A 112,787-nucleotide genomic window follows, 5' to 3' on the forward strand; every position below is an offset into this window, starting at 1 on the left:
CGTCGCTCTGCACAAAAACGCTGGCAAGATGCGCTCCGATTGGCTTAGTCTGGAATTCGGGAGAGACGATGGGAGACAAAGAAGATCTTGTCGTCAAACGGGAACTTGCCGCGAGGCTCCTTGCAACGGAAGACGAGAATGGCAAAGACCAACGAGCCAACGATCATTAAAAAATACGCCAACCGGCGGCTCTACAACACGGGCACCAGCACCTACGTAACCCTCGAGGATCTCGCGGTGATGGTGAAGGGGGAAGAGGACTTCATCGTCTATGATGCGAAAACGGGCGACGACATCACCCGTTCGGTCCTGACGCAGATTATATTCGAGCAGGAAGGCAAGGGCCAGAACCTGCTGCCGGTTACGTTCCTGCGCCAGTTGATCCGCTTCTATGGCGACAGCATGCAGGGCCTCGTGCCGAGCTTTCTGGAATATTCCATGACCTCGCTCACCCAGGAGCAGGAAAAACTCCGATCCCAGATGAGCGAAGCTTTTGGCGCGACCGCATTCGAGGCCATCGAGGATCAGGTCAAACGCAACACGGAGATGTTCGAACGCGCCATGAAGATGTTCATGCCGTTTTCGGCCGGTGAAGCGCCTGCGCCCACAGCGCCTTCCAAACCGACGCAATCCGGTTCCTCCGACCTGGACGACATGAAGCGTCAGCTCACGGAAATGCAGGCCAAGATCAACGCGCTGTCCGACAAGAAATAGACCGCGCGTTATTCGCTTGGCGACCGGCCCGACCCGTTTCGTCCGGTGTCAGCCGCAATCGGCAATCAGGCTGACAGCCTCGATACCGGCAACGGCCGCGGCTTCGTCATTGTCGGATGTGTCTCCCGTCACGCCCACAGCGCCGAGAACCTCGCCGTCCGCGTCTTTCACCAGGACGCCGCCGGGAACCGGAACGATCTGGCCACCGGAGGCGCCATTCAACGCCTGGACGAAATGGGGGCGGGTTTCCGTATTCGCGTTCAGCCAGCGCGTTCCGGTACCGACCGCAAGCGCACCATAGGCTTTACCGCCAGCGATCTGCGGCCGCATGATCGAGGAGCCATCCTGGCGGGCCATGGCAATCATGTGCCCGCCCGCATCCAGAACGACCACGGTCAGCGGTTTCAGCTTGAGATCCGCTGCTTTTTCGAATGCGGATGAAATGATTTTCTCAGCGATAGAAAGCGTCAGTTTGCCCATCGAGCCGGTTCTCCGTAATGTGCTGCCTCTGGCGAAGTTTGCTATCAGAGTGACCCGCCTTTCGCCAGAAACCAAAACAGGTAAGGATTTCCTCCCTGGAGGAAAAATTCTGGAGACGCCCCTTGAGACGTGATTTTGAGGCCCCGGGCCGCTCCCCGGTCTATGCCCGCGAGGCAGCCGCAGCGACCTCCCATCCGCTTGCCACGAGCGCGGCACTGGAAGTTTTGCAGGATGGAGGCAACGCGGTCGACGCGGCCATCGCCGCGGTCGCCGTTCAATGTGTTGTCGAACCGCATATGACGGGGATCGGCGGCGACTGCTTTGCCATCGTGACCGAACCGGATGGACGCATGACCGGGTTCAACGGCTCCGGTGCGGCACCGAAGGCCATCTCTCCGGAGGCGCTTGCCAATCTCGGCGTTTCGGAAATCACCCCCACGTCCGCCCATGCGGTGACCGTACCCGGCGCGGTCCGTGCCTGGGAAACGCTCCTGAAGGCTCATGGCACCCGCGGTTTCGACACCCTGTTCAAACGGGCCATCTCCTATGCCCGAAGCGGCTTTCCGGTTGCTCCTCGCGTGGCTCGCGACTGGGAGAAAAACGTCGACAAACTGGCCGCCAATCCGGCGACGAAAGCCGCCTATCTCGTCGGTGGCGCCGCACCGAAGGCCGGAACGATTTTGAAGTATCCGAAACTCGCCGACACCTTGAACGCGATAGCCGAAGGCGGTGCGGAAGCATTTTACACCGGAGCCATAGCTGAAGATATCGTTGCGACTCTCAGCGCCCTCGGCGGCCTGATGACGGAAGAGGATCTGGCTGCCTGCCACACCACCGCCGTTTCGCCGGTCATGCGCGATTATCGCGGACATACCATCGCCGAGCTGCCCCCGAACGGGCAGGGCATCATCGCGCTTGTCATCCTTGGCCTTCTCGAACGCTTCGACCTGGAAAGCCTCGATCCGCTCGGACCCGAGCGCTTTCATCTGGAAATGGAAGCCGCGCGCATCGGCTATGCGGTCCGTGACAAGTTCGTGACCGATCCGGGCTATATGGACGTCAGCCATCCCCGGCTGATTGCGGAGGATTATCTGGATCAGCTGGCCCGGATGATGTCGCCGACAAGCCGCATGAGCGAGGTGCCGGGAACCGGTCTCGCGCCGCAGACCGATACGGTTTACCTGACTGTCGTCGACAAGGACGGGCTCACCGTTTCCTTCATCAATTCGATCTTCAACGAATTCGGCAGCGGCATCCTGGCTGCCGACAGCGGCGTGCTGCTTCACAATCGCGGCGCCGTCTTCAAGGCCAGGCCCGGCCATGCCAACTCCATTGCCGGCGGCAAGCGCCCCATGCACACGATCATCCCGGCCATGGCCCTGAAAGGCGGCCAGCCCTGGCTGTCCTTCGGCGTCATGGGCGGCCACTACCAGGCCTGCGGCCATGCCCATGTGCTATCCAACATCATCGATTACGGCATGGACGTTCAGGCCGCCATCGATTTCCCCCGCATGTTCTTCAACATGGAAGACCATGCGCTGGAAGCCGAGAAGCTGGTTCCCCGCGGGACGATTGAAGGACTGGAGAAACTCGGCCACGAGGTCCGGCCGGCCGCAAGCCCGATCGGCGGCAGCCAGGCGATTATGATCGACAGGAAAAGCGGGCTGCTGATCGCAGGCTCCGATCCGCGCAAGGACGGCCACGCGGCCGGCTATTGACCGTTCCGCTTCCGATTCGAGACAGGAAAAAACGGCAAGCGTCCTTTACGGGACGCTTCCGAAGTTTCAGGCCGTGAAGACGGTCGTCGCGGCCGGTGCAGGGGAAACGGCGGCTCGGGAATAGGCATGAGCAGCCTGGGTATTCAGGTCCCGCTGACTGGCATTCCCTGCTTCGAAATCGTCCTGAGAGGCCAGCTGGGCGTAGAAAGAGGTGGTCGCATTTGCGCGGGCGGGCCGCCGGGTAACGACTTCAAACTCGTTCCGGGCCGCCTCGCGCAAGCTGCTGAACGGCGAAACATGGGTCTGACGTTCGCTCTCAGTTTCACCCATCGAGGCCCGTTTGGGGCGGACGACGCGGTAGGAAATGGAAGAAACCGGCTTGACCTGCATTTTCGTCTCCCTGGGTGGCCGTTCGGCGGCCTGTCGGGTTTCAGCTAACTTGATACCTTTTTAAGACAACGCCGAAGTCGGCGATGTGTTCCAGATCACGGTTTGCGCATTTGGCAGATCTCCTGCCTCAAAGCCCGGTTCAATAGTCGGTCGAGACCACATGGCCGGCTTCGCGCTTGCGCGGCAGGGCGGCGGTCGCCCTGTATGCGGCCGTACCGAGCCGCGGCGCCGTTTTCCAGCCATGAGGCGCATGACGTTCCGCGTCGCGGGTCGCAATCAGATGGGCCAGAAAGACCGAGTTCGGATGGAAGCGATCCGGAAACGGCACATCCTGCGCGGAATGAACCGGTTGCACCGGAACCGGCAGGTTCGGCTGCGTGACGGCCTGTCGTTCACCCTCAGCCTCCCCCGAAGAGGGACGCTTGCGCTTCACATTGGAACGCCCGAAGGCCGGAACCGGGGTAATTTGCACTGGATACGCCTCAACATGTTTCAGTTCGGGACGCCGATGGCGTTCCACACCGAAACCACGCAACAGGTATGCCAGCGCAGGACGTTTATTAACCTTTGCTCACGCAAACGTGGGCTTTTGACACGCGTTGGTTAATACGCGTGAGATTGCTTTACCGATCGGGAGGGATGTTTTCGGTCCGTCCGGCGTCAGCCGAACTTCGACCAGATAAAGGAGATGAGCGCAGGCACCAGGAAGAACGGCAGGACGATACCGAAGGCATAGACGATCCACATGTCCGACTGGACCACGCACCAGCCGAACAGGCATTCAACCCCGAAGAAAGGCAGCACCTGAAGGATCACGATGGCCACCACCCAGACATAGAGCGGCCATGGGCCGCCTTCAGTCGGGCCGCCGCCATCATCGGGAAATTCGGGAAGTCCACCGTACACCTGGTTAGCCTTCAATCAATCCGGGACGGATCGAAATCGCCTGGAGAAAGGCGCCCTGCGTTCAGAACATGCTGGAGAGTGAAGGCAATCGACAAGGCGTCATCGAGCGCATCATGGCCGTTGAGCGGCGGGTGAGCGATCCCGAAATAATCCGCAAGTTGTCCGCTGTTGGTCTTTTGAATGTCTTCATAGGGCATTCCCGCCTTCAGAAGCAGACGGCTGGCGTTCCCGAACCTGTTGGCCGGCAAGACGGGATCGATACCGGCGACATAACAACTGGTGGCCATCAGGTTGAGTTCATCCTTGCCCCAGGACCACAGGCAGGCAGTACCGGCAAACCCGGCCAAGCGGTCGATTGCAGCTTTGAGCGACATGCCCTCAGTCGCGACCGTTTCCGGGGAAATGCCGGTCAGGTCGATGAAATAGGGATCCAGCCCGCACGCGCGCCCGAAGCGATCGATCGGGGTCACGTAGATCTTTTCCGTCTCCAGGATCGGGAAATCCCCTTCCAAACCCAGTCTGACAGCGCCGATCTGGACCACGATGGGATCCGGGTCCAGGGGACCGGCCCAGTAGCGTCTCTGGGCTCCTTCCATCGTCAGGTATTCGCAATCATACAAAACGGCGAATCGCATCGTCATTCTTCCCATCCCGCGGCGACATGAATAGCAGCAGCAGTAGCGCCGGGACGCAACCGGCATATGAAACGGCGTACGGCTGGCCTGTCCGTCTCACACAACAAAAAAGCGCGCTGCCCTGCGGAAGCGCGCTTTTCTAACATCTGATTTCGCAAAACCGCTTAGGCGAGAGCGCCCTGGGCCTTGTCAACCAGAGCCTTGAAGGCATCCGGCTGGTGGATCGCCAGATCCGACAGAACCTTGCGGTCGACTTCAATGCCGGCCTTGTTCAGGCCATCGATGAACCGGCCGTAGGTCAGGCCATGCTCGCGGGTGGCGGCATTGATGCGCTGGATCCAGAGCGAACGGAAATTCCGCTTCCGGACCTTACGGTCGCGATAGGCGTACTGGCCGGCCTTTTCGACGGCCTGCTTGGCAACGCGGATGGTGTTCTTGCGGCGGCCGTAGTAGCCCTTGGCAGCCTTCAGAACCTTCTTGTGACGTGCATGGGCGGTTACGCCCCTTTTAACGCGCGACATATGTGAACTCCTTCAAAGACTGGCTAATTACGCGTAAGGCAGGAACTGCTTCACGATCTTCGCATCCTGATCGCTCAGCGTGGTGGTGCCACGGGCGTTACGGATGAACTTGGTCGTGCGCTTGATCATGCCATGGCGCTTGCCGGCCTGCGCGGTCTTCACCTTGCCGGTCGCGGTCAGTTTGAAGCGCTTCTTGGCTCCAGACTTGGTCTTCAGCTTGGGCATTTTGCATCCTTTCATTGGCGCGGACCGGTTACCCGGCCGCTTCGTTCTTGGTGCATCGAGAGGTCGCCACGGCATGCCCTGTGTTTCCGGGACCGGATTGACGTTTCCGTCCGAAGACTTGAACGCGCAAAACCATGCCCCGAAGAGCCGGACGACTCTGGACCGGGGGCTTATAAGCGCGCTTGCCGTTTGATGCAACCGGATTCTCGGGAAAATGCGCTGTAAGCGGCGCCTTCAGGCCGGATAATCCCGATGACCGAAGATGGCCGAGCCGACGCGAACATGGGTCGCCCCAAAACTGACCGCGATCTCGTAATCCGACGACATGCCCATAGAGAGCTTTGTCAGCCCGTTGCGCTCGGCGATTTTTCTAAGCAGCGCGAAATGCGGTCCCGGTGCGTCCTCGACCGGCGGAATGCACATCAACCCGATGACGTTCAGACCGACCTCGTCCCGGCAGAAGGCGATAAAGGCATCGCTATCCTTCGGCGCGATACCGGCCTTCTGCGGTTCCTCGCCGGTGTTGACCTGGATGAAGCACGGCAGATGGCGGTCCTGCTTGTCCATTTCCGCCTTGAGTGCCTTGGCGATCTTTTCCCGGTCGATCGTATGGATGACATCGAAGGTCTGCACCGCTTCCTTCGCCTTGTTGGATTGCAGCGGGCCGATGAGATGAAGCTCGATCCCTTCATAGTCTTCGCGAAGACTTGGCCATTTGCCCATGGCTTCCTGCACCCGGTTTTCACCGAAGACCCGTTGGCCGGCATCTAGGACAGGACGGATATCGTCTGCGTCAAAGGTCTTGGACACCGCGATCAGGGTCGCTTGTCCCGGTTTACGGCCGAATTCCTCTTCCGCCTTGCGAATGTCGGACAGCACCTTTTGCAACCGGTCGCCGGATGTTTCCGTCATTCTTTCTCTCCAACTCAACGATGCACGTTGAAGTCTGATAGGCGCTGCGGGTGTAAAATTGCAAGCTTGACGACCGCCGCTACTAAGAACAGACCATTTCCGGCCCGTTTTTGCCGTAGCATGTTGACCGGAACAGAAATTTCTGGTGACTGTCCGGCAACACCATTCTGGTTTAATCAACACTCCCGAAGAACCAAGCGCCCTCCCAAGCAGCGCGAGAAAACGGCAACATTGATGGCAACGGAACGCTATAACGCACGCGACGTCGAGGCGCGCTGGCAAAAAACATGGAACGACAAGAACGTCTTCGTCACCAACAACGACGATCCGCGCGACAAATACTACGTCCTTGAAATGTTCCCGTATCCGTCGGGCCGCATCCACATGGGCCACGTGCGCAACTACGCCATGGGCGACGTGGTCGCCCGCTACAAGCGCGCCAGGGGCTTCAACGTTCTCCATCCCATGGGCTGGGACGCGTTCGGCATGCCGGCGGAAAACGCGGCCATGCAGAACAAGGTCCATCCCAAGGACTGGACCTATGAAAACATCGCCTTCATGCGCGACCAGCTCAAGATCATGGGTCTGTCGCTGGACTGGAGCCGCGAATTCGCTACCTGCGACGTCGAATATTACACCCAGCAGCAACGCCTGTTCCTGCAGTTTCTGGAAGCCGGGCTCGTCTACCGCAAGAACGCCAAAGTGAACTGGGACCCGGTCGATATGACCGTGCTCGCCAACGAGCAGGTGATCGACGGCCGCGGCTGGCGCTCCGGCGCCCTGGTGGAACAGCGCGAACTGACCCAGTGGTTCTTCAAGATCTCCGACTACTCGGAAGATCTGCTGGAAGCGCTCGACACCCTGGACCGCTGGCCGGACAAGGTTCGCCTGATGCAGAAAAACTGGATCGGCCGGTCGGAAGGCCTGCGCGTTCGGTTCGAATTCACCTCGCCCGCACCCACCGGCGACAAGGTGCTGGAAATCTTCACCACCCGTCCGGATACGCTGTTCGGCGCCTCCTTCATGGGCCTGTCGCCGGATCATCCGATCTCGGCGAAGCTGGCGGAATCCAATCCGGACCTCAAGGCCTTCATCGAGGAATGCCGCCGTGTCGGCACATCCGAGGAAGCCATTGAAAAAGCGGAGAAGAAAGGCCTCGATACGGGCCTGCGCGTCAAGCACCCGCTGGATGACAGCATCGAACTGCCGGTCTATGTCGCCAACTTCATCCTGATGGATTACGGCACCGGCGCGATCTTCGCCTGTCCGGCCCACGATCAGCGCGACCTGGACTTCGCCCGAAAATACGGCCTGCCGGTGAAGCCCGTGGTTCTGCCGAAGGACGCCGATCCGGCAACCTTCGAAATCGGCGAAGAGGCCTTTACCGACGACGGTGCGATCTTCAATTCCGACTTTATGGACGGGATGTCGATCGCCGATGCCAAGGAAGCCGTGGCCCGGAAGCTCGAGGCCATCACGGTCGACGGCGCGCCGCAGGCGGCCCGTCAGGTCAACTACCGCCTGCGCGACTGGGGCATCTCCCGTCAGCGCTACTGGGGCTGCCCGATCCCGGTGATCCACTGCGACGACTGCGGCGTGGTTGCCGAAAAGGACGAGAATCTGCCAGTTCAGCTGCCCGACGACATCAATTTCGACAAGCCGGGCAATCCGCTCGACCGTCATCCGACCTGGCGTAACACCACCTGCCCCAAATGCGGCAAGGCGGCGCGGCGCGAGACGGACACCATGGATACCTTCGTGGATTCGTCCTGGTATTTCGCCCGCTTCACCGAACCGCGCTGCGACCGGCCGACCGATCCGAAGGCTGCCAACGACTGGCTGCCGGTCGATCAGTATATCGGCGGCATCGAACACGCGATCCTGCACCTGCTCTATTCGCGCTTCTTCACCCGCGCGATGCAGAAGGTCGGCGCCCTCGACCTGAAGGAACCGTTCAAGGGCCTGTTCACCCAGGGCATGGTGACCCACGAGACCTATCGTCTCGGCGATGGCGCGAACGGCCATTGGGTTTCTCCCGCCGAAATCAGGATCGAAGACGTCGACGGCACCCGCACGGCGACGATGATCTCCTCCGGCGAACCGGTCACGATCGGTTCGATCGAGAAGATGTCCAAGTCGAAGAAGAACACGGTCGATCCGACGGACATCATCGAGACCTACGGTGCGGACACCGCCCGCTGGTTCATGCTGTCGGACAGCCCGCCCGAACGCGACGTGATCTGGACCGAGGAAGGCGTCCAGGGCTCCTGGCGCTTCGTTCAGCGCGTCTGGCGCCTGATCGGGGAGATTGCCGAAAAAACCGGTCCGCGCGGACCGAAACCGGATATGTCCGGCGCGGCTGCGGACTTGCGCGGTGCGACCCACAAGACGCTCGCCGCCGTCTCCAAGGATCTGGAATCGCTCGGCTTCAACCGCGCCGTCGCCCGCATCTATGAATTCGTCAACCAGATCGGCAAGGCGCTTCATGACGGTGTGGACAGCCCGGACATGGCTTATGCGGTGCGCGAGGCCGGTGAGTACCTGACCCAGATGATGGCTCCGATGATGCCGCATCTGGCCGAGGAATGCTGGACCGCTCTGGGGCAGGAAGGCCTGATTTCCGAGACCGCGTGGCCGGTCGTCGACGAAAGCCTGCTGGTCGACGACACCGTGACCCTGCCGATCCAGATCAACGGCAAGAAGCGCGGCGAGATCACCGTGCAAAGAGACGCTTCCAAAGAGGCGGTCGAAGCAGCTACTCTGCAGCTGGATTTCGTGCAGCGTGTGCTGGAAGGCCGCGCACCCCGCAAGATTATCGTGGTGCCGCAAAGGATTGTGAATGTCGTCGCCTGAGGAAATTGATCGAAGCCGCCGCAGCTTCCTGCACGTCGCACTCTCCGCGGCACTGGTCGGCGGCCTTGCTACGGGCTGCCAGGTGCGTCCGCTCTACGGAACCATGAACACGCCCGGCGGGCAGGCGGTTCCGGCCGATCTGGCGGCGATCGATATCGATCCGATCAGCGACCGCTACGCGGACGAGGACGCCGCCCGGGTGCTCTATAACGAACTGACATTCAAGTTCGAACGCGGAACTGACCGGGTCGAGAAGCTCTACCGGCTCAAGATCCTCATGGATCTGGCCTCCTCGGAAGTCGGTGTGGAACAGCTGTCGGATGTGCCGGCGGCCTATACCATGACGATGAACACCACATTCGTCCTGAGCGATATTGCCACCCGCAAGACGCTGATGACCGGCAAGTCCTTCGCCACCGCGTCCTATGACTTCTCCAACCAGCGTTTTGCCAACCTTCGGGCAAAAAGGGATGCCGAAGAGCGCGCCGCAAAAGCGGTCGCCCAGGATATCCAGGCCCGGATTGCCGGATATTTCGCAACCAGATCGTAGGTCATGACCGCACTCAAGGCGACCGACATCGACAGGTTCCTTGCCAAGCCGCCGTCCCATGGCGGCGTCGTGCTGATTTACGGGCCGGACACGGGTCTCGTGTCGGAACGGGCAACGAGCCTGGTTGCAAAAGCCTCCGAAGGCGACGACGATCCATTCAATCTGATCAAGCTCGACGGCGCCGATGTCGCCTCCGATCCGGACCGGCTGATCGACGAGGCCCTGACCATTCCGCTCTTCGGCGGACGGCGGATCATCTGGATCCGCGACTCGGGCGGAAAGTCGCTCGACAATGCCCTGAAACCGGTCCTGAAGCTCGACGATTGCCCGTCCCTGATCGTTCTGGAGGCAGGCGATCTCAAGAAAGGCGCCGGCCTGCGCAAGCTGATCGAAGCGGACCGAAAAGCCTACGCCCTTCCCTGCTATGCCGACACCGAGCGCAGCATCGATCACCTGATCGACCAGGAAACCCGGGAAGCCAACCTGACCATCACACGGGAAGCGCGCGCGTCCCTGCACGGCCTTCTCGGCGGCGACCGTATGGCCAGCCGCGGCGAACTGAAGAAACTCTGTCTCTACGCGCTCGGCAAGGGAAAGATCGACAGCGACGACGTGGAGGCGATCATCGGCGATGCCTCCGCCTTTGAGCTGTCCGAACTGATCGACGCAGCAGCCCTCGGAGACCTTGCAACGCTCGACCACGGGCTGGAACGCCTGACGGCGGCCGGCTCCAACGCCTCCGTGATTGCCGGGCGGGCCCTGAAGCATTTTCAGGACCTGCACCGCATGCGTGCAGATCTGGACCGCGGCAAGAACGCCACCCAGATCGTCGACAGCCAGCGCCCGCCGGTGTTCTTCAAGCGAAAGGCTGGCCTGGCCCGCCAGATTCAAACCTGGTCGTCGACGGATCTGGAAAAGGCCATGGAGCGCCTTGCCGAGGCGATGCACGTCTCCCGCCTGAACGCCAATCTCGGCGTTCCCGTCCTCTCCGAAACCCTTCTGGTGCTAGGCCGCGTCGCCGCCAGCCGAGGCCGGCGTCGGTAGCGGATTAGCTAAATTCCCCGTCGTCATGCCATCGTCGAGCCATGGCATCCATGCCGTTGCATCGCCTTCTAAGAACAGCTTCTCTTTGGGGCACGGTGACGGCATGGATGCCCGGATCAAGTCCGGGCATGTCGGAAGAATAGGATGGGTGCTCAGAAACCCTGTAAGCTGCAAAGCATTGGTTACGGCTGCGAATCGAGCCTTGGAAACCAAGGATTACCGGGTCTCGACGCCCAGCTTCCGGCATATCTCGTCGAGCTGTTCGAGCGACGTGTACTTGATCTTGAGATCGCCCGATTCCTTGCCCGGTTTGTGTCCCACGGAGACCTTCAGCCCGAGCGTGTCGGTCAGACGCTTTTCCAACGCCTTGGTATCCGCATCCTTGTCCGCCCTGGTGGCAGAGGATTTCGCGCCGCCCTTGAGTTTCGTCAGGACTTCCGGGTCCTGCGCGAGCTTTTCCGCGTCGCGAACGGTGAGGCCCTTTTCAACGATGATCTCGGCAAGGGCGGCCGGGTCATCCACCGTGATCAGTGCCCGCGCATGACCGGCAGTCAACAAACCTTCGGCGAGGTAATCCTTTACCGAGTTCGGCAGCTTCAGGAGCCGCATGGTGTTGGCCACGTGACTGCGGCTCTTGCCGATTACCTTGGCAAGCTGCCCCTGGCTGTATTCGAATTCCGCCGTCAATTGATCGTAGCCCATGGCCTCTTCGATCGGATTGAGATCGGCGCGCTGGACGTTTTCGATGATCGCAATCTCGAGCGCTTCCTGGTCGGTCACGTCCCGGATGATGATCGGCGCTTCGTGCAGCCCTGCCCGCTGCGCCGCACGCCAGCGGCGTTCGCCGGCGATGATTTCATAGCGGTCCGTCTTTCCCGCGGCCGGACGCACCAGGATCGGCTGAATGATCCCCTTCGCCTTCAGGGATTCCGCCAGATCGCCCAGATCCTTTTCAGTGAAGGTTTTGCGCGGATTGCGCGGATTGGGCTCCAGATGCTCGATCGGCACCTTTCGGGTATCGCGCGGCGGCGTCCGGTCAGGTGCGGATCCCTGGGTCGGAGCCGCCTCGCCGATCAAAGCCGCGAGACCGCGCCCCAAACGTTTGTTCTTGCCGCCTTCATCCGCCATGCCGCACCTGTTTTTCTTTTTTATTTCAATAAGTTACTTTGATACCTTCAGATCCGCCCAAGGGTCGAGCACCCTCGGGATCAATTCGGATCCGATTCATTAAGCCCTTTGATCAGGCCGCAACCCGCCGCAATTTGCGCTCCCGCTGGATGATCTCGGATGCAAGGCGCAGATAGGCTTGGCTACCCGAACATTTCAGATCGTAAAGCAACGCCGGCTTGCCGTAGGACGGCGCTTCGGAGATACGCACGTTTCGCGGAATGATCGTCTCGTAGACCGCATCCCCCATGGTTTCGCGCACATCCGCGACCACCTGGCTGGAAAGGTTGTTCCGGCTGTCGTACATGGTCAGGACGATGCCGTGGATAGTCAATTCCCCATTCAGCGCGTTACGCACCTGCTCGACGGTGCTGAGCAACTGGCTGAGACCTTCCAGAGCGAAGAACTCGCACTGCAGCGGCACCAGGATGGAATGGGACGCCGACAGCGCATTGATCGTGAGCAGGTTCAGGGACGGCGGGCAGTCGACCAGAACGTAGGTGAAGCCGATGTCCTGGAACAGGCGGGAACGGCTAAACTGCTCGATGGCATTGCGCAGACGGAAGGCCCGGTCGCCGCTGGAGGCGATTTCCAGTTCCAGACCCAGCAGATCCATGGTTGACGGCGCGACCCAAAGGCGTGGCACGGCGGTATCCTTGACCGCCTCCTCCAGGGTGCAATCGCCGCTCAAAACATCGTAGGTCGAAAGACCACGATCCCGGCGCTCGATTCCGAGACCTGTAGAGGCGTTGCCCTGCGGGTCGAGATCGATAACCAGAACCTTTTCGCCGATTGCGGCAAGCGCCGTTCCGAGATTGATGGCCGTGGTTGTTTTCCCGACGCCACCTTTCTGGTTGGCAAGAGCAAGCACACGCGGAGACTCTGGAAGCATGCTCATCAGGCGACACCTTCCTGGTTAGGCCGGGCGGAAATTTTGGAAAGAAGAAGCATCCGGCTCGTTGGATCAATGAGACTTTTCTTTTCTACCAGATCGAATGTCCAAGTGTGAGACGCTTCGTTAATCTCTCGTTGAAAATCTTGACCTTTGTGGAAAACAGCCAGGGCGCCGTGTGCCGTAAACGGTTCTGAAAGCTTCAATAACAGCTCCAGCGAGGCAAGTGCGCGGGCGGAGACGGCATCCACGGGGCCATGTTGCCATTCTTTCGCAACCGATTCGATTCTTCCCGGATGAACCGTCCCTTTCGATCCGGTCTCGCGCAGGGCCGTACGCAGGAACGCCGCCTTGCGCTGATTGCTCTCGATCAGATGAACATGCCCGTCCGGGACATCGGCCAACAGGATCGCCGTCACGATCCCGGGAAAGCCCCCGCCGCTGCCGATATCCACCCAGGTCCTGGCGTCCGGCAACGACCACTGGGTCTGCAGGCTGTCGACCACATGCCGCACCCAGATATCGGGAATAGTCGAGGGCGCGATCAGGTTTTGCGCCGGTTGCCACTTCAAAACCAGGTCCACGTAGATCTGCAGGCGTTCCACAGTTTCACGTGAAACATCCCCATACTTATGCACAACCTGTGCAGTGTCTCTCACATCGGGTAACCGCGCCATCAAGCCGCCCCCTTGCGCGGCTGCAGGCGTTTGACGTGGGACAGAAGCAGGGTCAGGGCCGCCGGCGTCATGCCGTCCATACGCGAAGCCTGAGCGAGGGTCGCAGGCCGAACCGCTTCCAGCTTCTGCTTCACCTCATTGGAAAGGCCCGCCAGCGCATTGAAATCGAAATCCTCCGGGATCGCCAGAGCCTCGTCCCGCTTCAGTGCCTCGATGTCGGCTGCCTGCCGTTCCAGGTAAACCGCATAAAGCGCGTCTGTTGCGACCTGCTCGGCAATGTCCTTGTCAATCCCACCGAGCTCCGGCCAGAGCTGCTTCAGCCGATCGTAGTCCATATCCGGATAGGACAGAAGATCGAACGCCGTCCGGCGGATACCATCCTGGTTGATCGGGATCCCCTTCTTCACCGCTTCGGCCGGCGTCACCGACAACGACGTCAAGAGAGACCGGGCTTCTTCAATGGCATGCATCTTCGTTTCGAAGGCGACTCGACGGGTCTCGGACACACAGCCGAGTTCCAGACCCAACGGTGTCAGCCGCTGGTCCGCATTGTCCGCCCTGAGCGACAGACGGTATTCCGCGCGCGAGGTGAACATCCGATACGGCTCGGTAATACCGCGCGTCGTCAGATCATCGATCATCACCCCGATATAACCCTGGCTGCGATCGACGGTGAACGGTTCTCTGCCGGAGGCCTTCCGTGCCGCATTGAGACCGGCAACCAGCCCCTGGGCTCCGGCTTCTTCATAGCCGGTGGTGCCATTGATCTGACCCGCCAGGAACAGGCCTTCGCATTTGCGGAGTTCCAGGGTCTGCTTCAGCTCGCGCGGATCGACATGGTCATACTCGATGGCATAGCCGGGCTGGATCACGGTGACGTTTTCCAGCCCCGGTATGGTTTTCAGAAACGCCAGCTGCGCATCTTCCGGAAGCGAGGTCGAGATGCCGTTCGGGTAGACCGTGTGATCGTCCAGACCCTCCGGCTCAAGGAAGATCTGATGACCGTCGCGATCGCCAAAGCGAACGATCTTGTCTTCGATCGAGGGACAGTAGCGCGGCCCCCGCCCTTTGATCTCGCCGGAGTACATGGCCGACCGGGACAGGTTTTCGCGAATGATCTGATGGGTTTCCGGCGTGGTCCGGGTGATGTGACACGGTATCTGCGGTGTGGTGATCCTGTCCGTCAGTGTGGAGAACGGCACCGGTTCTTCGTCACCGGGTTGCTCCTCCAGGCGGGCCCAGTCAATCGTACGTCCATCGAGACGCGCCGGCGTGCCTGTCTTCAGGCGGCCGAGGTCAAGCCCGAGTTCTTCCAAAGACAGCGACAGACCCATGGCCGGCGCTTCGCCGGAACGTCCCGCCGGGATCTTCCTGTCACCAATGTGGATCAGTCCGCGCAGGAAGGTGCCGCTGGTCAGCACCGCCGCGCCGCAGGAAATTTCCCGCCCGTCGGCCAGCACAACGGCAACGATACGGCCTCCGTCATAGATAAAGCGGTGCGCCTCGCCTTCGACGACATCGAGATTATCGATCGCGGAAATTTCCGCCTGCATGGCTTCGCGGTAAAGCTTGCGGTCCGCCTGGGCCCGGGGCCCACGAACGGCCGGACCCTTGCGCCGGTTCAGGAGTCGGAACTGGATCCCCGCCCTATCGGCGACCCGACCCATCAGTCCGTCCAGCGCATCGATCTCACGCACAAGGTGTCCCTTGCCCAGACCGCCGATTGCCGGATTGCACGACATGACCCCGATGGTGTCGAAGCGATGGGTGACCAGAGCGGTCCGCGCGCCCAGGCGCGCCGCGGCCGCGGCCGCCTCGCAGCCGGCATGACCACCGCCGATCACCACCACATCATATGTCAGCTTCTGCTCGCTCATCATGACCACCGCATCCGAGATCCATCTGTTCTCGAACCACCATACACTCTCTGTTATGAAACCATCCTATCCTGCGCACCCGGAATTCATCACAGGCCGGACAGGAATTAAATACGCCCTTACACGGCGCCGATCTTGGCGATCTTATAAGGGTCCTCGGATTTCAGGTCAAAGGCAATCAGCAACCTCCGACGCTTCCCGAAACCGGCTCCCACGGCCGATGCACTAAGTGGAAAATGATTCACGTGAAACATGTTCCGGTTATGAATCGATCCTTGGATTCCTTCGACAAAGTGATTCACGTGAAACACCTCACTTACCGATACAGAAGTCCCGGAAGATCACATCGAGCAGATCTTCCACATCGATCCGCCCGGTGATCCGCCCAAGTGCATCTGCCGCCTGGCGCAACTCTTCCGCCCGAAGTTCAAGCGGCAGGTTGGCACCGGCCAGGGCATCGGACAAGGCCTGCTGACATTCGATCAGATAGTGGCGATGTCTTTGGCGGGTCGCCAGCGGCTCCTCACCGACGGAAATCGTTTCTTCGGCGAAACTGGAAAGATGGCTTAATAGGCCTTCCATACCTTCAAAAGATTTAACGGAACAAGGGATATCAAGGGTCGTTCCGGAAGAGTCTCGTTCCGGAAGAGTCTCAAGATCGCTCTTCGTCCGAACCGTCCAGACCGGAACCCAGTCCTGGATCGTCTCCGGAAGTCCGCTTTCCGGATCATTCGCCTCGACCCCGCCGGGCTCGACGGCCCATAGAATAAGATCCGCCGTTTCGCCTCTTTCCCGTGCCCGGCGGATCCCTTCCCTTTCCACCACACCTTCCGTCTGCCGCAAACCCGCGGTATCGACAAGCGTGACCGGATAACCCTCCAGATCCAGATGCACCTCGATCACGTCCCGCGTGGTTCCCGCCTCTTCCGTCACGATGGCCACATCACGACCGGCGATGGCATTCAACAGGCTCGACTTGCCCGCATTCGGTGCCCCCATCAGGACCACCTGCAATCCGGACCGAAGCCGCTCGCCACTCCTGGAGCGCGCCAGATGATTGCCGATCTCGTTGATCAGGATCTGGCATTCTGCCCAAATCTCGTTCGCCACACTTCCGGGTACATCTTCCTCGTCGGCGAAATCGAAATCCGCTTCGATCATGGCCCGCATATGGATCAGCCGGTCCCGCCAGTCGTCATAGAGTTCACCAAGCGCACCTCCCATCTGGCGGAGCGCCTGAACCCGTTGCGCTTCGGTTTCAGCCGCGATCAGATCGGCCAGTCCTTCCACCTCGGTCAGGTCCATGCGCCCTGCCTCAAAGGCTCTGCGCGTAAATTCGCCTGCTTCGGCGGGCCGGCAATTGTCCATGCCCGAAAGCACCTCCAGCACCGCCGCCACGACGGCCCGTCCACCATGACATTGAAGCTCGACAACATCCTCTCCGGTAAAGCTGGCCGGTCCCTCGAAGACGAGGACAAGCGCCTCGTCAAGCATGTCATCTGTTTCCGGATTGCAGAGCTCCCGAACACAAGCCACCCTGGGCTCGGGCACATCACCGCATAGTAGGCGCAGAATATCGATGGCATCGGATCCGGAAATCCGGATCACCGCGACGCCGGACGGGACCGCCCCACTTGAAAGCGCAAAGATCGTTTCAGCCATTCACCACCAAACTGCCCCGTTCCGGAAGCAGACCTTTCTCACTGAAGCGACTTGCCCTGCCGGTCCGCTTCACTACCTTCTTAGTTCAGAGAGCCCCGCCTGAATCCGCCAACCAGAAAGTTATCCTTTCCTATGACCGAAAACCGCCTGGCAAGTTCCACCAGTCCCTACCTTCTCCAGCACAAGGACAACCCGGTCCACTGGTATCCCTGGGGTCCGGAAGCCCTTGCCGCGGCCAAGGCTGAAAACAAACCGATCCTCCTTTCGGTCGGTTATGCCGCCTGTCACTGGTGTCACGTCATGGCCCATGAAAGCTTCGAGGATACCTCTACCGCGGACGTCATGAACCGCCTCTTTATCAACATCAAGGTCGATCGGGAAGAACGTCCCGACATTGACCAGATCTATATGAAGGCGTTGCATGCGCTCGGCGAACAGGGCGGATGGCCGCTGACCATGTTCCTCACATCGGACGGCGAACCCTTCTGGGGCGGAACCTATTATCCGAAGGAAGCCAAGTGGGGGCATCCCGCCTTCGTGGACATGCTGGAGGCGGTCTCTCGTACCTATCATACGGATCGGGATCGAATCGAAACCAACCGCGCCGGCCTTCTGGAAGCCCTCAAGACGGAGATCACCCCAACCGCCCCGATCGATCGCAGCCTGATGATGGCCGCCGGCGAACGGCTTCTGTCGCTCTATGATCCCGAACACGGCGGCATCAAGGGCGCTCCGAAGTTCCCCCAGGCCTCCATCCTGGATCTCATTTGGCGCACAGGCCTCAGGGCCGGAAACGACAAGGCCAAGGAAACCTTCCTCCATACCCTGAGACAGATCAGCAACGGCGGTATCTACGACCACCTGAAGGGCGGCATCGCCCGCTATTCCGTCGACCATCTCTGGCTCGTTCCGCATTTCGAAAAGATGCTCTACGACAACGGCCAGTATCTCGACCATCTCGTCACCGCTTACCTCGCAACAGGCGAAGACCTGTTTCGAAACCGAATCGAGGAGACCTTCGGCTGGCTCCTGGACGAGATGCGCATGGAAGGCGGCGCCTTTGCCGCAAGCCTCGACGCGGACAGCGAGGGCGTCGAGGGCAAGTTCTATGTCTGGACCGCGGAGGAAATCACAGAGGTTCTCGGTGAGGAAGACGCCGCCCTGTTTGCCCGTGCCTATGATGTTTCGCCCGAAGGTAACTGGGAAGACGTCACGATCCTCAATCGCCTCAAGGCTTCCAGCCTGACCGCAAAGGACGAAGCCCGCCTTGCCCGTCTTCGAAAGAAGCTCCTGGATCGACGTAGCCGCCGCATCAGGCCCGGCCTTGACGACAAGATCCTCGCCGACTGGAACGGCCTGACGATCGCTGCCCTTGCCCGTGCAGCACGTTTTGTTTCACGTGAATCATGTCTGGAGGCCGCCCGGACGGCCTACGGCTTCATTATGGAAACCATGATCCGCGACGACCGCCTGGGCCATTCCTGGCGCAACGGTCGCCTGCTCCTTCCCGGCTTTGCCTCCGACTACGCCAACATGATGAATGCGGCCCTCGCCCTGGCAGAGGCCTGTCCGGAAGATGCCATGACCTATATCGCCGATGCGGAGATGCTCGGTAAGGTGTTGGTGCAGGACTATCGAACGAAGGAAGGTGCCTTCTATCTGACGGCCGCAGATGCCGAAGGACTGATCGTGCGACCGGTAACCTCCGCCGACGAGGCCACCCCTAACCCCAATTCCATGGCCGCGCTCGCCTTTGCCAAACTCTACATTCTGACCGGGAAAACCGAATACCGGGATCTGGCCGACAAGGTGCTGATCGCCCTGTCCGCCGACATTCCGAAGAACGTCTTTGCGACCGCATCCCTGCTGACTGCATTTGACACCCGAACCAACGGCCGGCTTGCGGTCGTCGTTGCGCCAAGCGGTTCGGATCCGAATCCTTTCCTCAAGGTTCTCTCCAAAGCCGTAGACCCGGCGCTTCATTGTCTCGTTCTCGAATCGACGGATGACCTACCCGAAGATCATCCGGCCAAAGGCAAGAACACCCTTGAGGACAAACCGACCATTTATCTTTGTCGGGAAGGCGCCTGTTCGTTTCCGATGACAAGACGCAAAGAGCTTGAAGAGGCGCTTACGGTGATACCGTAAGCGTGTGTTTCCAATCGGAGCGGGGCAGCCGGTAAAGCACATGAGGAGCCAGAGGATGGCTTGGTTCGATTGCCGGATGAAGAAAGTCGTCTTGCGGATCCCGGTGCATGCCTAGACGTTCCATGACCCTTTGCGATCTCTCGTTGGAGACAGCCGTAAAGGACACGATTTCATCGAGCCCTAAGGTTTCGAAACCGAATCCAATCCAGGCCCTCGCCGCCTCCGTGGCATAGCCCTTCCCCCATGCAGCGCGGGCGAGACGCCAGCCGATTTCCACACAAGGATCGAAAGGCAACGGCTTGGCGTAGCGCGGCCTTGAAAGCCCGACGAAACCCAGGAAAGTTCCGGTTTCCTTTTCCTCGATGGGTGAGAAGCAAAAGCCGTCTTCCCGCGTTCTTTCCCGAGCGATATCGATCAAGGCGTCGCTTTTTTCCCGGGTGAGGACCGAAGGAAAATACCGCATCACTTCCCGGTCGGCATTGAGCCGGGCGAACGGCTCCTTGTCTTCTTCTTGCCAGGGGCGGAGGATCAGCCGTTCCGTTTTCAAATACATGATCGCCGAAGCCTTTGAACCGGATCCGAATCAATGGAGCAATTCTGCCTGATTCACGTGAAACAGGTCGTTAACAAACAGTTAAGGCGCGACCCCCTTCCGGAAACCGCGCCCTGACAGATTTCTGACCGGATCCGATTCGGATCAGGCGTTCATGCTGTCGAAGAAATCGTCGTTCGATTTGGTCTGCCGCAGCTTGTCGATCAGGAACTCGATCGCATCGACCGTCCCCATCGGATTGAGGATACGGCGCAGGACGAATGTCTTCTTGAGCTTCTCGGCCGATACCAGGAGCTCTTCCTTACGCGTACCGGATCGCTGGATATCGATCGCCGGGTAGACGCGCTTGTCGGAGATCTTCCGGTCGAGGATGATTTCGGAGTTACCCGTGCCCTTGAACTCTTCGAAGATGACTTCGTCCATACGGCTGCCCGTATCGATCAGGGCCGTCGCGATGATCGTCAGCGAGCCGCCCTCCTCGATGTTACGAGCCGCACCGAAGAACCGCTTCGGCCGTTGCAGTGCGTTGGCATCGACACCACCGGTCAGGACCTTGCCCGAGGACGGCACAACCGTGTTGTAGGCGCGGCCAAGGCGGGTGATGGAGTCGAGCAGAATAACCACATCGCGACCATGTTCGGTCAGGCGCTTGGCCTTCTCGATCACCATTTCCGCGACCTGGACGTGACGCGATGCAGGTTCGTCGAAAGTGGAAGACACCACCTCGCCGTTCACCGTGCGCTGCATGTCGGTCACTTCTTCCGGACGTTCGTCGATCAGGAGAACGATCAGATAGCATTCCGGATGGTTGGTGGTGATCGACTTGGCGATGTTCTGCAGGAACACCGTCTTACCTGTCCGCGGCGGTGCTGTGATCAGGGCGCGCTGGCCTTTGCCGAGCGGTGCCACCAGATCAATCACGCGGGCGGAAAAATCCTTTGTGGTCGGATCTTCGATTTCCATCTTGAACCGCTCGTTCGGATAGAGCGGCGTCAGGTTGTCGAAGTGAACCTTGTGGCGGGCCTTGTCCGGATCCTCGAAGTTGATCGTATTTACCTTGAGAAGCGCGAAATAGCGTTCGCCTTCCTTGGGGCTGCGGATCTGGCCTTCGACCGTATCTCCCGTGCGCAAGGAGAACCGGCGTATCTGGGACGGAGAGACATAGATGTCGTCGGGCCCGGGAAGATAATTCGCATCCGGCGAGCGCAGGAACCCGAATCCGTCCTGCAGCACCTCGACGACGCCCTCGCCGATGATATCGACATCCTGGGCGGCAAGATTTTTCAAAATAGCGAACATCAGCTCCTGCTTGCGCATGGTGCTGGCGTTTTCAACTTCGAGCTCCTCCGCAAACTGCAGAAGTTCTGTCGGTGTTTTTTCTTTTAGGTCTTTGAGTTTCATTTCCCGCATCAAGTTGGGGTTCACTTATGGACTTATGTTAGGAAGGTACTTCTATGGCTGTGGCTGGAAAGCGCACCCAGAAGAATAGTGAGGGAACTGCCGGATTTGTCTTGAGTAGACGACCGCTGCCTGAGGAATCCGAGAATTTTCCTGGCGCCGGTTGGAAGTCGCGCAGAACATAAGGCGTTTCGCGGGAATTCGCAAGCCCGCAAATTCCCGTAGGTGACGGTGCGTTTAAAATCGCACCGTCCCTTTCATTTTGGAACCGAATCTTCAGAACGGTTTGACGATCACCAGAATAACGATGCCGATCATCAGAACCGTCGGCACCTCGTTCAGCATCCGGTAGAACTTCGCCGAACGGGTGTTTTCGTCTCGGGCAAAAGCCTTCACGCATCGCGACAGATATCCGTGCACACCGGACATCAGGAGCACGAGGGCGAATTTCGCATGGAACCAGCCCTGGGTGTAAAACCCGCTGTCATAGGCCAGCCACAGTCCGAAGACCCAGGCCGCGATCATGGACGGGTTGATGATGGCCTTCAAAAGCCGCCGTTCCATGATCTTGAAGGTTTCGGACTGCTTCGATCCCGGTTCGGCGTCGACGTGATAGACGAAAAGACGCGGCAGGTAGAGCATGCCCGCCATCCAGGCGATGATCGAAATGGCATGCAGCGCCTTGATCCAGGCGTAGAGATCCGTCGCCATCGCCCTACCCCTTCCGGACCCGCTCGACCATCCGGGCGACATTCTCCGGATCCGCATCCGGCGTAATGCCATGGCCCAGGTTGAAGATCAGCGGCCCCTTGTCGAAGGTCTTCAGGATATGATCGACCCCTTCATCCAAAGCCCGACCGCCGGCTACCAGGCGCATGGGATCGAGATTGCCCTGGATCGGCACCTTCTTCTGGATTTCCAGCGCCAGCGCGTCGGGCGCAGTCCAGTCGAAACCGACAGCATCCACACCTGTGCCCTCGATGAATTTTGCCATCCGGGCGGAAGAGGCCTTCGGGAAACCGATGATCCTGGCACCCGGACGTTCCGCCCTCACGCCGTCGACGATCGCCCTTGTGGGCTTGATCGACCAGCGCTCGAAACCGGCATCGTCGAGAACACCCGCCCATGTATCGAAAATCTGAACCGCATCGGCGCCGGCATCGAGCTGGCGGATGAGGTAACGGATCGAAGCGGTGATGAGCTGATCGATAAATCTCTGCATCAGCTCCGGGTCGCGATAGGCGCCGACACGGGCGGCTACCTGTTCCTGGGTCGTGTGACCGGCAACCGAATAACATGCCACGGTCCAGGGAGCACCACAGAAGCCCAGCAAGGTTGTTTCCTTGGGCAGCTCCGCTCTCAGGCGTGAAACCGTCTCTATGACCGGTTTGAGATGATCCTCGGCCCGGTCCTGCTCCAGACGATCCAGAAGAACGGATGAAAGAGGTTCCAGAACCGGACCTCGTCCTTCTTCAAAGCGAACCGGATATCCGATCGCATCGGGGACGACGAAGATGTCGGAAAACAGGATCGATGCATCAAAGCCATAACGGCGGATCGGCTGGAGAGTGACTTCCGTTGCCAGATCCGGGTTGTAGCAGAAGTCCAGAAAGTTTTTCGCCTTCGCCCTGACTTCCCGATACTCCGGGAGATACCGTCCGGCCTGGCGCATCATCCAGACAGGAGGCGGCCAGAGTTTCTCTCCGGCTAACACACGCATGACGGCACGGTCCTGAGACTTCATGAGGCAATGACCCTTTCACACATTCCAGTTCTTAAAGAATCTTATATTTAGATTCTGTTTTTTCTTATTGTGCGTGGATTAGCTGGATCATTTGATATCCACAATCGTTCAAGCGCACATTCGGATCGGGATAAATCGTCTCAGATTCTGGACAACCTATCCTCCACAGGAGTCGATAAGTCAGAAAACAAATACTATTCAATGGTTTACGGAAAAGTTTACGATTGGTTAATAAATAGGGCAACGGTGAATCACTTGTCAATTTCCCATCGTCATTCTGTTAATCCACATGAGCCCGGAATCGTTTCGCCGGGAGTCAGCGCAAATTAACGAACTGTTCATAAATTCGGCTCAGCGGGTACAAGTACCATCTCGGAAATCCAGATCGCCCGTCCGGTCACAAACCATCAACAGCCCTGGGGATGACATCGTGAACAAGTCCAGACACTATTTTCATCTCCATCTGGTGTCCGATTCCACCGGCGAAACCCTGATGACCGTCTCCCGTGCGGCGACGGCCCAATATGAAAACGTGCAGGAGATCGAGCACGTCTATCCGCTGGTCCGGACCCAGAAGCAACTCGACCGGATCCTCAGTGAAATCGAAGCGGCACCCGGTATCGTTCTCTACACCCTGGTCGATACGGAACTCGCCACGCGGCTGGAACGGAGCTGCATGGAGCTGGGCATTCCAATCGTTAATATTCTCGCGCCGGTCTTTTCCGTCTTCCAGTCCTATCTGAACGTGACCCAGACCCACCGGATCGGCGGACAGCACGAACTCGATGCGGAATATTTCAAGCGCATGGAAGCGCTGAACTACACCATGATGCACGATGATGGACAGATCTGGGAAGACCTGGAATCCGCCGATATCGTCCTGCTCGGGATTTCCAGAACCTCCAAGACGCCGACCTGCATCTATCTGGCCAACAGGGGGATCAAGGCGGCGAATGTGCCGCTTATTCCGGACATTCCCCTGCCGCCGGCAGTGATGGGTCTCAAGAAGCCGCTGATCGTCGGGTTGATTGCGTCGGCGGAACGGATTCAGCAAATCCGCAGAAACCGTGTCCTTTCGCTTCATTCGGAAAACTACAACGAGACTTATGTGGACCGGAAGGAAATCGCCCGCGAAATCACCATGACAAGACGGCTGTGTTCGGAGAACGATTGGCCGCTGATCGATGTCACCCGCCGATCGATCGAGGAAACGGCCGCGGAAATCATGGCGCTTTTCCGTGAAAAAAAGGCACGCGAGGAAGACGAAGCCTGATAGGACTTCCTGAAACGGAAAACAGACAATGTTCGAAAGGAACGAAATGGCACTCGTCCTGGCAAGCGGCAGCCGTATCCGCGCCGAACTTCTGAAGAATGCCGGTCTGTCGATTGAGGTTGATCCGGCGGACATTGATGAGCGGGCGGTCGAGGAACCTCTGCTGAAGGCAGGATTTTCGCCCGAGGACCTGGCACAGGTCCTGGCGGAAGCCAAGGCGAATGACGTCAGTGAACGTCGGCCGGGCGAGTTGGTGATCGGCGCCGACCAGATCCTGGCCTTTAAGGGAGAACGGCATATCAAGCCGGAAGACATGGAGGCTGCCCGCCGTCAGCTGCTCGCCTTTTCCGGCAAGACCCACGAACTCCTTTCGGCCGTCGTGATTTCAAAAGATGGCGAGGCGATCTGGCGGCATGTCTCGATTGCCCGGCTCACCATGCGCAAGCTTACGCCCGCCTTCGTCGGCCATTATCTGGCGCAGGTCGGCGATGTCGCGCTTTCAAGCGTCGGCGCCTACCAGCTGGAAGGCCCGGGCGTTCAGCTCTTTGAAAAAATCGAGGGCGACTATTTTACGGTTCTCGGACTGCCCCTGCTGCCGCTCCTTGCGGAACTCCGTAAACTGAACGTGCTTGAAACATGACCGAAAAAATTAGGGCCGAAAAAACCAGGGCAGGCGTTACCGGCTGGCCTGTCGCCCACTCCCGCTCGCCGCTGGTTCACGGCCACTGGCTGAAAAAACACGGCATCGACGGCAGTTACGAAAAAATTGCCGTTGCCCCGGAAGACGCCGTTGCGTTTTACGGCAATTTCGCAGCCTCCGGCCTGAAGGGATGCAACGTCACCATCCCTCACAAGGAAACGGCCGCGGCTGCCTGTGATGTCCTGGACGAAGCCGCTGAAAAAATGGGAGCGGCCAACACGCTCTGGCTCGACGAAGGCGGCCGACTTTGTGGAGCCAACACCGACGGTATCGGTTTCTTGGGAAATCTGGACCAGATGGCACCCGCCTGGGATGACAGGCACGATTGTGCGATTGTCCTGGGCGCCGGCGGCGCTGCCCGTGCAATCGTCTGGGCCTTGTGTTCCAGAAAATTCACAAGTGTGCATATCTTCAACCGGACCTTCGAAAAGGCCAGTGAAATAGCGGATCAGTTCGGGTTGTCGGTTTATGCCCATTCTTGGGATAAGCTGGGGACATTTCTTGGAAAAGCCGATCTCCTGGTGAACACGACTTCCCTTGGAATGACCGGAAAGGCGCCGCTGGACCTGGATCTTGCCGATCTGCCGAAAGAGGCGCTGGTGACCGATATCGTCTATGTGCCGCTCACGACCGATTTGTTGAAACAGGCAGCTGAACGAGGGAACCGCACGGTCGACGGTATGGGCATGCTCTTGCACCAGGCCGTCCCGGGATTTGAAAAATGGTTCGGTGTCCGTCCGGAAGTGGATGAAGAGTTGCGCCGGCTCGTGCTCGACGATCTGGAGCAAACTTCATGATCAAGCTCGGCCTGACCGGCTCCATCGGCATGGGCAAGTCGACCACCGCGAAGATGTTTGCCGCCAGGGGCGTCCCATGCCATGACGCGGATGCCATGGTGCACCGGCTCTATTCGGGTCGCGCCGCGCCTCTGATCGAAGCGGAATTTCCCGGAACGGTGGTGGACGGAAAGGTCGACCGGACCCTGCTATCGCCCCACGTCATCGGAAAGCCCGAAGCGATGAAGCGCCTGGAAGCGATCATCCACCCGCTGGTCCACGAGGAAGAGAAGCTCTTTCTTGAAAAGGCCCGGGCCGAGGATCGGCGGATCGTCGTTCTCGACATTCCCCTTCTGTTTGAAACCGGCGGCGATCGCCGGGTCCATGCGTCGGTCGTCGTCACGGCCGATGCAGACATCCAGAAAGCGCGGGTGCTTGCACGGGAGGGGATGACCGAGGACCGGTTCAATGCCATCGTCGCGAAGCAGATGCCGGACTCGGAAAAACGTCGCCGGGCGCATTTCCTGATCGATACCGGTCTGGGGATGGAGTCGGCCGAACGGTCGGTTGCGGCAGTGCTGAGAGCCGTTGCGGGGATGGTTTGATGGGCGATCCGGGGACAAGTGTGTCGGTGCGCTTGCCCTTCGTGAAACAATCGGCAGACTGAAACCGGCGGAACATTTCAAAAAAGACCGGAAGACATGCGCGAAATATCGTTCGATACGGAAACGACGGGCCTGAATCCGCGTGGCGGGGACCGTCTGGTGGAAATCGGCGGCGTCGAGCTGTTCAACCACGTTCCGACCGGAAATTTCTATCACGTCTACATCAACCCGGAACGGGACATGCCGATCGAGGCTTTCAACGTTCACGGTCTTTCCGAGGAATTCCTGTCCGACAAGCCGCTTTTTGCGCAGATCGCAGACGAATTTCTGAAGTTCGTCGGCGATGCGACGCTGGTGATCCACAATGCGGCCTTCGATATGGGCTTCATCAACATGGAGCTGGAGCGCGCCGGCCGCCGCATCATTCCCAATTCCCAGGTGCTCGATACGCTGGATCTTGCCCGGCGCAAGCATCCGGCCGGTCCGAATTCCCTGGATGCCCTGTGTTCGCGCTACGGCATCGACAATTCCAGGCGGACGAAGCACGGCGCGCTTCTCGATTCCGAACTGCTGGCGGAAGTCTACATCGAGCTGATAGGCGGCAAGCAGGCGGCACTCAGCCTGACGCCGGAAGAGGATCTGTCCACGACCAATTCGGGAAATGGGTCCGATGAATTCGGTGGCCTTGGCAGTTTTTCTGCCCGGCAAAGACCCGAGCCGCTTCCGCCCCGGATCCGCGATCAGGAATTTGCAGCCCACAAGGCCTTCATCGAGGGCATGGGTGAAGGCGCCATCTGGAACAAGTATCGCTGAAAGAAAAACCCGCCGAATTGGCGGGTTGAGGTTGATGACAAACCTTGATTCCGTCATCCCGAACGCAGCGCGAGCCGGGTGACAACGGAGAGGGCAGAGCTTTGCCAGCAGCCTGAATCCGCTAATCCGGCGGGTGTTCCGATTGGAACGGAGCCGAATCGAAGCTGTCAAAGCATGGACGGCAGGACCCGGTCGGGCGGACGGTGGCCGTCCATGAAGGTCTTGATGTTGATGATGACCTTCTCGCCCATCTCGATACGGCCTTCGATGGTTGCCGACCCCATATGCGGCAACAGCACGACATTTTCCATTTCGACGAGCTTCGGATTGACGGCCGGCTCATGTTCGAACACGTCGAGACCCGCGCCGGCGAGATCGCCGGATTCCAGCATTCGGATCAGTGCGTTCTCATCGATCACTTCGCCGCGGGCGGTGTTGACCACGTAAGCACCCTTCTTCATGAGCTTCAGCCGACGGGCCGACAGCAGATGGAAGGTTGCCGGCGTGTGCGGACAGTGGATGGAAACCACGTCCATGCGGGCGAGCATCTGGTCGAGGCTGTCCCAGTAGGTGGCTTCAAGGGCGTCTTCCACGTCCGCAGCGACCCTGCGGCGATTGTGATAGTGGATCGACATGCCGAAGGCCTTGGCGCGGCGGGCAACCGCCTGTCCGATCCGGCCCATGCCGATGATGCCCAGGCGTTTTCCCCAGATTCGGTGACCCAGCATCCAGGTCGGCGACCATCCGGTCCAATCACCGGTTTCAATTGCCTTGATCCCCGCAGCCAGCCGGCGCGGCACGGCAAGCATCAGCGCCATGGTCATGTCGGCGGTATCTTCGGTCAGAACACCCGGTGTGTTGGTGACGTTGATCCCCCGGTTATTGGCGGTCAGAACATCGATATTGTCGACGCCGTTTCCGAAGTTGGCGATTAGTCGGAGATTCGGGCCGGCCTGGGACAGAACTGAGGAATCGATCCTGTCGGTGACCGTCGGCACCAGAACATCGGCGGTTTTCACCGCTTCAACGAGTTCGGCCTGGCTGAAAGGCCGGTCGTTTTCGTTCAGCCGCGTCTCGAACAATTCGCGCATACGGGTTTCAACGACATCCGGCAATTTCCGGGTTACGACGACCACAGGCTTCTTTTTCGCCATCCCAAACGCCTTTTGCGTTTCGTTGAGGTCACATTAACCACAACAGTCCAACCTTGACGCAACCGTATCCGGGAGCGCCCGCCAATACTCCCTTCTCCTTACCAGATGGCCCGGCAGAAACAAGTAGACGGAAGCGCACGGTGTATAGCCTTTCGGGGCATACTGGTTTTTCAGCGTCGATTTCGCTACAGGTTTTTGCATGAAGTCAGGCCCCTTTGAAATTGGACAACCGAATAACATGGCCCGCTTGATGACAAGACGTCAGACCGGACTCCTCACCCTCTTTGCTGTTCTGCTCCTCGCAGTGCTTCCGCTGAAGGTCCTGGCCCAGGCGAGCCAGACCGGTGCGAGCGGACTGACCGTTCCCCGCTTTGTCAGTCTGAAGTCGGACCGGGTCAATGTGCGCGTCGGCCCGTCACGGGAGCACAACATCGCATGGACATTCGTTCAGGCCGGTCTGCCGGTCGAGATCATCCAGGAATTCGATAACTGGCGCCGCATCCGCGATTGGGAAGGCAAGGAAGGCTGGGTGTTCCACTCGCTGCTCTCTGGCCGACGCACGGCGCTTGTCACGCCCTGGGAAACAACCGGCCGTACGCCCTTGCGCGCCCGCTCCAAGTCTGACGCCGATATTGTCGCGGAGCTGGAGCCGAAGGTTCTGGCAACCGTCGAGGAATGCGCCGGCGGCTGGTGCCGGGTCAGCGGTGAAGGCTATGAAGGCTGGCTGGATCAGACCCGCCTTTTCGGGGTCTATCCGGATGAAGTGATTAATTAAGCTTGGCGTTTCGCCAATATTGATGAGCTGCAGTGAGAGATGGCCGTATCACCCGCTCCACTCTCCCCCCTTGCGGGGGAGATGTCACCTTAGGTGACAGAGGGGGGTGACAGCGGTGGTTGCAAACTCTGGCGCAGTATTTTCCGGAGAGGCTCAAGACCCCCCTCTGTCCGCGGTTGCGGACATCTCCCCATCAAGGAGGGAGACTGGCGCAAGCGGTACCGCACAATTCTTTCAGAAGGGGTGGTGACCGACGCAGACTTGGCCATCCCGAAGAGATCGAACTCTTATTCGGCCGTATGTTCCTGGACCTTCAGCTCATCGAGCCGCGGCATGGAAATGATGTTGTAGCCGCTATCGACGAAATGAACTTCGCCGGTCACACCGCCGGACAGGTCCGACAGAAGGTAGAGCCCGGTTCCGCCGATTTCCTCCAGCGATACCGTCCGGCCCAGAGGCGAATTGCGCTTCTGGTAGTTGAACATCAAGCGGGCATCGGAGACGCCTGAACCGGCAAGAGTCCTCACCGGCCCGGCGGAAATCGCGTTCACGCGGATGTTCTGCTCGCCGTAGTCGACCGCAAGATAACGGACGGACGATTCAAGCGCCGCCTTGGCAACGCCCATGACGTTGTAGTTCGGCATCACCCGCGTCGATCCGCCGTAGGTCAGCGTGATCATCGATCCGCCGTCCGGCATGAGGGGGGCCGCCCGTTTCGCGATCTCCGTGAAGGAGAAACAGGAAATCAGCATGGTCCGGGTGAAGTTTTCCCGGGAGGTATCCGAATATTTTCCGCGCAGCTCCGACTTGTCGGAAAAGGCGATGGCATGAACGAGAAAATCGATCGTGCCCCATTTTTCCTTCAGGGTCTCGAAGACCGCATCGACGGTCGCAATGTCTTCCACATCGCACGGCAGGAGTATGTCGGCACCGATCGATTCGGCCAGCGGCCTTGTTCGACGTCCGAAGGCTTCGCCCTGATAGGTGAACGCCAGTTCCGCGCCGTGCTCAGAAAGCGTTTTTGCAATACCCCATGCAATGGAATGATCGTTGGCCACGCCCATGACGAGGCCGCGCTTACCCTTCATCAAACCCGACATTCAGGGCTCCTCAACCGTGATAACGCGACAGGGCAAGAGAGGCGTTGGTACCTCCGAAGCCGAAGCTGTTGGAAAGCACGGTGTCGAGTCCGGCGTTATCGCGCCGTTCGGTGACGATTTCGTCCTTGTGCAGGGCCGGGTCGAGTTCTGTGATGTTCGCCGAAGCCGTGATGAAGTCGTTCTGGAGCATCAGCAGGCAATAGATGGCTTCCTGCACGCCGGTGGCGCCGAGGCTGTGGCCGGTCAGGGATTTTGTCGACGACGCCGGTGGCTGGTTGTCGCCGAACACGCGGCGGATGGCCTGGATCTCGCCGATGTCGCCCACCGGGGTCGAAGTGCCATGGGTGTTGATGTAGTCGACCTTGCGGTCACCGAGCGTGGAGATCGCCAGTTGCATGCAGCGCTCGCCGCCTTCACCGGACGGTGCCACCATGTCGTAGCCGTCGGAATTGGCGGCATAGCCGGTGACTTCCGCGTAGATCTTCGCGCCGCGGGCCTTGGCGTGTTCCAGTTCTTCCAGAACGACGACACCGCCGCCGCCGGCGATGACGAACCCGTCGCGGGTCACATCATAGGGCCGCGAGGCGGTAGACGGCGTCTCGTTGTATTTGGAGGACATGGCGCCCATGGCATCGAACAGGCAGGACAGCGTCCAGTCGAGTTCCTCGCCGCCACCTGCGAACATGACGTCCTGCTTGCCCCACTGGATCTGTTCCGTAGCCGCGCCGATGCAATGCGCCGAGGTGGAACAGGCCGAGGTGATCGAATAGTTGATCCCCTTGATCTTGAAGGGGGTCGCCAGACAGGCCGAATTGGTCGAGCTCATGCCGCGGGTGACCATGAACGGTCCCATGCGCTTGGGCGAGCCTTTTTCCAGAACAATCTGATGGGCCTGGAACAGGTTCTTCGTCGACGGACCGCCGGAGCCCATGATCAGGCCGGTCTTCGGATTGGATACGTCCGTTTCCTCCAGACCGCTGTCGGCGATCGCCTGTTGCATGGCGATGAAGTTATAGGCCGCGCCGTCACCCATGAAGCGGAGCTGGCGCTTGTCGACCAGGGAGGGAATGTCGACATTCGGCATTCCGTGAACCTGGCTTCGGAAACCGTGTTCGGCATAGTCGGGCGCAAAGACGATCCCGGATTTGCCTTGCCTAAGGCTTTCCAGAACTTCCTGGGTGTTGGCGCCGATTGACGACACGATCCCCATTCCGGTAACGACTACCCGCCTCATTACGGTCTCCTGTTCACTCTGAAACCGGTTCGGCGTGCACAAGCCGTCCGGTCTATCCATTTTTTGAAAATAGGTCCGGCGCCGGCCGGATGCCAGATATTCAGATACCTGAACGCCTTAAAGGCGAACCGGATCAGGTTTGAGCAAGACCGACCCGGAGATCCTTTGCCTGGTAGATCTGCTTGCCGTCGGCCTTGAGCCAACCATCCGCGATGCCCAGAACCAGACGGCCTTTCATCACGCGTTTGAAATCGATTCCGTATTCAACCAGTTTGACGTCCGGCGTGACCATGCCCTTGAATTTCACTTCGCCGGTGGAGAGCGCCATGCCTTTGCCCGGCAGGCCGAGCCAGCCAAGGAAAAAGCCGGTCAGCTGCCACATGGCATCCAGGCCGAGACATCCCGGCATGACCGGGTTGCCCTGAAAGTGGCAGGGGAAAAACCAGAGGTCGGGCTTGATGTCGAATTCCGCGCGAATGAATCCCTTGTCGAATTCGCCACCGGTTTCGGAAATTTCCGTGATCCGGTCGAACATGAGCATGGGCGGCAGCGGCAGTTGTGCGTTGCCTGGTCCGAAAAGCTCACCGCGTCCACAGGTGAGAAGATCTTCGTAGTCGTAGCTGGAGCGCCGCTCGGTCATTCAGGGTCCGTTATGTGCTTTGCATCTGGCTCTCGCCGAAGCATCAGGCCAGAAGTTGGTTTTCATTTGGTATTCGGCGCCTTCCTAACACAGGGTTACCTGCTCTGGAAGTCCACGCAGGCGGTAAGTTTCCGCAGTTTGCGTCAGTTTTTTCCCAATGCCTGCGTCAAATTGACAAAGCTTTGTAAGGAAGCCCGTTTTCATCTTTCAAGGAAAAACTTGCGTCTTTGTGCCAAGAAATGGCAGAAAAGGGGGAATGGCGGTTTGATTTCGCCCAAAACGGCCGGGCGGCGAACAAATTGTGAGCCTTTTCAGGTTATCGTCCGGGACGAAACGGAAGACAGGACTAAAGACGCGGAAATGACAGACATCACGCCGATTCATCACACCGATACGGATGTCTCCGATATTTTGCGCCGGGCAGGCCTCCGGCCGACACGCCAGCGCGTGTCACTCGCCGAGATCCTTTTTTCAAAGGGAGATCGGCATGTCTCCGCCGAGCTGCTTCATGAGGAAGCCGTGGCCGTCAATGTCCCCGTCTCGCTGGCGACCGTTTACAACACCCTGCACCAGTTCACGGAAGCAGGGCTTCTGCGCGAAGTGGCGATCGAGGGCACGAAGACCTATTTCGACACAAATGTATCCGATCACCACCACTTTTTCATCGAGGGTGAAAACGAGGTGTTCGATATTCCGGGCGAAGGTGTCGGCATCGGCTCTATCCCGCAGGCGCCGGAAGGCATGGAAATCGTTCGCGTCGACGTGGTCGTCCGCCTGCGTCCGAAACGCTGATTTCGGCTCCCCGCATCGCCTGAATTTTCTGAACTCGCGCTGTCGCTCCAGGCGGGACCTCGCATAAGCACCGGGGGCTCTTCGCCTTGCGAACCCTGCGGGTATGAACTTTCTCGCCAACTTCCCGGTGTCAGGATCCGGCGGCTTTCTGCCGTTCGATTTGCGCCCTGGTTCTGAGCGCGATTTCCGGAATGGAATCCAGCGGCTCTTTTTCCGGGCTCTTGCACAGATCGTAGATGACGCAGCGCCGGCATTCCGGCTTGCGCGCCTTGCAGATGTAGCGCCCGTGCAGGATCAGCCAGTGATGGGCATGACGGCCGAATTCCGCCGGAACCGCCTTTTCCATCGCCTTTTCAACGTCGAGCGGCGTCTTTCCCGGCGCGATGCCGATCCGGTTGCCGAGCCGGAACAGGTGGGTATCGACGGCAATGGTCGGATGTCCGAAAAAGATATTGAGCACCACGTTGGCGGTTTTCCGGCCGACGCCGGGCAGTTTCTCTAGCGCTTCCCGGTCTTCCGGAACCTCGCCGCCGTGATCGCGGATCAGCTGTTCCGACAGCAGAATGACGTTCTTTGCCTTGGTCTTGAAAAGGCCGATGGTGCGGATTTCCTCGCGCACCTTATCTTCGCCGAGTGCGAGCATTTTTTCCGGCGTGTCGGCAATCTTAAACAGATGTTTCGTCGCCCGGTTGACGCCGACATCGGTTGCCTGCGCCGACAGGACGACGGCGACCAGCAACGTATACGCGTTCACATAGTCGAGTTCCCCTTCCGGCTCCGGGTTGTCGGCGTGGAACCGTTCGAAGATCGCGTAGGTCTCGGCCCGCGTGTACCGTGACTTCTTCAGGACGCGGCCCGGATTTGCCACCGAAGGCGTCTTGCGCTTTGTTTTCGTCGCCGTTTTTGCCGCAGATTTGCGCGGGGCGAGGGTCTTTGCTTCTGCCATGCTCTCTCTATAATCATGCCTCATGAGCGATCACAATCCGAAACACGAGCAACAGGCGTATGAGACCGGGGATGAGGCCCCGTTTTTTTCCGCGATCCTGACACCCTATCGGTCCCTGGGTCCGAAGGGTTTCCTGTTGCTGATGCTCTTCATTGGGGGTGTCAGCTTCGTTTCGGGTCTGGCGTTCCTGTTGATGGGGGCCTGGCCGGTGTTCGGGTTTTTCGGCCTGGACGCGCTTCTGATCTGGCTGGCTTTCCACCTGAACTACGCCGCCGCACGCGCCTATGAGGAAGTGATCGTGTCGCGCACGGAAATCGTCATCCGCAAGGTCGGTCCGGGAAAACGCCACCAGGAATACCGCTTCAATCCCTATTGGGTCCGCCTGTCGATCACGCGGATCGAGGACGAAGGCGTGACGAAGCTGACCCTGACGTCGCGGGGCAAGAACGTCGATCTTGGAAATTTCCTCAATCCGGACGACCGCACCAGCTTCGCCGGCGCCATGGCAAACGCGCTGGCAACCGCCAAGGCCGGCGGAATTTGATCAGCAACTTCTGATTTTGTCTTGCACGCGCGCTCATTTTGCGTCGCAATAAATGCCGCCCGATGGGCGAATGCATTCATGTGCCCGTTTTAGAGAAGGATTTGCCCCATGCCGTCTCTCAGGCTTCCTCTGTCCGGCGATGTTCTGCAATCGATCAATCCCTGGTCCGACATGTTCAAGGCCTTCGGCAGCCAGTTCGGTCTGATCAACATCAATCTCGGCCGGTCGTCCGCGCCCGAGGTCGAGCAGGATATCTTGACCGAAGTCGGCAGCTACGGCCGGCAGATCGGCCGCATCGGCGAAGCACTCCAGGTCCTGATCGACCACCTGGATCTCAAGTCCCTGGATCCAAAGGAAAAGGCCGTGCTCGCCGCCTTCAAGGCGATGCAGGCGGAAATCGCCGAGATCAAGGCCTACCATAAAAAGACCGATGTTCTAACCGGTTAGCGCTCGGCTTCGACGGTCAGAACGGCGCCCCATTTATTGTCGGGCGGGAACCGTGCTTCGAGCATGTCGCCGATTTCGATGGTTTTTGCGAGCTTCTTGTCCAGTTTGCGGGTCGCCTGCGGCACCTCGCCGGCCTCGTCCGGTTCAAGTTGGATGAAGAAGCTGACCTCCATGCGGCCGAGACCCAACCGGTCGATCAGGTCTTCACTCGGCATCTTTCGATAGATCTCCACCTTCTCCGACCGCCAGTCGTCCGGAATGACGACAGCGGCTGTGGCCGCATGCATCGCCAGAACGTACCAGAGCGCATATCCGACAATCGTCAGGATGCCGGCACCGTAAGCGCCATTCCGCAAACTGTGTGAAAACCGGAATAGCGACGAGGACGGCCTGATCTTGTAACAGCTCTTCGTCGGATCTTCCGGCAGATAGAGAATATTGATCGGTCCCTCTCCCGGTGCCTGCTCCCAGTCTGCCTCGCTCAGAAATTCATTTTCCCGAATCGTCTCGCCCTGCGGTGTCCGGTACTCATATTCGACATAGTGGCAATAATCGTAAGCGAGGGTGTCCTCGTTCCGCCGCGTCCTGGTCACGTATTTCCTGAGGATCCGTGCCGTGGTCGGAACGCCCCGCTTCTCGAAGGCCAGCATGTCCGCGCCGAAATTCCAGGCCACGACCGACACGCCGACGAGCAGCAGCGCGATGGCGGACAGGACGTTCGCGCCGTAAAACAGATAGTCGATCATTCATCCTCCGGAAGCGGAAAGCCTTCATGAAGCTCAAGTAATCAGCCGGAGATCTGTCTGCCCGAAGCGGATCGCGCCGAATGCGATCTTGATCACAGTTTGTCGTTTATTTTGGCAAGGATTTGAGCCGGTAAAGGGCGTCGAGCGCTTCCCGTGGTGTCATGTCGTCCGGGTTCAGATCCTCAAGGGCCTCGACAAGGGGATTCGGACCGGCACTGTCCGAACCGGCGCTGGGCGCCGGCGCGGGTATTGCCGCGAACAGGGGCAGTTCGTCGATCAGCGCCTCGGTGGGTGAACGCCGGTCCTGTTCCTCCAGCTGGCTCAGGACCTGCTGGGACCGCTGGACGACGCTTGCCGGCAGACCGGCGAGCTTGGCGACCTGGATACCGTAGGACCGGTCGGCGGCACCCGGCACGATTTCATGCAGGAACACGACGTCGCCGTTCCATTCCTTCACCTGCACCGTGGCGTTCGACAGCCGGTCGAGCTTGGCCGAAAGCGCGGTCAGTTCGTGGTAATGGGTGGCGAACAGGGCGCGCGACCGGTTGACTTCGTGCAGATGTTCGATGGTCGCCCACGCGATGGATAACCCGTCGAAGGTGGCGGTGCCGCGGCCGATCTCATCCAGGATCACCAGTGACCGGTCACCGGCCTGATTGAGGATCGCCGCCGTTTCCACCATTTCCACCATGAAGGTCGACCGTCCGCGCGCCAGATCGTCGGCGGCCCCCACACGAGAGAAGAGGCGGTCGACCACTCCGATATGGGCGCTTGCGGCGGGAACGAAGGCACCCATCTGGGCAAGAACGGCAATCAGTGCGTTCTGGCGCAGGAAAGTGGATTTACCGGCCATGTTCGGTCCGGTGATCAGCCAGATCCGGCCGGTCTTGTCTTCGCCTTCCGGTCCGAGGTGGGCGTCATTGGCAACGAAACTGTCGCCGCCGGCTGTCTTCAGGGCCTGCTCGACCACCGGATGGCGGCCGCCGGAAATGTCGAAGGCGCGCGTGTCATCCACGACCGGGCGCACGTAAGCCTCTTCCTGGGCAAGCTTTGCCAGAGCGGCGGACACGTCCAGGATCGACAGACCGTGAGCCGCCGCCTTGATGGCGTCGCCGTTGGCGACGATTTCCCTGACCAGCCGATCGAAGATTTCCAGCTCGATGGCGAGCGACCGTTCGCCGGCGCTCGCGATCTTCGATTCCAGATCCGCAAGTTCCGTCGTGGTAAAGCGCATGGCGCCGGCCATGGTCTGCCGGTGAATGAAACGGCCCGGGTCCGCGGTGAGTTTTTCCGTCTGGGCGCTGGGCGCCTCGATGAACCAGCCGAGCACGTTGTTGTGCTTGATCTTCAGGGAGCGCAGGCCGAGTTCTTCCGAATAATCGGCCTGAAGCTTGGCGATCACCTTGCGGGATTCGTCTCGAAGGGCGCGCAGCTCATCAAGGTTTTCATCATAGCCGGAAGCGACGAAGTTCCCGTCGCGCTTCATCAGCGGCGGTTCTTCCTTGATCGCCCGGGTCAGTTCCTCACCGAGGTCGTGCGGCGCCTGCTCGAGGCTGGCGCGGGCTGCTGCGATCTCCGCCGGAGCGCTCGCGGCCATGCTGATCTGGTCGATCACCTGGCTTGCGGCCTGCATGCCCTGGGCAACGGCAAGGATATCCCGCGGCCCACCCCGCTGAAGCGCGATCCGGGACAGCGCGCGGGCCATGTCCGGTGCGCCTTTCAGCGTCCGGCGCAGGGCTTCGCGCATCATTTCGTTTTCCAGGAAGAACTCGACGGAATCGTGCCGCCTGGAAATCTCGTCCGGATTGACCAGCGGGCCGGCGAGACGGCTTGCCAGAAGTCGTGATCCGCCACCGGTCACGGTCCGGTCGATGGTGGCAAGCAGGCTGCCCTGCTTTTCGCCGCCGAGCGTGCGGGTCAGTTCCAGGTTGGCCCGGGTTGCCGGATCGATCAGCATGCGGCCCGCACCCGCTTCCCGCGTCGGCGGATCGAGCGGCGGGCGTTCGCCGAGCTGGGTTTTTTCCACGTAAGCGAGAATACCGGCGGCGGCCGACAGTTCGGAGCGTGAGAACGTGCCGAAACCGTCCAGCGTCTTCACGCCGAAATAGTGCGCCAGCCGGTCAGTGGCCGTGGAACTGTCGAAGAAGGCCCGTGGCACAGGAGACAGGGCCGCACCCGACTGCTCGGCCACCTGCCGAACCTCTGATTCCTGCAAGAGATTGTCCGGCAGGATCAGCTCGCGCGGTGAAATCTGGGCGAGATCGGCCGCAAGGCGCTGATCGTCGGTCTCCGCCACCTGGAACGAGCCCGTCGACATGTCGATCCAGGCAAGGCCATAGACCGCATCGCCGGTCAGCGACCCGCCCCTGAGCCGGGACATGGCGGCCAGGAAATTGTTGGCAGACGAATCGAGCAGCCGCTCTTCGGTGAGCGTTCCCGGCGTGACCAGCCGGATCACGTCCCGGCGCACCACGGATTTCGAACCGCGTTTCTTGGCTTCGGCGGGATCTTCCGTTTGCTCGCACACCGCGACCCGATGGCCGCGGGCGATCAGCTTTTGCAGGTAATCGTCGGCCGCGTGCACCGGCACGCCGCACATGGGAATATCTTCGCCCAGGTGCTTGCCGCGTTTGGTCAGCGTGATGCCAAGCGTCTGCGAGGCGATCTCAGCATCTTCGAAAAACAGCTCGTAGAAGTCGCCCATCCGGTAGAACAGCAGGCTGTCCGGATTGGCGGCTTTAATTTCCATGAACTGTGCCATCATCGGTGTGACGCGATGCTCGGCCGGCTCGATTTTCGCAAGGGCTTTGTCAGACATGGCGCGAAGTTAGCAAACCCTTTTATGGGTTTCACAATTGCTATGCCTTTTGATGGTCTTGAGCCGGTAATTTTCAGGGGATAAGGTCGCTGTCCCGCCAGGCCAGCAATGCGATAAAAAAATCGCTATCAGAGGAAACGCCGAAATCATGCCCGCCACCGACAAAACATCTAGGACCGGCCTCAGTTTTACCGAGCAGGAAGCGCTGCAATTCCACCAGGAAGGCCGCCCGGGAAAACTGGAAATCAGCCCGACCAAGCCTATGGCGACCCAGAGGGACCTGTCGCTTGCCTATTCGCCGGGGGTGGCGGTCCCGGTGCTGGCGATTGCGGAAGACCCGAGCCGGGCCTTCGACTACACGACCCGCGGCAACATGGTCGCCGTCATCACCAACGGGTCGGCGATTCTCGGTCTCGGGAATCTCGGGGCTCTGGCCGCCAAGCCGGTCATGGAGGGCAAGGCGGTGCTCTTCAAGCGGTTCGCGGATATCGATTCCATCGATCTGGAAGTCGACACCCAGGATGTCGACGCCTTCATCAATTCGGTCCGTTATCTCGGCCCGTCCTTCGGCGGCATCAACCTTGAAGACATCAAGGCGCCCGACTGTTTCATCATCGAACAGCAGTTGCGCGAGATGATGGACATTCCCGTCTTTCATGACGATCAGCACGGCACGGCGATCATCGCGGCAGCCGGCCTGATCAATGCGCTTCATCTGACCGGTCGGGAGATGAAGGATACGAAGGTGGTCTGCAATGGCGCGGGTGCTGCCGGCATTGCCTGCATCGAGCTGGTCAAGGCCATGGGCATTCCCCATGACAACGTGATTCTGTGCGATACCAAGGGTGCGATCTACAAGGGCCGCACCGAAGGCATGAACCAGTGGAAGTCCGCCCATGCGGTGGAAACCGATGCCCGGTCCCTTTACGACGCGATCAAGGGCGCGGATGTGTTCCTCGGCGTTTCGGTCAAGGGCGCGCTCACACCGGACATGCTGCGCGCCATGGCGCCGAACCCGATCATTTTCGCCATGGCCAATCCGGATCCGGAAATCACGCCGGAAGAAGCAGCCGAGGTGCGCGACGACGCCATTGTCGCCACCGGCCGGTCCGATTATCCGAACCAGGTCAACAACGTGCTCGGCTTTCCCTACATCTTCCGCGGTGCGCTCGATGTCCAGGCAACCACCATCAACGACGAGATGAAGGTGGCTTGCGCCCATGCGCTGGCCGACCTGGCGCGCGAGGAAGTGCCGGACGAGGTCGCCGCCGCCTATCGTGGCAACCGGCCGAAATTCGGGCCGGAATACATTATTCCGGTTCCCTTCGATCCGCGACTCATCTCCGCGATCCCGCCGGCGGTCGCCCAGGCGGCGATGGATTCCGGCGTCGCCCGCCGGCCGATCGTCGATATGGACCGGTACCGGGAAGAACTGTCCGCACGGCGCGATCCGGTTGCCGGCACCTTGCAGCGGATCTTCTCCAAGGTCCGCCAGATGCCGAAAAAGGTGGTCTTTGCCGAAGGCGAGGAAGAGCCGGTTATCCGCGCGGCCGCGAGCTTCGTGGCCCAGGGACTGGGCGAGGCGATCCTGATCGGCCGCGAGGACGAGATCAAGCAGATGGCCCAAAGCGCCGGTGTCGACATCAACCGCCCCGGCATTACGGTGCAGAACGCACGGCTTTCCAATCGCAACCGGGATTACGCCCAGTTCCTCTACGGCCGCCTGCAGCGGAAGGGCTATCTGCAGCGCGACTGCCAGCGCTTGGTCAACAACGACCGCAACTACTTCGGCGCGATCATGGTCGCCCGCGGCGACGCCGATGCCATGGTGACCGGCCTGACCCGGAACTATTCGGTCGCCCTCGACACGGTGCGCACCTGTCTCGACGTCAAGCCGGGCCACCGGGTGATCGGCGTTTCGCTCTGCCTTGCGCGCGGCCGGACGGTCCTGATCGCCGATACGGCGGTGATCGACATGCCGAATTCGGAGGAACTGGCGGATATCGCGGAAGAAGCGGCCCATGTGGCCCGCAAACTCGGTTACGAGCCCCGGGTTGCCATGCTCGCCTATTCCACCTTCGGCCATCCGCGCGGCGAGCGCTCCGAGCGGGTACAGGAGGCGGTCAAGATCCTCGACCGGCGCCGGGTGGATTTCGAATATGACGGCGAAATGGCTGCCGATATCGCCCTCAACATGGACAAGATGGGCGCTTATCCGTTCTGCCGCCTGACGGGGCCTGCGAACGTTCTGGTGATGCCGGCGTTCCATTCCGCGTCGATCTCAACCAAGATGCTGCAGGAACTGGGCGGTTCGACCGTGATCGGCCCGTTGCTTGTCGGCCTCGACAAGCCGGTCCAGATCGTGCCGATGGGCGCCAAGGACAGCGACATCGTCAACATGGCGGCCATCGCGGCGTTCAATGTGACCTGAAAGCTGATAAATCATGAGTAAAACAAAGAAAAGCTGTTTTGTAATCTCTCCTATTGGCGAAGAAGGATCTGAAACTCGCAAAAGATCTGACCAAGTACTAAATCATATTATTAAGCCGGTAGCTTTAGAGTGCGATTACATCGCGGTAAGGGCAGATGAGATAGACAAACCAGGTCTCATTACAAGTCAAGTAATACAAAGAGTTGTTTCAGATGACTTAGTAATTGCTGACTTAACAGAAACAAATCCAAATGTATTTTATGAACTAGCAGTTCGACATGCCTTCAAAAGGCCATTTGTTCAGTTAATAAAGAAAGGAGAAAGAATACCCTTCGATGTAGCGGGAACCAGGACTATATATTTCGATCACAAAGATTTAGATAGCGTACAAGAAACTAAAGAAGCTATCAAAAGACAGATCTTGGAAATCGAAAAAGGTGGGGATGTTGAAACACCAATTTCTGTTTCTGAAGAGCTCCAGAGTTTAAGGCAGAGTGATAATCCAGAAGATCGGGGTCGCGCTGAAATTATCGGCGAGATGTCTCAACTCCGTTCTGTTCTTTCGAACATTCAGGAAATGATTGTAGAGGACAAGAGTCGTAGTAAAAATAGGGAAAGTGAAGTAGAATTTGAATTATCTAGAAGTAACTATTCAAGAATACAATTTAGAAAAACTAGAAATTTAATTGAAGAAATTAAGGGCATAGAAAATAAAAGTCTAGGATTTATTATTATTTGCAGCGCATTAATTAATACTCATCCGTGGGTTTTTAACTTGGCTGAGCAGTTAAACTTCGCAATAATTAACAGAAATAGCAAGTATGCATCTGATATTTTTAACGCGCTTAATTTATATATTCTTACTAATACTGGCAAAAATGAAGAGGAAATTTTTCATATCTTCAATATGTTAAGCTACTATCTGACGAATGATGTCTTAGATTATGCTAAATCCGTTGGCGTTGGAATTGATGATGAAATACCATTTTGATTTTTTGCAAAGTCTTGACCAAGTATATTTCAGAACTACGTTTATGGTTCGATAAAACAATGAACGACCTGATGATCAAGATCTGCGGCCTGTCGACCGAAGACACCATGCAGGCGGCCCTGGAGGCCGGCGCGGACATGGTCGGTCTGGTGTTCTTTCCCAAGAGCCCGCGCCATGTGCATTTATCCGCCGCCTGTAAGCTGGCGGACATGGCCCGTGGCAAGGCGGAGATCGTGGCGCTTACCGTCGACATGGACCTGGACGGACTGTCGCGCATCAACGAACTGGTGAACCCGGACTGGTTTCAGTTTCACGGGGAAGAGACACCGGAGGCCTGTGCTGCGGCCAAGGTCATGTTCCGGAAAAAAATCATGAAGGCCGTGCCGATTTCCGAAAGGGCCGACCTTGAACAGGCGCAGTTCTACGCGATCGTCGCCGACCGCATCCTGTTCGACGCCAAACCGCCGAAAGACTCCGATCTGCCGGGCGGAAACGGCGTTTCCTTCGACTGGACGTTGCTCAAGGACCTTGACCTTGCCAAGCCCTTCATGCTTTCGGGGGGGCTGGACGCGTCCAACGTGGCCGAGGCGATCGAAAAAAGCGGTGCGACTGCCGTCGATGTGTCCTCCGGCGTCGAGCGGGAAAAGGGCGTCAAGGATTGTGATCTTATCCGCGCATTCGTGGCAGCCGCCCGGGGCGCGACAGTGGCAGGGGAGTAACTTGCGTTGACCACGATGGCAAACAGCATGCGCAACGGACCGGACGAGCGCGGCCATTTCGGCATTTTCGGCGGCCGCTACGTTGCCGAAACCCTGATGCCGCTGATCCTCGACCTTGAAAAGGCTTATGAGGACGCCAAGAACGATCCGGCCTATGCGGCGGAGATCGAGGATCTCAACACCCATTACACCGGCCGGCCGTCGCCGCTTTATTTCGCCGAGCGCCTCACCGAGCATCTGGGCGGCGCGAAGATCTACTTCAAGCGCGACGAGCTGAACCACACCGGTTCGCACAAGATCAACAACTGCCTGGGTCAGATCCTGCTGGCCAAGCGCATGGGCAAGACCCGGATCATCGCCGAAACCGGCGCCGGCCAGCACGGCGTGGCGACGGCCACCGTCTGTGCCCGCTTTGGCCTGCCCTGCGTGGTCTACATGGGCAAGACCGATGTGGAACGGCAGAAGCCGAACGTGTTCCGGATGAAGCTGCTCGGCGCCGAGATCGTTCCGGTCACTGCAGGTGCCGGCACGCTCAAGGACGCCATGAACGAGGCTCTGCGCGACTGGGTGACGAATGTGGACAACACCTATTACCTGATCGGGACCGCGGCAGGCCCGCACCCCTATCCGGAAATGGTGCGCGATTTCCAGTCGGTGATCGGCAAGGAAGTCCGCGAGCAGATGATGGCGGCCGAAGGCCGGCTTCCCGATGCCCTTGTGGCAGCCGTCGGTGGCGGTTCCAACGCCATCGGCCTGTTCCATCCCTTCCTCGACGACCCGGACGTCAAGATCTACGGCGTCGAAGCGGGCGGCCGGGGCCTGGAAGGCGAGGAGCACTGTGCCTCTCTGACGGCCGGCAAGCCGGGCGTTCTGCATGGCAACCGCACCTATCTGCTTCAGGACGACGACGGCCAGATCCTTGAAGGTCACTCGATTTCCGCAGGCCTCGATTATCCGGGTATCGGTCCGGAGCACTCCTGGCTCAAGGAAACCGGCCGTGTGACCTATGTTCCGGCCATGGACGACGAGGCGCTGGAAGCCTTCCAGCTGCTGACCAAGGTCGAGGGCATCATCCCCGCACTCGAGCCGGCCCATGCGCTTGCCCATGTGATCAAGCTGGCGCCGCAGATGGACAAGGACCAGATCCTCGTCATGAACCTGTGCGGCCGCGGCGACAAGGACGTCTTCGCTGTCGGCAAGATGCTGGGTTTCGATCTCTGATCCAAATTCCTGACAGAAAGTTGCGCGGCCCGTCTAGTGGCCGCGCATCAGCCTGTAGGCTGCTGCGGGGGAAATCCGGAAAATCAGGCGAAGAAGCTTCGTCTTTTCCACCCAGATCTCCTGTTTTCCGGCGGCAAGGCCCTCCAGAACATCCGCTGCGGCTTGCGCCGGCGGATATTTTTTTGCCGAACCGGGTTTGGAAAGCGTCGTATCGACCAGGGTCATGATCACGTCAGTCACCTGGATGGGCAGGTTCTTCGCGCGGCATTGATCGCGAAACGATCGCGTAAAGTTCGATAGTCCGGCCTTTGTTCCGCAATAGACGGACGCATCGGGGATCGGCGCGAGCGCCAGGCCGGAAGAAATATTGGCGATCACGCCGCCGCCTGGCGCCCTGGCAAGCACCGGCAGCAGGGCCGTGCAGAGTTGTAGCGGAGCGGTCATGTTGATTGCGATTTCGTGGGCGATCAGCTCTTCCTGACCTTCCATCCCGACAGTCAGGTCGTCGTGGCGCATGATCGCGGCATTGTTGATCACAACGCTGCAGTCCGGATGCTGCTCCTGGACCCATTCGGCAACCGTTGTCGCGCCGCGCGGTTCGCCTAGATCGGCGGTGATTGTGTGAACCTTGCCTGGAGACGCAATGGCCAGCCTGTCCAGATGCGTCTTGTTGCTGCCAACGGCCAGTACGCTTGCGCCCTGATCGATCAGTTGCCGGGAGAGTTCGAGGCCGATACCGCGCGCGCCGCCGGTGACGAGCACCTTGCGACCGCTAAAGTTCAGTCGTTGGGTCATTCTTGCCTCTCGAAAACGGGTGTTTGTCTGAGCGCGGCGCCATGCTTTACTAATGTGAGCTTTTACTCGCATCAGACAACTCGCATTCGGAAGCAGCCATGAACCAACGCCTGACGCCCCGAAAACAGCCACGCCAGAAGCGCAGTCAGGAAACCTGTGCCGTCATTCTGGAAGCCGCGGCTCGCATTCTGGAGACCGAGGGCCTGGGCGGATTGACCACCAACCGCGTTGCCGAACGTGCCGGCGTGTCCGTTGGGTCGCTGTATCAGTATTTCCCGTCGAAGGAGGCAATTCTGGCAGAGTTGATCCGTCGCCTTCGCCGCAGCCTGCTAACGGATTGTCAGGCCGCGGCCGAAACCGTGCGCGACCGACCTTTATCCGATGCCGTCGATGTTCTGGTTCGCGCGTGCCTTCGCCATCACCTTGTTCGTCCAGGCCTTGCGCGGGTGCTGGAGCGGGCGGAAGAGGAATTGCCGCTGGAGGAAGATCTTATGATCATCAAGCGTGACTTGAGGACGCTGGTCGCCGGCGTGCTGGGCGAAAGGGGCATAGAAGATGCCGACCAGATTGCGTTCGATCTGATCGCGCTGGGCCATGGTCTCGCCTCGGCTGCAATCGCCAGTGGCGAAACCGATCTTGAAAATCTGTTCCTGCGTCTGCGGCGGTCTGCCCTGGGCTATCTCGGATTGCCAGTCAGCTTACCGACGCACAACCCGGAAAGCGTTATCGCCGCCTGATCGGCTTTTCAGTGAGCGCGGCTTGCAGAAAAAGCTGTCTGCCACGCGCATCCAGGCTTTCTGCCTGTCCCGGCGCACCGTCGATCTCATGACCAGCGGTTTTTTCAACCGGAGCAGGAGCGGGCCGCGGACCGATATGCAGGTGTTTCATAGTGCGCCAGAACCTGGTTGAGAACGGTTCCGGTGGAGCCTCGAAAAGCGAACGGGCCATTTCCTACCTCATTATTGTATTTGTTGGGGCAAAAAGTGCACTGAGTGCTACATAGCAATGCGCTCACAGCTTCGCAAGTCATGGTGTGCATTCCGGCCATGCAATTTCCATTGAGCTCTGCCCATTTACGCATCAGTTGAGCCGGCTAGAGCCTTTCTCGGTTAGATTGATCCATTCTGCCGGAGCCGGTTTGGTTCAAGGCCGAGGGATTTGACGAAGACCGTGCTGACCGCACGGTCGAGGCGAAGCCCGACGGCATTGGGCCAAACCGGCCCGGCCCCTATCATGCGAACCGCATCGGCGGTTCGAATGATCTGTAATTTGAGCTGCTGCTTGTTTGCCGACGGCAAACAACGCGGCGGGTTTCCGTCCGGCGGACGCCTGCTTTGTCGAGCCGCTTGCCCATAGCCCCGCTATGGGCTGCGCACCTCTCCGCGCAGATCTCCTCGCCGGACGACAAACAGAATGGTTCAATCTAACCGAGAAAGGCTCTAGCTATTCCAAAGCTGCAGAGCTGCTTCCCGTTCTTGTATGTTGCAGTGCAAAAAAACCGGCCTATCCTATTGGCATAACAAGAAAGCAGCGCACCATTTCGGTTCGACGCGCTTCAGCCCCGACCATCAAAAGGAACAGTAAAATGGCCGCCACGACATCCTCTTCCGTATTCGAACTTTCCTCCCACGCCCTTTCCTCTGCCGGCAAGGGAATCCTTGCCTTTCTGGAGGAATTCGGCCGGGCCCGTGCCGCGCGGGCGCTCTACACCGAACTCGCCGCAATGAGCGATGCGGAACTCGACTCCCTGGGGTTGGTTCGCAGCGATATTTCGCGGAAGGTCTACGCCAAGGTTTACGATCTTCGCTAAGCCGGATCGTTCCCGGATCTTTCAATGGCCGGTAACGGTGCGCGCGAAATCGCGCGCACATCCGCAAAGGCGGATTGACACGGGGCAATGCAGCCCCCTACACCCTTCCGGGATTGAAGTCCGGCCGGACCGTTGCCGGACTTCCATGTCGAGTAGGGTAGTGACGCATGACGGAAACGCGTATCGATCGCCGGTTCAAGGCCTGTGCCGAAAAGGGCCGTCCGGCTCTGGTGACCTTCATAACTGCGGGTGATCCGGACCTGGAAACCTCACAGGCGATCCTGGAAGCCCTGCCCGCCGCCGGCGCCGATGTCATTGAACTCGGCATGCCGTTTTCCGATCCCATGGCAGAAGGTGTGCCGATCCAGCTCGCCACCCAGCGCGCCCTCAAGGCGGGTCAGACCATGAACAAGACCCTGCAGATGGTGCGCGATTTCCGTGAAAAAGATCCGGACACGCCGATCGTGCTGATGGGCTACTACAATCCCATCTATGTCCGCGATCCGAAGAAATTCGTCATCGAGGCCAAAGAGGCCGGTGTCGACGGGCTGATCATCGTCGATATTCCGCCGGAAGCCGACGACGAACTCTGCATTCCCGCTTTGGAAGCCGGCCTCAACTTCATCCGCCTTGCGACGCCGACGACCGATGACAAGCGGCTGCCGGCCGTTCTCGCCAATACTTCCGGCTTCGTTTATTACGTCTCGATCACCGGCATTACCGGGACAGCGAGCCCCGACGCCAATCGGGTCGCGGCCGCGGTCAACCGGATCAAGGGGCATACCGACCTGCCGGTCGCGGTCGGTTTCGGCGTGAAGACCGCCGACCAGGCAGCTGAAATCGGCCGGGATTCCGATGGCGTCGTGGTCGGATCGGTTCTGGTGACGGCCATCCGGGACAGCCTCAATAATGCCGGAATGGCAACCGATAAGACCGTTTCGGCGGTGACGGACCTCGTCTCCGACCTTGCAAGCGGAGTTGCACGTGCACGATCGGCTTAATGCCGTTAGGGTGTAACAAGACCGCAGTCGCACCGGGTAACAGTTGTAGAAAACGGATACGTCTCTCGTGAACTGGATCAACTCCCTCGTCCGTCCCAAAATCCGCGATCTCCTGAAGAAGCGCGAAGTGCCGGAGAATCTCTGGATCAAATGCCCGGAAACGGGCGAGATGGTGTTTCACCGCGATCTCGAGGCAAACCTCTGGGTGGTGCCGAATTCCGGCCACCATATGCGTATGCCGGCGGTCAAGCGGCTGGAAAGCCTCTTCGACGGCGGCGACTACGAGACGGTGGAAACGCCGGACGCCCACGCGGATCCGCTGAAGTTCCGCGATACCAAGAAATATGTCGATCGGCTGAAGGAATACCGGAGCAAGACCGGTGAGACCGACGCCGTGCGGGTTGCCCGGGGCAAGGTGAACGGCGCTCCTCTGACGGCCGCCGTTCAGGATTTCGCCTTCATGGGCGGATCGCTCGGCATGGCCGCCGGCGAAGCGATCCTGACCGGGATGCAATCCGCGGTGACCCATCACACCCCCTTCGTGCTGTTCGCAGCGTCCGGCGGCGCGCGCATGCAGGAAGGCATCCTGTCGCTGATGCAGATGCCGCGGACCACCGTCGGCGTGCAGATGCTGCGCGAGGCGGGTCTGCCCTATATCGTTGTGCTGACCAATCCGACCACCGGCGGCGTATCCGCGTCCTACGCCATGCTGGGGGATGTCCATATTGCCGAACCGGGAGCCCAGATCGGCTTTGCCGGCCGGCGCGTGATCGAACAGACCATTCGGGAAAAGCTCCCCGACGGTTTTCAGAGCGCCGAATACCTGCTCGAACACGGCATGGTCGACATGGTCGTCAAGCGTCACGATCTCAAGACCACCATTGCCCGCATTTGCGATATCCTGATGAAGCGCAAGATCGAAGTACCGGCACTGACGCCTCCCGAACCCGCAGGCGACACCGTCGAAACGGAAACCGGCGAGACAGATCGGAAGGCAGCCGCCGGCTGACGGGAAAATTCCGACGGCCAATACGCCAGCATGTGTTCAAAAAGCGACAAACGCAGGCCTGTTCGGGCTCTGAGGGGTTGTTTATGTACGCATGACTTCTTATTCGGGAAGTTGAGCAGCACGTGTTGTCCGGCCTGGGGATTTGAACCGGGAGGGAGATTTGGACCAAATCACAGCGATCCTTGACCGCCTCCTGGCGCTTCATCCCAAGGAAATCGATCTGTCCCTCGGCAGGATGCACCGCCTCCTGAAGACGCTGGGCTCTCCGGAAAAGCATCTGCCTCCGACGATTCACATTGCCGGGACCAACGGCAAGGGGTCTGTGACCGCCACGCTGCGCGCCATTCTGGAAGCGGACGGAAAGCGCTGCCACGTTTATACCTCGCCTCACCTGGTGTCCTTCAACGAACGCATCCGGCTCGGAACCGACGGAAAATTCGTGTCCGATCCCAAGCTGTTCGACGCGCTTTACCGCTGCGAGGAAGCCAACGCTGGCGAGGAGATCACCTTTTTCGAAATCACAACGGCGGCGGCGCTGTTGTTGTTCGCCGAAAATCCGGCGGATGTCCTGCTTCTCGAGGTTGGGCTCGGCGGCCGGCTTGACGCCACCAACGTTATCGACGCGCCGATCGCTTCCGTGATCACGCCGATTTCCATGGACCATGAGAAGTTCCTGGGCGGGTCGCTTGAAGAAATCGCCGCCGAGAAGGCCGGTATCCTCAAGCGCGGTTGTCCCGCGGTCATCGCTCCCCAGGAGGAGGTTGCGCAGGCGGCGATCGAGCGGGTGGCGAAGCGGACCGGCACGCCGCTTTTCAGCTTTGGTCAGGATTTTGTCGCCACGCAGGATCAGGGGCGTCTCGCCTATCAGGACGAAGGCGGCCTGTGCGATCTGCCCCTCTCCAATCTGCCGGGTGCCCATCAGGTGACCAATGCGGGCCTGGCGATTGCCGCCTTGAAGGTCGCGGACCTGTGGCCCGGTGAGGACATTGCTGCAAAAGGCCTGAGAGCCGTGAACTGGCCCGGCCGGCTTCAGATGCTTACCCATGGCCCGCTCGTCAGAAAATGCCCGCGGAATTCCGAAATCTGGGTGGATGGCGGGCACAATCCGGGCGCGGGCGTGTCCATCGCAGCCTTCATGGGCGAGCAGGAAGAACACAATCCCAAACCGCTTTACCTGATCACCGGCATGCTGACGACCAAGGATCCGGTCGGCTTTTTCCGTCCTTTCGACGGACTGGCCCGCCATGTGGGAACGGTTCCGATCACCACGTCGACGACCGCACGCGATCCGTTCGAACTTGCCGATTTCGCGCGGGTTGCCGGTCTGGAGGCAACGCCTTTTGCCTCGCTGGACGACGCGATTGCCGATATTGTTGCCTGCGCCGAAAAGGACGGTGAGCCGCCCCGCATCCTGTTTTGCGGATCGCTCTATCTGGCCGGAGAAATTCTGGGTCGGAACGGGATGGCACCCAGTTAGCCGGGTCCGGTCAAACGGGTCTCGCGCACCAAAGAGGACGGTATGCTGAGACGAACCAATGTTGTTTTCGCCGCTTTGGCGGTGTCCCTGCTCTTGCTTGCAAGGGCGGAAGCTTTCTCAGACAATTTCGAGACGCCCCCCGAACAGGATCCGGGAACGGTTCTGGGCAAGCTGGCATCCGGGCCGGGATACGGTGTGCTGACACCGGTGAGGAGCGACGGCTTCCTCAGGATCTATGACCTGAAAACGGAATTCGGAACGGAGCATGTGGTCGGCGATGGCCTGCTGAAGCTCCGGATTCATGAAATCTCCGCCTACACGGCCCTTAAGGGACTTGAATCGCAGCAAAGCTTCGTCGACGGTCTGAAGGAAGCCGCCAAGAAGCCGGCGGAATTCGTCGAAAGCACGGTGACCGATCCGCTGGGCACGGCCAAGTCGACGGTATCCGGTGTCGGCAGGCTGTTCGGCCGGATCTCGAAAGGGGTCGAGAAGGCGGTAACCGGAGAGACCACGTCTCCGGGCGAATTGGCAGCCATCGTGACCGGCCGGGACAGAGCTCGAAGGGAGCTCGCCGTCAAGCTCGGTGTCGACCCCTACACCACCTACCAGCCTTTGTCGGAGCAACTCGACCGCGCCGCCACGGCGTCTACCGCCGGAAACCTGAGTGTCGGCGCGATCATGTCCTTGATCCCCGGCGGCATGATCACGAATGTGGCCAGCTCCGCGGAAACCCTGCGCGACCTCATCGTCGACAACACCCGCTCGGAACTGGAAGACCGCACGGCGACCGTGCTGCGCGGCCTGAATATTTCCCAACGGGTGATCGATGAACTGGCCGCAAACACGAACTTCACCCCCACGGAGCGCGCGATCATCGCCTATCAGCTTCAGGCGATAAGCACCGTCGAGGGTCTTGAAATCCTGGTCGCCCGGGCGGCGGACGCCAAAAACCGCGAGGAGGCCTATTTCCTCCTGCGCCGGATCGTTCTGACCGAGCACTACAGCAGCTCTGTTGCCAGTCTTTCGCAGATCCGCAAGATCGCCGATTTCCCGATCGCGATCCGCCGCGACGGTGAAGCGGCGCTTGTCATGCCGCTGGACATGCTGTCGTGGACGGATTCGACCGCAAAGGCGTTTTCGGGCCTTCAGGACGGACTGTCCAGGCTGCCGTTCCCGCCCACCGGGGTCGATTTCCAGATCACCGGGGACATCACGCCCGATGCGGCTGAACGGTTGGCCTCCTTCGGCTGGGATGTCACAGCGGACCTGCCCATGCCTATAGGGCCGGTCTTTTAGGATCTGGTCTTAATCCGTTGCCGGACCGGTCAGTCCGGTCTCCCAGCCGATAATGGCGCGCTTGCGGGTCAGGCCCCAGTGGTAGCCGCACAGGTTTCCCGTTCGGCCCAGAACGCGATGACAGGGAACAACGAAGGAAATCGGGTTGCGGCCGACGGCCGTTCCGACCGCGCGCGCGGCACTCGGTTTGCCAAGGGTGCGGGCAATATCCGAATAGGTGGTCGCCCGGCCCATGGGGATCTTCAAAAGCATCTGCCAGACCCGGATCTCGAAATCGGTTCCGATCAGGACGATCTTGAGCGGGGTCTCCTCCTGCCACAGGGACGGATTGAAGATCCGTGTCGCGTAAGGGGCCGTCGCCTTTGCATCTTCGATGAACCTGGCCGCCGGCCAACGGGCGCGCATATCCTCGAAGGCCGCCTGTTCCTCGCCCGGATCGGCGAAGGCAAGCCCCGCCAGGCCCTTGTCGGTGACCATCAGCAGCACCTCGCCGAAGGGACAGGGATGGATGCCGTAGGAAATGGTCAGCCCCTCGCCCCGGCTGCGATAGGCCCCGGGCGTCATGGCCTCGTGGGTCACGAACAGATCGTGCAGCCGGCTCGACCCGGAAAGCCCGACCTCGAAGCTCGCATCCAGAACGCTGGCCGAATCCCGCAGCAAGGCCTTGGCGTGGTCCAGTGTGATTGCCTGCAGGAACTGCTTGGGCGTCAGACCGGCCCAGCGGGAAAAGACGCGCTGGAGCTGGATCGGCTGGAGCCCGGCTTCGGCGGCGAGTTGTTCCAGGCTCGGCTGATTGCGCCAATTTTCCGTGATCCGCTCCAGCGTCCGGCGGACGACCAGGTAATCCTGTTCGGCCTGTTTGCCGACGGCAATCGTCTGCGGTTCGGGAGTGAGGCTGGAAATGTCGAGTGGCTTGGTCATGGCACTTATGCCCGTCTTGTCCTGATTTCGGGCAACTCTAGGCGTCTTGAGGGCGCATCGCTACCCGATTTGCGAGCGGTCTGGCAAAAGCGAATTCAGTGGAGATCACTGAAGTCCGCTGCGGAAACCGCCGGTCCCTTGCGGGTCGACAGAAGAAGGTTGCTCTCCGAACCGGCAATGCCATCGATCAGCCGGATGCGGTTCAGGACGTCGTCGAAGGCCGCCAGATCCCGCGTCGCGATGTCGAGCACCAGATCCCATTTCCCGTTGGTGGAATGAATGGCACGGACCTCGGTCAATGCCGTCAGGGCGCGGATGACCGGCTCGGTGTTGCGCCCGGCGACTTCGACCAGCATGACCCCACGGATCGGCAGGTCGCGCCAGTCATCGCGCAGAACGGCGGTAAAGCCGAGGATTTCACCGCTCTCCTGCAGGCGCTCCATGCGGGCCCGAACGGTCGCCCGCGAGATCTTCAGATCTTTTGCCAGATCCGAAACCGACCGGCGGCCATCGGACCGCAAGGCGGAAATCAACTGAAGGTCAAGATCGTCCATACCAAGCCTGAATTATCATAATGAGAACATGAGATTATCAAAATGATAAGTCCTTGATTAAATTTGCGCAAGCGGCCGGATTTCCTCCGCCATTTCTTTGCGGCATTCTGAAGCACTCAGGATTTGACTGATTTGGAGGGCATGTCCGTTGGCACCGCAAGATATCGTTTTGGTCGGAGCGCCCATCGAGGCTGGTGCCGGGCGGCGCGGCTGCCTGATGGGCCCGGATGCCTATCGAACGGCCGGCCTGGCGGAAAACCTGCAGGCCCTGGGCCACAGGGTTCAGGACCTCGGCAATCTGGTCCCCGAACCGATTGCGGGTTCGAAGTCGCCGAACGGCGTCGTGCGCAACTTTGCCGAAGTCGCCGGCTGGACGAAAGTCCTGCACGACTGTGCCAGGCAACTGGGCAGTGAAACGGCCTTCCCGATCTATATGGGCGGCGATCACGCGTTAGCACTTGGAACGGTGACCGGCCAAGCGGCCAGTGCCGCAGCTATGGGCCGGCCGCTGTTCGTGCTCTGGCTCGACGCGCATTCCGACTTTCATACGTTCAATTCCACAGAGAGCGGCAATCTTCACGGCACGCCCCTGGCTTACGCCTGCGGCCTGCCCGGCTTCGAGGGGCTTCTCGGCCGGCCACTGGAGCATGTGGTCGATCCGGAAAACGTCGAGATCCTGGGCGTGCGCTCCATCGATGCGCAAGAGCGCGAACTCCTCGTTGCCCATGGCGTCGGCGTCAGCGACATGCGCATGATCGATGAGGAAGGCGTGGCCGTTCTTCTGAAGCCGTTTTTGAAACGGGTGGCCGAGGCAGAAGGCCTGCTGCACGTCAGCCTCGACGTGGATTTTCTCGATCCCGCCATCGCGCCCGCGGTCGGTACCACCGTTCCCGGCGGCGCGACCTTCCGCGAAGCCCATCTGGTCATGGAGATGCTCCACGACAGCGGCCTGGTTTCCTCGCTCGACCTCGTCGAACTCAACCCCTTCCTGGACGAACGCGGCCGGACCGCGCGTCTGATGGTCGAACTGACCGCGAGCCTCTTCGGACGCCGTGTTTTCGACCGCCCGACCCGGAGTTTCTAAAATGACAATCAAACAAAACGGCCTTGCCCCATCGGCCACCATTCTCTCCGGTCCTGCGCCGTCAGACCTGGCTTATGTGCCCTTCGTCAGCGTCGACAACATGATGAAGAACGTCCTCGCCGTCGGCGTGGAGGATTTCATCGAAGGCCTTGCCGCCTATATCGAGGAGGACTTCCGCCGCTGGGAAAGCTTTGACAAGAAGCCGCGCATACCAGCCCACGCGCCCCAGGGCGTGATCGAACTGATGCCGACCAGCGACGGCAAGACCTTCGGCTTCAAATACGTCAACGGTCATCCGGGAAACACGAAAAGCGGCCGGCAGACCGTGACCGGTTTCGGTGTCCTGTCGGATCTGTCAAACGGTTATCCGCTTCTCTTTACCGAAATGACGATCCTGACCGCCCTGCGCACGGCGGCAAATTCCGCGCTTGCGGCGAAATACCTGGCGCGCAGGAATGCCCGTACGATGGCGATCATCGGCAATGGTGCCCAGTCGGATTTTCAGGCGCTCGCCTTCAAGGCGTTGCTCGGCATTACCGAGATCCGCGCCTATGACATCGATTTTCAGGCAAGCATGCGCCTGTCGCGCAACCTTGCCGGTTCCGGCATCGACGTGACGGTTTGCAAGACGGCGGAAGACGCCATCGAAGGCGCGGATATCATCACCACCGTCACCGCGGACAAGCGCTACGCCACGATCCTGACTGACAACATGGTCGGCCCCGGCGTCCATATCAATGCGGTCGGCGGCGATTGCCCGGGCAAGACGGAACTGCACAAGGACATCCTGTTGCGCTCCGACATCTTCGTGGAATTCCCCGACCAGACCTGGATCGAGGGCGAATGCCAGCAGCTGCCGCGCGACCACCCGGTAACCGAACTCTGGCAGGTCTATGCCGGTGCCGCACCGGGTCGGACATCGGACGACAGCATCACCCTGTTCGACAGCGTCGGCTTTGCCGTGGAGGACTTCGCCGCCTTGCGCTATGTCCACGACCTGCTGCCGAAGACCGGCCATTTCGAAAAGCTCGACCTGCTCGCCGACCCGGACGATCCGCGTGACCTGTTCGGCATGGTGCTGCGGTCCCAGGCGGCAAGCACGGACGCCGCGGCCTGAAAACATCGGTCAGCCGGCGATTTACCGGATGCCGCCGTAATTCCCCATGTCGGCGGTAATGCCCAGCTGCTGCATGAACTCCTGGGGATTGAAGTTCGTCCTGGCGTATTCGGCCGTGGCGATCTTGCGCGCGTTATCCATGGCTTCCTGGCTGGCCCATTCCACAATGGTGACGAAATTGAACGTTCCGGGCCCGGAAATCTGTTCAAGAACCAGATTCTGAAGGCAGCCCTCGAAGCCATCGAGCAAGGCCTGGATCGTCCTGAGCCGCTCGACGAACTTCTCGCGGGCGGCCTCGGGAACGACGAACTTGTCGACACGGAAAATCGATGCGGTTTGCGGGACTGCCGCCATGGTTTTGCTCCGGTGTTTGAAACAGGGGAGCAGATGCCTACCGCCTCAAGTTATGTTGAGGTCAAGAGGCAAATAGAGAGCAACTGCGATGGATAGCACCGGCGCCTCGGCCTAGCGGTTCGCTTTCGCCTCCAGAACGTCCCAAACCCTGGCGGCGACATCCGGCCCGCCGAGGTTCCGGATGGCGCGTATGCCCGTCGGGGCGGTGACGTTGATTTCGGTCAGCCAGCCGTCGATCACGTCGATACCGACCAGGATCAGGCCTTTTTCCCGCAGGGATGGGCCGAGTCTCTCGCAGATATGCCGTTCGCGGTCGGTCAGCTCGCTGTCTGTCGGCGCGCCGCCGCGCACCATGTTGGACCTGAGGTCGCCCTTGGCCGGAACCCGGTTGACTGCGCCGGCGAACTCGCCGTCGACCAGCAGGATCCGCTTGTCGCCGTGTTTCACATTTGGCAGGAACTGCTGGATCACCCAGGGTTCGCGGAAGGTGGCGGCGAAGAAGTCGTAAAGCGAGCCGTAGTTGAGGTCGTCCTCCGTGATCCGGAACACCGCCGCGCCGCCGTGGCCGAACAGCGGCTTCATGACGATATCGCCGTATTCGGCGCGGAAAAGATCGATCTCCGCCTTGTCGCGGGTGATAAGCGTCGGCGGCATCAGGTCGGCGAATTCGGTGACGAACAGCTTCTCAGGCGCGTTGCGGACCTCGACGGGATCGTTCACCACCAGCGTCTGCGGATGGATTTTCTGCAGGATGTGGGTCGCCGCGATATAGGACAGGTCGAACGGCGGATCCTGGCGCATCAGCACCACGTCCATCTCGGCCATGTTGAACCGCTCTCGTTCGCCGAGAGTGAAATGGCTGCCTTTCTCGTCGCTGACCGTTACCGGCTCCAGGGCGCAGAAGACGTCGTCGCCGATCATGGCCAGCCGGTCGGGCGTGTAATGATAGAGCGTATGACCGCGGGCCTGGGCCTCCAGCATCAGCGCAAAGGCGCTGTCGCCGGCAATATTGATCGAGGAAATATGGTCCATTTGGACCGCGACCTTGAGGGTCATGAGGAAGTCTCCCGGCGGGCGCGCTTATGTACAGCGCATTGGGATGAGTGTCTGTTGTGTAGATGATATGCGACTGCCCGGGTCATTTGTCCAGAAGGGCCGCACGAACAGAGCGTTTAACCGAAGGCCTCGAAGGCGTTGACGATCCGTTCCGGCCAACGCCAGGGTCGGACGATCACCACATCGAAACGCAAGGTGTAGAAGCCCGCTTTCGGGTGCTCAGCAACGAAGATCTTTGCTGCATTCGCGATCCTGCGTTGGCTAGCCGGCGTGACCGCGTCGAGCGCGGCTTCGCGGGTATTGCGCGCCTTGACCTCGATGAAGGCGACGGTCTTGCGTCTTTTTGCGATCAGGTCGATCTCGCCGGCCTTCGTCTTGTAGCGGCTTTTCAGGATACGCCAGCCGGCGAGCCTGAGCGCCCAGGCGGCCCGGGTTTCGGCGGAAAGACCCAGGGCGTGGGCCCTGACCCGCTTTTGCCGGTTCTGGCCGGATTTTGTCTTGGTCCGCACGGTCACTCGCCGCCTGCTTTCAGGTCCAGCGCCAGTTTGTAGAGGTCGTTGCGGTCGAGGCCGGTCTGTCTCGCGACCTGTTTGGCCGCCGCACTCACCGGCATCTCCGTCAGCGCCTGGCGAAGCAGCTCTTCCGCGTCCTCCTCGTTGGCCTCTGGTGCCTCTTCGGGCGGTCCGACCAGGATGACGATTTCTCCCTTCGGCGGATCGCCGGCGAATTTCTCGGAAAGTTCGGCCAGCGTTCCCCGCTCGAAGGTCTCGAACCGCTTGGTGAGTTCCCGGGCGACGACGGCTTCGCGGGCCGGCCCCATGATCTCGGCCATGGTGGCAAGGGTTGCCCCCAGCCGCCGGGGCGATTCGAACAGGATCACGGTTGCGGGAACGGCAGCCAGTTCCGTCAGGCGCGTCTTCTTCGGGCCGCCCTTTTGCGGCAGGAACCCCGCGAAAAGCACCGTGTCGCTCGGCAGGCCCGACCCGACCAGACCGGCAAGGGGCGCCGAAGCACCGGGAATCGGGACGACCTTGTGGCCCGCTTCCAGCACGTCCCGGACCAGCCGGTAGCCCGGATCGGAAACGAGCGGCGTCCCCGCATCGCTGACCAGAGCGACCGCTTCGCCCTTTTCCAGCGTGGCCAGGATTTTCGGCCGCTGCTTGTCCGCATTGTGCTCGTGATAGGGCATGAGCTGCGTCTTCAGGCCGAAACGATGGGTCAGGGTGCCCGTGACGCGCGTGTCCTCGCAGGCGATCATGGACGCCGCGGCCAGCGTTTCCAGCGCACGCACCGTGATGTCGCCCAGGTTGCCGATGGGCGTGGCAACGATATAGAGCGCCGGCTCCAGACGAGGTGCGCTGAAATCGTGTTCGCCTATAATGAACCGCCGGCCGGCCCGCAGGTCGGTCCCGGCCCCAACTCCGGCCTCAATCCCGGGAATATCCTTCGTCATGCAGCCTCTCGATCCATCGGCCGCCGCGAAAACCGCGTCGCAGCAAGTCGGAACCCTTGCGCTAATCGTGCCGGAGCGCCGTTGCAAGTGCAAATCCTGCGGTCAGCGATTTCGCGGGGCCGGGCTATGTGTCTGGAAATCACGCACTAAACTGGACAGAGGCCCGGTGAATCCGTAAGTGTTAACCAACAAGCGGCGAGGAGGCTGATTTGAATATCAAGCGGGTATTTCAGTTGAGAAAGCGCCCAAATGCGATGACGCGGGCCGGTGTTCTGCTGGCGGCGGCCTTCACATTGGCCGGCTGCCAGGGTTCCAGTCTCGGATCCCTCCCCGCTTCGCAGATCACCACAGGCCAGGGGCCTGCCGTGACCGGTGAAGTCGTCGGAACCGGGTCCGTCCGGGTCGGACTTCTGTTGCCGCTGAGTGCGGGCGGCGGCGGCCAATCGATCGGGACCGTTTTCCGCAACGCCGCCGAACTTGCGCTGGCGAATTTCCCGAACTCGGATATCCAGCTTCTTATAAAGGATACCCGTGGAACGGCGGAAGGCGGCCGTGCGGCGGCCCAGTCCGCCATTGCCGAAGGCGCCGAATTGATTCTGGGTCCGGTGTTTGCGCCGGCTGTTTCCGGTGCCGGTGCGGTCGCCCGGTCCTCCGGCATTCCGGTCGTCGCCTTTTCGACCGATGTATCGGTCGCATCCCGAGGCATTTACCTCTTGAGCTTCCTGCCCCAGGGCGATGTCTCCAGAATCGTCGGTTATGCCGGAACCCAGGGAAAACGGTCTTTTGCCGCGCTTGTTCCCGATGACAGTTATGGCGCGGTGACCGAAGCCGCCTTCCGCCAGGAAGTCGGCCGGATCGGCGCCCGGATCGTCACCATCCAGCGCTACAAGCTGAACGGCTCTGACACGTCCGATCTGATTGCCAAAACCAATGCCCTGGCTGGTTCCATCGGCAAGATAGACAGCCTGTTCATCCCGGCCGGGGGCGGCGTGGCCCCGCTGGTCATGCAGACCCTGACGCAAAGTGGCGCGACGAACGGCGCGGTCAAGGTCCTCGGCAGCGGCCAGTGGGACGAACCGAACATGAAGAACAATCCGATCATGGCTGGCAGCTGGTATCCTGGTCCCGATGATACCGGTTTCAAGGCCTTTGCCGCCCGCTATCAGTCCGCCTATGGTTCGGCACCGCCGCGCAATGCTACCCTTGCCTATGACGGCGTCACCCTGGCGGCCGGTCTGGTCCGCTCGGCAGGGCCGCAGCGTTTTTCGACCAGTATTCTCACCAATCGGGACGGCTTTATCGGGATCGACGGCCTGTTCCGATTCCGCCCCAACGGGCAGAACGAACGCGGACTGGCGGTTTATCAGCTGACCGGATCGGGTGTGCAGGTGATTTCACCGGCACCGCGTGATTTCCGTTCAGGGACGTAAAGTCGGGACCTGATGCGCAATTCGGCCCTCTTTCCGTTCCGGATACGGGCCGCCTTCTGGAGTAACGCGCAATGCTCGCGGACAAGCGGATCGTCCTGATCATCAGCGGTGGAATTGCCGCCTACAAGGCACTCGACCTGATTCGGCGGCTGCGCGAACGCGGTGCGCGGGTGCGTCCGATCATGACCCGCGGCGCGAGGGAGTTCATCACGCCTCTGGCGGTCGGCGCCCTGGCTGCGGAAAAGGTCTACACCGACCTGTTCGACCGGGAAGCCGAACAGGACGTCGGCCATATCCGCCTTGCCCGTGACAACGACCTGATCGTGATCGCGCCGGCCACGGCCGATCTCATGGCGAAGATGGCCCACGGCATCGCCGATGATCTGGCGACAGCGGTCCTTCTGGCTACCGATAAGCCCGTCCTGGTGGCGCCGGCCATGAACCCGAAGATGTGGTCGCATCCGGCGACCCGGCGCAACGTCGCCACCCTGGAAGCCGACGGACTGCATTTCGTCGGTCCCGGCAAGGGAGAAATGGCGGAAAGCGGCGAGGCGGGCGTTGGGCGCATGGCCGAGCCGCTGGATATTGCAACAGCTGCCGAGGCCATCCTGTCCGGCAATGCTGGTTCAGAACCGGCTGAAAAGCCGCTCGCCGGCCGTCATGTGGTGATCACCTCCGGCCCGACCCATGAACCCATCGATCCGGTGCGCTATATCGCCAACCGGTCCTCCGGCAAGCAGGGACACGCCATTGCCGCCGCTGCCGCCGCAGCGGGCGCGAAAGTCACGTTGGTTTCAGGCCCGGTCACCCTGCCTGACCCGGAAGGGGTGACCGTGGTTCACGTGGAATCGGCTGCGGAAATGCTGCAGGCGGTCAAGGCCGCCCTTCCGGCGGATGTGGCCGTCATGGCGGCGGCGGTCGCCGATTGGCGGGTGGCCGGAGAGAGCGACCAGAAGATCAAGAAGGACGGTTCGGGCAAACCGCCCGCCCTTGAGCTCGTGGAAAACCCCGATATTCTGGCGACCGTCGGCCATGACGAAGCCCTGCGGCCGCCCCTTCTGATCGGCTTTGCCGCCGAAACGCGGGATCTCATTGCAAACGCACAGTCGAAACTCCAGCGCAAGAACGCCGACTGGATCGTTGCCAACGACGTCAGCCCGGAAACCGGGATCATGGGCGGCGACGCCAACACCGTGCGCATCGTCACCCGTCAGGGAGTGGAAGACTGGCCGGCCCTCGACAAGAGGGAAGTGGCAACCCGCCTCGTTGCCCGGATTGCCGGGCAACTGGGTTCCGAATAGGGTCAGACCGCTTCGGCTGCTGGAAAGCTGAAGTAACTCATGCGGATCGAGCCGTGGAAATAGCTGCGGTGCGGGAGTTTCGCGGGTACGTCCCGGCCGGCGGCGCCCATGGCGAAGTCTGGAGCCCATTGGAAACGTCCCTCCAGAAGAAGCGGAGAAACGATACCACGCTACGCTGGAGCAACCAGCCGGGTCCGCATAACTTAGAGCATTGGGCGATAACGGCTTTTCACTACAAGGTTCGAAAAGAAGACGCTCACTCAGAAGAATTTGGTCAAACGGCCCCACCAAGGGACCAGGAACGGTGCCTTTAAGATGAATGTGCGGGCTGCCCGCTGGCTGGAATTACCGGAATTTGTCTTCATCATTTGATCCAGCGCATTCTTAGCGTTCATGCCCTGCATCAGGTCGCCACCAATTGTTGCGGGACTGCCGGTAAAGACGTGATAGACCGTCCAGGATCCGTCGGCTTCGATCCGCTTGCCATATTCACGATGCATGGAATCCTGTGCGAGCGCGCCTCCTTCATCGGCCCACTTTTCAAGCGCGTGGTTCATGAAATTGAACGGATCTGAAGAAGGTCTCGCCAAGTGAATAGTGTCGGACCGTTTCCGGTTTGGGGGGTCAGAGCGATCGGTCGAGGCCGGTTTGCTCATCGCTGACCGGTCGACAACTCACGGACCATTTCGCTGCTGCCGCCCGCCCGGCCACTATCCTGTTTCCCCGTGTCGGCCTGCATTCCCCGCAGGAACATGAAGAGATCGCTATCTGTCGACAGTACGAGGGTTGTTCTGTTGGAAATCATATCCTTGTAGGCCTGCATGGTTCGTGTGAACCCGTAGAATTCCGCAGCTTGCGCAGTCGTGTTGTAGGCTCGGGCGTAGATACTGGCCGCGGCGGCATCGGCCACCCCTCGAATTTCTTCGACTTCGCGATAGGCCTCGGACTGGATTTTGTTCAGATCGCGCACACGGTTCCCGCGAATACGTGCGGCCTCCCCATTGCCCTCGGACAGGAAGCGCTCCGCGATTTGTCGGCGCTCCGAGATCATCCGGTCGTAGATCTTCGGTCGGACGCTCTCGTTGTAATTGATGCGCTTGAAGCGGATGTCGAGTAGCGCAATACCGAAAACGCGGACCTTTTCGGCCGCTGCTTTGAAAATTTCCTGCTCCACAAGTGCGCGGCCTTTCTGGATCGGTACGAGTGTGCCGATATCTTGTGCCAGCTCTTCATCCGTCAGAAGCGTGTCCCGCAAGGGTGTACGTCCCTTCGTCGTCCGGATGATTTCGATAAGTTCATGCTTTGCAACGGCATTGCGTGTCTCGCTTCCCAAGATGTCGTCGAGCCGCGATTGCGCGCTGCGTTCGTCGCGCAGCCGAAGAAAATATTGCAAGGGATCCGTTATCTTCCAACGGGCGAACAGGTCGACGGAAATATACAGCTTGTCTTTTGTCGGCATGTCGGAGGGATTGCCGTCCCACTCCAGAACCCGGCGGTCGATCCGGTTGACGTTCTGGACGAACGGCAGTTTCAATTTGAGGCCCGACGTCGTGACCGGTTCGCCAACGGGCTTACCGAACTGAGTGATGATCGCCTGTTCAACTTCGCCGACCGTGTAGATGGCGGTGGAAGCGGTCACTATCGCAACAACGGCAATCCCCGCAAGAAGTCCCCATACGATCTTCATGGCCGTTTTTCCCCTTCGCGGTTGAGATTTAGAAGCGGCAAGATGTTGCCGGTTGATCCGTCAACGATGATCTTTGACTCGATAGCTGGCATCACATCCTGAAGTGTTTCGATATAGATCCGCCGCCGGGTCACATCCGGTGCTTTCAGATATTCCGTCAGGAGCGCAGTGAAGCGCGCGGCGTCGCCTTCGGCCTCATTGATCCGTTTCAGCCGATAGCCGTCGGCTTCGCGGATACGCTGGTCCTTTTCGCCTTCGGCCAGCGGGATGACTTTGTTGTATTCCCGGCGGGCTTCGTTGATCAGGCGCTCCTTTTCCTGCTGGGCCTGGTTGACTTCATTAAACGAGGATTGAACGGGCTCCGGCGGGTTGATGTTCTTGAGCTGCACCTGGTCGATACTGATTCCCATGGCATATTTCGTCGTCAGGGCCTGCATCTTCAGCAGCGCTTCGATTTCGATTTCCTGTCGTCCGATCGTGATGACTTCGTCGACCGTGCGGTCACCGACAACTTCTCGCATAACGGATTCCGAGACGTATCGAAGCGTCGCGGCCGGTTCGCGCACCTCGAACAGAAATTTGGCTGGATCGGAGATACGGTACTGCACCACCCATTCGACAAGGGCGGCGTTCAGATCACCCGTGACCATTTCGGTCTCACGCGCGCCGTCCGTCGGGCTCTGATAGGGATCATTTCCGCCTGGTGTGGTGAAGCCGAATTCCTGCTTCAGTTGACGCTTTACCGGTACGATCGTCGCGATGTCGATACCCATCGGAAACTTGAAATGCAGTCCCGGAGGAACTTCAGCAACAAACTTTCCGAAACGCTGGATAACTGCGACGGAATCACTGGGCACAGTATAATAGGAGGACCAGATACCGAGTGCGGCAAAGGCAAGCGCGCCGGCGATCAGTATTCCGCGAGCCGACGGTGAGCCCCCCGGTAGCATTCCGCCAAACTGCCGCCGACCCTGTTGCAGAATAGCGTTTATGTCCGGTGATTGGTATTTGGGGCCTGTACCCCATGGACCTGAGTTATCCGGGCCGTTGTTTTCGGAAATCATGGCATTGCCTCTTACGAGAAGGTTGGTCGTCCAAGTTGGCCAGGACGGACTATTCCTGGGAACGGGAATGCGTAGTCGCGCTTCAGGCCAGCCATAGGCCTCACGACAGTTGGTCATGCCATGGAGCAAAGCAGGTGGTTTTCTGCCGCTTTCAGCCTGGGGTGTCTGTCAACACCGGCATTCCTTCATTCTCGGCAACCTGAATGGCGGCGTCCTCCAGCGGACGCGGTTCCCGTTTCCGGCAGAAAAGCTTACGGAGTGTGGGGAGTCCCGGTAATTTATTGCCTGGGACAGCGTTTTTTCTTCCGTCGGTGTCGGGAAAGATCCTTTTTGACATGGCAATGGTCCTTCCGGGCTTTAAGCGAGAGCTGTTCCAGATGGTGCAGCTCAAGCGCTGTTGGGGCGCCCCGTTCCAAACCTCGGTTCGCCGTGTCGGATCTCTGGCGCGTTACCCACCCTGTTTCCAAGAGTGCAGTTCCAAGCCGAAAGTGTTTTGATCAAGATCTCGGGAAATTCTTGGTCCTCGAGTTCCGTCGAAGATATTATTATTCTCTACATCTTAGGCGATGCCGCTGAGGTATGTGCTGATCGATGTTAGTCTCAGTCGGAAATCTCGGTCCGAACCTCAAAGTATTTTTACCGAATGCCTGTACAAGCGGGACTTCGGCTGCATCCCGTCCTCGGCCGATCAGATATCGCGTAATACGGAGTGTGTTGTTGCGCGGATCGTAGACCCGCCATCGGTTGGCCAGGAAGACTTCCATCCAGGCCGCGAAACCTCCCTGTAGCTGTCGATCGGCACGCAGGGAGAAGTCGTCAAATAATCCAGTCGCTCGAGGTCGCAATAACGGGTTCCAACAACGTTGAGCGTCGCAAGCATCGGTGTGGATTGCGGAGCTTCGAAATCAAGACGGCAATCCAGACTGATCCGGAGATCCGTTTTTATTTCCCGTATTGAGCATCCCAAAAGGACATCCGGCGGAAGATCCTGCCTCATCTGAGTGACAGCTTGGCAAGAGCTGCGGCTGCCTGAGCGAATTCCGGCTTCTGATAGTCTCCGAGAAAGGCACCATCGACCCTTACCTCCCATATTCCATTTCTTTCCCGGACCCGGACCCGATCCTGCGCAACACCTGGAACAGGCGGGTGAACTGTATCAAGCGCCAGCTTTATCGGGCGCTTGGAGGCCTTTTCAGGGTTTGAAACGTTCGATACTGGAGGGGCACAGGTTCCCCCGAGATTTATAACTGCGCGTATGAATTCCTCGGCATAGTCGTCAACGTCTCTGTAGTCCTGTTCCCGGCGTGCCATCGACATCGTGTCGACAAAGCGTGTCTTGAGATGCCCGACAAACCGGGGCTCGGAGCTGGACATATACGCGATGAGAGATTGCAAGATTCTCTCGTGCGCAAGAACCCGCCTCTCGAGATCGGTGGAATCCGGTTTGGGTTCATTGCTCTTCATTTTTGTTTCCATAGCCTTAGTGCTCCTGTGCATGCATGCGTGCATTTCGTTCAAAGCCTGCGGGCGCAAGCTTCGGCACGAAGGTCGGTAGGTATCCGAAATCAGACCCGGCACGATTGATGCCAAGTTCACCGATTAACGACTTGAGAATTTTTTCTTTCCGAGGCGGGCATCGCGAGTCCCGTTGTGAAAAGGACGCGTCGCTTTTTCCTGTCTTTGTCGAAGTCTTGAAGCGCGTTCCAAGAAATTGACCGAGCACCCGACGGATCTGATATTCCTACACGGAGCTTTGGAGGAACATCCTGATCGAGGTTAGTCCACGATGTTTTTCCGTTCCGACGCAGCCGGGTTTGTGACCTGCGGATGTACAGTCTCGTTCAAAGGCTGTTGTTCAGGCCATCAAATATTAGGAATAAAGCGGAAAAGAACGCCGGCGTCATTGGTATCTTGTTTGATCCGGCGGTATGCCAATGAAATTGTCTGACCGGAAAATGACATCGCGAAAGTAAGAGTTTTACTTCAGAAATGGACCGGTCTGGTCGAGATATTCCGGATCAAAGCCCGCAAATTCGACCAGGCGGTCGCGATCGTCGAACGTCACCTTGCCGTTTCGAAATGTGACCAGCCCGTTTTCACGAAGTTGGCGCAAAACGCGGTTGACATGCACAGCGCTCAGTCCCAGAGCATCGGCGAGGTGATACTGTGTCAGCGGACAGTCATAGCCCGTTTGGGTGCCCATGCCGACCAGAGCCAATCTGGAGCCAAGTTCGAGCAGAAAATGTGCCATGCGCCCATCCGCGTCACGCCGTCCGAGGTTGACGAGGTGCTCGACCACCATAGCTTCGTCCCGTGACGCGGCCCATAAAATTGCAGTTGCAAGGCGAGGGGACTTTGCAAACGCCTCCAGCAGGTCGGCAGCCTGAACTTCAACCGCCTGAATATCGGTGATCGGTTCGAAGCTGTGATCCGAGGTGCGGAGCAGTACGCTGCGCAATCCCAAAAAATCACCCGGGATCTGGAAATCGACGATCTGGCGTGTCCCGTCAGGTTGGATCTTGTAAGAGCAGACCCACCCTTCCGAAAGAATGTAGGCGGCCTGGTCCGACTGTCCCTGTTGTACGAGATCGCGCCCGGCAACGAAGGTGCGGCTGCGCTTGTGCAGATTTTGCAAGGCATCGTGCTCGCTCGCTGACAGGAGAACGAAGCTGGAAAGCTTGCGGGTAAGCGGACTTTTCTCGATGGAGTTCAAAGGCGATTCTCTCAGGCAATTATCAGATTTCCGAGATGTCTGGGCCAAGACTGCTTTCGATCAGTACAGCATACCGATTTTCTGTCATTCTGGTGAAGTTTATTGGGCTCAGACCCAAGCAGAGCTTTAATCCTTGAAAGGGGCAGCTAAGATGCCCGACCTCAAAGACTATTCCGGAATGGCGGCGCTCTCGATCTGCGAAGCACTTTTGCTTGCCATGAACGACCGCAAAATTCTTCCCGAGGGCGAGATCATAGGCGTCTTGCGGGATGCTGCCGCGACTCATGAGAACGCAACCGGTGCTGAAGCCGATATGGAAACGCACCGGGCGGTTTCCGACCTGATCAACCGGATCATCGCCGGTGGAAACTCAGTAAGGCGGCCACAATCCAATTGATCCTTGCGGCGGCCGGTTTTGCATCAATTTTCTTCCGGCGGTTTCAATCCGCACCTCTGCGAATGAGTATCGCATTTGCCATGACTATTCCAAACAGCACGGATCTGCCGCACGAGATCGCGACTGGCGCACGAAAGCCGTTGCGAGATTTCTCAAGCTCGTATCAGCGGCCGGCGGATTATTGTTTCTGGCGCTCCTGCGGACCTCTTCCGGGGCGTTGGAATAATCTCAGGCCGCCTCGGCTGCTGGAAAGCTGAAGTAACTCATGCTGATCGAGCCGTGGGAATAGCTTCGGTGCAGGAGTTTCGCGGGAACGTCCCGGCCGGCAGCACCCATGGCGAAGAACAGTGGCAGCAGATGCTCTTCGGTCGGGTGTACCCGTCTGAAATCGGGGGCCTGGCTCAGGTCTGCGAACCGGGAAATGTCCCCCCGGCGCAGGCCTTCGTCGATCCAGTCATCGAAGCTCTTCGCCCATGAAGGTGCCGGCGCGCCCTCGCGGTCGATCTCGCGCAGATTATGGGTCGTGCTTCCAGAACCGATGAGGAGGATCCCCTGTTCGGCCAGCGGAGCCAGGCTGCGACCGAGCGCATGAACGCTTTCCGGCGTGCTTCCGTGGGGCAGGGAGAGCTCGACAACGGGCACGGTAAGCTTCGGATAGAGCAGCGACAGCGGCACCCAGGCGCCGTGATCGAGGCCCCAGGTCGTGTCCGCGCTCGCATCGATTGCAGCCGTCCGCAGCAGTGTTATCACCTGCCCGACCAGTTCCGCGCTCGCCTCCGCGGGGTAGTCGATATCGTAAAGCGGCTTGGGGAACCCGTAAAAGTCATGGATGGTTTTCAACGGCCCGGGCGCGGAGACGCGTTGGCCGTCGGTCTCCCAGTGCGGAGACAGGACGACGATGCCCTTCGGCGCAGGAATTTTTCCTCCGAGCTCTTTCAGGAACCGCTGGGCCGGAATATCGGTCAGGGCCAGCATTGGCGATCCGTGGGCCAGGAACAGGGGGGAGATGGTTTCCGATCCGGTGGTCATGTGCGTTTCTCCGCGATGCACGCCGAAAGCCGGCATCCCATGGCTTTTGTCTTCTTCAACGACAATGGTTCGATTGTCTTGAAGATGGATCCGAAGCCTGTTCAACGGAAGTGCGTTAAATTTCAAAAGGCCGTTCAGTATTTTCGAACAATGGCAAATATAGGCCGTAACGATCTGAATTGTTGTTAGAAACATAAAATGCGCGGCCATATCAGCCGCGCATTTCGGAATCGAATCGAAGTCTTAGCGATCAGTAGCCGACGTTGATCAGCTGGACACGCCGGTTGATTTCGCTGTCCGGATGGGCCGGATCGCGCAACTGCTCCTCGCCCAGGCCGACTGCTTCAAGCATTTCCGGGGGAACCCGGAAGGTCGTGATCAGGGCATCGCGAATGGAATCCGCCCGTTTTTGGGACAATTTGAGATTGTATTCCCGGTCGCCCTTGGCGTCGGTGTGTCCGACCACGAAGAATTTCTGGCCGAAGAGATAAGGCGTGTGCAGGGCGTCGGCCATGATGCCGACGGTCTCATAGGATTCCGGACGGATGCGGGCGGAATCGAAGTCAAAGGTGATTTCGACCACGAACTGGCGCAACTGAGCCAGTTTTGCCGCGAGCGGCAGGGCCTGGGAGGCATTGTCTCCCGGATATTTCTGGATGTTCTCAAGAGCCTGCTTGCGCAATTCGTCGGCGCTGATGTCGACCTTGTTCTGCGCCCCTTGCAGGGACTGGATGATTTCATCGCGGGATAATTTGGTCTGGGCCGATGCGGGCGCCTGTAACAGGAATGCGGCAATGCCGGCAGCGGTAAGGAAAGACATGATTTTCATGACTTGCTCCATGAATATTTGAAAATTACCGGTAGCCGGCGAGATCAATGGCTTCATTGCATTTGTCGCTGACGGTGCGCTGGGCTTTCAAAAGGCAGCGGAGAACGTGGCCCCTGCCGGCCTTGACGCCTTGGCACTTCTGCGCGGCGTCGCGAGCGCAGATCTTCGGAGCGGCGGCCTGCGCGGCAAAGCGGGCTTCAAGCAGCGCTGCCACCTTCACCCGGTCGGTATTGCACTGGGCAGAGACCTTGGCCTGGTTCTTTTCAAGGCACTGGCCGATTTCGTTATTGGCGAGATGCGCGCTCTTGCAATAGGTCTCGATGTCCTTGCCGCAGCTCGCGCCAAGGATCTTGATGGCATCGCCGAATCCGACGGTCTGTGCCATCGCGGGCATCGCCAGTCCTATTGCGAAGGCGGTTGATAGTGCCAGAAACATTACACGCATTGACGTCTCCCTCATTTGCTTCAACGGCAAATTGCAGCTTTTCATCCCGGCATGGGCACCGCAAGGGGAAACTCGGAAATTGTGACACCGCGAACCGGTAAACTTGACAAGTCGTCAACGAAACGTCTCTGTCCCGGCAGTGCATTTCCATTCAGCCGACAACGGGAATTTCCATGACCGCACGCCTTGAACTGAAACGCCTTGCCCATGGCGCCGATCTGCCGCTTCCCGCCTATCAGTCGGATCTGGCTGCGGGTCTGGACCTTCAGGCAGCAGTTGACGCGCCGCTGGTGCTGGAGCCGGGCAAGCGGGCGCTGGTGCCCACCGGGCTTGCGATGGCGATCCCGGCAGGGTTCGAGGGTCAGGTGCGGCCGCGTTCCGGACTGGCCGCGAAAAACGGGATTACCGTGCTCAACACGCCGGGCACCATCGATGCCGACTATCGCGGCGAAGTGAAGGTCATCCTGATCAACCTCGGCGAAGACGCCTTCACCATCGAGCGCGGAACGCGGATCGCCCAGCTGGTCATCGCGCCGGTCCATCAGACGGAAATCGTTGAAGTGGAAGTGCTTTCGGAGACGAAACGCGGTGCAGGCGGCTTCGGATCGACGGGCACGAAATAATACCGACGGGGCAATCCGGATGATGGTTTTGCCGTTACGGGTCTGAAATTGCCAATTGCATTCTTTTGCCTGGCAGCCGGGGTGTCTATGATGGGCGCTGATAATTTTTGAACAAGGCGGAAAGCCGTTCAGGGGAGATGCTCATGGCTGACAGGAAACCGGGCCGCGGAAAGATCTATTCCTCCATCACCGAAACCATCGGCGACACGCCGCTTGTCCGGCTCGACCGGCTGGCGGAAGCCCATGGGGTCAAGGCCAACCTTCTGGGCAAGCTGGAGTTCTTCAATCCGCTTGCCAGCGTCAAGGACCGGATCGGTGCTGCCATGATCGAGGCCATGGAGGCGGACGGCAAGATCGCGCCGGGCAAATCGGTTCTGGTCGAGCCGACCTCCGGCAATACCGGCATCGCGCTTGCCTTCGTCGCCGCAGCCAAGGGCTACCGGCTGATCCTGGTCATGCCGGAAACCATGTCCGTCGAACGGCGAAAGATGTTCAAGATCCTGGGGGCCGAGTTGGAGCTCACCGATGGCTCCAAGGGCATGAAGGGCGCGATTGCGCGCGCCGAGGAACTTCTGGCGGAAATCCCGAATTCGGTCATGCCGCAGCAGTTCGAAAATCCGGCCAACCCCGAGATTCACCGCCGGACGACGGCGGAGGAGATCTGGAACGACACCAACGGCGCCGTCGACGTCTTCGTCTCCGGCATCGGCACCGGCGGCACGATTACGGGCGTCTCCCAGGTGCTCAAGCAAAAGAAGCCCGATCTGCACGTGGTCGCGGTCGAACCGGCCGACAGCCCGATCCTGTCCGGCGGCCAGCCCGGGCCGCACAAGATCCAGGGCATCGGTGCGGGCTTTGTGCCGGGCGTTCTGGATACCTCCGTCTATGACGAGGTCGTCACCGTTTCCAATGACGACGCCTTTGCCCTGGCGCGAGAAGTGGCTGCAAGCGAAGGCATTCCGGTCGGTATTTCCTCCGGGGCTGCCCTGAGCGCGGCCATCAAGGTCGGTCAGCGCGACGGCATGGCGGGCAAGACCATCGTCGTCATCATCCCGTCCTTCGCCGAGCGCTATCTGTCGACGGCGCTGTTTGAAGGTCTGTAGGCGCCGCAATGATTGTCGCCATCGATCCGGAAAAGCGGAAGTTTTTGTTCAAATGCGCATGCTGCGGCGAGATTCACGAGGGCGGCCCGTCATTCAGCACTGACAAGCCGCCGGCCTTTTTCGGCATTCCGGAAGACGAACGAAATGACCGGATAAAGATCAATAGCGGTCTTTGCGTCATTGATGGCGAAGAGTTCTGGATAAGGGCAACCCTCTCGGTCCCGATTTTGGGGACGGACGATACTTTTCTCTGGGGGGTATGGGTTACCCAGAGCAAGGAAAGTTTCGACCGGTATGTGGAGACCTACGAAACCGACCAGTCCGGCGACGGATCGTTTGGCTGGCTGATGGTTTCATTGCCCGGCTATACCCGGGACGACCAGCCCATGATCAGCCTTCCGGTGGACGTTTTCTGGGGCCCGGAACGGCCGGAAGTCCGCATTCATGACGACCAGGATCATCCGCTGGCGATCGATCAGCGGGAGGGAATCAGCTGGGAAAGAGCGGTCGAGCTGGTAACGTTTGTCCTGCATCCGAATTGAAGCGCGAGCCATCTGCTCGCGCTCAATGAGGCGTCTTCCTACCGCACAACCACGGCCGTGCCGGAGGCGGTGACCATCAGCATGGAGCCGTTCTGACCGACGGTTTCATAGTCGATATCGACGCCGATCACCGCGTTGGCGCCCATGGATTGCGCCTGGGCCTGCATTTCGCTGATTGCGATCTGGCGGGCCTTGGCCAGTTCTTCCTCGTAGGCGCCGGACCGGCCGCCGACGATGTCGCGGATGCCGGCAAAGATGTCCTTGAACAGGTTGGCGCCGAGGATTGCCTCGCCGGTGACAAGGCCCTTGTAGTCAGAGATTTCCCGGCCCTGAAGCGTATTGGTCGTCGTGGTCAGCATGCATAAGTTCCTGTTTTCGGGTCGGCTTCGAGTTTGACGATCCTGAACATGGGAATGGTGACACGCGACCACAAGCATCCAGCGGAAAGCCTGTCAGCCTGTTGAGCGGTGATGCAGGATACGTCCGATCGTGTTCATCAGGATCTGCGCGGCGAGAATGCTGGTCGAGCCGGTCGGATCGTAGTCCGGTGCGACCTCGACTAGGTCCAGGCCGACAATGTCGCCGCGTTTGGCAAGCCCGTCGATGAATTCCAGGACTTCGTAATAGAGAAAGCCGCCGTGGCTCGGCGTGCCGGTTCCCGGTGCGATCGACGGATCGAAGGCGTCGATGTCGATGGTGAGATAGTAGCGGCTGCCTGCAGGAATCCGCGCCAGCATTCCGTCCACTCCAAGCTTGCGGAAGTGACGCACCGACTGGATATCCGAACCCATCTTCCGGGCGTCTTCATAACCGTCCCGGGCAGTCGAGGAGACGTTGCGGATGCCGATCTGGCTGAGGCCCGTGACATAGGGCTTTTCCGCGGCGCGGCGCATGGGATTGCCATGGCCGTAGCGCACGCCATGACGTTCGTCGACGAAATCGAGATGGGCGTCGATCTGGACCACATGGATCGGGTCCTGATCGGCAAAGGCGTTGATGCAGGGAATGTTGATCGAATGATCGCCGCCGAGCACCACAGGCAACGCGCCCGCTTCAAGGATCTTGCGCACACCGGCTTCGATATTGGCGTGGCTCCGGATCGTGTCGGTGTGGACGATGTCGGCATCGCCGATATCGACGATCCGGGTCGTCTCCGCCGGCAGATAGGTGATGTCGTCCTCGAAATCATAGGCGCCGGCATGGCCAAAGGAAAACAGCGTCGAGGCCTCCCGGATACCGCGCGGCCCCATGCGGGCACCGGAACGCCACTGGGTGCCGAAATCGAACGGCGCCCCCATAACCGCCACATCGGCGTCGATGGCATCCCAGTCCGGCTGATACGGGGACTTTCCGAAGGTGCAGATCCCGACAAAGGGCAGGTTCAGACGTCCCGATTCATATCCGTGCGATGCCAAGGCCGTATCTCCGTTCATGTGCTTCGGGATCTCAGCTTAAGCCGCAGCCGGCCGGAATTTCACCCCTAATTTCGATCCATTTCGATTGGACAAAAATGCTCGCAGGCACCTCCGCCCGCATTACCTTTATGACAAAGCCCGATTTCGTCATCCCGGCTCGCGCTGTCGCTTGGCCGGGGCGACGATGGAGGGAATTAGATTTTTCAGCAAAAGAAAACGCCCGGCTGTTCGGCCGGGCGTGTCGTCGTTTCACGTGAATCCGGACGGCTCAGCGCACGTCCAGAAAACCGATGATCTTGCGGACATCCGCCAGGATCGGGTCGGCGATGGCCGAAGCCTTTTCCGCACCGTCCTTCAGGATCCGGTCGATTTCCGCCGGATCCGAGGTCAGGCGGCGCATTTCTTCGGTCATCGGAGCAAGCTTTGCGACCGCAAGGTCGGCCAGGGCCGGCTTGAACGCGGAGAACTGTTCGCCGCCGAAGTCCTTCAGAACCTCTTCCTTGGTGTGACCGGCAAGGGCGGCATAGATGCCAACCAGGTTGTCCGCTTCCGGGCGGCCTTCCAGGCCCTTGATTTCGCTCGGCAGCGCATCCGGATCGGTCTTGGCCTTGCGGATCTTCTTGGCGATGGAATCGGCGTCGTCGGTCAGGTTGATGCGCGACAGGTCCGACGGATCGGATTTCGACATCTTCTTGGTGCCGTCGCGCAGGGACATGATCCGCGTTGCAGGACCGGTGATCATCGGCTCGGTGAGCGGGAAATACAGTTCCTCTGGAAGTTCCGGAGACGGTGTCGGGTTCGGCACGCCGATCCCGAGCGACTTGATCCGGTCGGCAAAGTCGTTGTTGAACTTCTGGGCGATGTCCCGGGTCAGCTCCAGGTGCTGTTTCTGGTCGTCGCCGACCGGCACATGGGTTGCCCGGTAGGCCAGGATGTCCGCCGCCATCAGGTTCGGATAGGCGAACAGGCCGACGGAGGCGTTTTCCCGGTTCTTGCCGGCCTTTTCCTTGAACTGGGTCATCCGGCTGAGCCAGCCCATGCGCGCCACGCAGTTGAAGATCCAGGCCAGTTCCGCATGGGCGCGGACCTGGGACTGGTTGAAGATGATCGATTTCTTCGGGTCGATACCGGCAGCCATATAGGCCGCGGTCACTTCGCGGGTCGCGCTTTGAAGCTCTCCCTGTTCCGGGAAGCTCGCGGTGATGGCGTGCAGGTCCACGACACAGAAGATCGTTTCCATCTGGTCCTGCAGGGGCACCCAGCGGGACACCGCGCCGAGATAGTTGCCGAGATGGAGATTGCCGGTCGGCTGGACGCCGGAAAAGACACGGGGCTGGAACGCCGTCATGGAATAGTCCCTAAATTCTGGAAACCGGTTGGAAGGGTCCGATTTGGGTTGTGGTGCGGCTTCTTAGGGCAGACCGGTCCGCCTTTGCAAGCCGTGATCATCGCTATGGTGTATTCGGCGGCTCAGGTGTTGCGCCGCTTCAACGATTTCACGTGGCCGATGAGATTGCTGGCCCCTGTCACCTGGGCAAATATCGCGAAACTCGCCATGCCGACACCGACGAGAGCGGCCAGCGCGGCGGCCCGAATCGGCAAGGCCGGGCCGAACAGCCAGCCGTTGAGGCCAACCGCCGAAAAGTGCAGGATCACGCCCATCAGCAGGCTGGCGGCGAGGATCAGCACGAGTTTGCGGGCTATCCGGGCGTCCGGCGAAAAATGTCCCCGGCGCCAGAGCACGATGCCGAGCAGGCCGGTGTTGACCCAGCCGGCGATCGTTGTCGCAAGCGCGATACCCACATGCTTGAAGACGGGAAACAACGCCACGGACAAGCCTACGTTCACCACCATGCCGACGGCCGCGAACCACATCGGCGTCTTGGTGTCCTCACGGGCGAAATAGCCGGGCGAAAACACCTTGTTGAGCACGAAGGCCGGCAGTCCGAAGGAAAAGGCGGCCAGCGCCATGGCCGTGCCGTCGACGGCAACGGCATCGAATTTGCCGCGCTGAAACAGCACCGAAACGATTTCATGGGGAATGACGGCAAGCGCGACGGCGGCCGGCAGGGTCAGGACGAGGGAAAATTCCAGGGCGTTGTTCAGGCTGCGCTGATACTGGTCCTCGTGTCCGCCGCGCAACTGCCGGGTCAGGCTCGGCAGGAGCACGACACCGATGGCGATGCCGATCACCCCGAGCGGCAGCTGGTAAAGCCGGTCGGCGTAGTAAAGCAGGGCGTTGGCGCCATCCTGCATGGAAGCGATGATCTGGCCGACGGCCACGTTGATCTGGGTAACGCCGCCCGCCAGGACACCGGGAATACCGAGGGCCAGCAGCCGCCTGGCCGATTTCGTATAGCGGGGACGGAACACGGGGATGGAAAAGCCCAGGCGCTTCAGGTCCCAGGCGACGACGGCAAGCTGCACGACGCCGGCAACCGCGACGCCGCTGCACAGGATGATGCCGAGCAGGCGATCGTTGTCGACTCCGACAAGAAGCACGGTGCCAATAACACCGGACATGACGATATTCAGCATGACCGGGGCAAAGGCTGCCGCCGCAAACCGCTGATAGGTGTTGAGTATCCCGCTGATGAAGGCCAGCAGCGACATGAAGATCAGATAGGGAAAGGCGATTCGCGCCATCAGCACGGTGAGGTCGAATTTCTGCGCGTCGTCGACAAAGCCCGGTGCCAGAACCCAGACCACCGCCGGCATGAAGATCTGTGCCAGGGCGGTCAGGATCAAAAGGCAGAACAGCAGGGCGGCGGCGATTTCGCCGGCCAGCTTCCGTGCCCCTGCCTCGCCCTCCTCCTCAACCGCCCGCCCGAACAGGGGCACGAAGGCGGAGTTGAAGGCGCCTTCGGCAAAAAGCCGCCGGAACAGGTTGGGCAGGCGGAAGGCGACCACGAAGGCATCCGCAACCGGTCCGGTCCCGACCACGGCGGCGAGCATGGTATCGCGCACGAAGCCGAGAACCCGGCTGGCCATGGTCGCGCCGCCAACGGTGGCGAAATTCTTCAGAAGGCTCATCGGACGGGGCTCCGGGACACAGACGGGCTTGCGATCACGAAGCCCGGCGCGAAATAGGGGCGGCCGGATTGGTCTCGACATCTCCGTTGACGGCGGCGATCAACCGTTCGCGAATGATTTCCTGCCGCCCGACATTGGCAATTTTCTGACCGGTCAGGTCGGTCACGTAGAAAACGTCGACAACGCGTTCGCCGAAGGTCGAAATATGCGCCGAGCCGATGTTGAGGTTCAGGGTCGCGATCGCCCTTGTCAGGTCGTAAAGCAGGCCCGGACGGTCGAGGCCGGAAATTTCCAGCACCGTATAGTCATCGGACCAGGAGTTGTTGACCAGAGCATCCGCCTCGACATTGAAGGCCTTCATGCGGCCCTTGACCGGGTTTTTCGTGGCGACGGCCTTCGGCAACTGCTCCTCGCCCGTCAGCGATTTTGCGATCAGCCCCGTGATCCGCTCGCCGCGCCGGCGTTCGTCCTCGTCGCCGGGAAGTTCGCGGCTGATGAAGATGGTATCCAGCGCAAATCCGTCGGTGGTGGTATCGATCTGGGCATCGACGATGTTGCCGCCAGTGGTGAAACAGGCGCCCGCAATGGTCTGCAGCAGACGCGGATGGTCCGGCGCCAATACGGTGATTTCCGTCACCCCTTCAAACGAGTGCGGCCTGACGTCGAAAGCGAGCGGTTGTCCGGCCTCGTCGGCCTTGCGGATCAGTTCCGCATGGTGAAGCCTGCGTTCGGGCGCACACCGCAGCCAGTAGGCGGCATAATGGCGGTCGCCATAGGTTTTGCGCGCCTTTTCAGGCCAGTGATCGAGCTGCGCAAAGAGTTCCCGCTTTGCCTGCTCAACCACTTCGCGATGGGAAATCTTGCTGTGGCCGCCGCTCAGGAGCGGTTCGCACTGGTAGTAGAGCGTCCTGAGCAGCTGGCCCTTCCAGCCGTTGAACACGCCCGGACCGACGGCGCGGATGTCCGCAACGGTCAGGATCAGCAGCAGCTTCAGCCGCTCCATCGACTGCACCAGCTTGGCGAAGTCGTTGATGGTTTTCGGATCGGAAAGATCGCGGGACTGGGCGATCGTGCTCATGTCCAGGTGATGCTCGATCAGCCAGGCGACGGTGTCCGTTTCCGCTCCGTTCAAGCCGAATCTCGGGCACAGTTTGCGGGCGATCCGGGCGCCTGCGATCGAATGGTCTTCCGGCCGTCCCTTGGCGATGTCGTGCAGGAACATGGCCACATAGAGAAGTTTCCGGCTCTGCAGGGTCCGGATCAGATCTGTTGCGAGCGGATGGTCCTCGCCTGAATCGCCGCGCTCGATCTGGGCGAGAATGCCGATGGAGCGGATCAGGTGCTCGTCCACCGTATAGTGGTGGTACATGTTGAACTGCATCATGGCGACGACCTTGCCGAAATCGGGCACGAACCGCCCGAGAACCCCGGTCTCGTTCATCTTGCGCAGGACTTTTTCCGGCGAATTGCGCGAAGTCAGGACCGACAGGAACAGCCGGTTGGCTTCCGGGTCGTTGCGCAAGGTGCCGTCGACAAGTTTGAGCGACCGTCGGATCAGCTTGGTCAGTTCCGGATGCAGGTAATAGCCATGCTTGTCGGCAAGCTGGAAAATCCGGATCAGGTTGGTCGGATCGTCGACGAAAACCTTGTCGGAAACCGCATTCAACCGGTTGTTCTCGATAACGAAGCTGTTCGTTCCCTCCACTGGCCGGGGCGCGTCGCTCGGCCGGCCCGTGCGCAGCCGCCGCATCAGTCCGGTGATCCCCTTGCCTTCCGGTTCCTTCACGTGCTGGTTTTCCAGTGCCGCGCACAGGATGCGGGTGAGGTCGCCCACGTCCTTGGCCACCAGGAAGTAATGTTTCATGAAGCGCTCGACATCCTTCATGCCCGGATGCTGGGTGTAGCCGAGCCGGATGGCGATTTCCCGCTGCACGTCGAAGGAAAGCCGCTCTTCCGCGCGCCCTGTCATGAAATGAAGGTGGCAGCGCACTGCCCACAGGAAATCTTCCGATTTGACGAACCGGCGGTATTCGCCGCGCGAAAGCACGCCCTTTTTCACCAGGTCGGACTGCTTGCGAACCCGGTAATGGTATTTCGCGATCCAGAACAGCGTGTTGAGATCGCGTAAGCCCCCCTTGCCTTCCTTGATGTTCGGTTCGACCAGGTAGCGCGAGGTTCCCTGGCGCCGATGCCGTTCGTCGCGCTCTTCAAGCTTCGCCTCGATGAAATCCGAGCTCGTTCCTTTCACGACCTCTTCGTCGAAGCGGGAGACGAGATCGTCGAACAGCGGCTCGTCGCCCCAGATAAAGCGCGCCTCCAGGATCGCGGTGCGGATGGTCATGTCGCTTTTCGACAGCCGGATGCACTCGTCGATGTTACGGGTCGCGTGGCCGACCTTCAGCCCCAGGTCCCACAGCATGTAGAGGATATATTCGACAACCTGCTCGCCCCAGGGGGTCTGCTTGTAGGGAAGGACGAACAGGAGGTCCACGTCCGATCCCGGCGCCAGCGTTCCCCGTCCGTAGCCGCCGACGGCGACGACCGCCATGCGCTCGGCGGTCGAGGGGTTCTTGATCCGATAGATGTGATAAAAAGCGAAATCGTAGATGACCCGGATCAGCTCGTCCTGAAGGAAGGACAGGCGCTGGGCGCACTTCAGGCCGCCGCCGTCCTCGTTGAGCCGCTTTTCCGCGATCGCCCTGCCGGCTTTCATGGCCTCTTTCAGTTCCCCCAGAACGGCCGAGCGCGTCTTCAGGTCCGAACCGTCGCCGTCATTGGCCCTGGTCAGGTCCGTGAGCTTCTGGCGCAGCGCCGTGGAATCGATCAGGCCGGCGAGGTCGTCTTTGGTCAGGGTCATTCTCGTGGGTCCATGCCCGTTTTTGATTTTGTCGGCGGGAGCAGCGGGAGGCGAACTCTCAGGCACCTTATAACGCATTGGCGGATAATGCCCTGTAAAGACCGGGGCGCCCCGGTACAACAGAAATGCGGGCTAAATCCCGTCTTTTGCGGCCACAACACGCAACTGGTGCAGGAGATGGGCAAGCGACTCCGGCGACAGGCCGCCGATCTTGGCGGCAAGCTGGTTGGAAAGTTCGGTCGCCTGGGGGTCCATCCCGGCGGTGTCGATCGTCACCTTCGGATCGGAAAGCTCCGCGAGGCGCTGGATTTCCTCCGCCTCGTCCCAGATGACGTTGAAATAGGTAATGATCCGCTGGACCAGAAACCAGGTCGGCTTGCCGCGTTTGCCGTGCTCGAGTGCCGAAAGATAGGCACTGGAGACCGACAGGGCCGCAGCCATTTCCTTCAGGGAAACGCCGCGTTTGGCTCGTAAATCACGAATTTTTGCGCCGAGAGGTGTCACGGATCTCACCTTTTTCTGCGAATTCGGACATAAAGCGCGCCGGAGCCGCCATGGCTTGCGTGGGCCTCTTCATAGCCGATGACCACCGACCGCATGTCTGGCATGGCAAGCCATTGTGGCACAACCCGCCTGAGAACGCCGCGTTCGTCCATGAAGCCACCCGCGCCCTTGCCGGTGATCACGAGAACCACCTTGTGGCCTTTCTCCTGTGCCGAATAAAGAAAGTGGCGCAGGCGGCCATGGGCCTGATGCTGGGTCAGTCCATGCAGGTCGATCCGGCTGTCGATCGGCTTCACCCCGCGCACGAGCTTTTTGCGGAACCGGTGTTCCAGGGTGTGCAGCGGGGGCGTCGGCGCCGGCTTCGGCTGCGCCGCCGGGGTGCGGATCGCCGTTGCCGTCTTTGCCGGGCGCTCCTGATTTTCCGTCTCGGGCGGAGAAAGGCCGGCATCGTCCAGGTCTGGCATGACCTGTCGTTCGGGATGCAATGGGGTGAGGGTCTTGGTCACCTTGGCCCAGATTTCCCGGTCTTCCGGAGAAAGCTGCCCCTTTTTCCGCCGCTTGTCTGAGGTCATCGGCCTTTGCCCCGGGGCAGAAGCAGGATCATGCTTGCCTGATGGCGGATTTCTCCGGCGATCTGTCCGGCCCGATCTCCGGAGCCGGTGAAGATATCGCCCCGGGCCGGGCCGCGAATGGCGGATCCCGTGTCATCTGCGATCAGCAGTCGGCCGAATAGTGTCTCCGGTTTTTCGGGATCCGGAATTCCGGCGGAGACGAAAACCGGCATACCGTAAGGAATATGGCGCGGGTCGACGGCAAGGCTGCGTCCGGCCACCAGCGGCAGCTCGGCCGCGCCAATCGGCCCGTCCTCCGGATTTTCAAGCGTCACTTCCCGAAAGAAGATAAAGGACCGGTTTTCCTTGAACAGCGCGTCGCGCCGGTCGGGATTATCCTCCAGCCATTTTCGGAGGCCGGACATGGTGAGCTCTTCCGGCGTGCCCTCGCCGCGCTCCACGAGGACGCGGGCGATGGACGTATAGGGATAGCCCGCCTTGCCCGCGTATCCGACCCGCATCACCGTTCCGTCGGTCAGGCGCAGCCGCGCGGAGCCCTGAACGTGAACGAAATAGGCATCGACCGGATCGGCGAGCCAGACCAGTTCCAGATGCTCATCGTCGAGCGCGCCGTCCATGATCGCCCCCCGGTCGGGAAGCGGAACCATACCTTTGTCCATCCGGCGTCCGTGGCTCAGGTTTCCCGGCCAGTCTTCCGGGCGATTGGCGTCGGTAACGGCCGCAAGTCCTGTCGGCGCCTTCAGCAGGGGTACGGAAAAATCCGCTGTCTTGATACGCGAAGCGGGCAGTTCCGGTTCGAAATAGCCGGTCACGAAGCCGCTTGCCTCGATCCGGAAAGGGGTGAACCGTGTTTCGAAAAACGACCGGGCCGCTTGCCGATCGGACGCCGGTACCTTCGACGCTTCATCGCAGAAGTCTGCCGCTTCTTTTTCCGAAAGCCCGAACGGCTTTGCCTTTAAAAACGGGAAGGGCGGCGCGCAAAAACGCAAAAACGCCGCCAGTGCTTTCCCCTGATCGTCCTCCTGCCAGCCGGGAATGGCGGCAAAGGAGATCTCGGTCATGGTCGGCAGGGAAGCGTGGTCAGGGGACATGGCGGCGGCTTTACCGGTCAGGGAGCCTGGAACGTTCGGATCGCACAGCGCCAGCACCAGGCCGAGCGCGGCCGATCCGGCCTTTCGTCCGTAGCGGCAGCCTGCCACGTCCTCACTCGGCGGATTCGGTTGCCACCAGTTTCCAGTTCGGATCGCGTGAGGTCGTATCCCGGGCGAATGTCCAGATATCGACCACTTCGGTGACCTTGTTCGGGTCGCCGTCGATGATTTCTCCGGACTTGTCGCGGGTCGCGGAAATCAGCTGGCTCTGCACCTTGACGGTGACCTGGGCCGTGTTGCCCTTCAGTGCGGCCTCGACGATTTCGGCGCGATCGATGCCGACAAACGTGGATTCGATGGTCTCGCCGCGCTTTTCGCGTTCGTCTATGGCCGAAACGAAGCCTTCGTAGACGTCCTTGGACAAGAGCGACTTCAGAGCCTTCCGGTCGCCTTCCGCAAAGGCCATGACGATCATTTCATACGCGCCACGAGCCCCTTCCAGGAAGGGTTCCGGCTCGAAGGTACGGTCCACGGACAGGATCTTGCGCAGGGCGTCATTGAGCGCGGTACCGGCCGGGGCGACCTTTTCGATCACCACGTCTTCGCTGGGCCGCTCGTTGAGTTCGGCAGGAGCAGCATCGGTCGGCCCCGGCATCGGGATGACGTTGTCGCCCTGGTCTTGGCCGGCCTGTGGCCTGTCCTGGCGTTCCGTCTTGGAATAGGGATCGAACGGCGGCCGTTCCTTGCCGGTGCGTTTGCCCAAGACCGAGCGCAGCCGGAAAATGATGAACACAGCCAGTGCGAGGAAGATCAGATTATAAACGTCGAATATTTCGTTCATTTGGTGCTACCGGCTTCATCCTTGGAGCCGACCCGCTGCGAACCGCCCTTTCAGCGACCTGTGCCCGGTCAACTCCCATCTCACTTATATGTAGGGGGTCCTTGAACCAGCATCCAGTGCAGAGAGCAAGAAGGTTTTTACCCAAAACGCCGGCCAATCCATCATGACCGCTCGCAATCCCTATCCCAGATGCTTACCTTAGGCTAGGCCACACCCTCATTAAACAGGCTGAAATGGCGCAGCAAACGGCAAGGAGCTGCAAGGAAAGGCGCGAAAGCGGGCGTTCTGCCGGCTTGAGCGGTTTGACGCGGCAGATCGAAGCCGATTTTGCGTCCCTTCAGGATAGGGTGAATTTGACCGGCTCCATCGTTGCAAACTTTGCCACTCGTCAGAGGGCGGAACGCCAATACCGAACGGTTTCCTGCAGTTTCGCGCCTTGTATCCGAACGAATTCATCCCTACCATTTCAGCCTGTTTAATGAGGGTATGGCCCAAGGTCCGAACCCGAGAGTACCTGCGAAAAAGATGGGGTTTCCGTGATACTTTACATCCTGGCGGCGATCATTTTGCTGCCTCTGATCGAAATCTCGGTGTTCATTTGGGTCGGCAGCGCCATCGGTGTCCTGCCGACGGTCCTGTTGACCGTCCTGACCGCCGTTGCCGGAACCTTGATGCTGCGCCAGCAGGGCCTGTCGCTCGTCATGCGCATGCAGTCGGAACTCGACGCCGGCCGCGTGCCGGGCAAGGACATGATGCACGGTGCGATGATCGTGATCGCAAGCCTCCTGCTGTTGATCCCGGGATTCGTGACCGACGCCATAGGCCTGCTTTTGTTTATCCCCCCTGTCCGCGACATGCTGGCTCGGTTCATCATCTCCCGGTCCGACGTGGTCGTCGTCCAGGGCGGCTCCCGCTATCGCCGGGAGGAAGGCGTCGTCGACCTCGATGAGGAGGATTGGTCCAGAACCGACGACGGATCCGGCGGGAACGGCCGGACAGAACGCATCAGCCCTTGGTCCCCCAAGGACGAGCGGTCCTGACGCCGCAAAACTGACGGCGGGCCACGCCCCCTGAGGAAAGTGCGGATTTCCCCTTTCCTCCGCCGTCCCGTGCGGGCATGATCCGCCGCATGTCGACGAACAGCTCCGCCCCCGCCCTCACCGCCGATGACCATCTGATCCTGGTCGACGGTTCCACCTTCATTTTCCGCGCCTATCACGCGCTGCCGCCGCTGACGCGCAAACCCGATGGCCTGCCCGTGGGCGCGGTTGCCGGCTTCTGCAACATGCTGTGGAAGTTGCTGCAGGAAGGCCTGACCCCGGAAAAGGGCGACGAGCCGACCCATTTCGCGGTCATTTTCGACCATTCGGCGAAGACGTTCCGGACCGATATCTATCCCGAATACAAGGCTCACCGGCCGGAACCGCCGGAAGACCTGGTACCCCAGTTCGGCCTGATCCGGAGGGCAACGGAAGCGTTTTCGGTTCCCTGTATCGAGCAGGAGGGCTTCGAGGCCGACGACCTGATCGCGACTTATGCGAAACAGGCGGCCGAAATGGGCGCGCGGGTCACCATCGTCTCCGGCGACAAGGACCTGATGCAGCTGATCGGCCCGAAGGTCGGTATGATCGACACCATGAAGAACAAGATCTTCGGCGAGGCGGAAGTGTTCGAGAAATTCGGCGTCGGCCCGGACAAGGTGATCGAGGTCCAGTCTCTGGCCGGCGACAGCGTCGACAACGTGCCCGGCGTTCCGGGCATCGGCCTGAAGACCGCAGCCCTCCTGATCAACGAGTTTGGCGATCTGGAAGCCCTGCTGGCGAAGGCCGACACCATCAAGCAGAACAAGCGGCGGGAAAACCTGATCGAATTCGCCGACCAGGCGCGCATTTCCAAAGAGCTCGTCACCCTGAAACAGGACGTTCCGGTCGAAGTGCCCGTCACCGATTTCGCCGTTACCGAGGTCGATGGGCCGAAGGCGGTCGGGTTCCTGAAGGCGCTGGGCTTCACAACCCTGACCAAGCGGGTCGCCGAGACCACCGGCGCGGAACTCGCCAACATCGAGCCGGCCGATTTCGATATTCCCGGCTGGGACGTGCCCGATCACAAGGGCCGGCTGATGGAAGCCGCACCCGCGGCCGACGGCGGGAAAGCCGATGCTGCGAACGACGCACCGGCGGACGGCGACATGATGGTTCCGCAAACGGTTGCGGACGCCCGCGCGGAAGCGGCCCGGTCGTCGGAGATCGACACCAGCGCCTATGAAACCGTGACCACGCCGGAACGGCTGAAGGAATGGGTCGCCGACGCCTACGAGGTCGGCTATGTGGCCTTCGATACCGAAACCACCTCGCTCGACGCCATGCAGGCCGATCTGGTCGGCGTGTCGCTTGCGACCGCGCCGGGGAAGGCCTGCTATATCCCGCTTGGCCATGTGGACGGGGAAGGCGATCTGCTTGGCGGCGGCGGACTGCTCGAGGGCCAGATCCCGATTGCCGAGGCGGTCGAGATCCTCAAGCCCATGCTGGAAGATCGCGCCGTCCTGAAGATCGCCCAGAACCTGAAATACGACTGGCTGATCATGACCCGCTACGGCGTGGACATCGCGGCCTTCGACGACACCATGCTGCTGTCCTACGCGCTCGATGCCGGAAAGGGCGGCAACGGCATGGATGAGCTGTCGGAGCGCTGGCTAGGTCACAAGCCGATCCCCTTCAAGGAAATCTGCGGTTCCGGCAAGTCGATGATCACCTTCGACAAGGTGGAAATCGACAAGGCGACCGCCTATGCCGCCGAGGACGCCGATGTAACCCTGCGCTTGTGGCAGGTTCTGAAGCCGCGTCTGGCCTCCGAACACATGGCGACCGTCTACGAAACCCTGGAACGGCCGATGGTGCCGGTGCTGGCGCGCATGGAAAAGCGTGGCATTTCCGTCGACCGGCAGATGTTGTCGCGGCTCTCCGGCGATTTCGCGCAAGGCATGGCAGCTCTCGAAGACGAGATCTATGAGCTTGCCGGCGAAAACTTCAACATCGGCTCGCCCAAGCAGCTCGGCGACATCCTGTTCGGCAAGATGGGCCTGCCCGGCGGCAAGAAGACCAAGACCGGCGCCTGGTCCACATCCGCCTCCGTCCTTGAGGATCTGGCCGCCGAAGGTCACGAACTGCCCTCGCGGATCGTCTCCTGGCGCCAGCTCTCCAAGCTGAAGTCGACATATTCCGACGCCCTGCCCGGCTATATCAATCCGCAAACGAAACGGGTTCACACCTCCTATTCGCTGGCCGCCACCACCACCGGCCGCCTGTCCTCGTCGGAACCGAACCTGCAGAACATTCCGGTGAGAACCGAAGAAGGCCGCAAGATCCGAAAGGCCTTCATCGCCGAAAAGGGCATGAAGCTGATTTCGGCCGACTACAGCCAGATCGAGCTCCGGGTGCTCGCCCACATGGCCGACATTCCGCAACTGAAGCAGGCGTTCGAGGACGGGCTCGACATTCACGCCATGACGGCGAGCGAAATGTTCGGCGTGCCGATCAAGGATATGGACCCGATGGTCCGCCGCCGCGCCAAGGCGATCAACTTCGGCATCATCTACGGCATTTCGGCCTTCGGCCTTGCCGCCCAGCTTGGCATTTCGAGGGGCGAGGCCAGCGACTACATCAAGACCTATTTCGAACGCTTCCCCGGCATCAAGGACTACATGGAAGCAATCAAGAAGGAAGTCCACGCCAACGGCTACGTGACCACCATCTTCGGCCGCAAGGCCCATTATCCGGACGTGAACACCAAGAACCCGAACCTGCGCGCCTTCTACGAACGCGCGGCGATCAACGCCCCGATCCAGGGCTCCGCCGCCGATATTCTCCGCCGCGCCATGGTGCGCATGGAGGACCGGCTGCAGCATTCACGGCTGGACGCCCAGATGCTCCTGCAGGTGCACGACGAACTGATTTTCGAGGTGCCTGAAGACCAGGTCGACAAGACGATCCCGATCATCACCGAGGTCATGGAGAAGGCCACCGAACCGGCCCTGAAACTCTCCGTCCCCCTCCAGGTCGACGCCCGCGCCGCCGACAACTGGGACGAGGCGCATTAGGCACATTCGCGGTTAGATTGCGATTTTCTGTTTGTTGTCCAGACGCCTGTTTGGCATAAACAGGATCGGTGAAATCGAAATCAGAGATAGCTGGTCCTGGATATGCGGGTTTTGAGTTTTTGTGTTTCGGTCGTTTCCGTTTTTCTGTGTTTGTCGCCCGGCAGTGCAAACGCTGACCGGTACGTGACCTGTATTCAAGAACAACTCGAAGATGCCGGACTGGATCCGGGTCCGATTGACGGCAAGCTGGGGCGAAAAACCCGCTCTGCCTTGGGCGAACTGGGAGATCAGTATCCGCAACTGTCAAATCTGCCGAAATTATCGATTCCGAATGCGTCAGTATTCTGCCGTAAAATCGGAATGCTTCGGGACAATCATGTTGGATGGACAAGTAACGACGACATCCTGAAATTGATTATTGGCAAAAAAACCAGTTCATCCAGCGCCGAAAAGATCCGCTCTCTGACGAATAACGTCAATTATTACTACCTCGAAAAACTGAATATTACCATACCGGGGCAAATCGTATTCATAACGTCATCTTCCGTCGATGAGGCCGGAAAACGGGCGGTCGAGGCGTTGAAAGCGCAAGGTTCGCACCATGACGTCTACAAGGAGTTCACGGATTGGTGCAGGGGTTACGGCTATTGCGGAAAATCTTACGGAGGTGTGGTCGCGGTAAGCTTTTCTGACAAGGATGGCTTTCCGAATGACGATGTGCGCAAGCTTCTGGCCCATGAAACCGCGCATGAGATCCAGGCGCAATATGTTGGAAATTACCGCGCGCATGGCGAGGAGAACCGGGTTCGTGCGCGTGGCCCGAAATGGCTGACCGAAGCTTTGGCAATCGCGCTGGAATACAATTTCCTCCGGCCGGATGTATCTGCCGAAAAGAAACGCGAACATTTTGCACAGCAGAGAAATTACAGCGCAAAACGGCTTCGTTCGTTCAAGTATCAAACCTCCGCCGCAGAAAAAGATTTTTACGACTATGCCCGTTATGCGGGCCTATTCCTGGTTTCGAAAAGTTCCGAAAGAGCGATAATCGATTTCTGGGAGAAGACGCCTGAGTTGGGATGGGAAGGTGCGTTTTCTCAATCGTTCAACATGTCATTGGAAGAATTCTATCGCTTGTTCGATGAATAGGGTCGCTTCTGCTTTTCAGGTAATCGCTAATTTACGCAATTTCCTGCGCCTTCGATAACCGAAACACGTCGCGTTGGCTCTTCACCACTTGCAGACAGCTCCGAACAGCTTGTCCACATATCCGATGCCGGAAACGTCGAATGTGACATTCACCGGTTTGCCGATGAGAAGGGTGACTGACAACCCAAGCATTGTCCCCTTTTGAAGCGAGCTTAAAAACTGGCGAATATCCCTGAGGTCTATGGTGCCGATCGCCTCGCTGTTGTCGGAAAGACTGAACTGAGGTGTGTCGAGCATGACGGAATCCAGGGAGAAAAAGCCCGGTTCCTTCCGGCTGGCACAAAAGGCTCAATGTGGCTTGGGTAAGCCTGTCCGGATGCCGGATGAACTTGTTCGTCGACGGTGTGGTCGCGGAATGAATGAGCGTAGGCTTTTGAACATAAACGCCGGGACCGGGCTTGATATAGGTGCTCGTTATTTCCCAGTTCGACGGTGCAGGGTCGTATTTTTCCGACGGTTCATCTGTATTCCCGGCATTCTCGTGACAGGCGAATTCGGAAAAAATCTGATCGTAACAGGAAAGGCGGTTCGTATTGTCCTGAATACGCGCGCAATCGATCGGCGACTTTGAATAGCTGAGTGTCGGGTAGATCAATACCGACAAAAATACAAAAGCAGTGAGCTTCAGCTTCGACATTAAAATTCAACCGATAGTGGCTCCGCAGATGTCGGGATCTCGGATTTGCCCCAGAACAGGGTCAAGTGGGACGCGGATGGATACGGCATTGGCGTATGAGAGCGTCAGATCTCTAAGCCCGGCCGGTCAGGAACGATCCTGCCTTCGCCAGCAGGCTTGCCGCCTCCTTCACCGTCTCTTCCACGATCGCCGCCGCCGGATCGACCGATCGAACCAGATCGAGCGCTTCGCCTGCGATCAATGCCCGCACCGAAAAATCGTCCGGATCGGCCGCGTCATAGGCCGCGCGAATCGTGTTCCGGGAGGCGCGCATGTTCGCCGGATCTTCCAGCCAGCGGCGGGAAAACGGGTTCTGGACGACCCGGCCGGTGAATTCACCCGGCCAATCGAGACCCCGGGCGAGGTCGAAGAAGCTGGTCCGGCGGGTGTCGTCGCCGGCGGCCCGCACCAGGGCGTCCTTCGCCTTGTCCGATCCGTTGGCTTCGCGGCTTGCCCAGAACCGGGTCCCCATCATCGCACCGTCGGCCCCCATCATCAGGGCGGCGGCAAGGCCCCGGCCGTCGGCGATACCACCCGCCGCAAGAATGAGCTGATGCTTGCCGGCGAGATCGCGGACGGCGGGCAGGAGCGCCATCAGGCCGCGTTCCATTCCGTGGCCACCGCCCTCCTGGCCCTGGGCGACGAGAATATCCGTCCCGGCCTTCAGCGCCTGTTCGGTCTGGTCGAGCCTCTGCACCTGCCAGATCGTCGGAATGCTGCGCTCTTTCGCGGCCCGGATGATCGGTTCGCCGTCACCGAAGGAGACGAACACCGCGGCAGGCTTCCGGTCGAGAATATGGTCCACGAGTTTCGGCTTCTTCAGAAGGCTCCAGGTGATGACGCCGATGCCGACCCTTTGGCCCTGCGCATCGGTAAAGGCCTTGTCGATCCAGTCCCGGTCGCCGTAACCGGCGCCGATGATCCCGAAGCCGCCGGCGCGGGTGACTTCCGCCGCGAGGCGTCCGTCGGAAATCCTGTCCATCGGCGCGAGAACGACCGGATGGCGGACAGCGAATTGCCTTGTGAAGGCTGTTTCGATGAGCTGTTCCATGGGCTCAGCGTCGCAGGTTTACGTCTATAAGAAAAATGATTGTTAGAGGAAAATAATATCTCTAAAATTGATATATGGATATCGTACTCCTGAAAACGCTTCTGGCCGTGGCCGAAACCGGGTCCTTTTCCGGCGCGGCGAACGCTCTCAATTGCGTCCAGTCCAACGTGACCTCAAGAATTCGCCGCCTGGAAGACCATTTCGGGCAGAAGATCTTTCTGCGCGGCAAGGCCGGCGCCCGTTTGACCGATTTCGGCGAGCGGCTGCATGCCAAGGCGGAAGACCTGCTGCAGTTGTTTGCCGCCGCCGAACGCGAACTTCTGGATGCGGCCGGCGCCGGCGCGCCCCTGTCCCTCGGGTCGATGGAAACCACCGCCGCGGTCAGGCTTCCGGCTCTGTTGAAATCTCTGAAAACCCGCTGTCCCGCCGCGCCGATCTCCCTGAAGACCGGCCCCACCGCCGACCTTCTCGCCATGGTGTGGGACCGGAAAGTCGATGCCGCCTTTGTGGCGGGACCGGTGGACGACACCCGTTTCAATTCGGTCCGGGCCTTCACCGAACGGCTCGTCTGCGCGCGTAATCCGGTGAACCCGGACAGTGGCTCCCTGCTTGCCTTCCGTGCTGGCTGCAGCTACCGGGCAACCGCGCAGGCCTGGCTCAAGAGCCTCGGCCGGAGCGATACCGAGATCACCGAGATGGGCACGCTGGACGGGATCCTCGGCTGCGTCGCGGCGGGGCTCGGCTTTGCCGTGGCGCCGGAACAGGCGGTGCGCGGCGCCCGCGATGCCGGTCATCTGGAAATCAGCCCGCTGCCGGACCCGTATGCCACCGTCGACACCTTCCTCGTCTGTCGCATCGATCACGTCCCCGTCGAGTCGCACCGGGTCCTGATCGAGGTCTTGAAAGACGTCGTTTGAACGGGCGAAAAGAATGTTCTTCTTCTGTTCTTGCCATCTCCGATAGGCTGCTTTATCGTCTGATACACTTATTGGTGGAAGGGGCGGGATATGGTCAGCCGGGTAACGACAGTGGCCTTTCAGGGCATCGAGGCCCTGCCGGTGGATGTGCAGGTGAAAATCGGACCGGGCATGGTCGCCTTCACCATCGTCGGCCTGCCGGACAAGGCGGTGGCCGAAAGCCGGGAACGGGTGCGCTCCGCGCTCCATGCCTCCGGACTGGCGCTGCCCGCCAAGCGGGTGACCGTCAATCTGGCCCCGGCCGATCTGCCCAAGGAAGGCTCCCACTACGATCTGCCGATCGCGCTGGGCGTGATGGCGGCCATCGGCGCCATTCCGGCGGACATGCTTGCCGACTATGTGGTCCTGGGCGAACTCGGCCTCGACGGCATGCTGGCGCCGGTCGCAGGTGTTCTGCCCGCCGCCATGGGCGCGAATGCTCTGGGAAAAGGCCTGATCTGCCCGGCCGCCTGCGGTTCGGAAGCGGCCTGGGCGGCGGAGGACATGAGCATCCTGGCACCCCGCTCCCTGATCCAGCTCGCCAATCACTTCAAGGGCACACAGGTGCTGTCGCCGCCGGTGCCGAAACTCCAGGGCACGCCGGCCGGTCTGCCGGATCTGGCCGAGGTCAAGGGTCAGGAAACTGCGCGCCGCGCGCTCGAGATCGCCGCTGCCGGCGGGCACAATCTCCTGATGGTCGGTCCTCCCGGTTCCGGCAAATCCATGCTGGCAAGCCGCCTGCCCTCGATCCTGCCGCCCCTGCAGCCGAAGGAACTGCTGGAAGTCTCCATGATTGCCTCGCTTGCAGGCGAATTGGCAGATGGGCGTCTTTCCGACCGGCGTCCGTTCCGCGCGCCGCATCACTCCGCTTCCATGGCCGCCCTTGTCGGCGGCGGTATGCGCGCGAAACCGGGCGAGGTTTCGCTCGCCCATCACGGCGTGCTCTTTCTGGACGAACTGCCGGAATTCACGCCGCAGGTGCTCGACAGTCTGCGCCAGCCTCTGGAAACCGGCGAGGCCGTCATCGCCCGGGCCAATCACCGGGTCGCTTACCCGGCCCGCATCCAGCTCGTCGCCGCCATGAACCCCTGCCGCTGCGGCCATGCGGGCGAGCCCGGCCACCAGTGCCGGCGCGGCACCCGCTGCGCGGCGGATTACCAGGCCCGTATTTCCGGCCCCTTTCTCGACCGGATCGATCTCAGGATCGAGGTTCCAGCCGTCACCGCCGCCGACCTGATCCGCCCGGGCACCTCTGAGCCCTCCGCAACGGTCGCCGAACGGGTGGCCGCCGCCCGCGAAATCCAGCGCGACCGCTTCCGGGCACTCGGTGTCAGCGCCACCACCAACGCCCAGGCCCCGGCTTCCGTCGTCGAACAGATCACCGCCCCCGACGCCAAGGGTCTGGCCTTTCTGCGCGAGGCGGCCGAAACGCTCGCCTTGAGTGCCCGCGGCTACCATCGCGTCCTGAAACTCGCCCGGACCCTCGCCGATCTCGACGGCGTGGACACCGTTGGCCGGATCCATCTGGCGGAAGCCCTGAGCTACCGCGGTGAGGACCTGGCGCGTCAGGCGGCGTGAAAAACGCCAAAAACCTCAATCAGGAAACGGTTTATCAAAGGTTATCGGCAATCCTGACCGGGACACTGACGTTAGTTGCGAGTATCCGTCTTGGTCCTGAAGAACGAAAGCCGTGCCCGGCAGAGGGTGAAGCCGTCCGAAGCGGAGCCGGTTTCCGATGATCAGATCGGGAGGCCCGAAGCGGCGCAATCGCGGGCTGAAGCCCTAAAAGGGACTCTGAAAACCAAAACGGGACACGAGCCCCGGCAGGATACGGACGGGGCCGAAGTCTCTGCTGTCGGGTCACCCTCCAGAACCCTGATGCATCTTGCGGTGATCTGCGCCGTCGCCGGGGTGATCGGCGCCTTTTTGCTGCTCGGCGGCGGGCCTTATACGCGGCTCGCCTCTGTCTGCCTGGCGTTTTTCGCCGGCGGCATGGCGGTCTGGCGGCTATTTGCCGATGACAAGGCGCGTGACGGGGCGGCCATTGCGGTCAGGGACGTCAAGATCCGGCGCCTGATGCAGCGCTGCGAAGAATTGGAAGACCGAACCTGGGAACTGCGTGAGTCCGATGAACGCAACGCCAGTATCCTCGGCGCGCTCGGCGATATCGTGGTGCGCCGGGATGCCGACAACTCGGTGGTTTTTGCGAACGCGGCCGCTGCCAAAACCTTCGGGGCCGATCATGCGCCGGTCCTCGGCGAACCGCTGCGTCTGCCGGTCCTCGGCGATGGCGACAAGTCCAAAGAAAAGGCATCGGAGCACGGCATCGCCTTCGGCGATCTTCATCTGCAGACGGTGGACGGACCGCGCTGGTTTTCCCGCCTTGACGTCAGCGTGCGCGATACCGTAAGCGACCAGCCCCTGACGCAGACGGTCCTGCGCGACGTCACCGAGCGCAGGCTGATCGAGGAAGAACTCCTGGCCGCGCGCCAGTCGGCGGAAAGCTCCAACGAGGCGAAATCCCGCTTCCTGGCGACCGTCAGCCATGAAATCCGAACGCCCCTGAACGGGGTGCTCGGCATGGCATCCCTCCTGCGCGATACGCGGCTCACCCGGGAACAGACGGCCTATATCGAGGCGCTCGAAACCTCCGGCGAAACGCTCCTCATGCTGATTGACGAAGTGCTGGACTTTTCCAAGGTGGAGGCCGGCAAGCTGGAAATTCAGGCGGCACCCGTGCGCCTGGCGCCGCTAATTGAAAGCGTGGTGGAACTGCTGGCGCCCAAGGCCCAGGCCAAGGGCCTTGAGATCGGAGCCCGCTTCCATCCGAGCCTGCCGGAAACCGTTACCCTCGACGCCAGCCGCGTTCGCCAGATTCTGTTCAACCTGACCGGCAACGGTATCAAGTTCACCGATGAGGGCGGCGTGGCCATCCGGGTCGACGGTCGCCCCAACCCGGACGGCGGCAGTTTTCTCGAATTCGCCATCATGGACACCGGCATCGGTTTCGACAAGGCGGAGGCCGATCGCCTGTTCCGGGAATTCGAACAGGTCGATCATGGCCCGGCGCGGAAATTCGGCGGGACCGGGCTTGGCCTTGCGATTGCGCAGCGCCTGATCCGCCTGATGGGTGGATCGATCGAGGCGACCTCGGAAAAATCCAGGGGCGCCGTGTTCAAGGTGGTCGTGCCGGTGCCGGAAGATCTTGTCTTCCGGGATACGGCGACCGCCTCGAACGTTGCGGGCAAGTCGATCGTGATCGTCAGCGCAAGCGGACTGGAAGGCGCGCTTCTGCGTGAGCGGCTGGAATTCGAAGGCGCCGAGGTGGTGTTGCGGAAGCCCGGATCCGCGGACCTGACCGAATACATGGCGGCTGCCGATCTGGTGATGATCGACAATTCCTCGGTTGCAGACAGCGGCGGCTGGCTGGTCAGCGCGCGTCTGGCGGGATGCCGGGCGCCGGCCGTTGTCATGATTGCTCCGCCTGAGCGGGACCGGTTGAAGCGCCTGCGCGAAGCAGGCTTCGCCGCCTACCTGATCCGGCCGGTGCGAAACGAAACCTTGAACCAGGTCATCGGCGGCCTCCTCGAGGAAGCCGGTCCGGATCAACACCTGTGGGAAGCAGGTGCCGAAACCCATTCAGGCGATCTGGAAGTCCTCCGTGGCAGGACGCCGGTCCGCCCGCTCCGGCTGCTTGTGGCCGAAGACAACGACATCAATCGCCTTTTGAGCGAGGCTCTGCTGCGTAAGCTGGGTCACGAGCCGACCGTTGTGACGGATGGCGAAAAGGCGGTCGAGGCGGCCGCGTCGACCGATTTCGATGCGGTCCTGATGGATCTGCACATGCCGGGCCTGGACGGGATCGGCGCCATCCGCAAGATCCGCGAACAGGAGATGCAGAGCGGCAAGCCCCCGGTGCCGATCCTGATGGTCACCGCCGATGTCATGCGCGACGCACGCGAAAAGGCCGCCAAAGAGGGCGCCGCGGGCTATCTGACCAAGCCGCTGTCGGCGGATGCCCTGTGCGATGCCCTCACCCGCCTGAAAATCTGAAGGGGCCGCCACCTCGCGGAATTCTGATTCGCGTCGTGCCCGATTTGGGCAGACGTTCCCCGTCATTTGTGATAAGGAAACGGGAGAAACAGGGCGGCAATCCTGCTGAATAGATCAAGTGTCATCCAATTGTCGGAAAAATGTGTTTTACGGCAGGATCAGTTATAGTTGCAGCGTTCTCGCAGCTACTGTCGCGGCAAAGTCAAAACCGCAAGTGAAACAGAGTTCAAGGCGTGAACACTTGCGGCTTTTGGAAACAACGATATAGGGGCCGAACATCCATGATGCGGTCGGGCATGTTTTCGCCGAGGAAACTCGTTCAAAAAATCGCACCGGCAGGTTTGCCGATGCAGATCCGCTCCGTCGGACTGCCGTCGGAAGCCGCCGGTCTGGACGTGCTGCGTTTCCGGCAAAGCCTCGGCCGGATCGGATCTCTGGAGGTGCGCCTCGCCCGCAGTTTCCGCGAAGTGAAAATGGCACAGCGGCTCCGCTACAAGGTCTTTTACGAGGAAATGTCGGCCATTGCGGATGCGCAGACCCTGGCGACCCGCCGGGATGCTGACCCCTATGACGCCTTTTGCGATCACATGCTGGTGGTCGATCATTCTTCGTTGAAGCGCAACAAGCTTGGCCGTCTGAAGCCGGAAATCGTCGGCACCTACCGCCTGCTGCGTCAGGAGATTGCCGATCAACACGGCGGTTTCTATACGTCCGGCGAATTCGACATCCAGAAGCTGATCGACGCCAATCCGGGCAAGCGGTTCCTGGAACTCGGCCGCTCTTGCGTGCTCAAGCCCTACCGCAACAAGAAGACGGTCGAGCTGCTGTGGCACGGTATCTGGTCCTATATCCTGATGCACAAGATCGACGTCATGCTCGGTTGCGCCTCGATCGAGGGCACCAATCCGGATTCCATCGCAGGTCAGCTTGCCTTCCTGCACCACAATGCCCGGGCGCCGGAAGACTGGCGCGCGGCCGCCCTGCCGGAGCGCTATGTGGAGATGAACCGCCTGCCGGCCGAAGGGGTCAATCCGAAGGAGGCGTTGCGTGCCCTGCCGCCCCTGGTCAAGGGCTACCTGCGCCTCGGGGCCTTCATCGGCGACGGCGCCGTGGTCGATCACCAGTTCGGAACGACCGACGTGCTGATCATCATGCCGGTGTCGGAACTGAATTCCCGCTATGTGAATTACTACGGCGCGGACGCCAGCCGTTACGCGGCCTGATCCTTGAACCAGACACGCCATCGGACCGACGTCCGCGTATGTCGCAGGGAAATATTCAGTCCGTGGGCTGCGGTCCGTCGTAGCCTTCAACGATAACCAGATCCCCTTCCGAGGCGGCATCGCGCAGGGCCTTTGCCCGGGCATATTCAGGCGATTTGTAGCAGGCCATGGCCTGGTCGTAGCTGTCGAATTCGATCACCACGTTGCGGGACCGTGAGCTGCCTTCCATGGTTTCGAACCGGCCTGCGCGCACGAGAAAGCGGGCGCCGTATTTCTTGAAGGCCTCCGCATTTGCCGCGACATAGTTCTTGTAAGCATCCGGGTCCTGCACGTCGACGCGGGCGACCCAATAGGCCTTGGCCATGTAACCGTTCTCCCAATTGGTTTTCAGCATCTGTCCTAGCCGCTTTTGACGGCCCCTGCCAGCGCCCATTGCCGTCCTCCCTTTGAAGACCCCCATTGAAGCCTCCCATCGAGGTCCCATTGGGTCGCAGCCTTAACGCCCCCTTAAATTGCCGCAATCTATGGTCATTGCGGGGACCAACGGCAGAAATGCCGGTGGTCAGTACGGGATGTTCGTGTGCCATGACACGCAAGGCGAAAAGCGCAAAGCGGATCGAGCCGATCTTCGGCGACGATCGCGGCGGCATGCTCAACCTGCGCCCTTCGGCGCGGGATCGTGCAGCGGCGCCTGCGGCCAAGAAATCCGCGCCGAAGCCGAAAAAGGCGCCGGCGAAATCCCGTCAGAAAGCTGCCAGCCAGAAGTCGGCGAACCAGAAGCCCGCCCGCCGGACCGGCGCCAAGACGCGCAAGGGTGGTGGCGGAGGCAGAAGGTCGTCCTCGCGGAAAAGGAATTTCAGGTCCCGGATGGGGGCCGGTGCTGCCCGGTTCATGAAACGTGCCTTCTACTGGGGCTGCGTTCTCGGCATCTGGGCCGGCATATTCGCGGTTGGCTTTATCGGCTACTACGCCGCCTATCTGCCGCCGACCTCCGAATGGAAGGTTCCTGCGCGTCCGCCCAATGTGAAGATCGTCTCTGCCAGCGGCGCGCTGATCGCCAACAGGGGCGACACCGGCGGCGAGGCGGTCCGGCTCGAGCAGTTGCCGCCTTACGTGCCGAACGCGGTCATTGCCATTGAGGACCGCCGGTTCCGCTCCCATTTCGGCCTCGATCCGGTCGGGCTTGTCCGGGCGGTCTACGTGAATCTGACGTCCGGCAATCTGGTCCAGGGGGGCTCCACGCTGACCCAGCAGCTTGCCAAGAACCTGTTTCTGGAGCCGGACCGGACCCTGAAGCGCAAGGTGCAGGAGCTGGTGCTCTCTATCTGGCTGGAGGCGAAATTCTCCAAGGACGAGATCATGGAGATGTACCTGAACCGGGTCTACTACGGGTCCGGTGCCTATGGCATCGATGCGGCCGCCCGGCGTTATTTCGGCAAGTCCGCACGGCTTCTGACCGTCGCCGAAGCCGCGACGCTGGCCGGCGTCCTGAAAGCGCCATCGCGCTATTCTCCGACCCGCAACCCGGATCTGGCCGAAGCCCGTGCCCAGCTTGTACTGACGGCCATGAGCCAGGAAGGCTTTATCACCGACAAGGAAGCGGCGAGCGCTCTGGCTTCACCGGCAACGGCCGTCCGCCGCCACGTGACGGCCAGCGAAAACTTCGCCGCCGACTACGTCATGGACATGCTGCCCCATTACGTCGGCTCCTTCGACGGCGACATCATTGTCGACACCACCATCGACCTGAACATGCAGCACGCGGCCGAGGATGCCCTGCGCAAGGCCATTTCGGAAAACCGGACGAAGTACGGCGTCTCTCAGGGAGCCGTCGTCACGCTCGACACCGCAGGCGCGATCCGCGCCATGGTCGGTGGCGCCGACTATGCCAAGAGCCAGTACAATCGCGCCGTCTATGCCAGGCGGCAGCCCGGCTCTGCGTTCAAGCCCTTCGTCTATCTGGCCGCCCTGGAATCCGGCATGACCCCGGAAACCGTCCGTCAGGATCAGCCGATCCGCTTCAAGGACTGGACGCCGCAGAACTACACCAAGAAATACTATGGCCCGGTGACCCTGACCCAGGCGCTCGCCATGTCGCTCAACACGGTGGCGGCCCGCCTGGCCTATGAAGTCGGACCCAAGACTGTCGCCAACACCGCCAAAAGGCTTGGCATCGCCTCCGACCTGAAGCCCAACCTGTCGATTGCGCTCGGGACCTCCGAAGTCACGCCATTGGAAATCGCCGGCGCCTATGTGCCCTTCTCCAATGGCGGCTATGGCGTTCTCCCCCACATCATCCGCCGGATCAAGACGGTGGACGGCAAACAGCTCTATTCGCGCAAGGGCGACGGACCCGGCCGGGTCATCGACCGACAATACGTCCGCCAGATGAATGCGATGATGTCGGAAACGCTTTTGACCGGAACCGGCAAGAAGGCTCAGCTCGGTGATCATCGTCCCGCCGGCGGCAAGACCGGCACGAGCCAGGACTTCCGCGACGGATGGTTCATTGGTTACACCGGCAATCTCACCACGGCGGTCTGGCTCGGCAACGACGACAACTCGCCGACCAAAAAGGCCACGGGCGGATCTTTGCCGGCGTTGATCTGGAAAAACACCATGGAAAAGGAGCATGAAGGCCTGCCGGTCGCAAGCCTTTCGGGCGTTCCCGATCCGGCCCTCAGCGTCGCAACTCCGGTGGCCAAGGCAGGAGCGCCCGTTCCGCCCGGCAACGTGGGCGAAAACGGCGGATCCGCCGAAGACGACAGGCGCCCGCGCGGACCGCTCAATTTGCTCAAGTCGCTGTTCGGCGGCTAACCTGATCGAACCGAGGTCCCGCATGCGTGTATTGGAAATCTGGATCAACTGCCCGGACGATGAAACCGCCGACAGCATTGCCGAATCCCTGATCGACTTGCGGCTGGCGGCCTGCGCCAACAAGCATCAGCCGGTCGAAAGCAGCTATCGCTGGAAGGGCAATGTGGAATTCGAGCCCGAAATTCCGCTGGTCGTGAAGACGCGGGAAGATCTGTTCGACAAGATTGTCGAAGCCGTGCGCTCCATCCACCCCTATGAGACCCCGAGCATCCTGGGCGTTCCGGTGGAATTCGTGAATCCGGATTACCGGGACTGGGTTATGGCCGAGACGGCCTGAGAGGCGTCTGTCTTGCGGAATATTCTATCCGTATCCGTGCAGCCTCTGGCCGTTTTCCTTCAGCCAGGCGCGGGCCTGTCGGGTATGCGGGGCGAGTTCCTCGCAAATCCGCCAGAAGCGCGCAGAATGGTTCATTTCCCGCAGGTGCGCCACTTCATGGGCGGCGACATAGTCCAGGATCTCCGGCGGCGCCAGAATGAGCCGCCAGGAAAAGGACAGACTGCCATTCGACGCACAGGACCCCCAGCGGCTTTTCGTGTCCCGGATGGAGATCGCCTTCACCGGCCTGCCGATTTTCGCCGCATGCAGGGTGACCGCGGTGCTCAGGTCCGCCTTCGCCTGGCCTTTCAGCCATGTGATCAGCTTGCGCGGCATGTGCTCCTCGGCGCCAGGTACCAGGAGTTCCGGGTGGTCATCGCCATTCCGGACCGGCTCGACCAGTCCACGCAGCTTTCCGGTCGGGACGATGCGGTGATCCTGTCCGCGCAAGGGAATGATGTTTCCAGGCAACAGCGGCACATGGTCCGGCCGGGCCTCCATCCGCTCCAGCAGCCAGCCGATATGCTGGCGGGCAAATCGTTCGGCCCTCTGAAGATCGCCGCCGCGCGGCACGGTCAGCACCGGACCGGAATAATCGGACGGCAAGCGCAACAGATAACGTCTGGCGCGCGGGTCCGCCCTCAGCCGGATGCGCAGCGGCATGCCGTTCGCCTGAAGCTCGATATGGTCCGGCAGGGATTTCTTGCGCACGCGCAGAAGCATTTGGGTCCGGGCTTTAACTACGTGGGACGAATCGAATGATCACGGAAGATTAAACTGCCTTCCAAACGGACGAAAGCGGCGCTTTGGGGCGCCGCTCTCGGTCGGTGTCGGGAAGGGTCAGGCCCTTCAGGCCGGGTCGGCGCCCGGGGTCCGTCCGCGGTTCGCCATGAACCGGTCGAACTCTTCCTGGTCGCGGGCACGGCGCAACTCGCGGAGAAAATCGTCGAATTCCGCACGCATCGTGTCGAGCTTCGCGCGTTCTTCTTCCAGCCGCTTCAGTTCACGTTCGCGGTAATCGTCGAACGCCACGTTGCCGGTCCGGCCATAGGCCGTTCCCTGTGCCATGTTATCCATTGCTCCCTTGAAGGGGCTTGCTCGCCACTGGTCACGCGCATCGCGCGCCATTCCGTGGAAGCGATCGCCCCACAGGATATAGGCCAGCATGGCAAGGCCAAGCGGCCAGAAGACCACGAAACCCAGCACCATCAATCCGATGGTCACCGGAGTCCAGGCAGGTTTGATCGAACAGCTTGCAGTCGTCATTGTCCTATCCATGGTTGACATCCACTTGGTACAGGTGGGGGGCGATCGCCATGCATTCAAGGAAACGTGCGGAAATGTGATCGGGGCCGGATGCCGGATTGGCCCGGAAAATGATGTCGACAAACACAGGCCGTTCCTGCGGGAGGTCCGGCAGGAACGGCGTATTCGGTTCGGCCGTCAGTCGCCGGTTATTCCGCTGCCACGCTTGTCGCAGGGGTGGCGATCTCGTCCTCGAAAGGACCGTCGATGACGCGTTGCAGGCTGAAATCGCTCAGGAATTTTTCCCGGTGCCATTCGCTCGCCATGGGCGCTGTCGCATATTCGTGGAAGCACGGCGTGCCCAGGGTCCAGTGCAGCAGCTTGGCGTCCGGGTTGGGGCCGAACTCATCGGGCAGCCAGTTCCAGACTTTTGGAATTTCGCCGACGAGATCGTCTTCCAGCCAGGTAAACCGGTGTAGCTGTGCGCCGGTCGAGTTCATGACGAACTCGGGGGTGACGACCCTGTTGGCCGGATGGCCGCAATTCCACAGAACCACGCTCGACCAGTTCTTGCGCGGGTAGTTGGCATTCGTCGAACCGAGATATTTGGTCGTCGCCTTGGTCTTGTAGTCGTGATGGACGCACATCACGGCTTTTGACTCATCCCTGAGCGCCCAAAGCTTGGCGATGTCGTCGCGCAGCAGCATGTCGCCGTCCATGAAAAGCGCCCATCCGGAATAATTCATGAGATGAGGCAGCAGGAACCGGCTGTAGATGAACTGGTTGGACCCGTCACTGTGGGTCTCCTGATAGCTCTCGAGATTCTTCAGCGCCAATGGCGTGATGGCAAGGACTTCGCTTGAGTGCCGCACGAGGCTGTTTGAACAGACATGGTAGGCAATAGCTTCGCGGGGATCGTAACCGATGAAAATGTTGATCATAACGTCACCTCCGCACCCTCCTTGTGGTTTGAAGGCTTCGGCGGCCTTGATCTGGATCAAACGGGCTACGAAGTTGCCCGGATCAGGTCGAAACGCCACAGGGAAAATGAGACGCTACGTTAATCGGGAAAATAAAAAGCCCGATCCAGGCGAAACGGTTTCGTCCGGAATCGGGCTCAATCGATCGGAAATGCTGAACAGTCCAGGAAGCGTCAGCTGACGGCTTCAGACAGTTTCCTGGCCTGGTCGATCCAGTTGTCGCGCGCAATGCGCCCCCGGAAATCGAGCTTGGCGTCGAGGGCTTCGATCTGCTTCTCGGTCAGGCTGGCGATCTGCCAGTAATGGAAGATCCCGGCCTCGTTGAGAGCGGACTCCAGCTTCGGGCCGACACCGGTGATCGCCTTCAGGTCGTCGGCGACACCGTCCGGCTTGCTCAGCAGGATCGCCTTGAGGTCGTCGCACTTGGCTGACGGTTTCTTTGCGGGTTTTTTCGCCGGGCTCGGTGCGGCAGCGGCTTTCGCCGGAGCGGTCTTTGCCGGAGCGGTCTTTGCCTGAACCGGCTTGCTTGTTGCCTGCTTCATTTCCCCACCCCGGTTGGAGCGGATGAAATCCAGAACCCGCGGCGCGATTTCGGCCCGCCAGCGCGAGCCGTTGAAGACGCCGTAGTGGCCGACGCGCGGCTGTTCGTAATGGGCTTTCATGTCGTCCGGCAGGTTGGTGCAGAGCGCATGTGCAGCCTTTGTCTGGCCGCGGCCGGTGATGTCGTCCTTCTCGCCTTCCACGGTGAGCAGCGCCGTGCGGCGGATTTTCGAGCAATCGACCGAGGTCGAGCCATGCATCATCGTGCCCATGGGCAGGGCGTGTTCGATGAAGACGGTTTCCACCGTCTGGAGATAGAATTCCGCCGTCAGGTCCATGACCGCCAGGTATTCGTCATAGAAATCGCGGTGTTTTTCGGCACTGTCGCCGTCGCCGTCCACCAGGTGCTGGAAGAAGTCGCGGTGCGCCGTCATATGGCGGTCCAGGTTCATGCTCATGAAACCGGTAAGCTGCAAAAAGCCTGGATAGACCCTGCGCATGAAGCCCGGGTGCGGGAACGGTACCGTCATGATGACATTGTTCCGAAACCAGTCGATCCCCTTGGACATGGCCAGATCGTTCACCGCCGTCGGCGCGACGCGGGTGTCGATCGGCCCGCCCATCAGGGTCATGGTCGACGGCACATAAGGGTCATCGCGGCCTTCCATCACGGCAACGGCCGCCAGCACGGGTACCGACGGCTGGCAGACGCCGATCACATGGGTGTCGGGACCGAGGAAGTGCAGCATGGAAATGATGTAGTCGATGTAGTCGTCCAGGTCGAAGTCGCCCTCCTGGATGGGAACCATGCGGGCATCGATCCAGTCGGTGATGAACACTTCCGCACTCGGCAGCAGCGTTTCCACCGTTCCCCGCAGCAGCGTCGCGTAGTGGCCGGACATGGGCGCGACGATCAGGATCTTCGGATCCTTGGGACGGGCGGAGGTTGCGCGTTCGAAGTGGATCAGGTCGCAAAAGGGCCGTTTCCAGACGACGTTTTCATGGACCGGGACCTTGACGCCGCCGACAGTGGTTTCGTTCAGGCCGAATTCCGGCTTGCCGTAGCGCCGGGTCATGCGTTCCAGGACCTCGCACCCGGCGGCGACCGACTTGCCGATTTGCGTATGGGTGAGCGGATTAAGCGGGTTCTGGAAATAGAGCCGTGTCATATCAGCGGCCGCGCGCACGGGCCCCATCACTGCATGGTTCATTTCATAGAGCTGATAATAAGACACTTGCGTCTCCTTGCTTGCCCGTCCCGTCCATTGGACGCCGACGCCGCTTTTGCATCGCAACAGAATAGGACGAAGCAGTGGGACCTATCAATACCGTTAAGTTCTACGACTTTTGGCGCATAAACAAGGCTTTAGCTGCAGTGAAGAGAAAGGAGGCATGCTGCATTGCAGTGCAGAACGGAAATTTGTCATGATAAACAGCCTGCTATCAGATACATCCGAACCGGATAACAAGCCATTAAGCGGCGAGATCGGCGACCACAGCATCGAGGACAAAAAACCCCTCGCGTGTGGCGCGCACGCGGTTATCCCCCAGGCGTTCCACCATTCCGTGTTCCAGAAGGTCGGAAAGCCGCTTCGGGTCGACGGAGCGGTGGGCAAGGGCCTCATAACGGGCCAGATCCACCCCTTCCACAAGCCGCAGTCCCATCAGCAGGTATTCGTCGCCCAGCTCTTCCTCGCTCAGCCCGGTGTTTTCGACCATCCCGTGGCCTCTGGTCTCCACGTTTTCCAGCCAGGTTTCGGGATAGCGCTCGGTGGCCGTGGCGCGTTTCGTGGCTCCGACGGAAATCCGGCCATGGGCGCCGGGTCCGACGCCCACATAGTCGCCATAGCGCCAGTAAACGAGGTTGTGCCGGCATTCGGCGCCCGGTTTCGCATGGTTGGAGACCTCGTAGGCGGGAAGCCCGTTGGCCTCGGTGACATGCTGGGTCAGGGCGTAGAATTCCGCACCCAGATCCGCATCCGGAACTTTCAGCTTGCCGGCCTTATAAAGCGCAAAGAAGGGCGTGCCTTCCTCAATGGTCAGCTGGTAAAGCGACAGGTGGTCGGCGGCAAGCGCAATCGCCTGTTCCAGCTCCTGCCGCCAGCCGTCCACGGTCTGGTCCGGGCGGGCATAAATCAGGTCGAACGACAGGCGCGGAAAGGTCGAGCGGGCCGTGTCGATCGCCTTGAGGGCGGTTTTGGCATCGTGCAGGCGGCCCAGAAGTTTCAGGTCGCGGTCATGCAGGGACTGGACGCCGAGCGACATGCGGTTGACCCCGGCGCTCCGGTATCCCCTGAAGCGATCCGCTTCCACGCTCGACGGATTGGCTTCCATGGAGATCTCGGCATTGGCGTCCATGGACCAATGACCGGCGATGCTGTCGAGAATCCGTCCGACGGTGGAAGGTTCCATAAGGGAAGGCGTGCCGCCGCCGAAAAAGATGGACTCCACCGTCCTCCCGCCGGTCCTCTCTGCGAAATAGGCAAGCTCCCGCTCGAAGGCCCTGACGAAGCGGTCCTGGTCGATCGCATGATGGCGGACGTGGGAGTTAAAGTCGCAATAGGGGCACTTGGCCGCGCAAAACGGCCAGTGGACATAGATCCCGAACCCGCCATCGGGCGCTTTGGTTGGTCCTTTAGCCTGGGGGCTATTCGACGGTTGCGGCATCAAGTCTCCAGGCAGGCTTTGGAGAACAGCTGGAACGCACGGGCCCGGTGGGAGAGGGCCCGGGTTTCCCGCGACCAGCCGTGCTTTTCTTCCGAGGTCATTTCCCCGAATGTCCGCTCATGACCGTCCGGCTGAAAGATCGGATCGTAACCGAACCCCTTCTCGCCGCGCGGCGGCCAGACGATCTGGCCTTCCACTTCGCCGCGGAAAAACTCCCGGTGACCGTCCGGCCAGGCAAGGCACAGGACGGCAACGAAGGAGCCACGGCGCTTGTCCGGCGTGGTCGCGCCTTTCTGCTGAAGCAGTTCCTCCACATTGCGCATGGCCATGGTGAAGTCCTTGTCCGGGCCTGCCCAGCGTGCGGAATAAATCCCCGGATCGCCGCCAAGGGCCTCGGCGCAAAAGCCGCTGTCATCTGCAAGCGACGGCAGTCCGGAGGCGGTGGCAGCGGCAACCGCCTTCAGTTCCGCGTTGGCCTCGAAGGTCAGCCCGGTTTCTTCCGGTTCCGGCAGATCGAGATCTCCGGCGGAGACCACGTCGAAGCCGTAAGGGGCCAGAAGCTCGTTGATCTCGCGGATCTTGCCCTTGTTGTGGCTGGCGACAACCAGCCTGCCGGGCTCGAGTTTGCGGTGAGACATGAAGCGGTCCTTAGAGGATTGCCATTTTCTGCAGGTCGATCAGGCGGTTGACGCCCTTCTTGGCAAGTCCCAGAAGTTGGCCGAACTCCTCTTCGGAGAAGGGAGCGCCTTCCGCGGTGCCCTGGATCTCGACGATGCCGCCCGATCCGGTCATGACGAAATTGGCATCGGTTTCCGCCGTGCTGTCTTCCGCGTAGTCGAGATCGAGAACCGGCGCGCCTTCGTAGATGCCGCAGGAAATGGCAGCGATGTGATCCTTCAGGACATCTTTCTTCACCATGTCGCGGGCCTTCATCCATTCGATGCAGTCGCGCAGTGCGACCCAGGCGCCGGTGATCCCGGCCGTCCGGGTGCCGCCGTCCGCCTGGATGACGTCGCAGTCGACGGTGATCTGGCATTCGCCGAGCGCTTCCAGATCGACGACGGCGCGCAGCGAGCGGCCGATCAGGCGCTGGATCTCCTGGGTGCGTCCCGATTGCTTGCCGGCACTTGCCTCGCGGCGCATGCGGTCGCCGGTAGCGCGCGGCAGCATGCCGTATTCGGCCGTCACCCAGCCGCGCTGCTGGCCGCGCAGCCACGGCGGCACGCGCTCTTCCAGGCTGGCGGTGCATAGCACATGGGTATCGCCGAACTTCACCAGGCAGGAACCTTCGGCATGTTTGGAAACGCCGCGTTCGAGCGTGATGGCTCGCAGCTCATCGGCAGCACGTTTGGACGGACGCATCAAGGACCTCTCGTCATTTGCAGGTTTCGAAGCGGAACGCCCCGTTCTCTTGCGCGCCTTGTAGACCCTCAAGCCAAGACAGGTAAAGTCCTGCTTGTGCAACGGACCCATTTTGCGCCTATATCTTTATGAGGAACGTCGCCCGGACCGGTCAAACGGGTCCGGCAGGTGCAATAACGGAGAGAACGGCCTTGAGCCTGAGCGATCTTGACAAAAGGTCCCGCGAAATCTTCCGGTCGATCGTGGAGACCTATCTTCAGACCGGAGAGCCGGTCGGCTCGCGCAATGTGTCGCGCAGTCTGTCCATGTCCCTGTCGCCTGCTTCGGTCCGAAACGTCATGGCCGACCTGGAGCATATGGGCCTTCTGCATGCGCCACACACCAGTGCAGGACGGCTGCCGACCGAAATCGGCCTTCGCTTCTTTATCGACGCGCTTCTGGAAGTGGGAGACCTGAGCCAGGAGGAACGCCAGCGGATCGACGTGCAGGTCAGGGCGACACAGAATTACAATACCACCGAACAGGTGCTGACCGAGGCGAGCCAGATGCTGTCGGGCCTGTCCTGCGGTGCGGGCGTGGTCCTGACCCACAAGACCGACATGCGCATGAAGCATATCGAGTTCGTCCGGATCGAGCCGCTCAAGGCCCTGGCCGTTCTTGTCGGTGAGGACGGGTCGGTTGAAAACCGGATCATCGATTTGCCCGAGGGCCTTCCGGCCTCCGCTCTGGTGGAGGCGACAAACTATCTGAACGCCCATCTCCACGGTCGCACACTGAGCGAAGTGCGCAAGGAACTGGAAAAGGTCCGGGAAGCCGATCAGGCCGAACTCGACGTCCTGAGCCGTAAGGTGGTGGACGCGGGCCTCGCCTTGTGGAGCGGCGCCGGTGTGGACGACCCGGGCACCCTGATCGTCCGCGGCCGGTCCAATCTGCTCACCGATCTGGAGGCCGCCGAGGATCTGGAGCGGATCCGGCTTCTGTTCGACGATCTGGAAAACAAGCGCGATCTGATCCAGCTTCTGGGCTTGGCGGAAAAAGGCGACGGGGTGCGGATTTTCATCGGCTCGGAAAACAACCTCTTTTCCCTGTCCGGTTCCTCGCTGGTGGTCTCCCCCTACCGTGACCGGGACCAGCGCATCGTCGGTGTCCTGGGAGTGATCGGTCCGACGCGCCTCAATTATGCCCGGGTGATCCCGATGGTGGATTACACGGCCAAGCTGGTCAGCCGGATCCTGGGGTAGCCGAATCCGGGGTGGAATGGCCTGTTTGCACAAGGCGGCCGGCGATCCGATATGATAGGGATCCGCCGCTGAATTGATTGATCGGGAAAGAACCCATGCTGACACCTGCCGAACTGGAGCGCTATGCCCGCCACATCGTGATGCGGGAGATCGGCGGCCCGGGCCAGCAGAAGCTGAAGAACGCCCGCGTGCTGGTGATCGGCGCCGGCGGCCTCGGCGCGCCGCTGTTGCAGTATCTGGCGGCCGCGGGCGTCGGAACCCTCGGCATTGTCGACGACGACACGGTTTCACTGTCCAATCTGCAGCGGCAGGTGATCCATGACACCGATCAGCTAGGCGAACCGAAAGTGGCAAGCGCCGCTGAAGCCATCGCAAGGCTCAATCCGAACGTGAAGGTCGAGCCCTATCCGACGCGGATCGCGGGCCACAATGCGATGGCGCTTGTTTCCGACTACGACATCGTCGCCGACGGGTCGGACAATTTCACCACCCGCTATCTGGTGTCGGACGCCTGCTATTTTGCCGAAAAGCCGCTGGTCACGGCCGCTGTCGGCCAGTTCGATGGCTCGATCACGACCTTGAGGCCGTTCGAGACCGATGCGGAGGGCAATCCGAACCCCTCCTACCGGTGCCTGTTTCCGGAAAAGCCGCGCGACGGATTGTTGCCGACCTGCGCCGAGGCCGGCGTGCTCGGTGCCCTGACCGGCATCATCGGCACCATGCAGGCGATGGAGGTGATCAAGGAGATCACCGGCGTCGGCGAAAGCCTCGTCGGGCGGCTGATGATGTTCGATGCCCGCTCGTTCCGGATGGAAACCGTCCGCTACAGGCGCTCGCCGAAGAACCCGCTCCATGGCGACCATCCGAAGACCTGGGCGGATTTGCTGGAAGACGCCTGAACAAAAAACCGCGACGCCTTCCGGCACCGCGGTTTCTGAAAGTCTGGCAGTTTGAACGGCCTGTTGAACCGACTTGTCGGCTCAGTTCGGCTTTTCCTGCTGGGTGGCCGCCTGCTGGGCCATGTTCTGCCGGTAAAGCTGCGCGAAATCGATCGGGTCGAGCAGCAGCGGCGGGAAACCGCCATTGCGGGTGGCGTCGGCCAGGATGCTGCGCGCGAACGGGAACAGCATGCGCGGGCACTCGATCATCACAAACGGATGCATGTGCTCCTGCGGCACGCCGGTAATGCGGAAAACGCCTGCATAGACGAGTTCGACGGCGAACATCACCATGTCGGGGCGCTCGGCCTTGGTGCTCAACGTCAGGATCACCTCGAACTGGTCTTCGCCAAGCGGGGCGGCGTTGACATTCACGTTGATGTCGAGCTTCGGCTGTTCGCCCTGTTGCAGCGACATGGGTGCATTCGGGTTTTCGAACGAGAGATCCTTGATGTACTGGCCAAGGATATTCATGCCCGGGGCAGCGGCTTGTGCGTTTTCCGGCTGCGGCTGTGCACCCGCATCATTCGTATCGGTCATCGTGTCTCATTCCGTTTCGCGGAGCTGGTCGGACTGACAGGTGCCAAACATCGGAACACCCGGCTGGCGGCCCGCGGCGCCGCGCAGCTTCTTTTTCCGGGTGGCTACCACTTAGGGCCGCAACAGACAAGGGCAACGATCTTGCCAGATGCGGGAAAGCGCTTCAAAAGGGAAGCCATGCCTGAATTGTTCGACACCGCCACGCCCCTGCCGCACCGCAGATTGAAGCTCGATACTCTGGTCCGCCTGCGCTGGCTCGCCGTTGCCGGACAGACGGCCGCGCTGCTGGTGGTCAATATCGGCCTCGGCTATCCGCTACCGATCGGAATCGCCTTTTTTCTGGTGGCGTTGTCGGCTTGGCTGAATGTCTTTTTGAAGATCTACTACCCCTCGCCATTGCGGATATCGGAAGGAACGGCCGCGTTTCAGCTCGCTTATGACGTCCTGCAGATGAGCGGCCTTTTGTTCCTGACCGGCGGGCTCGGCAATCCGTTTGCGTTCCTTTTGCTTGCGCCGGTCATGGTGTCGGCGACGGGGCTTTCTGCGTTCAACACGATCAAGCTCGGGGTGCTGGCAACCCTGTGCGCCAGCCTTCTTGCCGTCTTTCACCTTCCCCTGCCCTGGCCTGGGCCCGAGGAATTCACACTGCCCCTGGTCTATTCCATCGGCGTCTGGATCGCCCTGGTCTCCTCGCTGGGGTTCATGGCGACCTATGCCTTCCGTGTGGCCGAGGAGGCCCGCCAGCTTGCCGACGCCCTCACGGCGACGGAGCTGGTCATGGCGCGCGAACAGCACCTGAGCGCACTGGACGGACTTGCGACGGCCGCTGCCCACGAACTCGGAACGCCGTTGGCGACCATTTATCTGGTCGCCAAGGAACTCACCGACGAACTTCCGGCCGATGGTGAGTATGCGGAGGACATCGCCCTTATCCGGTCCCAATCCGAGCGCTGCCGGGAAATTCTGCAGAAGCTCAAATCGCTTTCCAGCGACCAGGACAGGACCTTCCAGCGCATGCCGGTGTCGCAACTGATGGAGGAGGTTGCCGAACCTCTGCGCGGCTTTGGCGCCGAGATCTCGGTGAAATCGGCAGGCGACGGGCCCGAGCCGATCGGGTCGCGCAATTCGGCCATTCGCTACGGACTGGGCAATATCGTGGAGAACGCCATCGATTTTGCCGAAAGAAGCGTGGAACTCTCTGCCACCTGGGATGCACGCGCGGTCAGCGTTTCGATCCGGGACGATGGACCGGGTTTCGCGCCGGAAGTCCTGACAAAGATCGGCGACCCATATGTTTCGGTCCGCAGCATGATCCCCGGCCGCCGGTCGACCGGCGGTGGGCTCGGGCTTGGATTTTTTATCGCAAAGACTCTGCTTGAACGCACGGGCGCCAAGCTGTTCGTGGAGAACCGGGCACCGCCCGAACATGGCGCCCATATCCGTGTGACATGGCCGCGCAGTGCGATAGAATCTCTTGACAATATGGACGCACCTGATTTTTCCCGGCATAAAGTTTGATACATAGAGGTTTCGCATTAAATGGAGTCCGGGAAGACATCGTAGTCCCAACTCAGATGCGAACAACAAAAACGGGATCGTTACAATGTCCGACCCAGCACTCGGGATGGAAAATGTCGAGGACAAAAGTCTTCTGATTGTCGATGACGACAAGGCATTCCAGCAGCGCCTTGCGCGTGCAATGGAAAAACGCGGTTTCACGACGGAAACGGCAGATGGCGTACGCGAAGCGGTCGCCAAGGTCGGCGCCCATGCGCCCGCATTTGCAATCGTCGACATGCGCCTTGAAGACGGAAACGGACTGGATGTGATCGAAGCCATTCGCCAGCGACGGCCGGACTCCCGGGCGATCATCCTGACCGGGTACGGCAACATTGCAACGGCGGTGACTGCGGTGAAGCTTGGAGCGGTCGACTATCTCGCCAAGCCGGCCGATCCGGACGATATTGCCGCCGCCCTCGGGCGCAAGCCGGAGGAGAAAGCGCCGCCGCCTGAAAATCCCATGTCCGCGGATCGTGTCCGTTGGGAGCATATCCAGCGTGTCTACGAGTTGTGCGACCGAAACGTTTCGGAAACGGCGCGCCGGCTGAACATGCATCGCCGGACGTTGCAGCGCATTCTGGCCAAACGCGCACCGCGTTGAATTTGCAAATCCCGAAAGAACCCCGAAAGATTCTTGCCCTTCCCTTGCCATTTTGACTAAGTACCCGGCAAATTGACGGTCCTGAATCTGGCGATCCACGGAGACTGCCCATGCGGCTGCAGGCTGCCGGCCCCTTGTACCAGACGGTTTCGAAACTGACTTCGGCGTTGGCGGTGGGTGCTTTTGTATGCGCAACCCTGGCCACGACGCAGCTTCATGCCCAATCCCCGTCGGAAACTATGCGGATCAACGTGGTTCCGCCGAAACCCTCCATCCGTTCGATCACCCTCGGCAAGCGGTATAAGCCGATCATCAACCGGGACGATGAAGGCGTCATCGTGGATACGCTCGGCAGTGCGGATACACCGCCGCCATGCGAGACCGATCTTGAGGTAACGCTGGAAAACAGCCGTGTTCTTCACCGGAAGGTCAACATCTGTTCGGGCAATACTCTGACGGTGGATGTCGCATCGGATGGAAAACCCGGCAGTGCCCGCGTGATCGAGGGAACGGCAGGCCAGGTCTATGCGCCGAAACAGTCCGACGAAACGGTAACGCCTGCCTACAACACCGATACGGCAACGCCGTCCGGCACCGGCGACGATACCGCATCCGGCCGCAAGACCGATTCCTTCGAGCCGCTGACGCCCGACGAGACAGCGGAACCGGCGTCCGACGATGTCTTTTCCAAGGACGGTGTGGTCGGCCAGGATCTTCCGGTGCTCGGGTCGGAAACACAGCCGGGCCAGGGCCCGGATATTGCGGACACGCCTTCCGATGTTCCCGGCATTGTCTCGTCACAGCAGGATTTCGTCGTAACGCCTTCCGAAGACCGGGTCTGGGACGCGGTGCCCGGAAACCTTCCCGGCGCAAGGACGACCCTGACCCATGGCGTGCCTCAAACCGACGACAACGACTTCTTCGCGGTCTGTCAGACGCAATCCGGTAATGCGACTATCGTTTTCAGCCAGACGTCCGCGAATACCCGCGAGGGGGCCTATCAGATGGTTCGGGTGAGTGCAGGCGGCTTCGACCAGACCTATGAGGCTGTCGGGTCCTCGACCAGCAACCAGTATGGCCAGTCGTTCCCGCAGGCCGTCGTACCGATGACGGACCCGCTCTGGGAGACGCTGATCCGGGAAGCGGAAATCCGCATCGAGATTGAAGGCGTGCCGCCCTATTCGGTGTCGCTCAAGGGTAGCGCCAATCCTGTGAAGCTGTTCGTGGCCACCTGCGGTACGCCGCAACAGATCGTCTCGGACAATGGAATCCCGATCAACTCCGTCGAGGAAGCAGGTGCGGACGTGCCTTGCAGCGAACTCGGCCGGATCCGGTCCGTCGAAGGGGTCAGGCCAGGACAGATCGTATTCCGCAACCTGAGCCGCGAGCCGGTCGAAGTCCACTGGATCGATTATTCGGGCGGGGAGCGGCCTTACGCCCGTCTGGAACCCGGCCAGATTCTGGAACAGCAGACCTATGTCACCCACGCTTGGATGGTCCGTGCCGCATCGGGTGAATGCAGGGGCATTTTCGTCACACGAACACCCTATCGGGAGGTGGTGATCAAAGGCGTTCAGCAACCTCTGGCGCCGAACCCCAATCTGGGGTTTCCGGGCGAAACGCCGCCTGCCGGTCCAATTCCGCCCGGTGATGTCGGCGGAGGCTTCGAGCCTTCGGACGGCAATTACTCCATTGGTCCGCAAACCGGGACGGGAAATGAGGCCGACTATCTCTGCACGGCGGGCGTGGACCTTCATGTGACTTTCTCGCCCGACGGGCGCACCGCGACCGTCGCCGAGATGGGATATGGCGTTGCCACCCTGACCCGGCAGGGTAACGGTTTTTACTATGCGGGCCAGGGACAGATCCTGAAGGGTGATCCGCAAAATGCGACCTGGTCCCGTCCCGGATTGGCGGATGTCTTCTGCGCAAAGCGATAAGGTAACCTCAGAACCCGGGGTCTTTCGGGAATAAACTTGAGGTTGAGGCGGCTGATTGTACAGTCACGCGCAATTCGCTAAAGTGCACCGATGGACGGGAGGATCTGTCGTTGCGCTGTATTTTTCTGACATTGGCGGCTCTTGTTTTTGCTGTCCCTGCATTTGCGACGACCCTCGGCGTCATGCCTGTCAAGATGCTCGACACATCCGGGGAGGTTACGGACCAGAGCATCGCGCATGGCAAAAGAATAGATGCGGTCAAAAAGGCCCTGGAACGCGACCTTGCAGATCGCTACAGCAAGATCGTGATGATCCCGGCGCAGGACGTGGCAGCTGCCTGCCCGGTGGAAGAGCCGCAATGTCTGCTCGATATTGCGGCGGCAACCGGCGCCGACAAGGCGCTTTTCGTTTCGATCGTGAAGACCTCGACACTCATCATGCGGATGTATGTTCAGGTCGTCGACGTGCCGCAAAGGGCTGTCGCGCAGAAGCGGGAACTCAATTTCCGCGGAGATACCGACGAGAGCTGGCGCCGCGCCGAACGATTTTTGGTGCGAAATCTCGAGGCGCCTTGAGATATTCCTGCGGCGATATCGGAAAACCTATGCTTCGTTGCGCGCCGATTCAAATCGCTGAATTCCGTTGGAAAAGACCTGGGTAGGAGTTCTCTTCTATGGTGTAACGACAGCAAAAAATTATCAGAGGTGGCGTGTTTAATAGGTATAAATAACAAATCATCAGCGTTACTTTATAAGTAAAGACGCTACGACACGCTATTTTTAATGCCTTTTTAAAGCATTCGGGACTTTCTTGTTTTCGAAACCCGGAAACAAGGTGTTCGAATCATGTCCTTTGCACGTTGGCCCTTCGCGTGGAAAATTGCGCTTCCGGCAGTGACGGTATTTGTTTTTACAATCGTCATTGTGGGTATCAGCCTTTCATCGCTTTATTCGACAATGCTGGATGAGCGACTGGCGAAGGTTTCTCAGATAACGGAAACGGCGGTCTCGATCGCGGCGGCGTATCACGAGAAGGAAGTCAGCGGAGAACTCTCGCGGAAAGATGCCCAGGAAGCCGCCAAGGCGGCTATCGGGGCCATGCGGTTCGAGGGCGACAACTATGTCTTCGTCTTCGACTATGATTCAGTTACCCTGGTTCATGTAAAGGCCGATCTGATCGGCAAGGACCTTAGCGATCTGGTCGATGCCAATGGCGTTCGCATTATCGACGGTCTTGTCGCCGCGGCGAAAGCCGGTGGCGGCTACCTGCTTTATCAGTGGCCTCGCGCGGGTGGCACCGAACCGGTGGACAAATACGGCTGGGGTACGTCCTTCGAGCCGTGGGGCTGGATGCTTGGTTCCGGCGTTTATATCGATGATCTGAACACCGCCTATTGGCAGCATGCCGGGCTCGTGGTCCTGATCATTCTCGTAGGCGCGGCCTTTTCGGCCATTGTGGCAATTTTTGCGGTACGCAACACTGTCCGGCCGCTCTCGGCTTTGACGCGCAACATGAACAGCCTTGC

Annotated in this window: 108 protein-coding genes and 1 pseudogene (1 of these 109 cut by a window edge); 49 read left to right on the top strand and 60 right to left on the bottom strand. The window is 60.3% G+C overall.

Annotation, left to right across the window (positions count from 1 at the left end):
* Positions 1-138: 138 nt before the first annotated feature.
* Complete coding sequence (gene phaR / locus ACN0SO_RS11975) at positions 139-714, top strand: polyhydroxyalkanoate synthesis repressor PhaR (protein WP_417677901.1); 576 nt, start codon at positions 139-141, stop codon at positions 712-714.
* Positions 715-762: 48 nt separating this feature from the next.
* Here the strand turns inward: phaR and ACN0SO_RS11980 are convergent, their stop codons facing one another.
* A complete protein-coding gene (locus ACN0SO_RS11980) occupies positions 763-1,194 on the bottom strand; it encodes a GlcG/HbpS family heme-binding protein (protein ID WP_417677903.1) in 432 nt (143 codons plus the stop codon).
* 122 nt (positions 1,195-1,316) lie between these two features.
* On the opposite strand from ACN0SO_RS11980, the gene ggt reads away from it, so the two are divergent.
* Entirely contained in the window at positions 1,317-2,912 is a 1,596-nt protein-coding gene (gene ggt / locus ACN0SO_RS11985) for a gamma-glutamyltransferase (RefSeq protein WP_417677905.1), read from the top strand.
* A gap of 66 nt (positions 2,913-2,978) precedes the next feature.
* Here the strand turns inward: ggt and ACN0SO_RS11990 are convergent, their stop codons facing one another.
* The 7 genes from ACN0SO_RS11990 to ACN0SO_RS12020 form a co-directional block, all read right to left on the bottom strand.
* The gene (locus ACN0SO_RS11990) at positions 2,979-3,302 is read right to left on the bottom strand and encodes a hypothetical protein (protein ID WP_417677907.1); all 324 of its coding nucleotides are present in this window, start codon (positions 3,300-3,302) and stop codon (positions 2,979-2,981) included.
* Between the two features lie 139 nt (positions 3,303-3,441).
* The gene (locus ACN0SO_RS11995) at positions 3,442-3,774 is read right to left on the bottom strand and encodes a hypothetical protein (RefSeq protein WP_417677909.1); all 333 of its coding nucleotides are present in this window, start codon (positions 3,772-3,774) and stop codon (positions 3,442-3,444) included.
* A gap of 188 nt (positions 3,775-3,962) precedes the next feature.
* The gene (locus ACN0SO_RS12000) at positions 3,963-4,208 is read right to left on the bottom strand and encodes a hypothetical protein (RefSeq protein WP_417677911.1); all 246 of its coding nucleotides are present in this window, start codon (positions 4,206-4,208) and stop codon (positions 3,963-3,965) included.
* Positions 4,209-4,219: 11 nt separating this feature from the next.
* A complete protein-coding gene (locus ACN0SO_RS12005) occupies positions 4,220-4,849 on the bottom strand; it encodes an exonuclease (RefSeq protein WP_417677912.1) in 630 nt (209 codons plus the stop codon).
* A gap of 158 nt (positions 4,850-5,007) precedes the next feature.
* Complete coding sequence (rplT, locus tag ACN0SO_RS12010) at positions 5,008-5,364, bottom strand: 50S ribosomal protein L20 (RefSeq protein ID WP_346892913.1); 357 nt, start codon at positions 5,362-5,364, stop codon at positions 5,008-5,010.
* A 27-nt stretch (positions 5,365-5,391) separates the two neighbouring features.
* Positions 5,392-5,589 (bottom strand): 50S ribosomal protein L35, encoded by a 198-nt coding sequence (rpmI, locus tag ACN0SO_RS12015; protein WP_190291198.1) that lies wholly within the window; start codon positions 5,587-5,589, stop codon positions 5,392-5,394.
* A gap of 234 nt (positions 5,590-5,823) precedes the next feature.
* Positions 5,824-6,501 (bottom strand): YggS family pyridoxal phosphate-dependent enzyme, encoded by a 678-nt coding sequence (locus ACN0SO_RS12020; RefSeq protein ID WP_417677915.1) that lies wholly within the window; start codon positions 6,499-6,501, stop codon positions 5,824-5,826.
* A 234-nt stretch (positions 6,502-6,735) separates the two neighbouring features.
* On the opposite strand from ACN0SO_RS12020, the gene leuS reads away from it, so the two are divergent.
* Genes leuS through holA form a run of 3 tightly spaced genes read left to right on the top strand, consistent with a single transcriptional unit; the run spans position 6,736 to position 10,948 of the window.
* Positions 6,736-9,354 (top strand): leucine--tRNA ligase, encoded by a 2,619-nt coding sequence (gene leuS / locus ACN0SO_RS12025; protein WP_417677917.1) that lies wholly within the window; start codon positions 6,736-6,738, stop codon positions 9,352-9,354.
* The gene (gene lptE, locus ACN0SO_RS12030) at positions 9,341-9,904 is read left to right on the top strand and encodes an LPS assembly lipoprotein LptE (protein ID WP_417677919.1); all 564 of its coding nucleotides are present in this window, start codon (positions 9,341-9,343) and stop codon (positions 9,902-9,904) included. The genes leuS and lptE overlap by 14 nt, the downstream gene beginning before the upstream one ends.
* A 3-nt stretch (positions 9,905-9,907) precedes the next feature.
* Entirely contained in the window at positions 9,908-10,948 is a 1,041-nt protein-coding gene (gene holA / locus ACN0SO_RS12035; protein WP_417677921.1) for a DNA polymerase III subunit delta, read from the top strand.
* A gap of 216 nt (positions 10,949-11,164) precedes the next feature.
* Here holA and ACN0SO_RS12040 read toward each other — a convergent pair whose 3' ends face one another.
* The 5 genes from ACN0SO_RS12040 to mnmE all read right to left on the bottom strand — a co-directional run bounded on the left by ACN0SO_RS12040 (position 11,165) and on the right by mnmE (position 17,223).
* Positions 11,165-12,076, bottom strand: coding sequence for a ParB/RepB/Spo0J family partition protein (locus ACN0SO_RS12040; RefSeq protein ID WP_417677923.1), 912 nt, complete (start codon positions 12,074-12,076; stop codon positions 11,165-11,167).
* A 112-nt stretch (positions 12,077-12,188) separates the two neighbouring features.
* Positions 12,189-13,013 (bottom strand): ParA family protein, encoded by an 825-nt coding sequence (locus ACN0SO_RS12045; RefSeq protein ID WP_417677925.1) that lies wholly within the window; start codon positions 13,011-13,013, stop codon positions 12,189-12,191.
* Positions 13,013-13,684, bottom strand: a complete 672-nt coding sequence (gene rsmG, locus ACN0SO_RS12050; RefSeq protein WP_417677927.1) for a 16S rRNA (guanine(527)-N(7))-methyltransferase RsmG — start codon at positions 13,682-13,684, stop codon at positions 13,013-13,015. Before rsmG ends, ACN0SO_RS12045 begins: the two co-directional genes overlap by 1 nt.
* Positions 13,684-15,564, bottom strand: a complete 1,881-nt coding sequence (gene mnmG, locus ACN0SO_RS12055; protein WP_417677929.1) for a tRNA uridine-5-carboxymethylaminomethyl(34) synthesis enzyme MnmG — start codon at positions 15,562-15,564, stop codon at positions 13,684-13,686. Before mnmG ends, rsmG begins: the two co-directional genes overlap by 1 nt.
* 309 nt (positions 15,565-15,873) lie before the next feature.
* Complete coding sequence (gene mnmE, locus ACN0SO_RS12060) at positions 15,874-17,223, bottom strand: tRNA uridine-5-carboxymethylaminomethyl(34) synthesis GTPase MnmE (protein WP_417677931.1); 1,350 nt, start codon at positions 17,221-17,223, stop codon at positions 15,874-15,876.
* Positions 17,224-17,355: 132 nt separating this feature from the next.
* Between mnmE and ACN0SO_RS12065 the strand changes: the two genes are divergently transcribed.
* A complete protein-coding gene (locus ACN0SO_RS12065) occupies positions 17,356-19,371 on the top strand; it encodes a thioredoxin domain-containing protein (protein WP_417677933.1) in 2,016 nt (671 codons plus the stop codon).
* Here ACN0SO_RS12065 and ACN0SO_RS12070 read toward each other — a convergent pair.
* From ACN0SO_RS12070 to hemE, 4 genes are all read right to left on the bottom strand, one after another.
* Entirely contained in the window at positions 19,355-19,924 is a 570-nt protein-coding gene (locus ACN0SO_RS12070) for a GNAT family N-acetyltransferase (protein ID WP_417677935.1), read from the bottom strand. The two genes, ACN0SO_RS12065 and ACN0SO_RS12070, sit on opposite strands and share 17 nt — an antisense overlap.
* A gap of 144 nt (positions 19,925-20,068) precedes the next feature.
* Positions 20,069-21,334: a transcription termination factor Rho gene (gene rho, locus ACN0SO_RS12075; RefSeq protein WP_417678224.1), complete on the bottom strand. Its 1,266-nt coding sequence runs from the start codon at positions 21,332-21,334 to the stop codon at positions 20,069-20,071.
* Between the two features lie 264 nt (positions 21,335-21,598).
* Complete coding sequence (gene hemJ, locus ACN0SO_RS12080; protein WP_417677937.1) at positions 21,599-22,033, bottom strand: protoporphyrinogen oxidase HemJ; 435 nt, start codon at positions 22,031-22,033, stop codon at positions 21,599-21,601.
* A 4-nt stretch (positions 22,034-22,037) separates the two neighbouring features.
* A complete protein-coding gene (hemE, locus tag ACN0SO_RS12085; protein ID WP_417677939.1) occupies positions 22,038-23,042 on the bottom strand; it encodes a uroporphyrinogen decarboxylase in 1,005 nt (334 codons plus the stop codon).
* A 454-nt stretch (positions 23,043-23,496) separates the two neighbouring features.
* Here hemE and ACN0SO_RS12090 point away from each other — a divergent pair, with 454 nt between their 5' ends.
* The 5 genes from ACN0SO_RS12090 to dnaQ all read left to right on the top strand — a co-directional run bounded on the left by ACN0SO_RS12090 (position 23,497) and on the right by dnaQ (position 27,233).
* Positions 23,497-24,339, top strand: coding sequence for a pyruvate, water dikinase regulatory protein (locus ACN0SO_RS12090; RefSeq protein ID WP_417677941.1), 843 nt, complete (start codon positions 23,497-23,499; stop codon positions 24,337-24,339).
* Between the two features lie 46 nt (positions 24,340-24,385).
* Positions 24,386-24,979, top strand: coding sequence for a Maf-like protein (locus ACN0SO_RS12095; protein WP_417678226.1), 594 nt, complete (start codon positions 24,386-24,388; stop codon positions 24,977-24,979).
* Positions 24,976-25,836 (top strand): shikimate dehydrogenase, encoded by an 861-nt coding sequence (locus ACN0SO_RS12100; RefSeq protein ID WP_417677944.1) that lies wholly within the window; start codon positions 24,976-24,978, stop codon positions 25,834-25,836. Before ACN0SO_RS12095 ends, ACN0SO_RS12100 begins: the two co-directional genes overlap by 4 nt.
* Positions 25,833-26,420, top strand: a complete 588-nt coding sequence (gene coaE / locus ACN0SO_RS12105; protein ID WP_417677946.1) for a dephospho-CoA kinase — start codon at positions 25,833-25,835, stop codon at positions 26,418-26,420. Before ACN0SO_RS12100 ends, coaE begins: the two co-directional genes overlap by 4 nt.
* 96 nt (positions 26,421-26,516) lie before the next feature.
* Positions 26,517-27,233, top strand: a complete 717-nt coding sequence (gene dnaQ, locus ACN0SO_RS12110; protein WP_417677948.1) for a DNA polymerase III subunit epsilon — start codon at positions 26,517-26,519, stop codon at positions 27,231-27,233.
* 167 nt (positions 27,234-27,400) lie between these two features.
* On the opposite strand, the gene ACN0SO_RS12115 is transcribed toward dnaQ, so the two are convergent.
* On the bottom strand, positions 27,401-28,387 hold the full coding sequence (locus ACN0SO_RS12115; protein WP_417677950.1) for a 2-hydroxyacid dehydrogenase: 987 nt from the start codon (positions 28,385-28,387) through the stop codon (positions 27,401-27,403).
* Positions 28,388-28,637: 250 nt separating this feature from the next.
* On the opposite strand from ACN0SO_RS12115, the gene ACN0SO_RS12120 reads away from it, so the two are divergent.
* Complete coding sequence (locus ACN0SO_RS12120) at positions 28,638-29,162, top strand: SH3 domain-containing protein (RefSeq protein ID WP_417677952.1); 525 nt, start codon at positions 28,638-28,640, stop codon at positions 29,160-29,162.
* A 287-nt stretch (positions 29,163-29,449) separates the two neighbouring features.
* Here the strand turns inward: ACN0SO_RS12120 and fabI are convergent, their stop codons facing one another.
* The 3 genes from fabI to fabA form a co-directional block, all read right to left on the bottom strand.
* On the bottom strand, positions 29,450-30,262 hold the full coding sequence (fabI, locus tag ACN0SO_RS12125; protein ID WP_417677954.1) for an enoyl-ACP reductase FabI: 813 nt from the start codon (positions 30,260-30,262) through the stop codon (positions 29,450-29,452).
* Positions 30,263-30,272: 10 nt separating this feature from the next.
* Entirely contained in the window at positions 30,273-31,496 is a 1,224-nt protein-coding gene (gene fabB / locus ACN0SO_RS12130) for a beta-ketoacyl-ACP synthase I (protein WP_417677956.1), read from the bottom strand.
* A gap of 133 nt (positions 31,497-31,629) precedes the next feature.
* On the bottom strand, positions 31,630-32,136 hold the full coding sequence (gene fabA / locus ACN0SO_RS12135) for a 3-hydroxyacyl-[acyl-carrier-protein] dehydratase FabA (protein ID WP_346912049.1): 507 nt from the start codon (positions 32,134-32,136) through the stop codon (positions 31,630-31,632).
* Between the two features lie 360 nt (positions 32,137-32,496).
* On the opposite strand from fabA, the gene irrA reads away from it, so the two are divergent.
* Entirely contained in the window at positions 32,497-32,928 is a 432-nt protein-coding gene (irrA, locus tag ACN0SO_RS12140; RefSeq protein ID WP_190291220.1) for an iron response transcriptional regulator IrrA, read from the top strand.
* Between the two features lie 130 nt (positions 32,929-33,058).
* Here irrA and nth read toward each other — a convergent pair whose 3' ends face one another.
* The gene (gene nth / locus ACN0SO_RS12145; RefSeq protein WP_417677959.1) at positions 33,059-33,874 is read right to left on the bottom strand and encodes an endonuclease III; all 816 of its coding nucleotides are present in this window, start codon (positions 33,872-33,874) and stop codon (positions 33,059-33,061) included.
* A gap of 22 nt (positions 33,875-33,896) precedes the next feature.
* On the opposite strand from nth, the gene ACN0SO_RS12150 reads away from it, so the two are divergent.
* Together ACN0SO_RS12150 and ACN0SO_RS12155 are read left to right on the top strand one after the other, a co-directional pair.
* Entirely contained in the window at positions 33,897-34,418 is a 522-nt protein-coding gene (locus ACN0SO_RS12150; protein ID WP_417677961.1) for a DUF2244 domain-containing protein, read from the top strand.
* 108 nt (positions 34,419-34,526) lie between these two features.
* Positions 34,527-34,865, top strand: a complete 339-nt coding sequence (locus tag ACN0SO_RS12155) for a hypothetical protein (RefSeq protein ID WP_417677963.1) — start codon at positions 34,527-34,529, stop codon at positions 34,863-34,865.
* Here ACN0SO_RS12155 and ACN0SO_RS12160 read toward each other — a convergent pair.
* Together ACN0SO_RS12160 and mutS are read right to left on the bottom strand one after the other, a co-directional pair.
* Positions 34,862-35,611 carry a DUF3592 domain-containing protein gene (locus tag ACN0SO_RS12160; protein ID WP_417677965.1) on the bottom strand — a complete coding sequence of 250 codons (750 nt, stop codon included), beginning with the start codon at positions 35,609-35,611 and terminating at the stop codon, positions 34,862-34,864. The two genes, ACN0SO_RS12155 and ACN0SO_RS12160, sit on opposite strands and share 4 nt — an antisense overlap.
* A gap of 106 nt (positions 35,612-35,717) precedes the next feature.
* Positions 35,718-38,429, bottom strand: a complete 2,712-nt coding sequence (gene mutS / locus ACN0SO_RS12165; protein ID WP_417677967.1) for a DNA mismatch repair protein MutS — start codon at positions 38,427-38,429, stop codon at positions 35,718-35,720.
* 148 nt (positions 38,430-38,577) lie between these two features.
* Here mutS and ACN0SO_RS12170 point away from each other — a divergent pair, with 148 nt between their 5' ends.
* Genes ACN0SO_RS12170 through trpB form a run of 4 tightly spaced genes read left to right on the top strand, consistent with a single transcriptional unit; the run spans position 38,578 to position 43,791 of the window.
* Entirely contained in the window at positions 38,578-40,860 is a 2,283-nt protein-coding gene (locus ACN0SO_RS12170; protein WP_417677969.1) for an NADP-dependent malic enzyme, read from the top strand.
* A 13-nt stretch (positions 40,861-40,873) separates the two neighbouring features.
* Positions 40,874-41,851, top strand: a complete 978-nt coding sequence (locus tag ACN0SO_RS12175; protein ID WP_417677971.1) for a hypothetical protein — start codon at positions 40,874-40,876, stop codon at positions 41,849-41,851.
* Positions 41,852-41,910: 59 nt separating this feature from the next.
* Positions 41,911-42,570, top strand: coding sequence for a phosphoribosylanthranilate isomerase (locus ACN0SO_RS12180; protein ID WP_417677973.1), 660 nt, complete (start codon positions 41,911-41,913; stop codon positions 42,568-42,570).
* A 15-nt stretch (positions 42,571-42,585) separates the two neighbouring features.
* Complete coding sequence (gene trpB, locus ACN0SO_RS12185; protein WP_417678228.1) at positions 42,586-43,791, top strand: tryptophan synthase subunit beta; 1,206 nt, start codon at positions 42,586-42,588, stop codon at positions 43,789-43,791.
* 33 nt (positions 43,792-43,824) lie between these two features.
* On the opposite strand, the gene ACN0SO_RS12190 is transcribed toward trpB, so the two are convergent.
* Entirely contained in the window at positions 43,825-44,586 is a 762-nt protein-coding gene (locus tag ACN0SO_RS12190) for an SDR family oxidoreductase (RefSeq protein ID WP_417677975.1), read from the bottom strand.
* A 98-nt stretch (positions 44,587-44,684) separates the two neighbouring features.
* On the opposite strand from ACN0SO_RS12190, the gene ACN0SO_RS12195 reads away from it, so the two are divergent.
* From ACN0SO_RS12195 to ACN0SO_RS12220, 6 genes are all read left to right on the top strand, one after another.
* Entirely contained in the window at positions 44,685-45,323 is a 639-nt protein-coding gene (locus ACN0SO_RS12195; protein WP_417677977.1) for a TetR/AcrR family transcriptional regulator, read from the top strand.
* Between the two features lie 848 nt (positions 45,324-46,171).
* Positions 46,172-46,396: a DUF1127 domain-containing protein gene (locus ACN0SO_RS12200; protein ID WP_417677979.1), complete on the top strand. Its 225-nt coding sequence runs from the start codon at positions 46,172-46,174 to the stop codon at positions 46,394-46,396.
* A gap of 167 nt (positions 46,397-46,563) precedes the next feature.
* Positions 46,564-47,397 (top strand): tryptophan synthase subunit alpha, encoded by an 834-nt coding sequence (trpA, locus tag ACN0SO_RS12205; RefSeq protein ID WP_417677981.1) that lies wholly within the window; start codon positions 46,564-46,566, stop codon positions 47,395-47,397.
* 67 nt (positions 47,398-47,464) lie between these two features.
* Positions 47,465-48,406 (top strand): acetyl-CoA carboxylase, carboxyltransferase subunit beta, encoded by a 942-nt coding sequence (accD, locus tag ACN0SO_RS12210; RefSeq protein WP_417677983.1) that lies wholly within the window; start codon positions 47,465-47,467, stop codon positions 48,404-48,406.
* A gap of 160 nt (positions 48,407-48,566) precedes the next feature.
* The gene (locus ACN0SO_RS12215) at positions 48,567-49,883 is read left to right on the top strand and encodes a bifunctional folylpolyglutamate synthase/dihydrofolate synthase (RefSeq protein ID WP_417677985.1); all 1,317 of its coding nucleotides are present in this window, start codon (positions 48,567-48,569) and stop codon (positions 49,881-49,883) included.
* 42 nt (positions 49,884-49,925) lie between these two features.
* On the top strand, positions 49,926-51,179 hold the full coding sequence (locus ACN0SO_RS12220) for a hypothetical protein (protein WP_417677987.1): 1,254 nt from the start codon (positions 49,926-49,928) through the stop codon (positions 51,177-51,179).
* Positions 51,180-51,188: 9 nt separating this feature from the next.
* Here ACN0SO_RS12220 and ACN0SO_RS12225 read toward each other — a convergent pair whose 3' ends face one another.
* Together ACN0SO_RS12225 and ACN0SO_RS12230 are read right to left on the bottom strand one after the other, a co-directional pair.
* Positions 51,189-52,100, bottom strand: a complete 912-nt coding sequence (locus ACN0SO_RS12225; protein ID WP_417677989.1) for a methylated-DNA--[protein]-cysteine S-methyltransferase — start codon at positions 52,098-52,100, stop codon at positions 51,189-51,191.
* Between the two features lie 95 nt (positions 52,101-52,195).
* Positions 52,196-52,654, bottom strand: a complete 459-nt coding sequence (locus ACN0SO_RS12230) for an Lrp/AsnC family transcriptional regulator (RefSeq protein WP_417677991.1) — start codon at positions 52,652-52,654, stop codon at positions 52,196-52,198.
* A gap of 148 nt (positions 52,655-52,802) precedes the next feature.
* Between ACN0SO_RS12230 and rocF the strand changes: the two genes are divergently transcribed.
* Both rocF and ACN0SO_RS12240 read left to right on the top strand, forming a co-directional pair.
* Positions 52,803-53,738, top strand: coding sequence for an arginase (gene rocF, locus ACN0SO_RS12235; RefSeq protein WP_417677993.1), 936 nt, complete (start codon positions 52,803-52,805; stop codon positions 53,736-53,738).
* A 1-nt stretch (position 53,739) separates the two neighbouring features.
* On the top strand, positions 53,740-54,855 hold the full coding sequence (locus ACN0SO_RS12240; RefSeq protein ID WP_417677995.1) for an ornithine cyclodeaminase: 1,116 nt from the start codon (positions 53,740-53,742) through the stop codon (positions 54,853-54,855).
* Positions 54,856-54,876: 21 nt separating this feature from the next.
* Here the strand turns inward: ACN0SO_RS12240 and ACN0SO_RS12245 are convergent, their stop codons facing one another.
* The 4 genes from ACN0SO_RS12245 to rsmI form a co-directional block, all read right to left on the bottom strand.
* A complete protein-coding gene (locus ACN0SO_RS12245) occupies positions 54,877-55,209 on the bottom strand; it encodes an antibiotic biosynthesis monooxygenase family protein (protein WP_417677997.1) in 333 nt (110 codons plus the stop codon).
* 111 nt (positions 55,210-55,320) lie between these two features.
* Complete coding sequence (gshB, locus tag ACN0SO_RS12250; protein ID WP_417677999.1) at positions 55,321-56,265, bottom strand: glutathione synthase; 945 nt, start codon at positions 56,263-56,265, stop codon at positions 55,321-55,323.
* Between the two features lie 116 nt (positions 56,266-56,381).
* Positions 56,382-56,774 carry a YraN family protein gene (locus tag ACN0SO_RS12255; RefSeq protein WP_417678001.1) on the bottom strand — a complete coding sequence of 131 codons (393 nt, stop codon included), beginning with the start codon at positions 56,772-56,774 and terminating at the stop codon, positions 56,382-56,384.
* Between the two features lie 2 nt (positions 56,775-56,776).
* Entirely contained in the window at positions 56,777-57,718 is a 942-nt protein-coding gene (rsmI, locus tag ACN0SO_RS12260) for a 16S rRNA (cytidine(1402)-2'-O)-methyltransferase (RefSeq protein ID WP_417678003.1), read from the bottom strand.
* 233 nt (positions 57,719-57,951) lie between these two features.
* On the opposite strand from rsmI, the gene ACN0SO_RS12265 reads away from it, so the two are divergent.
* A complete protein-coding gene (locus tag ACN0SO_RS12265) occupies positions 57,952-59,148 on the top strand; it encodes a penicillin-binding protein activator (RefSeq protein ID WP_417678005.1) in 1,197 nt (398 codons plus the stop codon).
* A 71-nt stretch (positions 59,149-59,219) separates the two neighbouring features.
* The gene (gene coaBC / locus ACN0SO_RS12270) at positions 59,220-60,449 is read left to right on the top strand and encodes a bifunctional phosphopantothenoylcysteine decarboxylase/phosphopantothenate--cysteine ligase CoaBC (RefSeq protein WP_417678007.1); all 1,230 of its coding nucleotides are present in this window, start codon (positions 59,220-59,222) and stop codon (positions 60,447-60,449) included.
* Positions 60,450-60,709: 260 nt separating this feature from the next.
* Here the strand turns inward: coaBC and ACN0SO_RS12275 are convergent, their stop codons facing one another.
* From ACN0SO_RS12275 to ACN0SO_RS12300, 6 genes and pseudogenes are all read right to left on the bottom strand, one after another.
* A complete protein-coding gene (locus ACN0SO_RS12275) occupies positions 60,710-61,006 on the bottom strand; it encodes a hypothetical protein (RefSeq protein ID WP_417678009.1) in 297 nt (98 codons plus the stop codon).
* Positions 61,007-61,101: 95 nt separating this feature from the next.
* A complete protein-coding gene (gene hflC, locus ACN0SO_RS12280; protein WP_417678011.1) occupies positions 61,102-62,136 on the bottom strand; it encodes a protease modulator HflC in 1,035 nt (344 codons plus the stop codon).
* Positions 62,133-63,200: an FtsH protease activity modulator HflK gene (gene hflK, locus ACN0SO_RS12285; RefSeq protein WP_417678013.1), complete on the bottom strand. Its 1,068-nt coding sequence runs from the start codon at positions 63,198-63,200 to the stop codon at positions 62,133-62,135. Before hflK ends, hflC begins: the two co-directional genes overlap by 4 nt.
* A 545-nt stretch (positions 63,201-63,745) precedes the next feature.
* Positions 63,746-63,976 (bottom strand): annotated as a pseudogene (locus ACN0SO_RS12290) (hypothetical protein); the annotation flags it as partial.
* Between the two features lie 217 nt (positions 63,977-64,193).
* Positions 64,194-64,664: a hypothetical protein gene (locus ACN0SO_RS12295; RefSeq protein ID WP_417678015.1), complete on the bottom strand. Its 471-nt coding sequence runs from the start codon at positions 64,662-64,664 to the stop codon at positions 64,194-64,196.
* A 514-nt stretch (positions 64,665-65,178) separates the two neighbouring features.
* Positions 65,179-65,913 (bottom strand): Crp/Fnr family transcriptional regulator, encoded by a 735-nt coding sequence (locus tag ACN0SO_RS12300; RefSeq protein ID WP_417678017.1) that lies wholly within the window; start codon positions 65,911-65,913, stop codon positions 65,179-65,181.
* A 151-nt stretch (positions 65,914-66,064) separates the two neighbouring features.
* Between ACN0SO_RS12300 and ACN0SO_RS12305 the strand changes: the two genes are divergently transcribed.
* Complete coding sequence (locus ACN0SO_RS12305; protein WP_417678019.1) at positions 66,065-66,310, top strand: hypothetical protein; 246 nt, start codon at positions 66,065-66,067, stop codon at positions 66,308-66,310.
* A gap of 228 nt (positions 66,311-66,538) precedes the next feature.
* Here ACN0SO_RS12305 and ACN0SO_RS12310 read toward each other — a convergent pair whose 3' ends face one another.
* The 3 genes from ACN0SO_RS12310 to ACN0SO_RS12320 form a co-directional block, all read right to left on the bottom strand.
* Positions 66,539-67,339, bottom strand: a complete 801-nt coding sequence (locus ACN0SO_RS12310) for a DODA-type extradiol aromatic ring-opening family dioxygenase (protein WP_417678021.1) — start codon at positions 67,337-67,339, stop codon at positions 66,539-66,541.
* A gap of 250 nt (positions 67,340-67,589) precedes the next feature.
* The gene (locus tag ACN0SO_RS12315) at positions 67,590-68,168 is read right to left on the bottom strand and encodes an OmpA family protein (protein ID WP_417678023.1); all 579 of its coding nucleotides are present in this window, start codon (positions 68,166-68,168) and stop codon (positions 67,590-67,592) included.
* 25 nt (positions 68,169-68,193) lie between these two features.
* The gene (locus ACN0SO_RS12320; protein ID WP_417678025.1) at positions 68,194-68,613 is read right to left on the bottom strand and encodes a hypothetical protein; all 420 of its coding nucleotides are present in this window, start codon (positions 68,611-68,613) and stop codon (positions 68,194-68,196) included.
* Positions 68,614-68,786: 173 nt separating this feature from the next.
* On the opposite strand from ACN0SO_RS12320, the gene dut reads away from it, so the two are divergent.
* The 3 genes from dut (at position 68,787) to ACN0SO_RS12335 (ending at position 70,881) form a co-directional block, all read left to right on the top strand.
* The gene (dut, locus tag ACN0SO_RS12325; RefSeq protein ID WP_417678027.1) at positions 68,787-69,236 is read left to right on the top strand and encodes a dUTP diphosphatase; all 450 of its coding nucleotides are present in this window, start codon (positions 68,787-68,789) and stop codon (positions 69,234-69,236) included.
* 143 nt (positions 69,237-69,379) lie between these two features.
* The gene (gene cysK, locus ACN0SO_RS12330) at positions 69,380-70,339 is read left to right on the top strand and encodes a cysteine synthase A (RefSeq protein ID WP_417678029.1); all 960 of its coding nucleotides are present in this window, start codon (positions 69,380-69,382) and stop codon (positions 70,337-70,339) included.
* Between the two features lie 8 nt (positions 70,340-70,347).
* On the top strand, positions 70,348-70,881 hold the full coding sequence (locus ACN0SO_RS12335) for a DUF2199 domain-containing protein (RefSeq protein ID WP_417678031.1): 534 nt from the start codon (positions 70,348-70,350) through the stop codon (positions 70,879-70,881).
* Between the two features lie 38 nt (positions 70,882-70,919).
* Here ACN0SO_RS12335 and ACN0SO_RS12340 read toward each other — a convergent pair whose 3' ends face one another.
* From ACN0SO_RS12340 to ACN0SO_RS12380, 9 genes are all read right to left on the bottom strand, one after another.
* Complete coding sequence (locus ACN0SO_RS12340) at positions 70,920-71,240, bottom strand: heavy metal-binding domain-containing protein (protein WP_417678033.1); 321 nt, start codon at positions 71,238-71,240, stop codon at positions 70,920-70,922.
* 93 nt (positions 71,241-71,333) lie between these two features.
* On the bottom strand, positions 71,334-72,296 hold the full coding sequence (gene speB / locus ACN0SO_RS12345) for an agmatinase (protein ID WP_417678035.1): 963 nt from the start codon (positions 72,294-72,296) through the stop codon (positions 71,334-71,336).
* 268 nt (positions 72,297-72,564) lie between these two features.
* Positions 72,565-73,644 carry a tryptophan--tRNA ligase gene (gene trpS, locus ACN0SO_RS12350; RefSeq protein WP_417678037.1) on the bottom strand — a complete coding sequence of 360 codons (1,080 nt, stop codon included), beginning with the start codon at positions 73,642-73,644 and terminating at the stop codon, positions 72,565-72,567.
* A gap of 122 nt (positions 73,645-73,766) precedes the next feature.
* Positions 73,767-75,329: a murein biosynthesis integral membrane protein MurJ gene (gene murJ / locus ACN0SO_RS12355; protein ID WP_417678039.1), complete on the bottom strand. Its 1,563-nt coding sequence runs from the start codon at positions 75,327-75,329 to the stop codon at positions 73,767-73,769.
* Positions 75,330-75,363: 34 nt separating this feature from the next.
* The gene (locus tag ACN0SO_RS12360) at positions 75,364-78,186 is read right to left on the bottom strand and encodes a [protein-PII] uridylyltransferase (protein WP_417678041.1); all 2,823 of its coding nucleotides are present in this window, start codon (positions 78,184-78,186) and stop codon (positions 75,364-75,366) included.
* 132 nt (positions 78,187-78,318) lie between these two features.
* Positions 78,319-78,690 (bottom strand): helix-turn-helix domain-containing protein, encoded by a 372-nt coding sequence (locus ACN0SO_RS12365; RefSeq protein ID WP_417678043.1) that lies wholly within the window; start codon positions 78,688-78,690, stop codon positions 78,319-78,321.
* A gap of 5 nt (positions 78,691-78,695) precedes the next feature.
* Positions 78,696-79,262: a Smr/MutS family protein gene (locus ACN0SO_RS12370; RefSeq protein WP_417678045.1), complete on the bottom strand. Its 567-nt coding sequence runs from the start codon at positions 79,260-79,262 to the stop codon at positions 78,696-78,698.
* Positions 79,259-80,461, bottom strand: a complete 1,203-nt coding sequence (locus ACN0SO_RS12375) for a murein transglycosylase A (RefSeq protein WP_417678047.1) — start codon at positions 80,459-80,461, stop codon at positions 79,259-79,261. Before ACN0SO_RS12375 ends, ACN0SO_RS12370 begins: the two co-directional genes overlap by 4 nt.
* A 4-nt stretch (positions 80,462-80,465) precedes the next feature.
* Positions 80,466-81,194, bottom strand: coding sequence for a Tim44/TimA family putative adaptor protein (locus ACN0SO_RS12380; RefSeq protein WP_417678049.1), 729 nt, complete (start codon positions 81,192-81,194; stop codon positions 80,466-80,468).
* Between the two features lie 536 nt (positions 81,195-81,730).
* Here ACN0SO_RS12380 and ACN0SO_RS12385 point away from each other — a divergent pair.
* The 3 genes from ACN0SO_RS12385 (at position 81,731) to ACN0SO_RS12395 (ending at position 86,436) form a co-directional block, all read left to right on the top strand.
* A complete protein-coding gene (locus ACN0SO_RS12385; protein WP_417678051.1) occupies positions 81,731-82,234 on the top strand; it encodes an FxsA family protein in 504 nt (167 codons plus the stop codon).
* A 77-nt stretch (positions 82,235-82,311) separates the two neighbouring features.
* Complete coding sequence (gene polA / locus ACN0SO_RS12390) at positions 82,312-85,290, top strand: DNA polymerase I (RefSeq protein WP_417678053.1); 2,979 nt, start codon at positions 82,312-82,314, stop codon at positions 85,288-85,290.
* Positions 85,291-85,401: 111 nt separating this feature from the next.
* Positions 85,402-86,436 carry a peptidoglycan-binding domain-containing protein gene (locus ACN0SO_RS12395; RefSeq protein WP_417678055.1) on the top strand — a complete coding sequence of 345 codons (1,035 nt, stop codon included), beginning with the start codon at positions 85,402-85,404 and terminating at the stop codon, positions 86,434-86,436.
* Positions 86,437-86,517: 81 nt separating this feature from the next.
* On the opposite strand, the gene ACN0SO_RS12400 is transcribed toward ACN0SO_RS12395, so the two are convergent.
* Both ACN0SO_RS12400 and ACN0SO_RS12405 read right to left on the bottom strand, forming a co-directional pair.
* Positions 86,518-86,733, bottom strand: a complete 216-nt coding sequence (locus ACN0SO_RS12400) for a hypothetical protein (protein ID WP_417678056.1) — start codon at positions 86,731-86,733, stop codon at positions 86,518-86,520.
* 512 nt (positions 86,734-87,245) lie between these two features.
* Positions 87,246-88,223, bottom strand: a complete 978-nt coding sequence (locus ACN0SO_RS12405) for an NAD(P)H-dependent flavin oxidoreductase (protein WP_417678058.1) — start codon at positions 88,221-88,223, stop codon at positions 87,246-87,248.
* A gap of 74 nt (positions 88,224-88,297) precedes the next feature.
* Here ACN0SO_RS12405 and ACN0SO_RS12410 point away from each other — a divergent pair, with 74 nt between their 5' ends.
* The 4 genes from ACN0SO_RS12410 (at position 88,298) to ACN0SO_RS12425 (ending at position 94,455) form a co-directional block, all read left to right on the top strand.
* Positions 88,298-89,140: a LysR family transcriptional regulator gene (locus tag ACN0SO_RS12410; protein WP_417678060.1), complete on the top strand. Its 843-nt coding sequence runs from the start codon at positions 88,298-88,300 to the stop codon at positions 89,138-89,140.
* 90 nt (positions 89,141-89,230) lie between these two features.
* Positions 89,231-90,757, top strand: a complete 1,527-nt coding sequence (locus ACN0SO_RS12415) for a YifB family Mg chelatase-like AAA ATPase (RefSeq protein ID WP_417678062.1) — start codon at positions 89,231-89,233, stop codon at positions 90,755-90,757.
* A 90-nt stretch (positions 90,758-90,847) separates the two neighbouring features.
* On the top strand, positions 90,848-93,232 hold the full coding sequence (locus tag ACN0SO_RS12420) for a response regulator (protein WP_417678064.1): 2,385 nt from the start codon (positions 90,848-90,850) through the stop codon (positions 93,230-93,232).
* Between the two features lie 281 nt (positions 93,233-93,513).
* Positions 93,514-94,455, top strand: a complete 942-nt coding sequence (locus ACN0SO_RS12425) for a GNAT family N-acetyltransferase (RefSeq protein WP_417678066.1) — start codon at positions 93,514-93,516, stop codon at positions 94,453-94,455.
* Positions 94,456-94,510: 55 nt separating this feature from the next.
* Here the strand turns inward: ACN0SO_RS12425 and ACN0SO_RS12430 are convergent, their stop codons facing one another.
* Positions 94,511-94,819: a DUF1330 domain-containing protein gene (locus ACN0SO_RS12430; protein ID WP_417678230.1), complete on the bottom strand. Its 309-nt coding sequence runs from the start codon at positions 94,817-94,819 to the stop codon at positions 94,511-94,513.
* A 221-nt stretch (positions 94,820-95,040) separates the two neighbouring features.
* Here ACN0SO_RS12430 and ACN0SO_RS12435 point away from each other — a divergent pair, with 221 nt between their 5' ends.
* On the top strand, positions 95,041-97,272 hold the full coding sequence (locus tag ACN0SO_RS12435) for a transglycosylase domain-containing protein (RefSeq protein WP_417678068.1): 2,232 nt from the start codon (positions 95,041-95,043) through the stop codon (positions 97,270-97,272).
* Positions 97,273-97,294: 22 nt separating this feature from the next.
* The gene (gene cutA / locus ACN0SO_RS12440; RefSeq protein WP_417678070.1) at positions 97,295-97,609 is read left to right on the top strand and encodes a divalent-cation tolerance protein CutA; all 315 of its coding nucleotides are present in this window, start codon (positions 97,295-97,297) and stop codon (positions 97,607-97,609) included.
* Positions 97,610-97,633: 24 nt separating this feature from the next.
* Here cutA and ACN0SO_RS12445 read toward each other — a convergent pair whose 3' ends face one another.
* The 7 genes from ACN0SO_RS12445 to rph form a co-directional block, all read right to left on the bottom strand.
* Complete coding sequence (locus tag ACN0SO_RS12445) at positions 97,634-98,371, bottom strand: M48 family metallopeptidase (RefSeq protein WP_417678072.1); 738 nt, start codon at positions 98,369-98,371, stop codon at positions 97,634-97,636.
* 126 nt (positions 98,372-98,497) lie between these two features.
* The gene (locus ACN0SO_RS12450; protein ID WP_417678074.1) at positions 98,498-98,914 is read right to left on the bottom strand and encodes a DUF2852 domain-containing protein; all 417 of its coding nucleotides are present in this window, start codon (positions 98,912-98,914) and stop codon (positions 98,498-98,500) included.
* Between the two features lie 188 nt (positions 98,915-99,102).
* Positions 99,103-99,834: a glycosyltransferase gene (locus ACN0SO_RS12455; protein ID WP_417678076.1), complete on the bottom strand. Its 732-nt coding sequence runs from the start codon at positions 99,832-99,834 to the stop codon at positions 99,103-99,105.
* A 212-nt stretch (positions 99,835-100,046) separates the two neighbouring features.
* Positions 100,047-101,648: a polyhydroxyalkanoate depolymerase gene (gene phaZ / locus ACN0SO_RS12460; protein ID WP_417678078.1), complete on the bottom strand. Its 1,602-nt coding sequence runs from the start codon at positions 101,646-101,648 to the stop codon at positions 100,047-100,049.
* Positions 101,649-101,886: 238 nt separating this feature from the next.
* The gene (gene hemW / locus ACN0SO_RS12465) at positions 101,887-103,080 is read right to left on the bottom strand and encodes a radical SAM family heme chaperone HemW (RefSeq protein ID WP_417678080.1); all 1,194 of its coding nucleotides are present in this window, start codon (positions 103,078-103,080) and stop codon (positions 101,887-101,889) included.
* Positions 103,080-103,718 carry an RdgB/HAM1 family non-canonical purine NTP pyrophosphatase gene (rdgB, locus tag ACN0SO_RS12470; protein ID WP_417678082.1) on the bottom strand — a complete coding sequence of 213 codons (639 nt, stop codon included), beginning with the start codon at positions 103,716-103,718 and terminating at the stop codon, positions 103,080-103,082. Before rdgB ends, hemW begins: the two co-directional genes overlap by 1 nt.
* Before the next feature lie 10 nt (positions 103,719-103,728).
* Positions 103,729-104,442 (bottom strand): ribonuclease PH, encoded by a 714-nt coding sequence (rph, locus tag ACN0SO_RS12475; RefSeq protein ID WP_417678084.1) that lies wholly within the window; start codon positions 104,440-104,442, stop codon positions 103,729-103,731.
* Positions 104,443-104,633: 191 nt separating this feature from the next.
* On the opposite strand from rph, the gene hrcA reads away from it, so the two are divergent.
* Together hrcA and ACN0SO_RS12485 are read left to right on the top strand one after the other, a co-directional pair.
* The gene (gene hrcA / locus ACN0SO_RS12480; RefSeq protein WP_417678086.1) at positions 104,634-105,683 is read left to right on the top strand and encodes a heat-inducible transcriptional repressor HrcA; all 1,050 of its coding nucleotides are present in this window, start codon (positions 104,634-104,636) and stop codon (positions 105,681-105,683) included.
* Between the two features lie 95 nt (positions 105,684-105,778).
* The gene (locus ACN0SO_RS12485; RefSeq protein WP_417678088.1) at positions 105,779-106,582 is read left to right on the top strand and encodes a HesA/MoeB/ThiF family protein; all 804 of its coding nucleotides are present in this window, start codon (positions 105,779-105,781) and stop codon (positions 106,580-106,582) included.
* 81 nt (positions 106,583-106,663) lie between these two features.
* Here the strand turns inward: ACN0SO_RS12485 and secB are convergent, their stop codons facing one another.
* The gene (secB, locus tag ACN0SO_RS12490; RefSeq protein WP_417678090.1) at positions 106,664-107,161 is read right to left on the bottom strand and encodes a protein-export chaperone SecB; all 498 of its coding nucleotides are present in this window, start codon (positions 107,159-107,161) and stop codon (positions 106,664-106,666) included.
* A gap of 177 nt (positions 107,162-107,338) precedes the next feature.
* Between secB and ACN0SO_RS12495 the strand changes: the two genes are divergently transcribed.
* The 5 genes from ACN0SO_RS12495 to ACN0SO_RS12515 all read left to right on the top strand — a co-directional run.
* Positions 107,339-108,679, top strand: a complete 1,341-nt coding sequence (locus ACN0SO_RS12495) for an ActS/PrrB/RegB family redox-sensitive histidine kinase (RefSeq protein WP_417678092.1) — start codon at positions 107,339-107,341, stop codon at positions 108,677-108,679.
* Positions 108,680-108,764: 85 nt separating this feature from the next.
* Positions 108,765-109,322, top strand: coding sequence for an ActR/PrrA/RegA family redox response regulator transcription factor (locus ACN0SO_RS12500; RefSeq protein ID WP_346893075.1), 558 nt, complete (start codon positions 108,765-108,767; stop codon positions 109,320-109,322).
* Positions 109,323-109,432: 110 nt separating this feature from the next.
* On the top strand, positions 109,433-111,262 hold the full coding sequence (locus tag ACN0SO_RS12505; protein ID WP_417678095.1) for a hypothetical protein: 1,830 nt from the start codon (positions 109,433-109,435) through the stop codon (positions 111,260-111,262).
* Between the two features lie 110 nt (positions 111,263-111,372).
* Positions 111,373-111,837: a DUF2380 domain-containing protein gene (locus tag ACN0SO_RS12510; RefSeq protein ID WP_417678097.1), complete on the top strand. Its 465-nt coding sequence runs from the start codon at positions 111,373-111,375 to the stop codon at positions 111,835-111,837.
* A 270-nt stretch (positions 111,838-112,107) separates the two neighbouring features.
* A protein-coding gene (locus ACN0SO_RS12515) for a methyl-accepting chemotaxis protein (protein ID WP_417678099.1) crosses the window boundary here: on the top strand, positions 112,108-112,787 show its start. It continues 1,009 nt past the right edge of the window; 680 of the gene's 1,689 nt are visible here — the first part of the coding sequence; it begins with the start codon at positions 112,108-112,110; its stop codon lies beyond the right edge, outside the window.

Origin of the sequence: Roseibium sp. (genome assembly GCF_048260565.1) — a bacterium.
Taxonomy (GTDB): Bacteria; Pseudomonadota; Alphaproteobacteria; order Rhizobiales; family Stappiaceae; genus Roseibium.

What these genes read in the sequence shown, in the direction of transcription:
- phaR (WP_417677901.1), top strand. Translation starts at nt 139, where the DNA reads ATGGCAAAGACCAACGAGCCAACGATCATTAAAAAATACGCCAACCGG.
- ACN0SO_RS11980 (WP_417677903.1), bottom strand. Translation starts at nt 1,194, where the DNA reads ATGGGCAAACTGACGCTTTCTATCGCTGAGAAAATCATTTCATCCGCA.
- ACN0SO_RS11990 (WP_417677907.1), bottom strand. Translation starts at nt 3,302, where the DNA reads ATGCAGGTCAAGCCGGTTTCTTCCATTTCCTACCGCGTCGTCCGCCCC.
- ACN0SO_RS12005 (WP_417677912.1), bottom strand. Translation starts at nt 4,849, where the DNA reads ATGACGATGCGATTCGCCGTTTTGTATGATTGCGAATACCTGACGATG.
- rplT (WP_346892913.1), bottom strand. Translation starts at nt 5,364, where the DNA reads ATGTCGCGCGTTAAAAGGGGCGTAACCGCCCATGCACGTCACAAGAAG.
- rpmI (WP_190291198.1), bottom strand. Translation starts at nt 5,589, where the DNA reads ATGCCCAAGCTGAAGACCAAGTCTGGAGCCAAGAAGCGCTTCAAACTG.
- ACN0SO_RS12020 (WP_417677915.1), bottom strand. Translation starts at nt 6,501, where the DNA reads ATGACGGAAACATCCGGCGACCGGTTGCAAAAGGTGCTGTCCGACATT.
- leuS (WP_417677917.1), top strand. Translation starts at nt 6,736, where the DNA reads ATGGCAACGGAACGCTATAACGCACGCGACGTCGAGGCGCGCTGGCAA.
- lptE (WP_417677919.1), top strand. Translation starts at nt 9,341, where the DNA reads ATGTCGTCGCCTGAGGAAATTGATCGAAGCCGCCGCAGCTTCCTGCAC.
- holA (WP_417677921.1), top strand. Translation starts at nt 9,908, where the DNA reads ATGACCGCACTCAAGGCGACCGACATCGACAGGTTCCTTGCCAAGCCG.
- ACN0SO_RS12040 (WP_417677923.1), bottom strand. Translation starts at nt 12,076, where the DNA reads ATGGCGGATGAAGGCGGCAAGAACAAACGTTTGGGGCGCGGTCTCGCG.
- ACN0SO_RS12045 (WP_417677925.1), bottom strand. Translation starts at nt 13,013, where the DNA reads ATGAGCATGCTTCCAGAGTCTCCGCGTGTGCTTGCTCTTGCCAACCAG.
- rsmG (WP_417677927.1), bottom strand. Translation starts at nt 13,684, where the DNA reads ATGGCGCGGTTACCCGATGTGAGAGACACTGCACAGGTTGTGCATAAG.
- mnmG (WP_417677929.1), bottom strand. Translation starts at nt 15,564, where the DNA reads ATGATGAGCGAGCAGAAGCTGACATATGATGTGGTGGTGATCGGCGGT.
- mnmE (WP_417677931.1), bottom strand. Translation starts at nt 17,223, where the DNA reads ATGGCTGAAACGATCTTTGCGCTTTCAAGTGGGGCGGTCCCGTCCGGC.
- ACN0SO_RS12065 (WP_417677933.1), top strand. Translation starts at nt 17,356, where the DNA reads ATGACCGAAAACCGCCTGGCAAGTTCCACCAGTCCCTACCTTCTCCAG.
- ACN0SO_RS12070 (WP_417677935.1), bottom strand. Translation starts at nt 19,924, where the DNA reads ATGTATTTGAAAACGGAACGGCTGATCCTCCGCCCCTGGCAAGAAGAA.
- rho (WP_417678224.1), bottom strand. Translation starts at nt 21,334, where the DNA reads ATGCGGGAAATGAAACTCAAAGACCTAAAAGAAAAAACACCGACAGAA.
- hemJ (WP_417677937.1), bottom strand. Translation starts at nt 22,033, where the DNA reads ATGGCGACGGATCTCTACGCCTGGATCAAGGCGCTGCATGCCATTTCG.
- hemE (WP_417677939.1), bottom strand. Translation starts at nt 23,042, where the DNA reads ATGCGTGTGTTAGCCGGAGAGAAACTCTGGCCGCCTCCTGTCTGGATG.
- ACN0SO_RS12095 (WP_417678226.1), top strand. Translation starts at nt 24,386, where the DNA reads ATGGCACTCGTCCTGGCAAGCGGCAGCCGTATCCGCGCCGAACTTCTG.
- ACN0SO_RS12100 (WP_417677944.1), top strand. Translation starts at nt 24,976, where the DNA reads ATGACCGAAAAAATTAGGGCCGAAAAAACCAGGGCAGGCGTTACCGGC.
- coaE (WP_417677946.1), top strand. Translation starts at nt 25,833, where the DNA reads ATGATCAAGCTCGGCCTGACCGGCTCCATCGGCATGGGCAAGTCGACC.
- dnaQ (WP_417677948.1), top strand. Translation starts at nt 26,517, where the DNA reads ATGCGCGAAATATCGTTCGATACGGAAACGACGGGCCTGAATCCGCGT.
- ACN0SO_RS12115 (WP_417677950.1), bottom strand. Translation starts at nt 28,387, where the DNA reads ATGGCGAAAAAGAAGCCTGTGGTCGTCGTAACCCGGAAATTGCCGGAT.
- ACN0SO_RS12120 (WP_417677952.1), top strand. Translation starts at nt 28,638, where the DNA reads ATGACAAGACGTCAGACCGGACTCCTCACCCTCTTTGCTGTTCTGCTC.
- fabI (WP_417677954.1), bottom strand. Translation starts at nt 30,262, where the DNA reads ATGTCGGGTTTGATGAAGGGTAAGCGCGGCCTCGTCATGGGCGTGGCC.
- fabB (WP_417677956.1), bottom strand. Translation starts at nt 31,496, where the DNA reads ATGAGGCGGGTAGTCGTTACCGGAATGGGGATCGTGTCGTCAATCGGC.
- fabA (WP_346912049.1), bottom strand. Translation starts at nt 32,136, where the DNA reads ATGACCGAGCGGCGCTCCAGCTACGACTACGAAGATCTTCTCACCTGT.
- irrA (WP_190291220.1), top strand. Translation starts at nt 32,497, where the DNA reads ATGACAGACATCACGCCGATTCATCACACCGATACGGATGTCTCCGAT.
- nth (WP_417677959.1), bottom strand. Translation starts at nt 33,874, where the DNA reads ATGGCAGAAGCAAAGACCCTCGCCCCGCGCAAATCTGCGGCAAAAACG.
- ACN0SO_RS12150 (WP_417677961.1), top strand. Translation starts at nt 33,897, where the DNA reads ATGAGCGATCACAATCCGAAACACGAGCAACAGGCGTATGAGACCGGG.
- ACN0SO_RS12155 (WP_417677963.1), top strand. Translation starts at nt 34,527, where the DNA reads ATGCCGTCTCTCAGGCTTCCTCTGTCCGGCGATGTTCTGCAATCGATC.
- ACN0SO_RS12160 (WP_417677965.1), bottom strand. Translation starts at nt 35,611, where the DNA reads ATGATCGACTATCTGTTTTACGGCGCGAACGTCCTGTCCGCCATCGCG.
- mutS (WP_417677967.1), bottom strand. Translation starts at nt 38,429, where the DNA reads ATGTCTGACAAAGCCCTTGCGAAAATCGAGCCGGCCGAGCATCGCGTC.
- ACN0SO_RS12170 (WP_417677969.1), top strand. Translation starts at nt 38,578, where the DNA reads ATGCCCGCCACCGACAAAACATCTAGGACCGGCCTCAGTTTTACCGAG.
- ACN0SO_RS12175 (WP_417677971.1), top strand. Translation starts at nt 40,874, where the DNA reads ATGAGTAAAACAAAGAAAAGCTGTTTTGTAATCTCTCCTATTGGCGAA.
- ACN0SO_RS12180 (WP_417677973.1), top strand. Translation starts at nt 41,911, where the DNA reads ATGAACGACCTGATGATCAAGATCTGCGGCCTGTCGACCGAAGACACC.
- trpB (WP_417678228.1), top strand. Translation starts at nt 42,586, where the DNA reads ATGGCAAACAGCATGCGCAACGGACCGGACGAGCGCGGCCATTTCGGC.
- ACN0SO_RS12190 (WP_417677975.1), bottom strand. Translation starts at nt 44,586, where the DNA reads ATGACCCAACGACTGAACTTTAGCGGTCGCAAGGTGCTCGTCACCGGC.
- ACN0SO_RS12195 (WP_417677977.1), top strand. Translation starts at nt 44,685, where the DNA reads ATGAACCAACGCCTGACGCCCCGAAAACAGCCACGCCAGAAGCGCAGT.
- ACN0SO_RS12200 (WP_417677979.1), top strand. Translation starts at nt 46,172, where the DNA reads ATGGCCGCCACGACATCCTCTTCCGTATTCGAACTTTCCTCCCACGCC.
- trpA (WP_417677981.1), top strand. Translation starts at nt 46,564, where the DNA reads ATGACGGAAACGCGTATCGATCGCCGGTTCAAGGCCTGTGCCGAAAAG.
- ACN0SO_RS12220 (WP_417677987.1), top strand. Translation starts at nt 49,926, where the DNA reads ATGCTGAGACGAACCAATGTTGTTTTCGCCGCTTTGGCGGTGTCCCTG.
- ACN0SO_RS12225 (WP_417677989.1), bottom strand. Translation starts at nt 52,100, where the DNA reads ATGACCAAGCCACTCGACATTTCCAGCCTCACTCCCGAACCGCAGACG.
- ACN0SO_RS12230 (WP_417677991.1), bottom strand. Translation starts at nt 52,654, where the DNA reads ATGGACGATCTTGACCTTCAGTTGATTTCCGCCTTGCGGTCCGATGGC.
- ACN0SO_RS12240 (WP_417677995.1), top strand. Translation starts at nt 53,740, where the DNA reads ATGACAATCAAACAAAACGGCCTTGCCCCATCGGCCACCATTCTCTCC.
- ACN0SO_RS12245 (WP_417677997.1), bottom strand. Translation starts at nt 55,209, where the DNA reads ATGGCGGCAGTCCCGCAAACCGCATCGATTTTCCGTGTCGACAAGTTC.
- gshB (WP_417677999.1), bottom strand. Translation starts at nt 56,265, where the DNA reads ATGACCCTCAAGGTCGCGGTCCAAATGGACCATATTTCCTCGATCAAT.
- rsmI (WP_417678003.1), bottom strand. Translation starts at nt 57,718, where the DNA reads ATGACGAAGGATATTCCCGGGATTGAGGCCGGAGTTGGGGCCGGGACC.
- coaBC (WP_417678007.1), top strand. Translation starts at nt 59,220, where the DNA reads ATGCTCGCGGACAAGCGGATCGTCCTGATCATCAGCGGTGGAATTGCC.
- ACN0SO_RS12275 (WP_417678009.1), bottom strand. Translation starts at nt 61,006, where the DNA reads ATGAACCACGCGCTTGAAAAGTGGGCCGATGAAGGAGGCGCGCTCGCA.
- hflC (WP_417678011.1), bottom strand. Translation starts at nt 62,136, where the DNA reads ATGAAGATCGTATGGGGACTTCTTGCGGGGATTGCCGTTGTTGCGATA.
- hflK (WP_417678013.1), bottom strand. Translation starts at nt 63,200, where the DNA reads ATGATTTCCGAAAACAACGGCCCGGATAACTCAGGTCCATGGGGTACA.
- ACN0SO_RS12295 (WP_417678015.1), bottom strand. Translation starts at nt 64,664, where the DNA reads ATGAAGAGCAATGAACCCAAACCGGATTCCACCGATCTCGAGAGGCGG.
- ACN0SO_RS12305 (WP_417678019.1), top strand. Translation starts at nt 66,065, where the DNA reads ATGCCCGACCTCAAAGACTATTCCGGAATGGCGGCGCTCTCGATCTGC.
- ACN0SO_RS12310 (WP_417678021.1), bottom strand. Translation starts at nt 67,339, where the DNA reads ATGACCACCGGATCGGAAACCATCTCCCCCCTGTTCCTGGCCCACGGA.
- ACN0SO_RS12315 (WP_417678023.1), bottom strand. Translation starts at nt 68,168, where the DNA reads ATGAAAATCATGTCTTTCCTTACCGCTGCCGGCATTGCCGCATTCCTG.
- ACN0SO_RS12320 (WP_417678025.1), bottom strand. Translation starts at nt 68,613, where the DNA reads ATGCGTGTAATGTTTCTGGCACTATCAACCGCCTTCGCAATAGGACTG.
- dut (WP_417678027.1), top strand. Translation starts at nt 68,787, where the DNA reads ATGACCGCACGCCTTGAACTGAAACGCCTTGCCCATGGCGCCGATCTG.
- cysK (WP_417678029.1), top strand. Translation starts at nt 69,380, where the DNA reads ATGGCTGACAGGAAACCGGGCCGCGGAAAGATCTATTCCTCCATCACC.
- ACN0SO_RS12335 (WP_417678031.1), top strand. Translation starts at nt 70,348, where the DNA reads ATGATTGTCGCCATCGATCCGGAAAAGCGGAAGTTTTTGTTCAAATGC.
- ACN0SO_RS12340 (WP_417678033.1), bottom strand. Translation starts at nt 71,240, where the DNA reads ATGCTGACCACGACGACCAATACGCTTCAGGGCCGGGAAATCTCTGAC.
- trpS (WP_417678037.1), bottom strand. Translation starts at nt 73,644, where the DNA reads ATGACGGCGTTCCAGCCCCGTGTCTTTTCCGGCGTCCAGCCGACCGGC.
- murJ (WP_417678039.1), bottom strand. Translation starts at nt 75,329, where the DNA reads ATGAGCCTTCTGAAGAATTTCGCCACCGTTGGCGGCGCGACCATGGCC.
- ACN0SO_RS12360 (WP_417678041.1), bottom strand. Translation starts at nt 78,186, where the DNA reads ATGACCCTGACCAAAGACGACCTCGCCGGCCTGATCGATTCCACGGCG.
- ACN0SO_RS12370 (WP_417678045.1), bottom strand. Translation starts at nt 79,262, where the DNA reads ATGACCTCAGACAAGCGGCGGAAAAAGGGGCAGCTTTCTCCGGAAGAC.
- ACN0SO_RS12380 (WP_417678049.1), bottom strand. Translation starts at nt 81,194, where the DNA reads ATGAACGAAATATTCGACGTTTATAATCTGATCTTCCTCGCACTGGCT.
- polA (WP_417678053.1), top strand. Translation starts at nt 82,312, where the DNA reads ATGATCCGCCGCATGTCGACGAACAGCTCCGCCCCCGCCCTCACCGCC.
- ACN0SO_RS12400 (WP_417678056.1), bottom strand. Translation starts at nt 86,733, where the DNA reads ATGCTCGACACACCTCAGTTCAGTCTTTCCGACAACAGCGAGGCGATC.
- ACN0SO_RS12405 (WP_417678058.1), bottom strand. Translation starts at nt 88,223, where the DNA reads ATGGAACAGCTCATCGAAACAGCCTTCACAAGGCAATTCGCTGTCCGC.
- ACN0SO_RS12410 (WP_417678060.1), top strand. Translation starts at nt 88,298, where the DNA reads ATGGATATCGTACTCCTGAAAACGCTTCTGGCCGTGGCCGAAACCGGG.
- ACN0SO_RS12415 (WP_417678062.1), top strand. Translation starts at nt 89,231, where the DNA reads ATGGTCAGCCGGGTAACGACAGTGGCCTTTCAGGGCATCGAGGCCCTG.
- ACN0SO_RS12425 (WP_417678066.1), top strand. Translation starts at nt 93,514, where the DNA reads ATGATGCGGTCGGGCATGTTTTCGCCGAGGAAACTCGTTCAAAAAATC.
- ACN0SO_RS12430 (WP_417678230.1), bottom strand. Translation starts at nt 94,819, where the DNA reads ATGGCCAAGGCCTATTGGGTCGCCCGCGTCGACGTGCAGGACCCGGAT.
- ACN0SO_RS12435 (WP_417678068.1), top strand. Translation starts at nt 95,041, where the DNA reads ATGACACGCAAGGCGAAAAGCGCAAAGCGGATCGAGCCGATCTTCGGC.
- cutA (WP_417678070.1), top strand. Translation starts at nt 97,295, where the DNA reads ATGCGTGTATTGGAAATCTGGATCAACTGCCCGGACGATGAAACCGCC.
- ACN0SO_RS12445 (WP_417678072.1), bottom strand. Translation starts at nt 98,371, where the DNA reads ATGCTTCTGCGCGTGCGCAAGAAATCCCTGCCGGACCATATCGAGCTT.
- ACN0SO_RS12450 (WP_417678074.1), bottom strand. Translation starts at nt 98,914, where the DNA reads ATGACGACTGCAAGCTGTTCGATCAAACCTGCCTGGACTCCGGTGACC.
- ACN0SO_RS12455 (WP_417678076.1), bottom strand. Translation starts at nt 99,834, where the DNA reads ATGATCAACATTTTCATCGGTTACGATCCCCGCGAAGCTATTGCCTAC.
- hemW (WP_417678080.1), bottom strand. Translation starts at nt 103,080, where the DNA reads ATGCCGCAACCGTCGAATAGCCCCCAGGCTAAAGGACCAACCAAAGCG.
- rdgB (WP_417678082.1), bottom strand. Translation starts at nt 103,718, where the DNA reads ATGTCTCACCGCAAACTCGAGCCCGGCAGGCTGGTTGTCGCCAGCCAC.
- rph (WP_417678084.1), bottom strand. Translation starts at nt 104,442, where the DNA reads ATGCGTCCGTCCAAACGTGCTGCCGATGAGCTGCGAGCCATCACGCTC.
- ACN0SO_RS12485 (WP_417678088.1), top strand. Translation starts at nt 105,779, where the DNA reads ATGCTGACACCTGCCGAACTGGAGCGCTATGCCCGCCACATCGTGATG.
- secB (WP_417678090.1), bottom strand. Translation starts at nt 107,161, where the DNA reads ATGACCGATACGAATGATGCGGGTGCACAGCCGCAGCCGGAAAACGCA.
- ACN0SO_RS12495 (WP_417678092.1), top strand. Translation starts at nt 107,339, where the DNA reads ATGCCTGAATTGTTCGACACCGCCACGCCCCTGCCGCACCGCAGATTG.
- ACN0SO_RS12500 (WP_346893075.1), top strand. Translation starts at nt 108,765, where the DNA reads ATGTCCGACCCAGCACTCGGGATGGAAAATGTCGAGGACAAAAGTCTT.
- ACN0SO_RS12505 (WP_417678095.1), top strand. Translation starts at nt 109,433, where the DNA reads ATGCGGCTGCAGGCTGCCGGCCCCTTGTACCAGACGGTTTCGAAACTG.